General features: G+C 70.4%; 101 protein-coding genes (1 of these 101 running past the window's edge). 63 read left to right on the top strand and 38 right to left on the bottom strand.

The features are described 5' to 3' along the window. Positions 1-1299 carry the 5' portion of an ABC-F family ATP-binding cassette domain-containing protein gene (locus D457_RS0108550; RefSeq protein ID WP_017580237.1) on the bottom strand. It extends 372 nt beyond the left edge of the window, so the window shows 1299 of its 1671 coding nt (coding positions 1-1299); its start codon is at positions 1297-1299; its stop codon lies beyond the left edge, outside the window. Between the two features lie 315 nt (positions 1300-1614). Beyond that, the gene (locus D457_RS36395; RefSeq protein ID WP_017580236.1) at positions 1615-1863 is read right to left on the bottom strand and encodes an SHOCT domain-containing protein; all 249 of its coding nucleotides are present in this window, start codon (positions 1861-1863) and stop codon (positions 1615-1617) included. A 173-nt stretch (positions 1864-2036) separates the two neighbouring features. Between D457_RS36395 and pabB the strand changes: the two genes are divergently transcribed. From pabB to D457_RS0108530, 3 genes are all read left to right on the top strand, one after another. After that, the gene (gene pabB, locus D457_RS0108540; RefSeq protein WP_017580235.1) at positions 2037-4073 is read left to right on the top strand and encodes an aminodeoxychorismate synthase component I; all 2037 of its coding nucleotides are present in this window, start codon (positions 2037-2039) and stop codon (positions 4071-4073) included. A 67-nt stretch (positions 4074-4140) separates the two neighbouring features. After that, entirely contained in the window at positions 4141-4446 is a 306-nt protein-coding gene (locus tag D457_RS0108535; RefSeq protein WP_017580234.1) for a hypothetical protein, read from the top strand. 80 nt (positions 4447-4526) lie between these two features. Next, positions 4527-6026, top strand: coding sequence for an amidase (locus tag D457_RS0108530; RefSeq protein ID WP_017580233.1), 1500 nt, complete (start codon positions 4527-4529; stop codon positions 6024-6026). A 9-nt stretch (positions 6027-6035) separates the two neighbouring features. Here the strand turns inward: D457_RS0108530 and D457_RS0108525 are convergent, their stop codons facing one another. Beyond that, positions 6036-7238, bottom strand: coding sequence for an erythromycin esterase family protein (locus D457_RS0108525; protein WP_017580232.1), 1203 nt, complete (start codon positions 7236-7238; stop codon positions 6036-6038). Positions 7239-7296: 58 nt separating this feature from the next. On the opposite strand from D457_RS0108525, the gene D457_RS0108520 reads away from it, so the two are divergent. Then, positions 7297-8022, top strand: coding sequence for a TioE family transcriptional regulator (locus tag D457_RS0108520; protein WP_017580231.1), 726 nt, complete (start codon positions 7297-7299; stop codon positions 8020-8022). Positions 8023-8029: 7 nt separating this feature from the next. Here D457_RS0108520 and D457_RS0108515 read toward each other — a convergent pair whose 3' ends face one another. After that, positions 8030-8383, bottom strand: a complete 354-nt coding sequence (locus D457_RS0108515) for a hypothetical protein (RefSeq protein ID WP_017580230.1) — start codon at positions 8381-8383, stop codon at positions 8030-8032. 198 nt (positions 8384-8581) lie between these two features. Then, the gene (locus D457_RS0108510; protein ID WP_204367446.1) at positions 8582-9547 is read right to left on the bottom strand and encodes an NADP-dependent oxidoreductase; all 966 of its coding nucleotides are present in this window, start codon (positions 9545-9547) and stop codon (positions 8582-8584) included. A gap of 69 nt (positions 9548-9616) precedes the next feature. Here D457_RS0108510 and D457_RS0108505 point away from each other — a divergent pair, with 69 nt between their 5' ends. The 3 genes from D457_RS0108505 to D457_RS0108495 all read left to right on the top strand — a co-directional run bounded on the left by D457_RS0108505 (position 9617) and on the right by D457_RS0108495 (position 12168). Next, on the top strand, positions 9617-10576 hold the full coding sequence (locus tag D457_RS0108505; protein ID WP_017580228.1) for a GlxA family transcriptional regulator: 960 nt from the start codon (positions 9617-9619) through the stop codon (positions 10574-10576). Positions 10577-10787: 211 nt separating this feature from the next. Further along, positions 10788-11483, top strand: a complete 696-nt coding sequence (locus D457_RS0108500) for a type 1 glutamine amidotransferase domain-containing protein (RefSeq protein ID WP_017580227.1) — start codon at positions 10788-10790, stop codon at positions 11481-11483. A 94-nt stretch (positions 11484-11577) separates the two neighbouring features. Next, positions 11578-12168, top strand: a complete 591-nt coding sequence (locus D457_RS0108495; RefSeq protein ID WP_017580226.1) for a DUF4291 domain-containing protein — start codon at positions 11578-11580, stop codon at positions 12166-12168. A gap of 96 nt (positions 12169-12264) precedes the next feature. Here D457_RS0108495 and D457_RS0108490 read toward each other — a convergent pair whose 3' ends face one another. Both D457_RS0108490 and D457_RS0108485 read right to left on the bottom strand, forming a co-directional pair. Next, positions 12265-13227, bottom strand: coding sequence for a bacteriocin fulvocin C-related protein (locus D457_RS0108490; RefSeq protein ID WP_026116464.1), 963 nt, complete (start codon positions 13225-13227; stop codon positions 12265-12267). Positions 13228-13458: 231 nt separating this feature from the next. Further along, complete coding sequence (locus D457_RS0108485; protein ID WP_017580224.1) at positions 13459-13806, bottom strand: hypothetical protein; 348 nt, start codon at positions 13804-13806, stop codon at positions 13459-13461. A 22-nt stretch (positions 13807-13828) separates the two neighbouring features. Here D457_RS0108485 and D457_RS32125 point away from each other — a divergent pair, with 22 nt between their 5' ends. The 3 genes from D457_RS32125 to D457_RS0108470 all read left to right on the top strand — a co-directional run bounded on the left by D457_RS32125 (position 13829) and on the right by D457_RS0108470 (position 15543). Next, positions 13829-14104: a DUF4440 domain-containing protein gene (locus D457_RS32125; protein ID WP_152514180.1), complete on the top strand. Its 276-nt coding sequence runs from the start codon at positions 13829-13831 to the stop codon at positions 14102-14104. 437 nt (positions 14105-14541) lie between these two features. Further along, positions 14542-14748 carry a hypothetical protein gene (locus D457_RS0108475; protein WP_017580222.1) on the top strand — a complete coding sequence of 69 codons (207 nt, stop codon included), beginning with the start codon at positions 14542-14544 and terminating at the stop codon, positions 14746-14748. 99 nt (positions 14749-14847) lie between these two features. Continuing rightward, the gene (locus D457_RS0108470) at positions 14848-15543 is read left to right on the top strand and encodes a metal-dependent transcriptional regulator (protein WP_026116463.1); all 696 of its coding nucleotides are present in this window, start codon (positions 14848-14850) and stop codon (positions 15541-15543) included. An 82-nt stretch (positions 15544-15625) separates the two neighbouring features. On the opposite strand, the gene D457_RS0108465 is transcribed toward D457_RS0108470, so the two are convergent. After that, positions 15626-17236 carry an alkaline phosphatase D family protein gene (locus D457_RS0108465; RefSeq protein ID WP_026116462.1) on the bottom strand — a complete coding sequence of 537 codons (1611 nt, stop codon included), beginning with the start codon at positions 17234-17236 and terminating at the stop codon, positions 15626-15628. A 471-nt stretch (positions 17237-17707) separates the two neighbouring features. On the opposite strand from D457_RS0108465, the gene D457_RS0108455 reads away from it, so the two are divergent. Next, positions 17708-18952: an MFS transporter gene (locus D457_RS0108455; protein ID WP_017580218.1), complete on the top strand. Its 1245-nt coding sequence runs from the start codon at positions 17708-17710 to the stop codon at positions 18950-18952. A gap of 293 nt (positions 18953-19245) precedes the next feature. Continuing rightward, positions 19246-20094: an alpha/beta fold hydrolase gene (locus D457_RS0108450; protein ID WP_026116461.1), complete on the top strand. Its 849-nt coding sequence runs from the start codon at positions 19246-19248 to the stop codon at positions 20092-20094. A gap of 68 nt (positions 20095-20162) precedes the next feature. Here D457_RS0108450 and D457_RS0108445 read toward each other — a convergent pair whose 3' ends face one another. Further along, positions 20163-21038: an AraC family transcriptional regulator gene (locus D457_RS0108445; protein ID WP_017580216.1), complete on the bottom strand. Its 876-nt coding sequence runs from the start codon at positions 21036-21038 to the stop codon at positions 20163-20165. A gap of 186 nt (positions 21039-21224) precedes the next feature. Here D457_RS0108445 and D457_RS0108440 point away from each other — a divergent pair, with 186 nt between their 5' ends. After that, positions 21225-22592, top strand: a complete 1368-nt coding sequence (locus D457_RS0108440) for an MFS transporter (RefSeq protein ID WP_017580215.1) — start codon at positions 21225-21227, stop codon at positions 22590-22592. A 177-nt stretch (positions 22593-22769) separates the two neighbouring features. Further along, positions 22770-23924, top strand: a complete 1155-nt coding sequence (locus D457_RS0108435; RefSeq protein WP_026116460.1) for a baeRF2 domain-containing protein — start codon at positions 22770-22772, stop codon at positions 23922-23924. A 106-nt stretch (positions 23925-24030) separates the two neighbouring features. On the opposite strand, the gene D457_RS0108430 is transcribed toward D457_RS0108435, so the two are convergent. After that, positions 24031-24399, bottom strand: a complete 369-nt coding sequence (locus D457_RS0108430) for a VOC family protein (protein ID WP_017580213.1) — start codon at positions 24397-24399, stop codon at positions 24031-24033. 302 nt (positions 24400-24701) lie between these two features. On the opposite strand from D457_RS0108430, the gene D457_RS37695 reads away from it, so the two are divergent. Further along, on the top strand, positions 24702-25163 hold the full coding sequence (locus tag D457_RS37695) for a sensor histidine kinase (protein ID WP_338043022.1): 462 nt from the start codon (positions 24702-24704) through the stop codon (positions 25161-25163). Positions 25164-25220: 57 nt separating this feature from the next. Then, entirely contained in the window at positions 25221-25865 is a 645-nt protein-coding gene (locus D457_RS0108420; RefSeq protein WP_017580211.1) for a response regulator transcription factor, read from the top strand. Between the two features lie 14 nt (positions 25866-25879). Here D457_RS0108420 and D457_RS0108415 read toward each other — a convergent pair whose 3' ends face one another. Next, complete coding sequence (locus D457_RS0108415; protein ID WP_017580210.1) at positions 25880-26671, bottom strand: IclR family transcriptional regulator; 792 nt, start codon at positions 26669-26671, stop codon at positions 25880-25882. Between the two features lie 163 nt (positions 26672-26834). On the opposite strand from D457_RS0108415, the gene D457_RS0108410 reads away from it, so the two are divergent. Both D457_RS0108410 and D457_RS0108405 read left to right on the top strand, forming a co-directional pair. Further along, on the top strand, positions 26835-27797 hold the full coding sequence (locus D457_RS0108410) for a 5-dehydro-4-deoxyglucarate dehydratase (protein WP_017580209.1): 963 nt from the start codon (positions 26835-26837) through the stop codon (positions 27795-27797). 82 nt (positions 27798-27879) lie between these two features. Beyond that, positions 27880-29385: an aldehyde dehydrogenase (NADP(+)) gene (locus tag D457_RS0108405; protein WP_017580208.1), complete on the top strand. Its 1506-nt coding sequence runs from the start codon at positions 27880-27882 to the stop codon at positions 29383-29385. Positions 29386-29481: 96 nt separating this feature from the next. On the opposite strand, the gene D457_RS0108400 is transcribed toward D457_RS0108405, so the two are convergent. The 5 genes from D457_RS0108400 to D457_RS0108380 all read right to left on the bottom strand — a co-directional run bounded on the left by D457_RS0108400 (position 29482) and on the right by D457_RS0108380 (position 35643). After that, positions 29482-30762 carry an aminotransferase class I/II-fold pyridoxal phosphate-dependent enzyme gene (locus tag D457_RS0108400; RefSeq protein ID WP_017580207.1) on the bottom strand — a complete coding sequence of 427 codons (1281 nt, stop codon included), beginning with the start codon at positions 30760-30762 and terminating at the stop codon, positions 29482-29484. A 256-nt stretch (positions 30763-31018) separates the two neighbouring features. After that, on the bottom strand, positions 31019-32341 hold the full coding sequence (locus tag D457_RS0108395; protein WP_017580206.1) for an ABC transporter substrate-binding protein: 1323 nt from the start codon (positions 32339-32341) through the stop codon (positions 31019-31021). A gap of 112 nt (positions 32342-32453) precedes the next feature. Further along, positions 32454-33776 (bottom strand): ABC transporter substrate-binding protein, encoded by a 1323-nt coding sequence (locus tag D457_RS0108390; protein ID WP_017580205.1) that lies wholly within the window; start codon positions 33774-33776, stop codon positions 32454-32456. Between the two features lie 18 nt (positions 33777-33794). Beyond that, positions 33795-34670, bottom strand: coding sequence for a carbohydrate ABC transporter permease (locus D457_RS0108385; RefSeq protein WP_017580204.1), 876 nt, complete (start codon positions 34668-34670; stop codon positions 33795-33797). Beyond that, on the bottom strand, positions 34660-35643 hold the full coding sequence (locus tag D457_RS0108380; RefSeq protein ID WP_017580203.1) for a carbohydrate ABC transporter permease: 984 nt from the start codon (positions 35641-35643) through the stop codon (positions 34660-34662). The genes D457_RS0108385 and D457_RS0108380 overlap by 11 nt, the downstream gene beginning before the upstream one ends. Before the next feature lie 420 nt (positions 35644-36063). Here D457_RS0108380 and D457_RS0108375 point away from each other — a divergent pair, with 420 nt between their 5' ends. The 5 genes from D457_RS0108375 (at position 36064) to D457_RS0108355 (ending at position 41530) form a co-directional block, all read left to right on the top strand. After that, positions 36064-37374 carry a Gfo/Idh/MocA family protein gene (locus tag D457_RS0108375; protein WP_017580202.1) on the top strand — a complete coding sequence of 437 codons (1311 nt, stop codon included), beginning with the start codon at positions 36064-36066 and terminating at the stop codon, positions 37372-37374. Then, positions 37374-38600 carry a Gfo/Idh/MocA family protein gene (locus tag D457_RS0108370; RefSeq protein ID WP_017580201.1) on the top strand — a complete coding sequence of 409 codons (1227 nt, stop codon included), beginning with the start codon at positions 37374-37376 and terminating at the stop codon, positions 38598-38600. Before D457_RS0108375 ends, D457_RS0108370 begins: the two co-directional genes overlap by 1 nt. After that, the gene (locus D457_RS0108365) at positions 38597-39436 is read left to right on the top strand and encodes a DUF6807 domain-containing protein (RefSeq protein WP_017580200.1); all 840 of its coding nucleotides are present in this window, start codon (positions 38597-38599) and stop codon (positions 39434-39436) included. The genes D457_RS0108370 and D457_RS0108365 overlap by 4 nt, the downstream gene beginning before the upstream one ends. A gap of 54 nt (positions 39437-39490) precedes the next feature. Further along, positions 39491-40420, top strand: coding sequence for an NAD-dependent epimerase/dehydratase family protein (locus D457_RS0108360; RefSeq protein WP_017580199.1), 930 nt, complete (start codon positions 39491-39493; stop codon positions 40418-40420). 78 nt (positions 40421-40498) lie between these two features. Next, positions 40499-41530 carry a LacI family DNA-binding transcriptional regulator gene (locus tag D457_RS0108355; protein WP_017580198.1) on the top strand — a complete coding sequence of 344 codons (1032 nt, stop codon included), beginning with the start codon at positions 40499-40501 and terminating at the stop codon, positions 41528-41530. A 95-nt stretch (positions 41531-41625) separates the two neighbouring features. Here the strand turns inward: D457_RS0108355 and D457_RS0108350 are convergent, their stop codons facing one another. The 5 genes from D457_RS0108350 to D457_RS0108330 form a co-directional block, all read right to left on the bottom strand. Further along, on the bottom strand, positions 41626-42702 hold the full coding sequence (locus tag D457_RS0108350) for a mandelate racemase/muconate lactonizing enzyme family protein (protein WP_017580197.1): 1077 nt from the start codon (positions 42700-42702) through the stop codon (positions 41626-41628). After that, positions 42699-43619 (bottom strand): sugar phosphate isomerase/epimerase family protein, encoded by a 921-nt coding sequence (locus D457_RS0108345; protein ID WP_017580196.1) that lies wholly within the window; start codon positions 43617-43619, stop codon positions 42699-42701. Before D457_RS0108345 ends, D457_RS0108350 begins: the two co-directional genes overlap by 4 nt. Continuing rightward, positions 43616-44776, bottom strand: a complete 1161-nt coding sequence (locus D457_RS0108340; protein WP_017580195.1) for a dihydrodipicolinate synthase family protein — start codon at positions 44774-44776, stop codon at positions 43616-43618. Before D457_RS0108340 ends, D457_RS0108345 begins: the two co-directional genes overlap by 4 nt. Beyond that, complete coding sequence (locus D457_RS0108335) at positions 44773-45927, bottom strand: Gfo/Idh/MocA family protein (RefSeq protein ID WP_017580194.1); 1155 nt, start codon at positions 45925-45927, stop codon at positions 44773-44775. Before D457_RS0108335 ends, D457_RS0108340 begins: the two co-directional genes overlap by 4 nt. A gap of 112 nt (positions 45928-46039) precedes the next feature. Then, positions 46040-46960, bottom strand: a complete 921-nt coding sequence (locus D457_RS0108330) for a saccharopine dehydrogenase family protein (RefSeq protein WP_017580193.1) — start codon at positions 46958-46960, stop codon at positions 46040-46042. Between the two features lie 77 nt (positions 46961-47037). On the opposite strand from D457_RS0108330, the gene D457_RS0108325 reads away from it, so the two are divergent. After that, a complete protein-coding gene (locus D457_RS0108325; RefSeq protein ID WP_017580192.1) occupies positions 47038-47667 on the top strand; it encodes a TetR/AcrR family transcriptional regulator in 630 nt (209 codons plus the stop codon). 15 nt (positions 47668-47682) lie between these two features. On the opposite strand, the gene D457_RS0108320 is transcribed toward D457_RS0108325, so the two are convergent. The 4 genes from D457_RS0108320 to D457_RS37440 form a co-directional block, all read right to left on the bottom strand. Then, positions 47683-48648, bottom strand: coding sequence for an exonuclease domain-containing protein (locus D457_RS0108320; protein ID WP_017580191.1), 966 nt, complete (start codon positions 48646-48648; stop codon positions 47683-47685). A 66-nt stretch (positions 48649-48714) separates the two neighbouring features. Beyond that, the gene (locus D457_RS0108315) at positions 48715-50382 is read right to left on the bottom strand and encodes a serine/threonine-protein kinase (protein ID WP_017580190.1); all 1668 of its coding nucleotides are present in this window, start codon (positions 50380-50382) and stop codon (positions 48715-48717) included. A gap of 152 nt (positions 50383-50534) precedes the next feature. Then, positions 50535-52334 (bottom strand): serine/threonine-protein kinase, encoded by a 1800-nt coding sequence (locus D457_RS0108310; protein ID WP_017580189.1) that lies wholly within the window; start codon positions 52332-52334, stop codon positions 50535-50537. 262 nt (positions 52335-52596) lie between these two features. Beyond that, complete coding sequence (locus D457_RS37440) at positions 52597-52719, bottom strand: hypothetical protein (protein ID WP_017580188.1); 123 nt, start codon at positions 52717-52719, stop codon at positions 52597-52599. A gap of 53 nt (positions 52720-52772) precedes the next feature. On the opposite strand from D457_RS37440, the gene D457_RS0108300 reads away from it, so the two are divergent. The 7 genes from D457_RS0108300 (at position 52773) to D457_RS32120 (ending at position 60908) form a co-directional block, all read left to right on the top strand. Continuing rightward, positions 52773-53723, top strand: coding sequence for a metal ABC transporter substrate-binding protein (locus tag D457_RS0108300; protein WP_039831094.1), 951 nt, complete (start codon positions 52773-52775; stop codon positions 53721-53723). Between the two features lie 60 nt (positions 53724-53783). Further along, positions 53784-54530 carry a metal ABC transporter ATP-binding protein gene (locus D457_RS0108295; protein ID WP_017580186.1) on the top strand — a complete coding sequence of 249 codons (747 nt, stop codon included), beginning with the start codon at positions 53784-53786 and terminating at the stop codon, positions 54528-54530. Further along, a complete protein-coding gene (locus D457_RS0108290; RefSeq protein ID WP_017580185.1) occupies positions 54518-55417 on the top strand; it encodes a metal ABC transporter permease in 900 nt (299 codons plus the stop codon). Before D457_RS0108295 ends, D457_RS0108290 begins: the two co-directional genes overlap by 13 nt. Before the next feature lie 104 nt (positions 55418-55521). Beyond that, positions 55522-55947, top strand: coding sequence for a hypothetical protein (locus D457_RS0108285; protein WP_017580184.1), 426 nt, complete (start codon positions 55522-55524; stop codon positions 55945-55947). A 337-nt stretch (positions 55948-56284) separates the two neighbouring features. Continuing rightward, positions 56285-56764 (top strand): hypothetical protein, encoded by a 480-nt coding sequence (locus D457_RS0108275; RefSeq protein WP_017580182.1) that lies wholly within the window; start codon positions 56285-56287, stop codon positions 56762-56764. Positions 56765-57145: 381 nt separating this feature from the next. Then, positions 57146-59110 carry a S9 family peptidase gene (locus D457_RS0108270; RefSeq protein WP_017580181.1) on the top strand — a complete coding sequence of 655 codons (1965 nt, stop codon included), beginning with the start codon at positions 57146-57148 and terminating at the stop codon, positions 59108-59110. Between the two features lie 247 nt (positions 59111-59357). Continuing rightward, on the top strand, positions 59358-60908 hold the full coding sequence (locus D457_RS32120; RefSeq protein ID WP_239646043.1) for a hypothetical protein: 1551 nt from the start codon (positions 59358-59360) through the stop codon (positions 60906-60908). A 108-nt stretch (positions 60909-61016) separates the two neighbouring features. Here D457_RS32120 and D457_RS0108260 read toward each other — a convergent pair whose 3' ends face one another. Continuing rightward, the gene (locus tag D457_RS0108260) at positions 61017-61826 is read right to left on the bottom strand and encodes a thioesterase family protein (protein ID WP_017580179.1); all 810 of its coding nucleotides are present in this window, start codon (positions 61824-61826) and stop codon (positions 61017-61019) included. Positions 61827-62117: 291 nt separating this feature from the next. Here D457_RS0108260 and D457_RS0108255 point away from each other — a divergent pair, with 291 nt between their 5' ends. The 3 genes from D457_RS0108255 to D457_RS0108245 all read left to right on the top strand — a co-directional run bounded on the left by D457_RS0108255 (position 62118) and on the right by D457_RS0108245 (position 65713). Next, positions 62118-62879, top strand: coding sequence for a MerR family transcriptional regulator (locus D457_RS0108255; protein WP_017580178.1), 762 nt, complete (start codon positions 62118-62120; stop codon positions 62877-62879). 777 nt (positions 62880-63656) lie between these two features. Continuing rightward, entirely contained in the window at positions 63657-64976 is a 1320-nt protein-coding gene (locus tag D457_RS0108250; protein ID WP_051072898.1) for a DUF2716 domain-containing protein, read from the top strand. Between the two features lie 44 nt (positions 64977-65020). Further along, the gene (locus D457_RS0108245; RefSeq protein WP_017580176.1) at positions 65021-65713 is read left to right on the top strand and encodes a GNAT family N-acetyltransferase; all 693 of its coding nucleotides are present in this window, start codon (positions 65021-65023) and stop codon (positions 65711-65713) included. 36 nt (positions 65714-65749) lie between these two features. Here D457_RS0108245 and D457_RS0108240 read toward each other — a convergent pair whose 3' ends face one another. After that, positions 65750-66232 (bottom strand): hypothetical protein, encoded by a 483-nt coding sequence (locus D457_RS0108240; protein WP_152514178.1) that lies wholly within the window; start codon positions 66230-66232, stop codon positions 65750-65752. 333 nt (positions 66233-66565) lie between these two features. On the opposite strand from D457_RS0108240, the gene D457_RS0108235 reads away from it, so the two are divergent. Then, positions 66566-67087, top strand: coding sequence for a GNAT family N-acetyltransferase (locus tag D457_RS0108235; RefSeq protein ID WP_017580174.1), 522 nt, complete (start codon positions 66566-66568; stop codon positions 67085-67087). A gap of 93 nt (positions 67088-67180) precedes the next feature. On the opposite strand, the gene D457_RS0108230 is transcribed toward D457_RS0108235, so the two are convergent. Beyond that, complete coding sequence (locus D457_RS0108230) at positions 67181-67591, bottom strand: DUF2000 domain-containing protein (protein ID WP_017580173.1); 411 nt, start codon at positions 67589-67591, stop codon at positions 67181-67183. 261 nt (positions 67592-67852) lie between these two features. Between D457_RS0108230 and D457_RS36390 the strand changes: the two genes are divergently transcribed. Beyond that, positions 67853-68011 (top strand): hypothetical protein, encoded by a 159-nt coding sequence (locus D457_RS36390; RefSeq protein WP_017580172.1) that lies wholly within the window; start codon positions 67853-67855, stop codon positions 68009-68011. Positions 68012-68040: 29 nt separating this feature from the next. Here D457_RS36390 and D457_RS0108220 read toward each other — a convergent pair whose 3' ends face one another. Further along, positions 68041-69030 (bottom strand): GNAT family N-acetyltransferase, encoded by a 990-nt coding sequence (locus tag D457_RS0108220; RefSeq protein ID WP_017580171.1) that lies wholly within the window; start codon positions 69028-69030, stop codon positions 68041-68043. A gap of 477 nt (positions 69031-69507) precedes the next feature. On the opposite strand from D457_RS0108220, the gene D457_RS32115 reads away from it, so the two are divergent. The 3 genes from D457_RS32115 (at position 69508) to D457_RS0108205 (ending at position 74613) form a co-directional block, all read left to right on the top strand. Continuing rightward, a complete protein-coding gene (locus D457_RS32115) occupies positions 69508-70920 on the top strand; it encodes an MFS transporter (RefSeq protein WP_051072890.1) in 1413 nt (470 codons plus the stop codon). Further along, positions 70917-73049 (top strand): molybdopterin oxidoreductase family protein, encoded by a 2133-nt coding sequence (locus tag D457_RS0108210; protein ID WP_017580169.1) that lies wholly within the window; start codon positions 70917-70919, stop codon positions 73047-73049. The genes D457_RS32115 and D457_RS0108210 overlap by 4 nt, the downstream gene beginning before the upstream one ends. Before the next feature lie 82 nt (positions 73050-73131). Continuing rightward, the gene (locus D457_RS0108205) at positions 73132-74613 is read left to right on the top strand and encodes an FAD-dependent oxidoreductase (RefSeq protein WP_017580168.1); all 1482 of its coding nucleotides are present in this window, start codon (positions 73132-73134) and stop codon (positions 74611-74613) included. Positions 74614-76231: 1618 nt separating this feature from the next. Here the strand turns inward: D457_RS0108205 and D457_RS0108200 are convergent. Further along, the gene (locus tag D457_RS0108200; protein ID WP_017580167.1) at positions 76232-76720 is read right to left on the bottom strand and encodes an anthrone oxygenase family protein; all 489 of its coding nucleotides are present in this window, start codon (positions 76718-76720) and stop codon (positions 76232-76234) included. Between the two features lie 231 nt (positions 76721-76951). Here D457_RS0108200 and D457_RS0108195 point away from each other — a divergent pair, with 231 nt between their 5' ends. The 3 genes from D457_RS0108195 (at position 76952) to D457_RS0108185 (ending at position 83690) form a co-directional block, all read left to right on the top strand. After that, a complete protein-coding gene (locus tag D457_RS0108195; protein ID WP_017580166.1) occupies positions 76952-79909 on the top strand; it encodes a helix-turn-helix transcriptional regulator in 2958 nt (985 codons plus the stop codon). A gap of 211 nt (positions 79910-80120) precedes the next feature. Continuing rightward, on the top strand, positions 80121-81884 hold the full coding sequence (locus D457_RS0108190; protein ID WP_017580165.1) for a S8 family serine peptidase: 1764 nt from the start codon (positions 80121-80123) through the stop codon (positions 81882-81884). Positions 81885-82073: 189 nt separating this feature from the next. Continuing rightward, complete coding sequence (locus tag D457_RS0108185) at positions 82074-83690, top strand: OmpA family protein (RefSeq protein ID WP_026116456.1); 1617 nt, start codon at positions 82074-82076, stop codon at positions 83688-83690. Positions 83691-83807: 117 nt separating this feature from the next. Here D457_RS0108185 and D457_RS32110 read toward each other — a convergent pair whose 3' ends face one another. Both D457_RS32110 and D457_RS0108175 read right to left on the bottom strand, forming a co-directional pair. Then, a complete protein-coding gene (locus D457_RS32110) occupies positions 83808-85031 on the bottom strand; it encodes a hypothetical protein (RefSeq protein ID WP_239646042.1) in 1224 nt (407 codons plus the stop codon). 232 nt (positions 85032-85263) lie between these two features. Further along, on the bottom strand, positions 85264-85902 hold the full coding sequence (locus D457_RS0108175) for a DsbA family oxidoreductase (RefSeq protein WP_017580163.1): 639 nt from the start codon (positions 85900-85902) through the stop codon (positions 85264-85266). A gap of 273 nt (positions 85903-86175) precedes the next feature. Between D457_RS0108175 and D457_RS0108170 the strand changes: the two genes are divergently transcribed. Continuing rightward, positions 86176-86574 (top strand): winged helix-turn-helix transcriptional regulator, encoded by a 399-nt coding sequence (locus D457_RS0108170; RefSeq protein ID WP_017580162.1) that lies wholly within the window; start codon positions 86176-86178, stop codon positions 86572-86574. 114 nt (positions 86575-86688) lie between these two features. Here the strand turns inward: D457_RS0108170 and D457_RS0108165 are convergent, their stop codons facing one another. Continuing rightward, positions 86689-87168 (bottom strand): DUF6194 family protein, encoded by a 480-nt coding sequence (locus D457_RS0108165; RefSeq protein WP_017580161.1) that lies wholly within the window; start codon positions 87166-87168, stop codon positions 86689-86691. 336 nt (positions 87169-87504) lie between these two features. On the opposite strand from D457_RS0108165, the gene D457_RS36635 reads away from it, so the two are divergent. Beyond that, positions 87505-88305: a hypothetical protein gene (locus D457_RS36635; protein ID WP_193374464.1), complete on the top strand. Its 801-nt coding sequence runs from the start codon at positions 87505-87507 to the stop codon at positions 88303-88305. Between the two features lie 62 nt (positions 88306-88367). Here D457_RS36635 and D457_RS0108155 read toward each other — a convergent pair whose 3' ends face one another. Next, complete coding sequence (locus D457_RS0108155; RefSeq protein ID WP_017580159.1) at positions 88368-89270, bottom strand: ADP-ribosylglycohydrolase family protein; 903 nt, start codon at positions 89268-89270, stop codon at positions 88368-88370. Between the two features lie 282 nt (positions 89271-89552). Here D457_RS0108155 and nirB point away from each other — a divergent pair, with 282 nt between their 5' ends. Genes nirB through D457_RS0108135 form a run of 4 tightly spaced genes read left to right on the top strand, consistent with a single transcriptional unit; the run spans position 89553 to position 94331 of the window. Continuing rightward, positions 89553-92060, top strand: coding sequence for a nitrite reductase large subunit NirB (gene nirB, locus D457_RS0108150; protein WP_017580158.1), 2508 nt, complete (start codon positions 89553-89555; stop codon positions 92058-92060). Beyond that, the gene (gene nirD, locus D457_RS0108145; RefSeq protein WP_017580157.1) at positions 92057-92497 is read left to right on the top strand and encodes a nitrite reductase small subunit NirD; all 441 of its coding nucleotides are present in this window, start codon (positions 92057-92059) and stop codon (positions 92495-92497) included. The genes nirB and nirD overlap by 4 nt, the downstream gene beginning before the upstream one ends. After that, a complete protein-coding gene (locus tag D457_RS0108140; RefSeq protein WP_017580156.1) occupies positions 92494-93642 on the top strand; it encodes a uroporphyrinogen-III synthase in 1149 nt (382 codons plus the stop codon). The genes nirD and D457_RS0108140 overlap by 4 nt, the downstream gene beginning before the upstream one ends. Beyond that, positions 93636-94331, top strand: coding sequence for a sirohydrochlorin chelatase (locus D457_RS0108135; RefSeq protein WP_017580155.1), 696 nt, complete (start codon positions 93636-93638; stop codon positions 94329-94331). Before D457_RS0108140 ends, D457_RS0108135 begins: the two co-directional genes overlap by 7 nt. Before the next feature lie 333 nt (positions 94332-94664). Here the strand turns inward: D457_RS0108135 and D457_RS0108130 are convergent, their stop codons facing one another. Continuing rightward, entirely contained in the window at positions 94665-94877 is a 213-nt protein-coding gene (locus D457_RS0108130; protein WP_152514177.1) for a hypothetical protein, read from the bottom strand. Between the two features lie 34 nt (positions 94878-94911). Next, on the bottom strand, positions 94912-95193 hold the full coding sequence (locus tag D457_RS35670) for a hypothetical protein (protein WP_152514176.1): 282 nt from the start codon (positions 95191-95193) through the stop codon (positions 94912-94914). Positions 95194-95338: 145 nt separating this feature from the next. Here D457_RS35670 and D457_RS0108120 point away from each other — a divergent pair, with 145 nt between their 5' ends. The 11 genes from D457_RS0108120 (at position 95339) to D457_RS36920 (ending at position 109376) form a co-directional block, all read left to right on the top strand. Next, the gene (locus D457_RS0108120; RefSeq protein ID WP_017580152.1) at positions 95339-96157 is read left to right on the top strand and encodes a helix-turn-helix domain-containing protein; all 819 of its coding nucleotides are present in this window, start codon (positions 95339-95341) and stop codon (positions 96155-96157) included. Beyond that, on the top strand, positions 96150-96332 hold the full coding sequence (locus tag D457_RS34560; RefSeq protein ID WP_083926696.1) for a DUF397 domain-containing protein: 183 nt from the start codon (positions 96150-96152) through the stop codon (positions 96330-96332). The genes D457_RS0108120 and D457_RS34560 overlap by 8 nt, the downstream gene beginning before the upstream one ends. A gap of 306 nt (positions 96333-96638) precedes the next feature. Continuing rightward, complete coding sequence (locus D457_RS0108115) at positions 96639-98099, top strand: hypothetical protein (RefSeq protein WP_017580151.1); 1461 nt, start codon at positions 96639-96641, stop codon at positions 98097-98099. Positions 98100-98216: 117 nt separating this feature from the next. Continuing rightward, a complete protein-coding gene (locus tag D457_RS32105) occupies positions 98217-98447 on the top strand; it encodes an N-acetyltransferase (RefSeq protein WP_017580150.1) in 231 nt (76 codons plus the stop codon). A gap of 271 nt (positions 98448-98718) precedes the next feature. After that, positions 98719-99960 (top strand): protein-tyrosine phosphatase family protein, encoded by a 1242-nt coding sequence (locus D457_RS0108105; protein ID WP_017580149.1) that lies wholly within the window; start codon positions 98719-98721, stop codon positions 99958-99960. Positions 99961-100176: 216 nt separating this feature from the next. Further along, on the top strand, positions 100177-100959 hold the full coding sequence (locus D457_RS0108100; protein WP_017580148.1) for a septal ring lytic transglycosylase RlpA family protein: 783 nt from the start codon (positions 100177-100179) through the stop codon (positions 100957-100959). Positions 100960-101363: 404 nt separating this feature from the next. Continuing rightward, a complete protein-coding gene (locus tag D457_RS0108095) occupies positions 101364-104933 on the top strand; it encodes a TM0106 family RecB-like putative nuclease (RefSeq protein ID WP_017580147.1) in 3570 nt (1189 codons plus the stop codon). A 219-nt stretch (positions 104934-105152) separates the two neighbouring features. Beyond that, positions 105153-105476, top strand: coding sequence for a hypothetical protein (locus D457_RS0108090; RefSeq protein WP_017580146.1), 324 nt, complete (start codon positions 105153-105155; stop codon positions 105474-105476). A 10-nt stretch (positions 105477-105486) separates the two neighbouring features. Continuing rightward, on the top strand, positions 105487-106065 hold the full coding sequence (locus D457_RS0108085; RefSeq protein ID WP_026116453.1) for a hypothetical protein: 579 nt from the start codon (positions 105487-105489) through the stop codon (positions 106063-106065). Positions 106066-106240: 175 nt separating this feature from the next. Then, positions 106241-107488 (top strand): site-specific integrase, encoded by a 1248-nt coding sequence (locus D457_RS0108080; protein ID WP_017580144.1) that lies wholly within the window; start codon positions 106241-106243, stop codon positions 107486-107488. A 154-nt stretch (positions 107489-107642) separates the two neighbouring features. Then, positions 107643-109376, top strand: coding sequence for a hypothetical protein (locus tag D457_RS36920; protein ID WP_017580143.1), 1734 nt, complete (start codon positions 107643-107645; stop codon positions 109374-109376). 84 nt (positions 109377-109460) lie between these two features. Here the strand turns inward: D457_RS36920 and D457_RS0108070 are convergent, their stop codons facing one another. Beyond that, on the bottom strand, positions 109461-110003 hold the full coding sequence (locus D457_RS0108070; protein ID WP_017580142.1) for a hypothetical protein: 543 nt from the start codon (positions 110001-110003) through the stop codon (positions 109461-109463). A gap of 68 nt (positions 110004-110071) precedes the next feature. Here D457_RS0108070 and D457_RS32100 point away from each other — a divergent pair, with 68 nt between their 5' ends. Continuing rightward, complete coding sequence (locus D457_RS32100; RefSeq protein WP_017580141.1) at positions 110072-110593, top strand: ankyrin repeat domain-containing protein; 522 nt, start codon at positions 110072-110074, stop codon at positions 110591-110593. Positions 110594-110750: 157 nt separating this feature from the next. Here the strand turns inward: D457_RS32100 and D457_RS0108060 are convergent, their stop codons facing one another. Beyond that, positions 110751-112223 carry an amino acid permease gene (locus D457_RS0108060; protein WP_017580140.1) on the bottom strand — a complete coding sequence of 491 codons (1473 nt, stop codon included), beginning with the start codon at positions 112221-112223 and terminating at the stop codon, positions 110751-110753. Positions 112224-112564: 341 nt separating this feature from the next. On the opposite strand from D457_RS0108060, the gene D457_RS0108055 reads away from it, so the two are divergent. The 3 genes from D457_RS0108055 to D457_RS0108045 all read left to right on the top strand — a co-directional run. Next, the gene (locus D457_RS0108055) at positions 112565-113845 is read left to right on the top strand and encodes a sensor histidine kinase (RefSeq protein WP_017580139.1); all 1281 of its coding nucleotides are present in this window, start codon (positions 112565-112567) and stop codon (positions 113843-113845) included. Further along, complete coding sequence (locus D457_RS0108050) at positions 113842-114504, top strand: response regulator (RefSeq protein WP_017580138.1); 663 nt, start codon at positions 113842-113844, stop codon at positions 114502-114504. Before D457_RS0108055 ends, D457_RS0108050 begins: the two co-directional genes overlap by 4 nt. A 100-nt stretch (positions 114505-114604) precedes the next feature. Then, the coding region (locus D457_RS0108045; RefSeq protein ID WP_017580137.1) for a class I SAM-dependent methyltransferase at positions 114605-115343 on the top strand (739 nt) is incomplete at its 3' end.

The following is a 115343-nucleotide window of genomic DNA, read 5'->3' as shown; positions in this document are numbered from 1 at the left end:
CGCGGCGTTGCCGACGTTCTCGGCGACGCTCAGCCCCTCGTCCAGCACGTCCAACCGCTGCGGCAGGAACCGCGTCGGCACGGACACCTCCACCTGACCCTCCAGCGGGGGCTCCAGTCCGGCGATGGCGCGCAGCAGCGTGGTCTTGCCCGCGCCGTTGCGGCCCACCAGGGCGATCCGCTCAGGACCGCTGACCAGGAGATCGCCGCAACGCAGCCGGCCGAACCGGGTGCGCACCCCGCTCAGGCTCAGCACGGACCGGCCGTTGGGCACCTCGGTGTGCGGCAGGTCTACCCGGATCTCGGCGTCGTCGCGGACCGCTTCGGCCGCCTCCTCGCGGCGTTCGCGTGCTTCGTCGAGCTTGTCCTCGTGGGTGCCTCTGAGTTTGCCCGCGGACTCCTGGGCTGCCCGCTTCAGCGCGCCCTGGACGATCTTCGGGATACCCCCGTCGATGGCGGCCTTCTTGGCGGTGCGCTGGCGGCGGGCCAGTTTGATCTGGGTCTCCTCCAGTTCGCGCTTCTGGCGGCGCACGTCGGACTCGGCCGCGCGCAGGGTGCGTTCGGCCGCTTCCTGCTGGACGGCCAGGGCTTCCTGGTAGTCGGTCCAGCCGCCCCCGTAGATGGCCACCGAGCCGGTGCGCAGTTCGGCGATGCGGTCCACCCGCTCCAGGAGTTCGAGGTCGTGGCTGACCACGACCAGCGAGCCGGAGCGCCAGGTCTCCACGGTGTCGTAGAGCCTGCGGCGAGCGAAGAGGTCGAGGTTGTTGGTGGGCTCGTCGAGCAGAAGGACGTCGGGGCGCGCGAGGAGGACCGTGGCCAGGCGCAGCAGGACGGTCTCACCGCCGGAGAGCTGGCCCACGTTGCGGTCCAGTTCGACCCCGTCCAGGCCGAGCGAGCCCAGAGTGGCCAGGGTGCGTTCCTCGATGTCCCAGTCGTCACCGACCGTCTCGAAGTGCTGTTCGGAGGCGTCTCCTGCCTCGATGGCGTGCAGGGCGGCGCGTTTCTCGGCGATGCCCATCGCCTGGTCGACCCGCACACCGGTGTCGAGGGTGACGTTCTGCGGCAGGTAGGCCAGGCTGCCGCCGATGGTCACCGACCCCCGGGACGGGTGCAGCTGCCCGGCCAGCAGCCGGAGCAGGGTGGACTTGCCAGCGCCGTTGGTGCCGACCAGACCGGTGCGGCCCCTGCCCAGGGTGAGGGACAGACCGTCGAAGACGACGCTGCCGTCCTTCCACTGGAAGGACAGGTCGGAGCAGGCGACAGCGGCCGCGGCACTCGTGGTGGTGCTGGTTTTTGGCATGGGTGTTCTCGCAGACGGAAGCGGTGTGGAAAGGGCTTCGTATGCGAGCACCACGCGGCGGCCAGCCGAGAGGACCGTAGGGAAAAGAGAAGCGAGAGAGTCCTGGACGAGACAGGGACGGCTCATGCACCAAGGTTCCGTACACGCGACGGACAGACCGGTTACCGGCTCCGTACCGCGTGATGATCGCGAACCTAGATGCGCAACGTCCACCTCAATCGTCGACAACAGGACGAGGAGTACTGTACCCACTCGGTTCCAGGTGTCAACCGCTTTTCGCGTGTGGAATGTGGAGTGGGTCTGGAGGGGGCGGCGTCAGTACTCTTCCAGGTCGATCTTGCGCTGGAGGTACTCCTCGCGGCTGATCTCGCCCCGCGCGTAGCGCATGCGCAGCTCCTGGGCGGCGGCGTCCAGCGGCGGGGGAGCGGGCTGGGGGTCCGGGGCGACCGGGGGTTTGGTGTAGCGCTGCTTGACGGCCTGGCCGACCTCGGTGACGGTGAGCACGAAGAAGAAGGCCAAACCCAGCACGACCACGATCGAGATCGCGGCGACGAAGACGTTCACGGCTCAACTCCTTCGGCAGTACGGGGCCTGACCAGACCCACCTCCCTCCTGTTTACTCCTCGACGGATCCCGCCGCCAGGGCCGGAGGCCTCCGATACCACCCCAAACGCCGTAACCTGGGATATCGCGATCCGTAGGCCGTTCCAGAAACAGGCCGTTCCAGAAAGGGCGGGATGCGCGTTCTCCTCGTGGACAACCACGACTCCTACACGTACAACCTGTTCCAGCTCCTGGCCGGTGTGCTCGGCGAGGAGCCCCGGGTGCTGACCAACGACGACCCGGGCTGGGCTGACTTCGATCCCGCTTCGGTGGACGCTGTCGTGGTCTCCCCGGGGCCGGGGCGCCCGCAGACCGCCCGTGACCTGGGACGGGTCCCCCACCTGCTGGAACAGACGCGGATCCCGGTACTGGGGGTGTGCCTGGGCCACCAGGCGATCGCGCACCTGGCCGGGGGTGAGGTGGCGTCGGCGCCCGAACCTCGCCACGGGCATCTGACCCGGGTCCGGCACGACGGAACAGGGATTTTCGCGGGGGTACCGCAGGACTTCACCGCCGTGCGCTACCACTCGCTGGCCGTGCCCGAGCCCCTGCCCGAGAGCCTGGTGGCCACCGCTTGGGCGGAGGACGGCGTGATCATGGGGCTGCGCCACCGCGACCTGCCGCGCTGGGGGGTGCAGTTCCACCCCGAATCCATCGCCAGCGAGTACGGGGCCGAGCTGATCGCCAACTTCCTGGAACTGGCCCGGAAGCACCGCGGCCCGACCGAAACCGGAACCGGGAATCCGGTGGACGCGGCAGGAAGCGCCCCCGCACCCGCCCACCCTGCCACTGACCTGCGGTTCACCGTGCTGCCCTACGCCGTGGACACCGAGCGCGCCTTCGCCCACCTGTACGCCGACTCCGAGAACTCCTTCTGGCTGGACAGCTCCCGCCCCGAGGGGCCCGCCCGATTCTCCTTCCTGGGGGACGCCTCCGGCCCCACGGCCGAGGTCCTCACCTACGACGTCGGCGACCAGGGCGTTCGCGTGCGCACCGCCGACGGAACGCGGACCGAGCCCGGGAGCGTGTTCGAGGCGCTCGAACGCCGCACGGGACGCCCCGCTGCCGCGACCGGCCTGCCCTTCGGCTTCACCGGCGGGTACGTGGGCTACCTGGGCTACGAGCTCAAAGCCGACTGCGGGGCCGCCCGCGCCCACACGGCCGCCACCCCGGACGCGGTGTGGATGCGCTTTGACCGTTTCCTGGCCGTCGACCACCACGAGGACCGCACCTACGTGGTCTGCGCCGACGGCGCCCCGGACGCTCAGAAATGGGTCGAGACCACCCGTGCCCTCCTGGAGGGGCTGCCTCCCCTGCCCGCACCCCTTCCCTCCGCTCCCACCCTCGACCTCTCCGCGCTCCTGGAGCAGTCGCGCGAGGGGTACGTGGACGACGTCAAGGCGTGCCTGGGCCACCTCACCGACGGCGAGAGCTACGAGATCTGCCTGACCAACCGGGTCCGCCTGCCCGACCTCGGCGAGGGCGGTGACCTGGACTTCTACCGCCGCCTGCGCGCCGCGAGCCCCGCGCCCTACGCCGCCCTGCTGAGGTTGGAGGAGGTGACCGTGCTGAGCGCCTCCCCGGAGCGCTTCCTGCGAGTGGACGCCGCGAGAGTGGCCGAGAGCCGCCCCATCAAGGGCACCGCCCCCCGCCACCCGGATCCGGCCACCGACGCACAGATCGCCGCCGACCTGCGAACCGGCGCCAAGACCCGCGCCGAGAACCTGATGATCGTGGACCTGCTCCGCAACGACCTCGGCCGGGTGTGCGAGGTCGGGAGCGTGGAGGTGCCCGCCTTCATGTACACCGAGTCCTACGCCACCGTGCACCAGCTGGTCTCCACCGTCCGGGGACGGTTGCGTCCCGGGGTGTCCACCCTGGAGGCCATCCGCGCCTGCTTCCCGGGCGGATCGATGACCGGGGCCCCCAAGCTGCGCACCATGGAACTCATCGACCGGCTGGAAGGTTCGGCACGAGGCGTGTACTCGGGTGCGCTCGGCTACGTGTCGCACAGCGGAGAATCGGATCTGAGTATCGTCATCCGCACCGCCGTCCTCGTCGGGGGAGAGGCCACCGTGGGCGCCGGAGGAGCGATCGTACTGGACTCCGATCCGCAGGAGGAGTACGAGGAGATGCTCCTCAAGGCCAGGGTCCCCGCGAAGGGCCGCTGAGCCAGCCGTCCGGTTCCGGGGCAGCGCGGCCCGTGTGTGTGCCCGCGAGGCGGGGAAGGCCCCGGACATGACGGACCCCGAACGTACAGCTGACGGCCACCACGTCGTGATCCGCGGACGGCGCTGGCGTGCCAGCGACCCAGAACTACCCGGTGGGATCCGCGAGCGCTTGGTCGCCCATCTGATGTCGGCTCGCCGGGACGTCGGCTCCGCGCTGCGCGCCGAGGCCCCTGACGCCGAACAACTCGCCAGGGGCCGGGTGCAGCTGGCCAAGGAAGGGCTGGGGGAGAGGGGTACCCCCTGGTGGGAGATGCGTCTCCACGAGCGCCGCCACCGCTGGGAGGAGTCGCTGCGGGCTCTGGACGCCGGTTGACGTCAACCGGGAGTTCGCCGTCGGCAGCACCATGCCCCAGATAACGAGAACAGGTTTCAGTTCGGTGTTAGATTCCGGTCATGCGAGTTGACGAATACCTGCGACACGACGCTGTCGGGCTGGCCGAGCTGGTACGGAACAAGGAGGTCACCTCCGCCGAACTCCTGGAGAGCGCGATCGAGCGGGCCGCTCAGGTGAATCCCGAGCTCAACGCGATCATCCTGCCGATGTACGAGGAGGGGCGCCGGGTGGCCGCGTCCTCTCCTGAGGGACCGCTGGGCGGGGTTCCCTTTCTGCTCAAGGACCTCTTCCAGGACTACGCCGGGTTCCCTACATCGGCGGGAAACCGGGCGCTGCGGCATGTTCCGGTGCGGCGTAACGCCGAGGTGGTGAACCGGTGGCTTGCGGCGGGGCTGGTGCCCTTCGGGAAGACCAACACCCCCGAGTTCGGGGCCAAGGCGGTCACCGAGTCCGACGCGTTCGGGCCCGCTCGTAACCCCTGGAACCCGGGGCACACGCCCGGGGGCTCCTCGGGTGGCTCAGCTGCCGCTGTGGCCGCGGGAATCGTTCCGGCGGCGGGGGCCAACGACGGTGGCGGTTCGATTCGGATTCCCGCGGCTTGTTGCGGGCTGTTCGGACTCAAGCCCGGACGCGGACGGGTTCCGTTCGGGCCCAACTGTGGCGAGCCCATGCACGGTGCCTCGGTGAACGGGGTCATCACACGCACGGTGCGTGACAGCGCGGCTTTGTTGGAGGCGATGGCGGGGTCGGAGCCGACGTCGCCGTATCCGATCGCACCGCCGGAGCGCCCCTACACCGAGGAGGTCGGTCGGGATCCGGGGCGGTTGCGGATCGGATTCACCGAGCACTCCCCGCTGGGCACGCGAGTGCACCCCGAAGCGGTTCGGGCGGTGCGTGAGGCCGCGGCTCTGCTGGAAGGGCTGGGGCACGAGGTGGTGGAGGCCGAGCCGGCCATCGACGGCCGAGCGCTCACCGAGGACTTCCTGACCCTCTGGTACGGGTCGATGGCCGCACTGGTGGACGGGATCAAGGCCGACACCGGCTGCTCGGACGCCGACTTCGAGCCCGACACCCTGATGCTGGCCGCCATGGGCCGGAGCCGTACGGCCGCCGACTACGTGCGGGGCAACGACCGGTGGAACGACCACGTTCTGGCGTTGGCCGAGTTCCACGCTCAGTACGACCTGCTGCTCACCCCGACCATCGCGGGCCCGCCGGTGACCATCGGCCGACTGGACCCGCCGCCGTGGCTGCGCAAGGCCGAGCGCCTGCTGGTGCGCACCGGAACCGAGCGGGTGGTCACCGCGACCAATCTGGTTACCACGGAGGTCATGAACAACCTCACCGCGACCCCGTTCACGCTGATGGCCAACCTCACCGGCACCCCCGCGATGTCGGTTCCGCTGCACTGGACGGAGTCCGGGCTGCCGCTGGGCGTGCAGTTCATCGCGGCCTCGGCAGGAGAGGGCTTGCTGTTGCGTCTGGCCGCCCAGTTGGAGGAGGCCAGCCCCTGGTCGGAGCGCCGTCCGGCGGGCTTTTCCTTCCCCGCGCACGTTTGACCTGCGGGGTCAGCTCTCGGCTGTGTCCTTGACGAACACGATGCCGTCGCTGTCGGCCAGGTGGGCCGGGTCGAAGGAGGAGTAGCCGAACCACGGGGACACGCGGGGCTCGGGACGTGTGTCCCCGAGGGCGGCGGCCAGACGTCGGGCGTCGACGACGCACCGGCCCTCGGGGAGCGCGTACAGGAGACCTTCGAGGCTGTTCGGCGGCGGAGCGTCCACCCCTCGGTGCCGGATGGTGCCCAGGGCCGTCGCAATGAAGGCGTACTCCTCGTCGAGGCGGGTGCTGACCAGCGCACCGGCGCTCCACCACTCCACCGTCCCCTGCCACATCCGCATGGAGCTCTTCTCCCGCTGGAAGTGGGCGTTGTGGGCGTGGGCCAGCACCGGCCCGCGTTCGGCGAGGGCGAGAAGGTTCTCGGACATCATCCGGTCCCGCACGCTCAGCAGCCGGTTCATCCGGGCGGGCGAGGTGTCGGCCAGCCAGTAGTGGTAGCGGAGCAGGTCGACGGCGGTTCGTCCGTACAGGCGAGCTCGGTCGAGGTCCTCCCTCGAGGTCGCCGCGAGCAGGAGCGGGGTCTGTTCCTCGAGCAGCGCCGCCAGGTCGTCGGCGATCAGCCGTAGCTGGGCGGCCTCGGCGGACTGCCCCACGGACCGGGACGGATCCGTCATCGCGTCGGGGTGGGTCCAGAGCTGGTCCGCCCCGAGCAGGTCGTCGAGTTTCTGCGCGGTGCAGGGGATCAGGTCCGCGTTCACGTGGGCCGCGAGGTGGTCGTGGACCGCGCTGAGCGCCTGTCGGGGGCTGGCGGGGCCGGTGATCTCCAGTGGTCCGTCGAAACCGGCGAAGCGGACCTGTTCGGACGCCGGACGGTTCTCGTTGTAGGAGCGCATCCAGCGCACGAGGTCGCGGTTGGCGCTGGAGGCACCGAACCCGTGACTGAACCCGCGCTCCATGACCTCGTCGAGAGTGCCCGTGCCGGAGGTGACGTACTCGTCCACGACCAGACTCATCAGGCAGTCGCTTTCGATCGCGATCGTGCGGTAGCCCTCCTGTTCGACGAGCTGCTGGAAGAGCTCGTTGCGGACCTGGCGCAGGGTGTCCTCGCCGTGGGTGGGCTCGCCCAGGGCGAGGATCCGGGGCCGGTTCGTGAGGAGCCCCAGGACGGAGGCGGATGCGAAGGCATGGGTGCTGTCCGTGATGTCAGTATCCATACCTTCGACGGTATCGCTGAACCCTCGGTTGAAACTTGTGAGCGATAGTGTCCTGCCCATGGCGAAAAAGCTTCAAAGCGGGATACACCTGCGCCCGATCGATCTGGCGCGCGGGCACGGTCTGTCCACCCAGGCGGTCCGCAACTACGAGGAGGACGGAATCCTCCCGGAGGCAGAGCGCACCCCGCACGGCTACCGCGTCTACACCCCGCTGCACGCGGCGGCCCTGGGTGCCTTCCTCGCCCTGCTTCCGGGCCACGGCCACGCGACAGCGGCCTCGATCCTGCGTTCGGTGAACCGGGGTGCGGTCGACGCGGCGTTCCGGCTCATCGACGAGAGCCACGCCCAGCTCCTTGAGGACCGGCGCACCCTCCAGTCGGTGGAGAGCGCCCTGCGCGACCTGGATCCCGACGCGACACCTGAGCCCGGTGAGGGTTCGGGGCACATCTTCATCGGGCCGCTGGCCCATCAGCTCGGGATCCGGCCCGCCACCCTGCGCAAGTGGGAGCGGGCCGGTCTGGTCGCACCGCGCCGCGATCCGCAGACGGGGTACCGCGTCTACGACGAGGCCGACGTGCGGGACGCCCGCCTGGCCCACCAGCTCCGACGCGGAGGCTACCTGCTGGAGCAGATCGCCCCGCTGATCACCCAGGTCCGGAGCGCGGGCGGCCTGGAACCGCTGGAGGCCGCCCTGGCCGACTGGCACGGCCGCCTGTCCGCCCGCAGCCGGGCGATGCTCGCCGGAGCCGCGGAGCTGGACGCGTACCTGCGCCAGCGCGGGTGAGCCCTGCTTAGCTCGGCTGCGGCCAGGGCCAGTCCTCTTCGAAGGTCGGAGGCACGGCGACGCACTGAACGGCGTCCTCGTAGGTGATCCGCCCCGGTGAGGCGGTCCGCAGCTCCACCCAGCCGACGCCGTAGCGATCGAGCAGGTCCAGATAGGCCCTGGTCATGTCCAGGAGCTCCACCGAGGAGGCCCGGAACCAGGCCCGGGCGCCAGGGTGCAGGACGGGGTCGTAGCAGTCGGGGTCGACCGTCGTCGGATCGGTGTGCATCGCGTTCCCGCGGTCGTTGGCCGAGCGGTGCCAGGCGGTGTCCTGCGAGTTCAGAAGACCTGTTCGGGCCAGCCCGTTCGCGAGGGCGAACACCCCCGGATGCCGGCCACAGCCACAGCGGTTGGGCACCACTCTGGAAGCGCACATATTCGGTCACCGGCCGCATGTTAGCGCCCCCGCCGTGATGGCGGCGATGGCCGAGGGCGACCATCGGAGTTAGCCGCCCTTGCCCACCCCAGACGGTTCGGGGCGGGCAAGGAACGGTTGCTGATTGGCGTTGATGACCGAAAGCTACTGCTCGGGGCCCGCCATCGTCAGGACGATCTTGCCGGTGGTGCGGTTGGTCTCGCCCAAAGCATGGGCCTCGGCGCCCTCGGCCAGCGGGTACGTCGCCTCCACATGGGCCCTGAGAGCCCCCTTCTCGACCAGCTCGGCGATCGCGTTCATCCCGGCGTGGTCGGCCTCGACCAGCACCGGCGTGGCTCGGATCCCGCGCTGTGCGGCGCGTTCGAGCACCTCACCGCTCAGGGGCAGCAGGGAGACCAGGGTCCCGCCCGGGCGCAGCACCTCCAGGGAGCGGGCCGCGACCTCACCTACCAGCGGATCCAGGACCACGTCGATGTCCCCGGTGGCTTCGGTGAAGTCCACCTCGCGGTAGTCGATCACCTCATCCGCGCCCAGTTCCCGCAGGAATTCGTGCTTGGGCGTGCTCGCGGTGCCGATGACGTGTGCTCCGTGGGCCTTGGCGATCTGGACCGCCAGATGACCGACCCCGCCGGCGGCCGCGTGCACCAGGACCCGCTGATCGGCGCGGATTTCGGCGGTGTCCACGAGAGCCTGGTAGGCGGTCAGAGCGGCCAGCGGCAGTGCTCCGGCCTGGACGTGGTCGATTCCGGCGGGCTTGCGGGCGAAGGCCCGTGTCGGGCCGACCACGTACTCGGCGTGCGAGCCCACCCCGTGCGGGTAGGGCAGCATTCCGAACACCTCGTCGCCGGGCTGGAAGAGGGTCACGCCGAAGCCGACGGCCACCACCACCCCGGAGACGTCCCATCCGAGGACGAGGGGGAGGCGGTTCAGGAAGAGACCGGCCGAGCGGTGTTTCCAGTCGGTCGGGTTGATCCCGGCGGCGCGGACCGCGACCAGGATCTCGCTGGGCCCGGGCGCGGGCCTGGGGACGCGGGTCTCCTGGAGGACCTCGGGTCCGCCGTGGGTGTTCTGGCTGAGGGCGCGCATGGTGGCGCCGGTGTCGTCGCTCATGGGTTCAGCCTGGCCGATGGGGCCCCGGCACACCATGGCATGATTGTCATCTTTAGATAGGATCGTGCCATGAGTGTTTCGCACCGCGTGGTCGTCATGGCGCTGCCCGGCGTCTATCCCTTCGAATTGGGCATCCCCAACCGGGTGCTGGGCGCGGCCGATGGCCGCTACGAGTTAGTGACCTGCGGGGTCGGCGGTACCTCGGTACCCACCAACACGGACTTCGGTATCACGGTGGAGCACGGCCCCGAGGTCCTGGCCGGTGCCGACACCGTGGTGATCCCGCCTTTCGACACTGACCGGCTCAGCCGCGATCTGAGCCCTGCGATGTCCGCCGCCCTGGACACGATCCGTCCCGGCACGCGTGTGGTGTCCATCTGCACGGGTGCGTTCGTCCTGGCCGCCGCGGGGTGGCTCGACGGGCGCCCGGCCACCACCCACTGGTCGCTCACCGAGGTCTTCCGCTCCTGGTTCCCGAAGGTGGACCTGGACCCCGACGTGCTGTTCGTGGACGACGGTGACCTGCTGACCTCGGCGGGCGCGGCCTCGGGGGTGGACGTGTGCCTGCACCTGGTCCGCTCCGACCACGGCAGCGAGCTCGCCAACCGGGTGGCGCGGATCTGCGTGGTACCGCCCTGGCGCGACGGCGGTCAGGCCCAGTACATCGAGCAGCCCGTGCCGCAGGAGGGGCGCGAGGGCACCGCAGCGGCCCGGGCCTGGGCGATGGAGCACCTGGGTGAGCCGATCACCCTCAACGATCTGGCCGAACACGCGCACATGAGCCTGCGCACCTTCATTCGCAGGTTCAACGACGAGGTGGGAGTGAGCCCGGGGCGGTGGCTGATCCAGCAGCGCGTCCTGCGGGCCCGGCACCTGTTGGAATCCACCGATCTGCCGGTGGACGAGATCGCCGGTCAGGTCGGGTTCGCCACCGGGACGTCGCTGCGGCAACATCTGCGGGCCGTGATCGGCGTGTCCCCGATCACGTACCGGCGCACCTTCCGAGGGGCGACGTCCGGCGTTTCCTGAGGTCAGGGCGCTTTTCACCCGAGTCATCAATATTTTGATGACGGACATAGGAAATGACATTGGAAAGTTATTGCACAAGCAACTAGCTTCGGATCATCACCGCTCTGACGCTGTGGGCCACGGTGTGAACCTGGTGGAAACAGCCCGTCAGAACCGGTGGGAAACACCATCATCCGGGCACAGCGCCCGTACGACCTCGGAGCGACACGGCATGTCCAAGATCCTTTTCGTGATGACCGGCGCCGACTTCTGGACCCTGGCCGACGGCACCCAGCACCCCACCGGGTTCTGGGCCGAGGAGGCCGTCGCACCCTACGAGGCCTTCAAGGCAGCGGGACACGAGATCGTCGTCGCCACCCCCGGCGGGGTCGTTCCCCCCGTCGACCAGGGCAGTCTGGCCGCGGCAGCCAACGGCGGCCAGGAGAACGCCGACCGCATCGCCGCCGGGTTGGACTCCTTCACCGAACTCCGCTCACCCATCAAGCTGGAGGACGTCGACCTCGACGACTACGCCGCCGTCTTCTACCCGGGCGGTCACGGCCCCATGGAGGACCTGGCCGTGAACACCGTCTCCGGCGACCTGCTCACCGCCACCCTGGACTCGGGCAAGCCGCTCGGCGTGGTCTGCCACGCCCCGGCCGCGCTCCTGGCCGCCGAGCGCTCCGACGGCACCAACGCGTTCGCTGGCTACCGGGTCTCGGCCTTCACTAACGACGAGGAGACCCAGGCCGGGCTGGCCGACAAGGCCGAGTGGCTGCTCCAGGACCGCCTGGTCGAGGCCGGGGTGGACTTCCAGGAGGGCGAGCCCTGGGCGCCCAAGGTCGAGGTGGACCGCAACCTGGTCACCGGCCAGAACCCGGCCTCCTCCGCCCCGCTGGCCCAGGAACTGCTCAAGCACCTGAGCTGACCCAGATGCACCGGTACTGACCACTGTCTGGTCTGGCGTTGGCCAGCGGAAAACCGGTTGCCCCGGCCGCTGGCCAACGGCACCCTGGTGCCCTATGAGCATTCCCCCGTTCCAGATCCGGGCCCGGTACACCGAAACCACGGTGACCGTCTACCAGGCCTACGCCCCCGCCATCGGGGTGCCCGCCGCACGCCAGGGCCGCTTCCCGGCCTCCTGGAAGCGCGAGCGCATGACCTGGATCAAGCCGTCATTCCTGTGGATGATGTACCGGTGCGGCTGGGGACTGAAGGAGAACCAGGAGACCGTCCTGGCGGTGGAGATCACCCGCGAGGGATTCGAGTGGGCGCTGCGCAACTCGGCGCTCTCGCACTACAGACGGGACGTGCACGCCGACCGCGACACCTGGAAGCGTGAGCTGCGCGCAGCCCCGGCCAGGGTGCAGTGGGACCCCGAGCGCGACCTGCGCCTGAACCCTCTGGAGCGCCGCTCGCTCCAGCTGGGCCTGTCCGGGGAGGCCTCACGCCGCTACGCCGACGAGTGGACGGTGTCGATCACCGACGTCACACCGCTGGCCCACCGGGTGCACGAGCTGGTGCGCCAGGGCGACCTGGAGACAGCGGCCGCACTGCTGCCCGAGGAACCCCCGTACCCGATCGCAGACGAGGCCCTCGCCCACCTGCGCTGATCCCACCCCGCCGCGATCGCACCGGGGCGGGCCAGTCGGACCGCCCCAGCTCCTCTCGTTAGTCAGGGTGGATTCAGCCGCGATCCGGTCCCGGGTTCAGGCCCGGGGCTCCGCACGGGCCCGGATGCCGTCCCGGGTGTACATCCACGCGGTGCCGCAGGTGAAGGGGACCTCCGTACAGCCCTTGGACAGGCACGGCTCCCAGGCGCCGCAGCCCTTCTTCCTCGCCAGGGCGCTGCCGTGCGGGTCGGGCTCGTCGGGCCCCAGGGTGGCCAGCAGCGCATGGGCCTCCTCCGTGCCGAAGGCCGACACGGCCAAGCCGCGCAGCTCGCGTTCGCGGACCGGGTCCAGGCCGTCCCGGAACACCAGGATGTCGGACAGGGTCCGGCGGGCCAGGTCCACCACCTCCCGCTGGGCCGCGCTGAGACGGGGGTGAGCCCGCTCATAGCGGCGCAGGTGTTCCAGCCACAGGTCACGGCGGGCCCGGGGAGGGAGTTCGGCGAAGATGAGACGGCGGCGGGCCAGGGGATGGGCCGCGAACACGTCGTAGTCCCTTGGCAGGCGATCCCGGTGGGCCTCCACCCACTCACGGGCCAGGGCGTGGTCAGAGCGGGCCAGCTCGGGGGTGCGCCCAGCCAGGGCCAGGGTTATCACCGCGGCTCCGCCCTCCCGCAACCGTTGCAGACACGGTTTCCCCAGCCGGTTGGATGTGGTGACCCGTGCCCGCTCCCAGGGGGCGCGGCGGCGCTGGCGGCTCAGTTCACCCAGGGCTTCCACCACCCGCAGGGTCGCCTGGGCGCCCAGCCCCCGCACGAGCGGGCGGACCATGGACACCCCGCGCCAGCAACGGACCTCGGTGCCTCGGTGACGGACCAGGGTCGGCACCCAGGGGGCGTTGGGCCCCCACTGTCGGACTCGCCACTCCTGCACCTGTGGATGGGTGAGCGGAAGTGTTTCCAGCCTGCCCCCCGACACCGCCTCCACCGCGTTGGAGATGTCCGCGCACCTGTCGCACGAGGAGTCGAACGCCAACACGTACCGAGCCCGAATGTGCCCCATGATCTCCCTTCCCGCACCGCCGTCTCCCAGTGTTGGCGTGCGGGATCCGCTATGGGGCGGGTTCTCGGAACTTGGTGCTCCCAATCAACGGTCCTGGACCCGGAAAACGGCGCGAACACGGATGAACCCGCGATCACGCCGTTCGTTACCACGCGTTTTGGTGGTCACCTGGACTGGTTATCGGCCTGGCCGAGCTCCGTGGCGGGCCCCTGGAGGAAGGGCTTGGCCCGGTCAGCTCCGGACCGGCTCCACCGCCGCGGGCCCAAGGACGACCTCGTGGACCGTCCAGCAGTCCGAACTCTCGGTGCCGACCTCCGCACCACAAGCGGCGCAGAGCAGGTTGGGACCGTCGATCCCGGAGGGGCCGCAGCAACCGCTCATCCTCGTCCGGTTGTCGGTGTACCTGGTACCGGTCACGTCAGCGAGAGCGAGAACGAACCCGCCGATCTGCGTCTCCGCGGGCTCGGCCACCGCGAAGGTGCCGGGGGCCATTAGCGGCGGGCACTCGGGCATCTCCGCGTCGTCCTCGGCGGCGAGCTGGAAAGGGGCAACAGCGTCATCGATGTCAGGCAGGGGCACCTAGCGCGAGCTCGCCGGGGCGCTGTTGGACCCGGAGTTCGTGGAGGTCGGCAAGTCGGGTCGGCGCTGGGACCGGGAGGCCATGCTCGCCGAGCTGCCTTCGATGACCTCCGACGGGCCGGATACGGAGATCGATGTGCGGGACATGCGCGGTGTCCTGCTGTCTCCTGGCCTGGTCCACCTGACCTACGCCACCGAGGTCAACGGGCAGCGGGCAACGCGCAGCGCCCTGTGGCGGCGTGACGGTCAAGGCCGGTGGCGGACGTTCTACCACCAGGGGACCCCAGCCGCTGGTTGAGCCCGGTGGACCCTGGTCGCCTTGGTGAGTCCGAGATCACCCGAAAAAAGCAGGTCAAGGTAGGTTTCAGAACCGATTTTCCCTACCTGGAGGACCTCCCGCGGGTAGTCTGTGCCCGGAGCTACGATCCGGTCGGTTCGGCCCCCGGCCCGCGCATTCGGAACTTCGCCCGCACTCCTTTGGGCCCGGATCGCGTCGGTGTGCTCCCGCAGACTTCGCACAGCGGCACCAGCCGCGCACCACGCCCTCGGCGTCCGCGGTTTCATGTCCGGTTTCCCCGGCGAACCGACGGACCAGGATCACCCCCGGGAGCGCGGTCGGCGAAGACCCACCCTGTAGGCGATTCTTCACGGCGCAATCCAGAAACCGACCCAGGCTGTCAAGGCTTGGAGCGTGATGCTGGATCGGAGAAGACGACAGCGAACAAGAGGTACCCGATGACCAGTGTCTGCCCGCACTGCGGATGGCCCGACGCCCAGCCCTTCGCGGTGCTCTCCCAACACCGCACCGGTGCGGGCCTGACCGTGTGGTCACGCTGTGCCTGCGGTTCGACGCAGATCCGTGAGATCGGTGTCGCTGGTACCCGGATCGTCTCGCGCGGCCGCCCGACCCAGGCGCCGCAGAACCCGCCCTGCGCGGCCTGAGGACAGCCCGAACCCGCCGCCCCGGTCGATCGGGGCGGTTATCCACAGGAACGGTGCGGAAATCGTGGCCCCGGAGCCGTCCGCGATACGGTTACGGGCATGGGGAACACACCGGCACGGCCGTCCACTTCGGCCGAGGACTACGTGAAGGTCATCTACGACCTCCAGGAACGCGGCACGGGGCCGGTGACGATCTCCGGCATGGCCGAGCGGCTGTCGGTGTCCAACTCCTCGGTTTCGGGGATGCTCCGCAAACTCAACGAACTCGGTTTCGTCGAGCACCAGCGCTACGGCAACGTCAGCCTCACCGAGACCGGCACCAAAGCCGCCCTGGCGGTGCTGCGTCGCCACCGGCTGCTGGAGACCTACCTGGTGGCCGAGCTGGGCTACTCCTGGGACGAGGTGCACGACGAGGCCGAAATCCTCGAGCACGTGGTTTCGGACAAGTTCGTCGATCGCATCGCCGCCCACCTGGGTGACCCGGTCGTGGATCCGCACGGCGACCCGATCCCCACTCGTGAGGGCAGCATCGTCGAACGCGAGTCCGTGCTGCTTTCGGAGGCCGAGGCCGGAACCTCGGGGGTGGTCGTCCGGGTCAACGACACCGACCCCGAACTCCTGCGCTACCTCGCTGACATCGACATCGGCATCGGCATGCGCGTGGAGGTCGTGGAACGGCTGCCCTTCGCCGGTTCCCTCCAGCTCTCGGTCCACCCGGAGAAGGGCGGCCAGACCCGCGACCAGGTCCTGGGCTTGGTCGCCGCCGAGGCCCTCTGGCTCAGCCCCGAGGAGTGACCGGACGTGTCGTTCCCTTCGCTCGGCTGGGACCGGCTACCCGTGCCCGGGGGCGAAGGGAGACGACGGCCGTCTCTGCGCATCAGGCCTGTGGGCGCGCGCCCGGTTGGCCGGAGCCGATGACGAAGCGGGCGCGATCGCGGATGGGGGCGCCCGGCTCGCTCACGTAGTCGACCACCCGGTAGTCGGCGGTCCACTCCGTAGGGGTCACCGTGTTACGCACGTAGCCCCGGTTGCGGTTGATGAATTTGATGTGTGGGTTCTCGGCGAGCTGGACCGCGTCGCCCGGGTTCTGCTCCACCCCGTCGCGGCCGCTGGTGAAGGACGTGCCCACCAGCTCGGTGGCCACGGTCTCCGAGTACGCGTCGTCGAAGTCGGCCTTGACGTCCACCACGTAGTTGGCGTGCACGTCGCCGGTGATCACGACAGGGTTGGACACCCCGGCGATCTCGTCACGGACGCTGTCGCGCTCCACCTTGTAGTTGTCCCAGGCGTCGTCGCTGAAGTTGGTGGCATCGCCCTCGGCGAAGTCGCGCTGGGAGAAGAACACCTGCTGGGCCAGGACGTTCCAGGTGGCGTTGGAGTCCGCCAAGCTCTGGGACAGCCACCTGCGCTGGTCGGCGCCGAGCAGGGTGCGCTCGGGGTCGTCACGTTTGGAATCCTCCACCTGCACGTCCCGGTACTGGCGGGTATCCAGCAGGTGCATGTCGACCAGGTTGCCGAAGGTCAGCCTGCGGTACAGGTGCAGGTCGGGACCGGCCGGGCGCTGGGCGGCGCGCAGCGGCATGTGCTCGTAGTAGGCCTTGAGCGCGTGTTCGCGGCGCAGCAGGAACTCCTCCGGCGGGACGTCCTCCTCGTAGGAGGTGTCGTCGGCCCAGTTGTTCTCCAGTTCGTGGTCGTCGAAGACCACCGCCCACGGGAAGGCCGCGTGCGCTGCCTGGAGGTCGTGGTCGGTCTTGTACTGTGCGTGCCGGAGCCGGTACTCGGTCAGGGAACGGACCTCCACCGCGGGGAAGTGGCCGCGACCGATGCTGCCCTGGTCGGCGGTCTCGTAGATGTAATCGCCGAGGAAGGCCACCAGGTCCAGGTCCTCCTCGGCGAGGTGGGCCTGGGCGGTGTAGTGGCCCTGGGTGTATCTCTGGCAGCTGGCGAACGCGAAGGCGAACCGGTCCAGGCGGGTTCCCGGCACCGGGGCGGTCCTGGTGCGGCCGACCGGGCTGATCTCGTTGCCGACCCGGAAGCGGTAGAAGTAGTCGGCTCGCGGGCGTAGCTGCTCCAGCTCAACGTGCACCGAATGCGCCTGGTCGGGTCCGGTCTCGGTGGTTCCGGAGGCGGCGAGGGTGGCGAAGTCCTCACGGTGGGAGACCTGCCACTCGACCTCAACCGTGCGGTCGGGCATCCCGCCGAGGCCGTCCTCGGCGAGCGGGTCGGGGGCCAGCCGGGTCCAGAGCACGACGCCGTCGTGGCGGGGGTCTCCGGAGGCGACGCCCAGGGTGAAGGGTTCGGAGATCACGGGGCCTCGAGGGGCCGGGGTGGCCGCGAGCGCGGAGGGGGCGCCCAGAGTGGTACCCAGTGCGGCGGTACCCAAAGTGACGGCCCCGCCCACCAGCGCCTGTCGGCGGGTGGTGCCGGGCCCGGAGGCGAACGAAGCGGACGGTCCCGAAGCTGCGGGGGATGCGGGTGTACCCGGCATGCACGGTCTCCTGGGTTCGTGTGGAGGACCGCCCCGGACTACCCGGAGCGGGAGGAACCGTGCTCCATCCCGTCATGGAAACAGGTACGCGCCAACCACTACGTGGTGAACATTACCCCCGTTTCAGTGACGAGTAGGTGACTCAGGGTTGCGAGCTGGGAGTTTCTTTCGGGCTCGAATATGAGGATCATCCCCGTTTCTCTCCTCAAAGGCCGAAAAGGCCGCCATGGGCCACGCCCTCGAAACCCTCATCACCGACTCCGCGCTCCGGCGCCCGCCACCGCCGACGAGGACCCGCCCGGACTTGTCCACAACCCTCTCGCGCCAGCCCGCCCCATCACCTAGCCTGGACTCATGAACCAGCGACATTAAGTCACAGGCCGCGGCCGAGGCCGGTCCGAGGCGAACGCCCGCGCACCACCGGGTGGCCACCACCCCAGGTGCCCGTGTTCGTCCGACCGAAAGTCCTCCATGACCACCCAGTCCACGCGTGAGCCACACACGCGTCTGTCCAGGCTGACCTGGCCGCTCTACACCTACGCCCTCTTCGAGGAGTTCATCCTCCTCTACCCCCTGTACGCTCTGTTCTTCACCGAGCACGGGCTGTCCGTGGCCCAGATCAGCTCGCTCTTCGTCCTTTGGTCCCTGACCAGTGTTCTGTTGGCGATCCCCGCAGGCGCCTGGGCCGACATCGTGCCCCGGCACTACCTGCTGGCCGCCGCTCCGCTGCTGTCCGGAACCGGGTTCGCGCTCTGGCTGCTCTTCCCGTCGTACTGGGTGTTCGCCCTGGGCTTCGTGTTGTGGGGGACGGCCGGGGCCCTGGTCTCCGGTGCCTTCGAAGCGCTCGTCTACACCGAGCTCTCCCGCCGCGGCGCCGCTCAGCAGTACGCGCGCGTCATGGGGGTGACCCGAGCTCTCGGAGTGGCCGCCGTGGGCGTGGCGACCCTGCTGGCCGTTCCGGTGATGGCTCACGCCGGTTACACGGCGATCGGCCTGGCCAGCGTTGCCGCGTGCCTGCTGTGCGCGCTGGCCGGTCTGGCCCTGCCCGAGCACCGGGCCCGACGATCCGATGCCGCTGACCGCGGCAGCGACCCGGAGGAGGGGGGCGGACCCGATCTCGGCTACCTCCAGACCATGCGGCTCGGCCTGGCCGAGGCCCGCGGCAGCCGCGCCGTGCGCAACGCACTCATTCTGCTCGTGGTCATCACCGCGTTCTGGGGGATGCTGGAGGAGTACGTGCCCTTGCTGGCCGCCTCCGCCGGAGTCACCACCGAGGACATCCCCCTGGTCGTGCTCACCGTGTGGGTCTGCGTGACCCTGGGCGGTCTGCTTGCCGGGCCGGCCGCCCGGCTCTCACCACGGACCCTCGGGGCCCTTCTGGCCCTGGCCGCCGCGGCCATCGCCGTCGGGGCCCTGCTGGGCAACCCGTTGGGCTGGGTGCTGCTCGGCTGCGGCTTCGGTGTGTGCCAGATGATGAACGTGGTCGCCGACGCCCGGCTGCAGGACAGCATCACCGGTTCCAGCCGGGCCACCGTCACCTCGCTGGCCGAGGTGGGCGCGGAGTCGGTGGGCGTGGTGTCCTTCCCGCTGTACGCGGGGGTGTTTCTGGTGCTCGGGCACGGGATGGCTTTCGTGCTGTTCGCCGCCCCGTACTTGCTGGCCGCCGTCCTGATGGCGCGGACCAGGCGCACCCGACCCGTGCCCACCGCTGACTGAAGCGGGTTCGACAACACCGTGTACGGTCACCCTCCGGAACCTCTCTGGAGAATTTTCCGCGTTCCTTAACCGATCCGGCCGAACCCGGTCGTCTCGGCACGCATCTCCCCTTGTGCCGGAGTCTCCACGCTCCGACATGGGCGCGGCAGACCCCGGTCCGCCGCGTGGCACCGTGCCCGAGGACGGCGGGTCACGGCGCACGGGCCGTAGGTGACGAGGGACCACCTACGGCCCGACCGGTTTTTCGGTGCCCCCTATTGATCCCCTTGCGTCCTTGAATAGCATCGTTTGTTGTGACACCTCAGACGACGAACACCGCGAACAGTGACGACCCAGGTCTCGCATCCGTACGCGGGATCAGCGTCAGTTACACCGACCGCGGAGCAGGGTGCCCCGTCCTGTTCATCCACGGCCACCCCTTCGACAGAACCATGTGGGAACCTCAGGTCAGAGCATTGGCCGGGCGCGGCTACCGGACGATCGTGCCGGACCTGCGCGGGTACGGGCGCAGCACCGTCGTGCCCGGAGTGACCTCCATGGACGCCCTCGCCCGCGACCTCGCCGCCTTCCTGGACCACCTGCAGCTGGACGTGGTCAACGTGGTGGGCCTGTCCATGGGCGGTCAGGTCGCGCTGGAGCTGTACCGGCTCTTCCCCGACCGGGTGGACTCGCTGACCCTGGCGGCGACCAACCCGATGCCCGAGACCGAGCAGGGCAGGCTCTCCCGCAAACGCATGGCCGCCCGTCTGCGCGAGGAGGGCATGCGCGGCTACGCCGACGAGATGCTGGTCGGCATGATGACCGCCGAGAACGTGCGAGAACTGCCCGCCGTCGCCGACCACGTGCGCGCCATGATGTACGCGGCCCCGCCCGAGGGCGCGGCCGCCGCCCAGCTGGGCCGTGCCGAACGCCCCGACCACACCCTGCTGCTCAAGCGCATCTCGGCCCCCACCCTGCTGGTGGTGGGTCAGCACGACGGGTTCACCCCACCCGAGGGAGCCGAGCTGATGCACGTCCAGGTCCCTGACTCGGTCGTGGAGATCATCGAGGGTGCGGGCCACCTGCCCAATCTGGAGCGCCCCGACCGGTTCAACGAGGTCCTGCGCCGCTTCCTGGAACAGGCCCGAAAACGCGCCCGCTGAGCCCCCGCGGCCCGCGGCAGGAGCCACAGGGCCAGCGGGGCAGGGGCGGGACAGTCGGCCGGAGAAGGCTAGACGGTCTTCTCCACCGGCAGCCACAGCTCACCCGAGGCGAGGTTCTCGTCCTGCTCGTCGTACTCCACGCTCAGCAGTTCGGGACCGTGCTTGTGCTGGTAGGCGGGGTGGGACGGGAACCACTCGGAACCGGCGTAGAGCCAGATCTGCTGGATGGCCTCGGGGAAGGCGTATTTCTCGAAGGGGAAGACGGCCCACGTGCCCGCGGGCACCTCCAGGGCTTCCATCCCCTCGGGGGCCTCGGTCGCGGAGGTCGCGACCGCCACGTAGTAGTCGACGTCGCTGCCCTCGCGGCGGTCGGGGTCGTGGGTGACGGTGACCGACATGCCGCCGTGCGGCTCCTGGTCGGACAGCTCCTCGATCCGCTCGTAGGCGGAGTTCGGGATTCCCTTGACGAACTCGACCATGGGTTCGTTGACCCCCTCATGGACGAGCGGGACCAGGGCCTTGGGGCCGATGAGGCGGAACGCGTCCTTCTCGACGATCCGGTAGCGCATGGTGGTGTTCCCTTCGATGGTGAGGTGGAAGGTCAGCCGTGACTGGGAGTTGAGCGCGGCACCCGATCTGCGGGCCTCGCCCGGGCTGATCCCGTGCATGGCGCGAAAGGCCCGACCGAAGGCCTCTGCGGACCCGTAGCCGTAGCGGACCGCGATGTCGAGCAGGGTGTCCCTGCCCTCGATCACCTCGGCCCCGGCCAGGGTGAGGCGGCGCCGACGCACGTACTCCGAGATCGACATCCCGGACAGCACCGAGAACATCCGTCGGAAGTGGTACTCGGAGGTGAGCGTGGTCCGCGCTATCGCGGCCACGTCCACCGGTGCGTCCAGGTCCCTCTCGACCTGTTCGAGCGCCTCGTTCAACCGGTCCAGCATGTGTTCCTCCCTTGTTCACCCCCCAAATTAGGGATGGGGCCCCGCCCCGACCCGATAGTTGACGTGCGTCTTCGGTCAGGTCGGCGGCCCCGCGCGGAACGTGTTTCTGCCTGGGGAATAACCGTCTGTCACTGCCTCGTACTAGCGTGCCAGCCTGAGGTCACCACCCCCTGTCTGGAAGGCCCCATGTCGCAGAGCTCAGCACCCCAGGGCACGCCACCATCCGAGCCCGGCGAGACCGGACGCTCCCGCCGCGAACCCCTCGGAGCGCAGTTCCACAGGTTGCTGGGGGCGGTGGGGCTGGGCAATCTGGGCGACGGGATCGCGGTGGTGGCGCTGCCCTGGTACGCCACCACCCTGACCGACGATCCCTTCCTGGTGGCGATGGTCGGCGCGGCCACCCGCCTGCCGTGGCTGTTGTTCGCCCTGCTCGCGGGGGTGGTGGGGGACCGGGTCGACCGGAGGCGTCTGATGGTGGTCGCCGGGGGAGCCAAGGCGCTGCTGCTGGCGGCGCTGACCGTGGTGATCGTCCTGGGCGCAGGGTCGATCCCGTTGCTGATCGCGGTGGCCCTGCTGGTGGGGGCCTGTGAGGTGTTCTTCGACAACACCGCGCAGTCGGTGGTGCCCAGCGTGGTGTCGCGTTCGCAGTTGGAACGGGCCAACGGCCACCTGCAGGCCGTGGAACGGGTGCTCAACAGCTTCCTGGGCGCCCCGCTGGCCGGGGCTCTGCTGGCTGTGTCCACCGCGTGGGCGTTCGGCGCGCAGGCCGCGCTCATCCTGCTGGCGGTGGTCTGCCTGCTCACCATGCGCGGAAACTTCCGCCCGGAGACGGACGGGGAACCACACCCGCCGATCCTGACCATGCTGCGTGAGGGACTGGCGTGGCTGTGGCGGCATCCGGTGATGCGCCCGATGGCGATCGTGTCCGGGCTGTCCAACATGGCCGCGGCGTTCATGGGGGCGGTACTGGTGCTCTTCGCCCAGGACGTACTGGGGGTGGGACCGCAGGGGTACGGGCTGCTGATGACTGTCACCGCGGCGGGCGCGGTCCTGGGAGCACTGGTGGTGCCCTCCTTCTCCGGACGGGTGCACCCCTCCACCGCCATGGGCGTGATCCTGGCGGTGCTGGGCTCGAACGCGCTTGTCGTGGGACTGTTGCACAGCATCCCGGCGTTCGTGGTCTGCTACTTCATCAACGGATTCATCATCACGTGGTGGAACATCACCCTGATCTCACTGTTCCAGCGACTGACCCCCGACCGGCTGCGTTCCCGGGCCTTCAGCGCCCACCGAACGCTGTCTTGGGGGCTGCTGTCCGTGGGTATGGGCCTGGGCGGAGCCCTGGCCGCCGTCCTGGAGGGGCCGCTGGGGCGCGAGTGGGCGCTGGCCTCCCCCTTCATCGCCGCGGGGCTGATCGGCCTGGCCCTGGCCGCAGCCCCCGCCCTGGTACTCACCCCGAGGGTGATCGACCAGGCGCTGGCCGATGCCGAACCCGAGTCCACGCCCGGGCCGGGGGCGGAGAACAGCCAAGGGTCCGCATCCCGGCAAGACTGACCCCGGCCCCGCCCGCGAAAAACGGGTGATCGGGAAAAACCTGGAAATCTTCGGGCAACATCCGTGTCTGGTTCGACGTGGCGCCCTTCCCATGCGCACGATGGCCCCTCAAGATGGCCCGCAGGCCGACCCCGAGAAGGAGGTGGGCGGGGCGGGGGTACACGCGCCCCGCAGACTATGGACCTTGGTTTTCTGCGACCTCTGTACGAAAGTGACGGCCCGGTGGCATCGGTGCACCTGGACACCACCCGCGACACCACGGACGCCGACAAGAAGATCGAACTGCGCTGGCGGCACCTGCGCGAGGAGCTGGCCGCGCTCGGGACCGACGAGGCCACCCTGGACGTCCTGGAGGAGGCCGTGGGCGAGGGCAACTCCCGCGCCTTCGGTCACCACGGCCAGGCTCTCTACGCCTCGGACGGACAGCTCCTCGGAGCACACACCCTGGCTGAGCCGCCCTCGCAGGACCGGGCCTCATTCCTGCCGGTCCCGGACACACTCCCTCTGGCCATCGACCGCGGCCGCCGCCTTCCCTACGTGCTCGTGGCCTTGGACCGAGTCAACGCCAAGGTGTTCGCCTACCCCGGCCACCCCACCCGAAAGCCGGTCCTGGAGAGGGCCAACGAGGGTGAGGACATGCACAACATCGACGGCTTGAGCCGCATCTACCCCGGTCAGCGCGGCGACGCCGGGGGGCGCCGCGCCGACACCGGAATCGCACAGGACATCTGGCGGGAGAACGCGATCCAGGTCGCGGAACTGGTCCGGGAGGCGGTGCGCAAGGTCGACGCCGCAGCGATCATCGTCGGCGGTGACGACGAGGCCATCGCTTACCTACGCGACAACCTCGGCCCGCGCCAGCTCACCATCCCGATCAAGGTGGTCGCGGGCGGTCGCGGCGGACTCGATGCCGAGGAACGCCTGCACGAGAGCGCCGAGGAGTGCCTGCAGGAGATGATCCGGGAGGAGCGCGACCAGGTCTTCTCCGACTACCAGCGCAAACTCGCCCACGACCAGGCGGTGAAGGGCACTACCTCCATCCTGCCGATGCTGTCCGAGGCCCGGGTGGACACGCTCCTGCTGGGCGCCGACCGCGTGAACGAGCCCGAGCTGTGGGGTTCGTACTACTCACCGGTTCTGGTGGACACCTCGCCCAAGGGGTTGGACGACCCGGACGCCGGATTCAAGGCTCCTGCCAGCGCTCTGATGCTGCGGGCCGCCGTGATGTCGGACGCCGGTTTCACGGAGCTGCCCCAGACCGAGCAGAGCGTGGACCCGGACGCCGACAGCAACACCACCGACGCCGGTGCCACGCTGCGCTTTCCCAAGTAGTGGAATCCGGGCGGTAGCGCCCGGGTAGGTGTATGAGCCGGTGCTCCGCTCCCATCCGTGGGGGAGCGGGGCACCTTTGCGTGCACTACCTCTCAGGGCAGTACATCTAGGCGTTGGCGTACACGCCCAGTTCGTTCCCACTAGGGTCGGCGAAGTGGAAGCGCCGCCCGCCGGGGAAGGAGTAGGGGGCCTTCAGGATCCGGCCGCCAGCGCCCGCCACCGCCTCGACCGTGCGGTCCAGGTCCTCAGAGAAGAGCAGGACGAGGGGCCCGCCGCCGCGGACCTCACCGTTCGGGTTGAGTCCGCCCACCTCGGACTCGCCGTCGGGCGAACGGATCCCCGCGTACATGGGCCCGTAGTCGTTGAACCGCCACCCGAAGGCCTCGGTGTAGAACCTCTTGGCCTCCTCCAGGTCGGTGACCGAGAGCTCGACGTAGTCGATGGTGTGGTGTGTGTGCTGCGCTGCATCGCTCATGCCGGGCATTGTCCCCGAGGGGGACGACAGAACGCGGACGACGAGCCGCAGCGGCCCCAGGCTGCCCCTCCAGCCAGCCCTGCTTCGGTGGACCGACCCGTGATGACCGGGCTCCCGGATTCGACGACCGCGCCCTTTCGCACCCGCTGGTTCCGTAGCTGCGCCAGCGCGTGCAGACCGCGGTGAGCCGGGTGAACCAGCTGAGCAGGTGGGCGCCGACAGGGGCGGCGGTCCCTTCCGGTAAGAAGACGGGGGCGCGCATGAGCACCGGGACACCGGAGCGGCAGGCAGGGGAGAGGACCGTGGCCAAAGGAAGCGAGGTACGGCTCCGAGGGAGTCGGACCCTGGCGCACGTGGGGCGGCGCGGCCGTGAGTTTCTCGGCCTGTGGGTGGGGCTGCACGTCAGCGCGCTGACCCTGGTGTGGACGGTGGCCTCGGTCCTGGTCCTGTCGGTCAGGGTCCGCTTCGATCTGCCCGAACCCCTGCCGCAGGAGATGGCCACCGCCGTGTACTTCGTGGCGCGCGAGGCGATGACCAACGCCGCCAAGCACTCCGGGGCCTGCGAGGTGATCGTGGATCTGCGGGTCCAGGACACCCGGGTGTGGCTGACCGTCTCCGACGATGGCCGGGGCGGGGCCGACCTCGGGGGCAGTGGCCTGACCGGGCTGGCCCGGCGGGTCCAGGCGCTGGACGGCACCCTGGAGGTGCACAGCCCGCCCCGGGGACCCACGACCGTGCGCGCCGTGCTCCCGCTTGACCGATAATCGCCCCCCTCTTTCTCGCCTGCCACTCTTCTCGAACTCCACGGATACGGAGCCCGCATGCGCCTGGTGATCGCCGACGACTCGGTCCTGCTCAGGGAGGGCCTAATCCGGCTGTTGGAGGAGGAGGGGCACGAGGTTGTGGCGGCGGCCGGGGACGGCGAGGGCCTGCTGACCGCGGTCGCCGAGCACGAGCCCGACGCGGCGGTGGTGGACGTGCGGATGCCGCCCACCCACACCGACGAGGGCCTGCGCGCGGCGCTGCGCATCCGTGCCGAGCGGCCGGAGGTGGCGGTCCTGGTGCTCTCGCAGTACGTGGAACAGCGGTACGCGGCCGAGCTGCTCACCGGCGTCCCGGAGCAGGTGGGCTACCTGCTCAAGGACCGGGTGGCGCAGGTGGGCGAGTTCCTGGACGCCCTGGACCGGATGGCGGCCGGGGGAGCGGCCTTCGACCCGGAGGTGGTCCGCCAACTGCTCGCCCGGACCACCCGGACCGATCCGCTCGCCCGACTGACCCCGCGTGAGCGCGACGTGCTGGAGAACATGGCGCAGGGGCTGAGTAACACGGCCATCGCCGAGCGGCTCTTCGTGTCCCTGAGCGCGGTCGAGAAGCACATCAACGCCATCTTCGACAAACTGGACCTGGCCCGCACCCCCGAATACAGCCGCCGGGTGCTGGCGGTGCTGCGCTTCCTGGGTTCCTGAGATTCCCGGCCCGGTCAGGTGGCGGCGCGGGTGAAGGCGTCGGTGACCACGTTCTGCTCCAGCAGGCTCCGGGTCTCGCGCAGGGCGGCCAGGGTCTCCTCGGCCAGCGCGTCGCTGTAGCGGGACACGGGGATGGAGCAGCTCAGGGCGTCGGTGGCGGGCCGGTCGTAGCGCAGTGACACGGCCAGGCAGCGCACGCCCTCGACGTTCTCGCCGTCGTCGGTGGCATAACCCCGATCACGGACCGCGGACAGTTCGGCGAGGAGCTCCCCGCGGTCGGTGACGGTGCGGTCGGTCAGGGCCACCAGCTCGGCGGGCAACAGGGCGTCCGCCTGCGCGTCGGTGCGCTCGGCCAGCAGGGCCTTGCCCAGGGCGGTGGCGTGCGCGGGCAGGTGCCTGCCCACCCTGCTGTGCGGGCGCAGGTAGTGCCGGGACTCGCGAGTGGCGAGGTAGACCACGTCGGCGCCGTCCAGGCGGGCGAAGTGCAGGGTCTCCCCGGTGCGTTCGGAGAGTGCGTCCAGGTGGGGGCGCACCTGGGCGGTGCGGGTGTCGGCGTCGATGTAGCCGGTACCGGTCAGCAGTGCGCGGATGCCCAGTGTGTAGAGGGTTCCGGTGGCGTCGGTGCGTACCCAGCCGCGCTGGACCAGGGTCTGGAGCAACGCGTACAGACTGCTGCGCGGCACGCCCATGCGCTCGGACAGGACCCGGAGCGAAGCGGCCTGGCCCATCCCGCTCAGCAGTTCGAGCAGCTCCACGGTGCGGGCGGCCGACTTGACCTCGCGCACCCCCTCCTTCTCGCCGTTCACGCCTGTTCCCACGCTGGTACCCGCGCCTTCCGTCTGTCGCCCCGTCGTGGGCCGGATTCTAGCCGCGTCCACCCGGGTGTTTTCCGTTCGGGTGTTGACGCCCGCCCACCACGATCGTAGCCTCTGTTTGTATATGAGAATCCTGTCTACATAGGGAGACAACATGAGGCCCCCCATCGAACGCCCCGCAGACATCACCGCGACGGTCGACCGCCTGGCCCAGGGCATGGACCGCTCGGTCCTCGCCTTCCCCCTGACCCCCTTCGACCAGGACGGGGCGGTGGACCTGAAGGCCTTCGAGGCCCACCTGGAGCACCAGCTGGCCGCCTCCCCCGGAGCACTCTTCGTCGCCTGCGGCACCGGCGAGTACTTCTCCCTGGACCTGGACGAACTCGAAGCCCTGGTCGCCGTCGCCGTCCGGGTGGCCGACGGCAGGGTCCCGGTCGTGGCCGGTGCGGGCCACGGCACCGCACTCGCCTCGGCCTCCGTCCGTGCGGCCGAACAGGCCGGAGCGGACGCGATCCTGCTGCTGCCCCCGTACCTGGTCAACGGCCCCCAGTCCGGTCTGGTCGAACACACCCGCCGCGTGTGCGCGGCCACCCGACTGCCGGTCATCGCCTACCAGCGATCCCAGGTCTCCTTCACCCCCGAGAGCCTCACCGAACTCTCCGCCATCCCCAACCTGGTCGGCGTCAAGGACGGACACGCCGACCTGGACCAGATGCAGCGCCTGGTCCTGGCCGCCCCCGCCGGGTTCCTCTTCTTCAACGGTGTTCCCACCGCCGAGCTCCAGGCGCGCTCCTACTCCGCGATCGGCGTCGAGGCCTACTCCTCCGCGATCCACGCGGTGGCCCCGGAGATCTCCCACACCTTCCACTCCGCCCTCGGCCGCGGTGACGACACCCTGGTGGACCGCCTGCTCAACGAGTTCTTCGTGCCCTGGGTGCAGCTGCGCGACCGCGGGGTCGGCTACGCGGTCTCCCTAGTCAAGGCCGCCACCCAGGCCCGGGCCGACGAACTCGGCTACGAGGTGGGCCCGGTGCGCCCGCCCTTGGCCCAGCCCGCCCCCGAGCACCTGACCGAGGCCAACGAACTCATCGCCAAGGGGCTCGACCTGGTGCGCTGAACCGACCCACCCTGCTCTGACCTGGCCCGCCCCATACGGCCACACAGCACAGCACCCCCAACCGCTCAGGAGACACACCGCCATGACCGACGTCGTCAGTACCGACCCGCGCACCGGGGCCGCCGTGGCCACGGTCGCCACCGAGACCGGGCCGGAGGGGGTCGATGCCGCGTGCACCGCCGCCGCCGAGGCCGCCCGCCCCCTCGCCGACCTGGACCGGCTCGCCCGCGCCAACCTCCTCCGTGCTCTGGGACGTGCCTTGGAGGAGGACCGCGCGGAGCTGGTCGCCCTGGCCGACCGGGAGAGCGCCCTGGGCACCGCACGCCTGAACAACGAGCTCAACCGCACCGTCCACCAGTTCAACCTGTTCGCGGACGCGGTCCAGGAGGGCGGCTACCTGGAGGCCGTGGTGGACCGGCCCGCCGACACCCCGGCCGGTCCCCGACCCGACCTGCGCCGCATGCTGGTCCCGCTGGGCCCGGTGGCGGTGTTCGGCGCCAGCAACTTCCCGCTGGCCTTCTCCGTCCCCGGCGGCGACACCGCCTCCGCTCTCGCCGCGGGCTGCCCGGTGGTGGTCAAGGCCCACCCCGCCCACCCCGCCACCTCGGTGCGGGCCTTCGAGGTGCTCTCCAACGCCGCACGCGCGGCGGGTGCGCCCGAGGGCACGCTCAGCCTGGTGCACGGCGTGGACGCCGGAGCCGCCCTGGTGCGCCACCCCGAGATCCGCGCCGCCGCCTTCACCGGCTCCACCCGGGGCGGGCGCGCGCTGTTCGACCTGGCCAGTAACCGCCCGGACCCGATCCCCTTCTACGGGGAGCTGGGAAGCCTCAACCCGCTGGTGGTCACCCCGGGCGCGGCCCGTAACCGGGGCGCGGAGATCGCGCAGGGGCTCGTGGGCTCCTTCACCCTGGGCGGCGGGCAGTTCTGCACCAAGCCCGGTGTGGTCCTGGTGCCCGGCAATTCCGAAGGCCGCGCGCTCGTGGACGGCATGGCCGAACTGGTCACCGGGGCCGAGGCTCCGGTCCTGCTGACCGAGGGGGTGCGCGACGCCTACGAGCGAGATTCGGGGGAGCGGCGGGAGGAGACCGTGCCCGGCGCCCGCCTGGTGGCGGAGGGGATCGCGGCCAAGGGCGGTTGGGCGGCTCCGGTCCGGCTGCTGTCCGTCGAGGCCGGCGAACTGGGCCCGGCCGCTGTGGAGGAGTGCTTCGGCCCGGTCACCCTGGTGGTGTTCTACGACGGACCCGAGCAGCTGGGGTCGGTGCTGCGGGATCTGCCCCCGTCCCTGGCGGCGTCGGTGTTCGCCGAGCCCGACGAACTGGACCTGCGCGCCGAGCTCCAGAGCGAGCTTGCGCACCGCACCGGGCGGATCGTGCACGACGGCTACCCCACGGGGGTCGCGGTCACCGCCGCGATGCAGCACGGCGGCCCCTGGCCGTCCACCACCAACGCCCTGCACACCTCGGTGGGCACCACCGCGATCCGCCGCTTCCTGCGCCCGATGGCCTGGCAGAACGCGCCCCAGGAGGTCCTGCCCGACGAGTTGCGTGACCAGCCCGTCAACCCGGTCCCCCGCCAGGAGAACACGTAGCCGTCACGGACACCGCATACGCGAGGCGCCCCCGTCCAGCTCGGACGGGGGCGCCTCGCGGTGACGCGGAGAACCAGGGTTTACCGCTTGGCGACCCTAGCCCTGGTCGGCGACGAGCTTCTCGGCGCCGACCAGCCGCACGCACACGGCCAGGCCCTCGATGGCCTCCTCCAGAGCGTCCAGCTCGGGGAAGGAGGGCGCGATGCGGATGGTGCGGTCCTGGGGGTCCTCACCGTAGGGGTGGGTGGCACCGGCGGGGGTGAGCGCGATCCCGGCCTCGGCCGCCCGGCGCACCACCTCACGGGCGCAGCCGTCCAGGACGTCCAGGCGCACGAAGTAGCCGCCCTTGGGGGTGGACCAGGTCGCCAGGCCCGTGCCCGCCAGCTGCTTGCCGAGGATGCGCTCCACCGCCTCGAACTTGGGCTGGAGCAGCTCGCGGTGGCCGCGCATGTGAGCGCGCACGCCCTCGGCGTCCTTGAGGAAGAGCGCGTGGCGCAGCTGGTTGATCTTGTCCGGGCCGATGGAGCGGGCCCCGGCGCGCTCCAGGTACCAGCGCACGTTGGCGGGAGAGGAGCCCAGGAAGGCCACGCCCGCACCGGCGAAGGTCACCTTGGAGGTCGAACCGAAGACGAAGGCGCGGTCGGTGTTGCCGCTCTCGGCGCAGGCCGCCAGGAGGTCGGCGATCTCCACCTCCTCGTCGGTCAGGTGGTGCACCGCGTAGGCGTTGTCCCAGAAGATCCGGAAGTCCGGGGCTGCGGTCTCCATGGCGGCCAGGCGCTGGACGGTCTCGTCGGAGTAGCTGACGCCGTCGGGGTTGCTGTACTTGGGCACGCACCAGATGCCCTTGATGCCCGCGTCGGAGCCCACCAGGCGCTCGACCACGTCCATGTCGGGGCCCTGGTCGGTCATCGGCACGGGGATCATCTCGATGCCGAAGCGCTCGCACAGCGTGAAGTGCCGGTCGTAGCCGGGGGCCGGGCACAGGAAGGCCACGCGCTCGGCGTCGACCCAGCGGCCGTCCGACCCGGGCAGGGTGCCCAGGAAGGCGTTGGCCAGGCAGTCGTGCATGAGCTCCAGGCTGGCGTTGCCCGCCGCGATCAGCTGCTCGACCGGGACCTGGAGGAGGTCGGCGAAGATCTCCCGCAGTTCCAGGAGACCCTGGGGCGCGCCCGCGTAGTTGCGGCAGTCCGTGCCGTCGGCCGCGGCGTGGCGGTCACCGGGCAGGCTGAGCAGGTCGGCGGACAGGTCGAGCTGGCGCGCGGAGGGCTTGCCCCGGGTCAGGTTCAGGGAGAGTCCGCGCTCGACCAGGGCGGCGTGGTCGCGTCGCGCCGCCGCCAGGATCTCGGCCGGTGTCTCTGCGTTGCTAGGGGTGGTCACGGGTTCTTCCTTCCGATGGGACGTCCCCGCCGCGCCGCTGGCTGTGGGGCCGGGTACGCGGGGACCTGCGCGCTTTCGCGTTCGGATTGTCCCAGACCGGGAGCCGGAGGCGAGAACGAGGTCGGGGGCCCGCCTCGGCGAGCCCCCGACCCTGATGTGCTTCACTGTGTCCGCTGACCAGTTGGCCGCGGGGTTGTGAGCGTTCTCATCCCCTGGTCAGGGGTCAGGAGCGCTCCCAACCGTCGCACCCCGCGGTTCAGGAACTTCCGGTGGCCTGGCCGACCTCGCTGATGAACTGCGCCGCGGCCTCCTCGGGGGTCAGGTTGCCGAAGCCGAGCTCGTCAGAGGTCCGCTTGGTGATCTCCACGACCTCGCCGGCACCGATCGGCGGCGGCGGGTTGCCGTCGATGATGTCTCCGGTGATCTCCTCCAGGAACGCCGCGCTGCGCTCGTCCGCGGGCGGAAGGTCTCCCAGGATGTGCTCGCGCATGTCCACGTTGGCCGGAAGCCCCAGGTCCGACAGGGTCAGCTCGGCGGCTTCCTCGCTGTTGAGCATGAAGTCCACGAACCTGGCCGCCTCCTGCGGGTGCTCCGAACCGGCGGAGACCGCGTAGAACATCGCGGGCTTGAGGTACATCCCGGTGCGCTCGTGCTCGGTCTCGCCCGGGTAGCGCAGCAGCTCGATGTCACGCCCGGCGGACCCGCTGATCCCGCCCAGCTGGTTGGTCCAGAAGTGTGCCATCGCTCCCTGGTTGGTGGACAGCACCGACTGGTCGGGGCCGCCGGCCTCGATCTCCACGCTCTCCGAGGCGCTGGGTTGTCCGCCCCCGTCCAACAGGTCGCTGGTGATCTGGAACCAGGAGGCCAGGGTCTCCTCGGAGAAGGCCAGGGTGCCGTCCTCGGCGTAGAGGTTCTCCCCGTGCTGACGGGCGAAGATCTGGAAGCCCGACTCGTTGTAGGCCATGCTCTGCACACCGACGATCTCTCCGTCGGTGGCCTGGGAGATCTCGTTCGCGATCTCGACGTAGTCGTCCCAGGTCCAGGTCGTGTCGTCGGGCATCTCCACGCCCGCCTCCTCGAACGCCTGCGGGTCGGCCAGGACCGCGTAGGCGTTCACACCGGTGGGGATACCGAAGGTCTGCCCCTCCAGCTCACCGGTCTCGGCCACCAGGGGGTCGATGGCGGACAGGTCGAGGTGCTCACCGAACTCACTGAGGTCGGCCAGGGCTCCGCGCTGTCCGTACTCGCGCAGGTACCGCTCCTCCTGCATGAGGATGTCCGGGGCGTCGTTGGCGGCGGTGCTGGTGGCCAGCCGGTCCCAGTACGATCCCCAGTCGGTGTAGTCCCCGACGATCCGGATGTCGGGGTTCTGGTCCTCGAAGACGTCGATGGCCTCCTGCATCGTGGCGTGGCGGTCGTCCGCGCCCCACCAGGAGAAACGCAGCTCCATGACACCGTCGTCGGAGTCCGAACTACCGCAGGCGGTGGCGGCCATGACCAGGGCGAAGGCCGCAGCGGTCGTGGTGAGCAGTGGGCGGCGTGGGCGCCGTGCGAGCGCCCTGCCGGAGTGATGGTTCATGGGGGGATGTGCCTCTCTGCTGGGTGATACGGATGAATTCGAGGGCTCTGGCCAGGGCGGGGACGCCGGAGCCCCAAGGTCGTTGTAACGATTCAAAAGGGGGCGCGACGGTTCAGGAGCCGTTACCGATCGCGGCCTCCAGTTCTTCGATGAACTGCTCGGCGGCCTGTTCGGCGGTGAGGTTGCCGAAGGACAGTTCCTGGTAGACGCGCTCGTTGATGGTGACGATCTCGCCCGATCCGATCGGAGGGGGCGGGTTGCCGTCGACGATCTCGTCCTCGACCTCGGCCAGGAAGGCCGCCCCGCGTTCGTCCGCCGGAGGCAGATCGCCGGTGATGGCCTCGCGCACCTCCAGGTTGGCGGGCAACCCCAGGTCGGACAGGACCACCTGAGCCGCCTCCGTGCTGTTGAGCATGAAGTCGACGAAGCGCGCGGCCTCTTCCGGGTGGTCCGACCCCGCGGAGACCGAGTAGTACATCGCGGGCTTGAAGTACATGCCGGGCCGCTGGTGCTCGGTCTCGCCGGGAAAGCGCAGCAGTTCGATGTCGCGGCCGGCGGCCTCGGTGACCGCACCGAGCTGGTTGGTCCAGAAGTACGCCGTGGCACCGGTGTTGGTGGCCAGCACGGATTGATCGGGGCCGCCGGCCGCGATCTCCACACCTTCGGCCGCGCTGGGCTGGCCGCCGTCCTCCAGGAGCCGTTCGGTGATGGCGTACCAGTCGGCCAGGGTCTGGGCGGAGAACGCCAGGTTTCCTTCCTGGTCGTAGAGGTTCTCGCCGTGCTGGCGGGTGAAGACGTGGAAGGCGTTCTCGTTGGTCATGCCCTGGGTTCCGACGATCTCCCCGCCAGTGGCCTCGCTGATCTCCACCGACGTCTCGATGTAGTCGTCCCAGGTCCAGGTCGTGTCGTCGGGCATCTCCACGCCCGCCTCCTCGAACGCCTGGGGGTCGGCCAGGATCGCGGAGACGTTCACGCCGGTGGCGATCCCGAAGGTCTGCCCGTCCAGGTCGCCGTTCTCTGCCACGTTGGGGTCGATTCCGGACAGGTCCAGGACGCCGTTGAACTCGCTGAGGTCGGCCAGGACGCCGCGCTGTCCGTACTCACGCAGGTAGCTCTCGTCCTGCATGATGACGTCCGGGGCGTCGTTGGCGGCGGTGCTGGTGGCCAGCCGGTCCCAGTAGGAGGCCCAGTCGGTGTAGTCCCCGACGATCCGGATGTCGGGGTTCTGGTCCTCGAAGAGGTCGATGGCTTCCTGGAGGGCGGCGTGCCGGGCATCCGATCCCCACCAGGAGAAGCGCAGCTCCACGACACCGTCGTCGGAGTCCGAGCCGCCGCAGGCGGTGGCGGCCATGACCAGGGCGAAGGCCGCGGCGGTCGTGGTGAGCAGTGGGCGGCGTCGGCGCGGGGAGGGAGCGCCGCCGGGCGGGGAGTTCATGGGTGGACTTCCTTTCCTCTACTTGATGCCGGTGGTCGCGATGCCCTTGACCAGGTAGCGCTGACCAGCCAGGAAGAAACCGAACACAGGCCCCAGCGCCACGACGGACATGGCGAAGAGCGGTCCCCATGAGGTTTGAGAGCTGGAGTCGACGAAGGTCCTCAGGGCCACCGGCACCGTGTACATGTCCGGGCTGGTCAGGAAGATCAGCTGGCTGAAGAAGTCGTTCCAGGTCCAGATGAAGGTGAAGATCGCCGTGGTGGCCAGGGCCGGCATGGACAGCGGCAGAATGATCTGGCAGAAGATCCGCACGTGCCCGCACCCGTCGATGCGCGCGGCCTCGTCCAGGTCGCGGGGGAGTCCTCGGATGAACTGCACCATCAGGAAGATGAAGAAGGCGTCCGTGGCTAGGAGCTTGGGCACGATCAACGGGTAGAAGGTGTTGATCCAGTCCAGCTGCGCGAACAGGATGTACTGCGGCACGATCACCACGTGGATGGGCAGCATGATCGTGGCGAGCATGATCGCGAAGAACAGCCGTTTGCCGCGGAACTCCAACCGGGCGAAGGCGTAGGCGGCCATCGAGCACCCGATGAGGTTGCCGACGATGGCCCCGCCGACCACGATCGCCGAGTTCAACAGGTAGCGGTGGAACGGGTACTGCAGCGCGTTCCACCCCTCCGTGTAGTTCTCGGGGGTGAAGCTCCAGGGGATCAGCCCGGGTTCCCGGAAGATCTCGGCCGTGGGCTTGAAGGAGCTGGAGAGCATCCACAGCAGCGGGTAGAGCATGATCAGGCCGAAGCCGATCAACCCCAGGTGGATGAGCAGTCGCCGTGTACGTTCGGCCCTGGTGCGCTGTTGCTTGGGCGCGGGGGCCGCGGTCTTAGTCGCCATAGAAGACCCAGAACTTGGAGGCGAGGAAGTTCACCGCGGTGAACCCCCCGATGATCATCAGGAGCAGCCAGGCCATCGCGGAGGCGTAGCCCATGTCGAAGGCACCGAAACCGCGTTGGTACAGGTAGAGGGTGTAGAAGAGGGTGGAGTCCGAGGGGCCTCCGGTGCCGCCGCTGACGATGAACGCCTGGGTGAAGGTCTGGAAGGCGTTGATGATCTGCAGCACGAGGTTGAAGAAGATGATCGGCGTCAGCATGGGGATCGTGATGTGCCAGAAGCGCCGCAGGGGGCTGGCCCCGTCGACGGCCGCCGCCTCGTAGTACATGGCCGGGATCTGCCGAAGCCCGGCCAGGAAGATGACCATCGGCGCACCGAAGGTCCACACGTTGAGGATCACCAGGGTGCCCAGCGCGTAGTCGGGGTGGGACACCCACCCCTCGCCCTGGATACCGAAGAAGGCCAGGACCTGGTTGATCAGGCCGTTGGCGCCGAAGACCTGGCGCCACAGGATGGCCACCGCGACGCTGCCGCCCAGCAGCGAGGGCAGGTAGTAGACCGAGCGGTACAGAGCCAGTCCCCGCAGGCCCCGGTCCAGGACCATCGCCAGGGCCAGCGCCATGGCGAGCTGGAGGGGCACGGAGACGAACACGTACACGAAGGTGACCTTCAGGGCGCTATGCAGGCGCGTGTCGGTCACCATCCGCTCGTAGTTCTCCAGGCCCACCCACTGGTGGTCACCGATGAGGTTGTAGTCGGTGAAGGAGAAGTAGAGGGAGGCCATGAGGGGGCCCGCGGTAATGAGGGCGAGGCCCAGGAACCACGGGCCGAGGAACCCCAGCGCGGCGAGGTTCTCGTACCTGCGGTTCCCCCCTCGGGAGGCCGCGGCCTTGCGGCGGGTTCGCGGCGGCTTGGCGCCGGTGCCGGAATCGTCGGCCGTTCCGGCCTCGGTCTTGCCGTGGAGCAGAGCGGTCAAGGCGACCCACCTCCCTTCCGCACCGGGGTCTCGCGCGCACATCGCACGCTGGGGCCGGGGTTCATGTGGTGACCGCCAATCTGGTCGGAAAACGCGCTGTGGGGACCCACGCCGTGCACCTGTGGCTGAGAACACGGTCAGATTTCGCAGGCTGAGGCTTGGTAAGCGCTATCCAGATACTAGGATGTTCAGTTTCTAGCACCGGGTTACGGGGCTGTCAACGCCCTGTTTCCTCCCGAGCTCCGAGCGTGCCCCAGATCGTTACCTTCCGTTCGGATCGCGGGATGCCAGAAAAAGTCACTGAAAGTTATACATTGGCGACTTTGGGCACCCAGCCTGCGAGTGACGCAGGGCGTCCTTCATGTTCTCCGAACGAGGAACCCCTTGTCGACCACTCGGGAAAGCGTTTACCATTCCGGTGTGAACGACACCACTCAACGCAGGTACGCGATCGTCGGTACGGGCTCCCGGGCGCGTATGTACACCCGAGCCCTGGTGGACACCCACCGTGACCTGGGGCGGCTGGTCGCCCTGTGCGACACCAACAGCACCCGGATGGCCGTACACAACCGGATCGTCACCGACGCCGGGCAGGAGGCCGTGCCCGCCTACCCGGCCGAGGACTTCACCCGCATGCTCCGCGAACAGGCCGTGGACGAGGTGATCGTGTGCACCGTGGACCACACCCACGCAGACTACGTCGTGGCCGCCCTGGAGGCCGGCGCGGACGCCATCACCGAGAAACCCATGACCGCCGACCTCAAGGGGCTGCGCAGGATCAACGACGCCCAGGCCCGGACCGGGCGCAGGGTGACCGTCGGCTTCAACTACCGCTACAACCCCGTGCACAGCCAGGTACGCGAGCTGATCGCCTCCGGAGCCATCGGCGAAGTGGGGTCCGTGCACTTCGAGTGGCTGCTCGACCTGCGCCACGGCGCCGACTACTTCCGCCGCTGGCACCGGGACAAGGAGAAGTCCGGCGGACTGCTGGTGCACAAGGCCAGTCACCACTTCGACCTCGTCAACTGGTGGGTGGGCGCACGACCGAGCGAGGTCTTCGCCTGGGGCGGACTGTTCTTCTACGGCCAGGACAACGGCCGCCGCCACGGGCTGCTCAACGACTACGAGCGCGGCCACGGAGCGGGGTCCGCCGAGAACGACCCCTTCGCCCTGCACATGAAGGACAGCCCCGACCTCACCGCCCTCTACCTGGACGCCGAACACGAGGACGGCTACCAGCGCGACCTGAACGTCTTCGGCCCGGGCATCACCATCGAGGACGACATGTCCGTCCTGGTCAAGTACGACACCGGGGCCCGCCTGAGCTACCACCTCGTGGCCTACGCCCCCTGGGAGGGCTACCGGATCGCCTTCACCGGAAGCCGCGGTCGGCTCGAACTCGACATGACCGAGTTCGCCAGCACCTCACCGGACCAGGACGAGGCCCACCCCGTGCGCGGCATGCCCGCGCCCAAGGAGAACACCCAAGCCAGACTCCTGCTCCGCCGCCACTGGCAGCCCCCGGAGGAGATCCCCGCCGAGGTCGGCGGTGGTGGCCACGGCGGCGGGGACAACGCCATGCTCACCTCCCTGTTCGGCGGGGCCGACGACGGCATCCGCCCCGACCACGCCGACGGCGGCAACGCCCTGCTCACCGGACTGGCCGCCAACGCCTCCATGGCCTCCGGCTCACCCGTACGCGTGGCCGACCTGCTCTCCGGGAACTCCTGATGGCCCGCCCCCTGACGAACCGCCCCTTGAAGAACCGCACAGACGACACCGCGCCGCTGCCCCTGCTGCTCGTGGGCGTCCACGGGCACGGTCGCTCCCACCTGCGCGCTCTCCTGCCCCTGGCCAAGGCCGGAACCATCCGGCTCGTCGGCGTCTGCGACCGCAGGCCCCCCGCCCCCGACGACGACCTGGAGGGCCACGGGGCCGTCCCCTACTTCGACGACCTGGCGACCGCCCTGAAACGGACCGGGGCCCGCCTGACCGTCCTGGTCACCCCCATCCACACCCACCTGCCCCTGGCCGCCGTGGCCCTGGAGCAAGGCTCCCACCTGCTGCTCGAAAAGCCCACCACCCCCTCCCTGGCCCAGCTCACCCAGCTGGAGGAGGCGGTCAGCGCCTCTGGTCTGGCCTGCCAGATCGGGTTCCAGAGCCTGGGGTCGGAGGCCATCGGCGAGGTCGACCGGCTGGTGCGCGAGGGCGCCCTGGGCGAGCTGCGCGGGATCGGGGCGGCAGGCGCCTGGAAACGCACCTCCGCCTACTACGACCGCGCGCCCTGGGCCGGGCAGCGCAGGATGGACGGGCACGAGGTGGTAGACGGTGCGCTCACCAACCCCTTCGCCCACGCCGTGGCCACCTCCCTGGCCCTGGCCGGGGCCGAGTCGGGCGCACCCCGCTCCCTGGAGCTGGAGATGTACCGCGCCCACCCCATCGAGAGCGACGACACCTCCTCCCTGCGCCTGCGCACCTCCGGCGGCACCACCCTCACCGTCGCCGTCACCCTGTGCGCGCCCGACAGCCAGCCCCCCGCCATCACCCTCCACGGCGACCGGGCCAGCCTGACCCTGGAGTACACCCTGGACCGGATCACCCTGCGCCGGCCGGGACAGGAACCGCGCACCACCACCCACGGGCGCGCCGATCTCATGGAGAACCTGGTCGCGCACGTGCGCGAGGGGGTCCCGCTCCTGGTCCCGCCCGAGCGGACCCGGGGCTTCACCCACGTCCTGGACGCCGTGCGCACCGCACCCGATCCCAGGCCCATCGCCGCCGAACACCAGGAGGTGGAACGGCTGGAGGGGGTCACTCACCGGAGCGTCCCCGGCATCACCTCCCTCGTGCACGAGAGCGCGCGCTCCCTCACGCTGTACTCCGAACTCGGCGCCCCCTGGGCGCGCCCTGCCCGGACCAGCCCTGCCAGCACGACCAACACGGAGGTACACCAGTGAACCTGTCGGTCGGCCGCACCCCCGTGGCCACCCACGACAGCGGAGACCGCGTACCCGCCGAGCTCTCCCCGCGCCCCTACCTGCACCCGGTTCGCACCCTGGCGGGCACCGAGGTCACCGAGACCTTCCCGGACGACCACCGGCACCACCTGGGGGTCAGCGTGACCCTGGCCGACGTCGCCGGGACCAGCTTCTGGGGCGGGCGCACCTTCACGCGCGAGCACGGCTCGGTCATGCTCGACAACCACGGCCGCCAGGAGCACCTGGCCTGGGACGACCGCTCCGCGGGATGGACCACCGAACTGCTCTCCTGGGTCAGCCCCGAAGGCACCGAGCTGCTCCGGGAGGAGCGCACGACCCGGGCCCTGCCGCTGGACTCCACGACCTGGGTCCTGGACCTGCGGTCGTCACTGCGCAACACCTCGGCCCGCGAACTGGGCATCGGCAGCCCCGCCACTAACGGCCGCCCCGGCGCCGGGTACGGCGGGGTGTTCTGGCGGGCGCCGATCGGCGACCAGCCGCCCACGGTCACCGGACCCGACGGGATGTCGGGGGAGGAGGCCCTGCACGGCTCACGGGCCCGGTGGCTCGCGCTGTCCTCGACCACCGCGCGGGGTTCGGTGTGGACACTGCTCTTCCTCCAGCCCGGCCCGCGCACCGACCCCTGGTTCCTCCGGGCGAAGGAGTACCCGGGCCTGTGCCCGGCCCCCGCCTGGGACACCCGACTGGATCTGGCCGCGGGCCAGACCCTGGAACTGGGACTGCGCACCGCCGTCACCGACGGCCCGGTGAGCGACCACGAAGCACTGGCCAAAGCCTGCGCGGCCCTGGTCTGACCGCTCACAACACCACGCACACCCCGCACCGGGGACTGGAAAGGAACCGCACACATGCGCGTGCTCGTCACCGGAGGCTCCGGACGGCTGGGGCGAAGCGTCGTGGCCGTGCTCGCCGCACGCGGACACGACGTGACCTCGGTGGACACCGCCGAACACCCGTGGCCCGAGGGGATCACCCCGGCCGTCTGCGACCTGCTGGACAGCAAGGCCCGAACCGAGCTGTTCGCCCGCACCGCCCCGGAGTCGGTGGTGCACCTGGCCGGGATCGCGGTCCCCTTCGCCCGGCCCGACGCCGAGACCCTGCGGGTCAACACCACCCTGGCCTGGGAGGTGCTGACCGCCGCCGTCCGGGCCGGGGCCCACAGCGCGGTCGCCGCCTCCAGCCCCACCGTCTACGGGTACAACACGCCCTCCTGGAAACCGCGTTACCTGCCCCTGGACGAGGACCACCCGGTCGCTCCCTGGCACGCCTACGGCCTGAGCAAGGCGGTGGTGGAGGAGACCGTCCGGACCCTGGCCCGAACCTCCGAGACCTGTGTGCTGTCCGCGGTGCGCCCGGGCTACGTGGTCTCCCCCGAGGAGTGGCGAGGAGCCACCACCCAGCAGGGCCACACCATCGCCGAGCGCCTGGACGATCCGGCCCTGGCCGCAGGCTCCCTGTTCAACTACGTGGACGCCCACGACGCCGCCGAGCTGTTCGCGCTGATCGTGGAGAACCCCGGGCGCGTCCCCGGCGGCAGTGTCTACAACGCCGTCGCCCCCGATCCCCTCGCCCGCGGGCCGGTCGACGCCGACCTGGCCCGGCTGCACCCCGCCACCGCCGAGCTCGCCCCGGCGCTGGCCGACGGACGGGCGGTGTTCTCCTCGGAAAGAGCCCACCGCGACCTGGGGTGGAAGCCCAAGCGCACCTGGCGCGACCACGTCGACCCCGGTGAACGCCCCGACCACAGCGACCGCGGCGATCACACGGAAAGGATCTAGGTGGGCACGCAGGGAGACCCCCGCTCCTCCGCTACGCTGGGAAAGAGTTTTCCCAGTGGCAGCAGGAGGGGCAGGGGAGTGGATCCCGGTTACGTGACTCTGGAACAGGTCGCCGAGCACGCAGGAGTCTCCCTGGCGACCGCCTCACGCGTGATCAACGGGAGCACACGTCAGGTGAGCCAGCGGCTCCGGGAGAAGGTCGAGGCCAGCGCCCAGGAACTGGGCTACCTGGCCAACGCCTCGGCCCAGACCCTGGCCCGCAACAGCAGCTCGCTGATGGGGCTGGTCGTGCACGACATCGCCGACCCCTACTTCTCCCAGATCGCCGCCGGGGTCACCCGGTACGCCGAGGAGTTGGGGTTGGTCCTCGTGCTGGGCACCACCAACCGCTCTCCTCAGGCGGAGACCCGCATCCTCTCCGCGCTGCGCTCCCACCGCGCCAAGGCGATCGTGATCGCGGGTTCGCGTACCACCAGCGAGGGGAGCGACTCCCGTCTGGCCAAGGAGATCGAGGCCTTCGGGCGCCAGGGCGGCCGGGTCGCGCTCGTCTCACAGGCCACCCTGCCAGCCGACACCGTCAGCCCGGACAACCACGCCGGGGCCGCGGCCCTGGCACAGCACCTGGTCGCCCAGGGGCACCGGCGCTTCGCGATCCTGGCCGGGCCCCCCAACCTGCGGACCGCGCGCGAACGCCTGGACGGCTTCCACTCCGCGCTCTCGGCCGCCGGTCTCGAACTCGCCCACCACAACGTCGTGCACGGTGACTTCACCCGCGACGGCGGCTACGAGTCCACACAGCGGTTGATGGCCCTGGGCACCGACGCCACCTGCCTCTTCGCGGTCAACGACGTCATGGCCACCGGTGCCATCGCGGCGCTCCGCGACATGGACAAGACCGTCCCGGACGACCTGTCCGTTGCGGGCTTCGACGACATCCCCACGCTGCGCGATCTCACTCCCACCCTGACCACGGTGCGCCTGCCCCTGGAGGAGATGGGCGAGCGCGCCGCCGCGCTCGCCCTGGACACCGAATACCAGGGGGAACCGCGGGTGATCAGCGTCGAGGGCACGGTCATGGCCCGGGAGAGCACCGCCCCACCCAAGAGCTGATCCGATCGGTGGGCCCGGCCCGCCTGCACCGAAGCCGCGGCGGCGGCCCCGCACCGGGGCCGCCGCCGTCTCTCGCCCCACCGGCGAACCCGGTGCTAGGGGAGCGGGGCGAGGTCGTCCGCGAACACCAGACCGTGGCCGGGCCCGGTCTGCGCGGACAGGTGGTCGCCCGCGAACTCCACCCCGCTGGGAGCGGCCAATGCCCCCAGGGCGGCGAAGGAGGCGTGGTCGATGTCCTCGACCATGGCGACCCGAGGCAGGCACAGGGCCAGTTGACCGGACAGCTCCGGCAGCAGGTGGGGCGCGACCGGTACTCCGCGCCGGGCCACGGACTCGGCGATCCGCAGGAACGGGGTGATGCCCCCGACCCGCACCACGTTGGGCTGGGCCACGTCGCACACGCCCTCGTCCACGAACCGCTCGAACTCCGCCACCGAGCGCAGGTTCTCACCCAGCGCGAACGGCAGACCGGTGCGTGCGCGCAGCCGGACATGGGCCCCCAGATCCTGAGCGGGCAGCGGCTCCTCCACGAAGTGCGGGTCGAAGGGCTCCAACCGAGCCAGCGCCCGAGCCGCCTGTGGAACATCCCAGCGCTGGTTGGCGTCGATCATCAGCAGCCGTTCCGGGCCCAGGAGGTCGCGCACCGCGCCCACCCGTTCCACGTCGCGTTCGACCGCGGCCGAACCCACCTTGATCTTCACCGCGCGATGCCCCCGGTCCACCCAGCCCCGGACCTGGTCCAGCAGGTCTGGGAGGTCGTAGTCCAGGTTCACGCCGCTGCCGTAGGAGGCGACCCGTTCCCGGCGCCGCCCGAGCAGATCCACCAGGGGCACGCCCAGGGAGCGGGCGTGCACGTCCCACAGGGCGATGTCGACCCCGGCCAGGGCCATCAGGGTCAGCCCGGTCGTACCGGCCTCGCGCAGGTGCCAGAGCGCCTCGTCCCATAGCGCGGGGTGCGCCGTCCTACCCAGCAGGGCAGGGGCGAGGTCGTCGTTGACCAACGCCGCCACGGCCCGCGCCCCGATCAGCGGGGTCCAGGAGAATCCCGTACCCACCAGGCCCTCGTCGGTGCTGACCCGGACCACGACGACGTCGTTGCGATCGACCCCGCCGTCCCAAGCCCTCCGTAGCGGGAGCCGGTGGGCGCTGGCCGTCACCCCGGTGATCCTCATAGCACACACTCCACGTGGCGGCGGACCATCGTGGCGATGACGTCGTCGCCGTCAGCGGACCACACGTCCTCGTTGAAAACCTCCCACTCCACGTCTCCCTCGTACCCGGCGGCCAGTACGGCCCGGTGCAGCGAGCGCACGTCGATGTGCCCGTCACCGACCATGCCGCGGCCCAACAGGGCGTCCACCGGCAGCGGGGTGATCCAGTCGCAGACCTGGAAGGAGGCGATCCGGCCCGCCGCCCCGGCCCGGACGATCTGCGCGCGCACGTCCGGGTCCCACCACACGTGGTAGGTGTCCACGACCACGCCCACGGCCTCGGGGTCGAAGCGTTCGGCCAGGTCGAGCGCCTGGCCCAGGGTGGACAGCACCGCGCGGTCGGCGCAGAACAGCGGGTGGAGGGGTTCGAGCCCGAGCCGCACGCCGCGCTCGGCGGCGTAGGGGGCCAGGGCCTCGATCCCCGCCGCGAACCGCTCCCGGGCGCCGTCCAGGTCCCGATCGCCCTCGGGCAGCCCGCCCGCGACCATGACCAGGACCGGTGCGCCGAGTTCGGCGGCCTCGTCGAGGGCGCGCCGGTTGTCGTCCAGGGCGTCGGTGCGGGCCGGGTCGGTCAGGAAGCCGCCCCGGCAGTAGGAGGACACCCGGAGCCCGGCCCGGCGGACCAGGCGCGCGGAGTGTTCCAGTCCCATCTCCTGGACGTGTTCGCGCCACAGGCCGATGGCGGGCAGCCCCGCGCGCAGGCAGCCGTCCACCGCCTGGGTGAGGCTCCAGCGTTTGACGGTGGCCTGGTTGAGCGAGAGCCGGGCCAGCCGGGGGTCGCCGGGGGCCGGGGTGTCGATCGGGGCGGGCCGCCCGGAGGGGACGTCCACCGGGGTCGGGGTCACGGCGGCGGGAGGACCGCTGGCGGTGGTGCTCACTGTGCCACCCCCGAGACCTCGAGCAGGGCGCCCATCCGTCGCGCGGCCAGGTCGGGGTCGGACAGGACCCCCGCGGTGTCCGCCAGGCGCAGGGTGTGCGCCAGGTGGGGGAGGTCGCGGGCGCTGTGCAGGCCGCCCACCATGTGGAACCCCTTCTGGTGGCCGTTGAGCCAGGCCAGGAAGGCGATCCCGGTCTTGTAGTAGTAGGTGGGCTCGGAGAACAGATGGCGGGCCAGCGGCACGGTGGGTTCCATGAGCGCCAGGTATTCGTCGGTGTCGCCCCGGTCCAGGGCCGCGAGCGCCCGGGCGGCGGCCGGGGCGATGGCGGCGAAGACCCCGAGGAGGGCGTGGGAGAAGCCCTCCTCGTCTCCGAGTACGAGTTCGGGGTAGTGGAAGTCGTCCCCGGTGTACAGCCGGACGCTGTCCGGGAGCAGGCGCCGCAGGCGTACCTCCAGCGCGGTGTCCAGCAGGGAGACCTTGATCCCCTCGACCCGGTCGGCGTGCTCGGCGATCAGCTCCGCGACCGGTTCGATCGCCTCCGCGGGGGAGTCGTAGCCCCAGTAGCCGGCGAGGGCGGGGTCGAAGGCGGTGCCCAACCAGTGCAGGATGACCGGCCGGTCGGCCCGTTCGAGGACGGCGGAGTAGACGCGGGCGTAGTCCTCGGGCCCGGCGGCCACTGCGGCCAGGGCGCGCGAGGCCATCACGATGGGGGTGGCCCCGGCCTTGCTCACCACTTCCAGCTGTTCGCCGTAGGCGGTGATAGCGCTTTCCAAATCGACACGCGAAGAATCGAGCTGGTCGGTGTTGACCCCGCAGGCCAGAAGGGCGCCGCGGCCGCTGGCTTCGGCGCCGGTACGGCTGATCAGTTCGGCGGTGGCGGCCCAGTCCAGGCCCATGCCCCGCTGGGCGGTGTCCATGGCCTCGGCCACGCCCAGGCCCTGGTCCCACAGGTGGTGGCGGAAGGCCAGGGTGGCCTCCCAGTCCAGGGCTGCCGGGGCGCCCGGAGCGTTGGGGGCCAAGGGGTCGGCGACCACGTGCGCGGCCGCGTAGGCGGTTCGGGTCGTGGCGGGGGGCAGGGGCGCGGCGTCGGCCGCGGCCCCGCTGAGCGTGTAGGGGGCGACGGTGCCGTCACCGGAGGGAAGGTTCAGGGTGTTCACGTGGTCGAGACCTCGCCGAGTTCGACGGTGCGGCCGGTGCGGGAGGAGAGCAGCCCCGCCTCGGCCATCTGGATACCGCGCGCGCCCGAGAGGAGGTCGTGCTGGAAGGGGGTTCCCAGGACCACGTGGCGCAGGTAGTCCTCCCACTGGGCGCGGAAGCCGTTGGTGAACTCCCCGTTGTCGGGGACGTCCGACCAGTCCTCACGGTAGCGGACCGGGTCGACGGCGTCGGGGTCCCAGACGCCCTTGGGGGTGACGCTGCGGTGCTGTGCCCGGCAGGAGCGCAGCCCGGCCACGGCGCTGCCGTGGGTGCCGTCCACCTGGAACTCCACCAGCTCGTCGCGGTCCACGCGCACGCTCCAGGAGGAGTTGATCTGGGCGATGATCCCGTCGCCGACCTCGAAGATGCCGTAGGCGGCGTCGTCGGCGGTGGCCTCGTAGGGCTCACCGTGCTCGTCCCAGCGCCGCGGGATGTGGGTGGCGGTGCGCGCGGTGACCGTGCGCACCGGACCGAAGAGGTGTTCCAGGACGTAGTGCCAGTGGGGGAACATGTCCAGGACGATGCCGCCGCCGTCCTCGGCGCGGTAGTTCCAGCTGGGGCGCTGGGCGGGCTGCCCGTCCCCTTCGAAGACCCAGTAACCGAACTCCCCGCGGATGGAAAGGACTTTTCCGAAGAAGCCGCTGTCCAGGAGCCGGCGGAGTTTGATCAGACCCGGCAGGAAGAGTTTGTCCTGCACCACGCCGTTGCGCACCCCGGCCTGCTCAGCGAGCTTGGCCAGCTCCAGGGCGGCGTCCAGGGTGCTGGCCGTGGGCTTTTCGACGTAGATGTGTCGTCCCGCGGCGATCGCGGAGCGGACCGCGGCCTCCCTGGCGTGCGTGATCTGGGCGTCGAAGTAAACCGGGACGCTGTCGTCGGACAGCACCGAGTCCAGGTCCGTGGTCCAGCGTTCGATGCCGTGCTTTTCGGCGATGTCCCGCAGCTTGCGCTCCGAGCGCCCCACCAGTACCGGTTCAGGTATGACGCGCGAGCCGTCGGGCAGCTCCACGCCTCCGGCGTCCCGGATGGCCAGCACCGATCTGGTCAGATGCTGCCTGTACCCCATGCGTCCGGTGACGCCGTTCATGGCGATGCCCAGTACTCGATCACCCATGGATCGTTACCACCCTTTCTGTGAAAGCGCTTTCCAGACTAGAGCAAAGCTACCCCGCTCCGCCAGAGGCAGTGCGAGGCAGAGTGGCAGAATCCGGCCCTGCCCAGGCAGATCAACCCAGCGTGACCTCCTCCAGCGGCGGTAGATCCGCCAACGCGGCCACCTCGTGCAGATGGTGGACCCCGGCCGGCAGGTCCTCGGTCAACCCGGTGGCCCAGGCGGTCACCACCGCCGTGCCCCGGGACTGGTTGCGCCCGCGCGCCCAGCGCCGCCGCCCGGCCGAGGCCGCGACCAGCACCCACTCCTCGGAGCCGGGCAGGTGCGGTACCCGGCGCACCCCGCGCAGCACCCCGGCTCCGGGCAGGCGGGCGAGCAGGCTCAGGGCTCGGGTCGCCGCAGCCGAGTCCAGCCCGAGGTGCGTGCGCACCGGTCGCCCCAGGTCCCGGGTGAGCGTGTGCTGGTCACTGAAGTCGGCCCGGTACAGGCGCCGCCGTCCGTCGGGCATATCCAGGACGCGCCCCCGGGTGAGGTTGCGGACGGACTCTCCGGTGGCCGGGTCAGCGAAGGAGCGGCCGAGCAGGCCCAGGGACCAGGCGGTGGCCGCCGCCCCGTGTCGCTCCCCGGAGCCCAGGACCACCCCCAGCTCGATCGGCTCCCTCCCGGGCAGGTCGGCGGCGAGCAGGTTGGTCAGCCCGGGGGCCAGGCCGACACTGAGCAGGACCGGGGCGCGCGGCTCCAGCTGTTCGATGCGATTGACGTATCCGGGGGTGGCGGTGGGGTCGACGAAGGCCGCCCCCTGGCCGGTGGCGGCCGTGACCAGATCCGGGTCCTCGGCACCGGAGGCGTTGACCACCGCGTCCACTCCCTTCAGCGCTTCCTGGTAGCCGAGGAGCCCCGGCTCGGCCAGGTCGACCACCCGCTCCGCCCGCCGGGGGTCGCGTCCGGCCACCACACAGCTGTGCCCGGCCGCCCGCAGCGCAGCCACCGCCGGAGCCCCCACGGCTCCGTATCCGCCCAGCACGAGTACCCGCATCCCCGCCCACCTTTCTGTAGTGAAACTCAAATTAGATATGTGTAGTGACACTACAGTCAAGGCGTAGAATCGTGACCATGGACGCACAGCCCGCCGACGGCCGCACCGCCCGCTCCCTGGCCACCCGCGCCCGGATCGCCCGCGCCGCGACCCGCCTGTTCACCACCGACGGCTACACCGCGACCAGCATGACCAGTGTCGCCAAGGAGGCGGGGGTGGCCGCGCAGACCGTCTACAACACCTGCGGCACCAAGGCGGGGGTCCTCAAAGAGGCTTTGGACCAGGCCGTCGCCGGAGACGCCGAACCCGTCGCCACCCTGGACCGCTCCTGGGTCCGCGAGGCCCTGTCCGCCGAGGACCCCCATGAGCTGATCCGGCTCCAGGTGCAGGGCACCGCCCAGGTCATGGTCCGCGTCGCCGCCCTGATCGAGGTTCTGCGCGGCGCGGCCGCCTCCGACCCCGAACTGGCCGCGCTGTGGCGCACCAACACCGACCAGCGCCGCACCGTCCACGCGGTCTTCGCCCAAGCCCTGGCCGACCGCGGGGCCCTGCGTGCGGGCCTGGACCCGCAGGAGGCGGCCGACACCCTGCTCGGCCTGCTCAGCCCCGAGCTGTACACCCTCTACACGGCCCAGCTCGGCTGGAGCGCGCAACGTTGGACGGACTGGGCCGCGGAGGCGGTCACCCGCCAGTTCCTCGAAGGCTGAGGATGAAGGAGCCCGTCAGGCGGAGGCCATGCCCAGGCGGGCCACCAGTTCGGTCTCGGTGATGATGTCGATGCTCTGGCCCTTGGCGATGTAGGTCTCGGCCTGCTTGTGTTTGGAGGTCTTGCCGCCGTGGTCGCTGTCGCCCACGACCAGGACGTCGGTCTTCTTGGTGACGTTCTTGGCGGGCTGTCCGCCGGCCTCGGCGATGCGCTTCCACACCTCGGGCTTGTCCATCGCGCGAAGGTCACCCGAGACGCACACCGTACGGCCGTAGAGCGGACCGGCCGGATCGGCGTCGGGGGAGGGTTCGGGCAGCGGGGACTGAGCGGCGCGCTGCCAGCGCCCGTAGCGGTCCTCCGTGGCGGGGGCCGCCGGAACCACGGGGGCGGCCACCGGGACGGCGACCGGCTGGATCGCCTCCAGGCGGCCCAGGCGCAGGCCCGCGGCGCGGGAGAGCTCCGGCAGTGAGCTGGTGCCGTAGCGGAGCATGGCCGCGATCATGATGTGCGCGGCCGCCTCGGCGTCGGCATCGGCCCGGTGGTGCTGGGTGATCTGGTGGCCCACGTGCGCGCACACCGTGGGCAGGCGGTGGTCGGGCAGCTCCCAGGTGCGGCGGGACAGCGCCAGGGTACAGGCGTAGTCGAAGGCGGGCAGCGCCTGGCCAGTGTGGGCGCAGGCCTGGCGCAGCGCACCCATGTCGAAGGGGGCGTTGTGCGCCACCAGCGCACCGCCTTGGACGAAGTCCACCACCTGCTCGCGCACCTTCTCCCAGGTGGGAGCTTCGGTGACATCGGCGGCGGTGATTCCGTGCACGGCGGTGTTGTGCCGGGAGAAGAAGGACACTGGTTCCGGTGGGCGGATGAGGGTGCTGAAGCGGTCGACCACCTGCCCTTCGCTCACCCGGACCAGACCGACGGCGCACACGCTGCCGCGGTCCTGGTTGGCGGTCTCGAAGTCGATCGCGGTCCAGGTGAGGGACACCCCGGCTACCTCCGTTGTGCTGGTGCGGAACGGGTCGAGCGTACCGGTGCGCTCACACCACCGAGGTCAAAATGGGTCGAAGGAACCGATCGCGTGGTCGCGCCACTGTGTGTCACCGGCCCAGTGCTCCTCGCTGGAACTCCAGGCCAGCGTGTAGTAGTCGCCCGCGGTGACGGCGATGTTGCGCGCCAGCAGGCGCCAGGTGCCCGCGCCCCGGTCCCAGCTGAACTCCCAGTCGGCGGCGGAGGCGAAGGAGGTCTGGTCGGTGACGTCCTCCAGCTGGATCCGCTGGTATCCGGGCAGCCGATTCTCCGCGATGGAGTTGCTCTCCTGCTCCAACACGTGCGCGTACTCGTCGTCGGTGGAGTGCGGGGTGCGGTCGACCTGCAGGTAGGTGTTGCTGCTGGGGGAGTCGTAGTAGACGCTGGCGCCGTCCACGCGGCGGACCCAGCCGTCGGGTATCAGCATCGCGAACCCCTCGGGGTCCTCGGTCCAGGTCATGCCCTCGGCGACGGGTTCCTCGACCGGTTCCTCCTCCGAACCCTGCCCTGTGGCCTCCGATACGGGGGAGTGCTCAGGGGAAGGGGAGGACGAGGTGTCCGCCTGGGTCTGCGGCCCTGCCTGGTCGGTCTCCTCCCCTCCCTCAGCCCAGGGGTTGACGATGACGAGGGTGGCGGCCACCAGCAGGGCGGACAGCCCCAGGGTGAGTACCACGACCGGCCACGACAGGCGTCGGGGACGCCGTGGCTCGGTGTGGACGGCGGTGGCCCCGACGAGGGGGCCGAGGGGCGGTCCGGGGGAGGTCGTCCCCGGAGGGAGCGCTCCTGTCAGAGGGTTCATCCCGTTCTGGAGGAGCGCCCCTGTTGGAGAGGTCGCTCTTGCCGGTGCGGCGAGCGGCAGGTGCGATCCGGTCGTCTGTTCGCCCCGGGCCGCCGCGCCCAGAAGTTCCCGACAGCCTCGGGCGTCCAGGCGCTGGAGCGGGTCCTTCACCAGCATTCCGCTGATCGCCGCTCCCAGCGGCCCGGGCAGGTTCTGGGGCGGGTCGAGGCTGAGTACCGCGTGCAGGGTGGCCGGGACGCCCTCGCGTTGGAACGGGGACACTCCGGTCACCGCGTGGTACAGGGTGGCGCCCAGCGACCACAGGTCGCTGGCGGGGGTGGCCGGCTGGGAAGCGAGCCGTTCGGGGGCCACGTAGGCGGCCGAACCCATGACACCGGCGGTCTGGGTGACCGCGGCGGTGTCGACGATGGTGGCGATACCGAAGTCGGTCAGCACCACCCGCCCCGAACCGGTGACCATGACGTTCTCGGGTTTGACGTCGCGGTGGGTGATGCCCTGCTCGTGCGCGGTGGTGAGCGCGTCAAGTAGGTCCAGCCCCCAGGCCGCGGCCCGCTCGGCCGGGACCGGGCCCCGGTCGCGCATCAACCGGAGCAAGGAGTCCCCGTCGAGGAGTTCCATGACGATCCAGGGGCGGCCGTCGTCCTCGACGATGTCGTGGACCGTGACGATGTTGGGGTGCTGGCCCATCGCGGTGGCCTGTGCCTCGCGGCGGGCGCGGGCGGCCACCCGGGCACGTTCCTCCTCGTCCATGCCCGGTCCCAGGAGGATCTCCTTGACCGCCACCGTGCGGTTGAGTTGGGCGTCGTGCGCCCGCCAGACCCGGCCCATTCCTCCCCGTCCGACCTCGGAGACGAGTTCGTAGCGCTCACGCAGCGTGCGGTGGGGAAGGGCCACCTGGGGGCTCCTGAAGGGGTGGGGGCGGATGAGGGGGCAGCACGTCAACCGCGAGGGGCGGGAGATCGCGCGTCAGGGCGCCCATTCTAGGAAGGTTCGGCCATGCTGGGCACATCGGGCGGGGAGGGCGCTTCGCGGGTCCTGGGCCGGGATCAGGGTGGGTCGAAGGAGTCCAGGGCCGCCGAGCGCCAGGTGTCGTAATCGCCCCACAGGTCGGCTTCGCTGGCCCACAGCACCGTGTAGTGCTCTCCGGGGGCGACAGTGATGTTGCGACCCAGCACGTGCCGGTCGGTGCCTTCCTTGACCCAGTTGAACTCCCGGTCGGCCGCTGAGCGGAAGTCGGTATCGCCGGTGACGTCCTCCAGCTGCACGAGCTGGTAACCGGCCAGGCGGTCAGTGGTGGTGTCCGTGTGGTCCTGTTCCAGGACGTGCTGGTACTGGTCGTCGGTGGGGTGCGGGGTGGTGTCGATCTGCAGGTAGACCTTCTCCTCGTCCGCGTCGGGGAGGTTGTAGTAGATGCTGTTGTTCTCGGTGCGTCGCGACCAGCCGTTAGGCACCAGGATGGAGAAGCCCGACGGGTCCTCGGTCCAGGTCATGCCGTCCTGGGCGGGAACCTCATCCTCTTCGGCCTCCTCCGGCTCCTCCTCTTCCTGGGGTTCTTCGGCTGGCGCGGGGGCGTCCGGTTCCTCCTGCGCCGCATCCCCGCCGTCCTCGCTCCCCCCGCCTTGGACCCCGTCGCCCTCCTCCTGCGTGCCCAGGGTCACGGGGGCCCGCATGTTCCAGGGGTCGATCACCACCACCCCGGCGGTCACCAGCAGAGCGGCCAGACCCAAGGTGAGCGCGACCAACGGCCAGGACACGCCCTGGCGAGCGGGCGGCGTGCCGTACCCGGCAGGCGTCCCGCCTGCCGGTGTGCCCGGCGGGGGAACGTAGGCCCCCGGAGCCCCGGCCTGGAAGGCGGGTTGAGGGGTGGGCTGAGGTGCGGATCGGGGAGAGGGATAGGGGGTGGTCGAGGCCACGGGGGTGAGGTGTTCGGTGGGCGGCACCGGGGACTGCGCGGGCACCGCGCCGCTCATACGTGCGGTGGGCACGACGGGTACGGACCCGTCCGGGTGGACGGTGGTGGTGTCGGGGTCCTGGGTGGCCGACCGGAGCAACCAGCGGCATCCCGGCGCATCCAGACGGTGTTGCGGGTCCTTGGTCAGCAGCCCGCGCGCGGCATCGGCCAGTGACCCGGTGCCCATCAAGTCGGGCGGTTCGGCGGTGGTCACGGCGTGCAGGGTGGCCGGGAGACTCGGGCGTTGAAAGGGGGAGACGCCGGTGCGGGCGTGGAAGAGAGTGGCGCCCAGGGCCCACAGGTCGGCGGCGGGCGCGGCCGGGTTCCCGGCGAGGCGTTCGGGAGCCAGATAGGAGGGAGATCCCACCACACCCCCGGTCTGGGTGAGAGTGACGCTGTCGTCGATGGTGGCGATACCGAAGTCAGTGAGCACCACCCGCCCGGAGTCGGTGACCATGACGTTCTCGGGTTTGACGTCGCGGTGGGTGATGCCGTGCGTGTGCGCGGTCTCCAGCGCGTCGAGCAGGTCCAGCCCCCAGGAGGCGACCTCCGGAGCAGGGTGCGGGCCGTCGCGCTGGATGAGCGAGTACAGGGAGCACCCGCTGAGGTACTCCATGACGATCCAGGGGCGGCCGTCGTCCTCGACGATGTCGTGGACCGTGACGATGTTGGGGTGCTGGCCCATCGCGGTGGCCTGCGCCTCGCGGCGGGCGCGGGCGGCCACCCGGGCACGTTCCTCCTCACTCAGGCCGGGGCCCAGGAGGATCTCCTTGACCGCCACCGTGCGGTTGAGTTGGGCGTCGTGCGCCCGCCAGACCCGGCCCATACCGCCGTGGCCCAGCTCGGCGTGGAGTTGGTAGCGCCCGCACAGGGTGCGCAGAGGTTCGACCTCCATGGACGTCCTCCGAGGAGAGGGCCGCGCCGGACCGCGGTACAGCAATGCCGGTCACCGTGCGCGGGAAGCCGTGCACAGGCCGGGCACTCATTCTAGGAAGGGGAAGGTTGGAGCGGACAAAGAACAGGTCAGGAGCCAGATGACCCGGTCTACCGGAGGCGCCGCGACCGAGTCCGGCAGCGATGTCGAGAGCGGCCCCTGGATCGAGCGGAGTCGCAGTTCAGCGCGCGCCCCAGGGGAATCCCTCTGCCGGGCCCGCGCCTCACATCGGGTGCCGGACATCGTGCGAGGACACCGTGACGCCGAAGCACTCCCAGCGGTGGTCGCGTTCACGGGCGTCCTCGGACCGGCCACCGGAGGTGGAAACGCGGGCGCCGACCGGCATCCGTTCAAGTACTCCAATGCGCAGTTTGGCCCTCTTGTGGTAAAAAGTTAGGCGTGCCGAACTTTAGAGATGGGTCCTCTTCAAACACCTGGCCGAAGGTGATCCCGGCCCTCGCCCTCACCCTCGCCCTCAGCGCCTGCTCCACCTCAGCCGGACAGACCCGCGACGACGCCGACCGTGACTCCGACCGCCTCCTCGTCCTGACCACGTTTACCGTCATCGCCGACATGGCCGAGAACGTGGCCGCCGACCGCGTGGACGTCGCCTCCCTCACCAGGCCCGGCGCCGAGATCCACGGCTACGAGCCCACCCCCGACGACCTCGTCCGAGGCCAGGGCGCCGACCTCATCCTGGAGAACGGCCTGGGCCTGGAGGCCTGGTTCCAGCAGTTCACCGACCGTGTGGACGCCCCCACCGCCGTCCTGACCGACGGCATCGACACCATCCCCGTGGCCTCGGGCGGTTACGAGGGCGAACCCAACCCGCACGCCTGGATGTCCCCCGACAACGCCCTGGTCTACGTGGACAACATCCGTGACGCCCTCACCGAACTCGACCCCGAGGGCGAGGCCGAGTTCGCCGAGGCAGCCGAGGCCTACAAGGAGGACATCACCGAGGTCGGCGCCTACCTGGAGGCCGAACTCGCCGAGGTCCCCGAGCCCGCCCGCGCCCTGGTCACCTGTGAGGGCGCCTTCTCCTACCTGGCCCGCGACGCAGGGCTGACCGAGCAGTACCTGTGGCCGGTCAACGCCGAACGTGAGGGCACACCCCAGCAGATCGCCGCGGTCTCCGAGTTCGTCCGCGACAACGACGTGCCCGCCGTGTTCTGTGAGAGCACCGTCAACGACAGCGCCCAGCAGTCGGTAATTCGTGAGACCGGCGCCGCCATGGGCGAGACCCTCTACGTCGACTCCCTCTCTGAACCCGACGGCCCCGTGCCCACCTATCTGGACCTGCTCCGCCACGACGCGGAGGCCATCGTCGCCGGACTGACCGGCGCGTGAGGACCACCGGCATGACACAGGACAGCGTGTGAGGGCGCCCGACAGGAAGGGGGACCTGGCATGACAGCGGCCATCGAGGTCACCGGAGCCACCGTCCGCTACGGCGACGTGCTCGCCCTGGACGATGTCCACCTTTCCCTGGAACCCGGGCGCGTGTGCGGACTGCTCGGCATGAACGGCTCGGGCAAGTCCACCCTGTTCAAGACCGTGCTCGGCCTGGTCCCCGTCGACCACGGCCGGGTCCGGATCCTGGGCATGCCCAACACCGCCGCCCGCCGCAAGGGGCTGGTCGGCTACGTACCCCAGTCCGAACAGGTCGACTGGGCCTTCCCCGTGCGCGTGCGCGACGTGGTCATGATGGGCCGCTACGGGCACATGGGGCGCAGACGCCGCCCCCGCCCCGCCGACCGCGAGGCCGTCGAGCACGCCCTGATGCGCACCGACCTCACTGAACTGGCCGACCGGCAGATCGGCGCACTCTCCGGCGGTCAGCGCAAACGCGCCTTCGTGGCGCGCGCCATCGCCCAGGACGCCGACGTGCTCCTGCTGGACGAGCCCTTCGCGGGCGTGGACAAACGCTCCGAGGCCACCATCACCGATCTGCTCCTGCAACTGCGTCAGGCCGGGCACACCCTGCTCGTGTCCACCCACGACCTGGCCCAGGTGCCCAAGCTGTGCGACGAGGCCGTGCTGCTGCAGCGCCGGGTGATCGCGCAAGGCACACCCGAGGAGGTGCTGGAACCGGACGTGCTCCTGGAGGCGTTCGGTATCCACCCCAGTGAGGAAGGACGCTCGTGGACAGCCTGATCGCGCTCGTCGAGTGGTTCACCGTGCCCATGCAGTTCGAGTTCGTCCAGCGCGCGCTCCTGGTGAGTGTGGTCGCGGGCGTGGTCTGCGCGGTGCTCTCCTGCTGGATGACCCTGGTGGGCTGGTCGCTGATGGGTGACGCGGTCTCGCACGCGGTACTGCCCGGCGTGGTGCTCTCCTACATGTTCGGACTGCCCTTCGCCCTGGGCGCCCTGGTGTTCGGCGCCGGTTCGGTGGCGCTGATCGGGGTGGTCAACCGCACCTCCAGGGTCAAGGAGGATGCGGTGATCGGCGTGGTCTTCACCGCCATGTTCGCCCTGGGCCTGGTGATGGTCTCGCGGGTGCCCAGTCAGACCGACCTCAGCCACATCCTGTTCGGCAACGTTCTGGGGGTCTCCGACTCCGACATCCTCCAGGTGCTGATCCTGGCCGCCGTGGTGCTGGTGGTGGTCTGGTACAAGCACCGCGACCTGACCATGTACGCCTTCGACCCGGTCCACGCCCACGCCATCGGCGTCAACCCGCGCCTGCTGGAGACCCTGCTGCTGGGGCTGCTGTCAGTGACGGTGGTGGTGGCGTTGCAGGCCGTGGGCATCATCCTGGTCGTGGCCATGGTGATCATCCCGGGCGCCACCGCCTACCTGCTCACCGACCGCTTCGAGCGGATGCTGATGATCTCCGCGGCGGTCGCCTTCTTCGCCGCGGTGGCGGGGGTGTTCACCAGTTTCCACCTGAACGTGTCCACCGGTGGCTGCATCGTGCTGGCCCAGGCGTTCGCGTTCACCCTGGCCTACCTGTTCTCGCCCCACCAGGGCGTGCTCTGGAAGGGACGCGCCGCCCGGGCGCTGAGGGCCCGCGGGGGTCGCGGGACCCGCGCCATCGGCTGAGGTTGCGACCCGCGCTTGCCCAGGAAGAGGCACACGCCAGCATTTGAACAAGTTGTTTGCTTTAACTTGTTGACAACGCAGAATTGGGAATGCATTGTGGGGTCATGACGCAGACACACGATCCCTTCACCCAGCCCGACCCCGAGAAAGCCCGGCGCCAGCGCGCTCACGAGGCCCTCTTCCGCATCACCGAACGCCACGCCACCGGCGAGGCCCGCGCCCGATGGACGGAACGGCGCATGCCGATGCCCCCGCACGAGGCGATCGCCCGCGTCTGCGACCTGGCCGCGGGCAGCGCCCTGCCCGACGAGGGGGCGCCCGCCGTCGACCAGGGCGACCTGACCGCAGCGCTGACCCTGGTGCCGTGGGCCCGTGCGGAGTTCGACCAGATGGAGGCGGGCCTGCTCACCATGGCCAAGGGCCGCGGCATGACCTGGCAGGAACTCGCCTTCGGCCTGGGCCTGGGCACCGCCCAGGCCGCCCGTCAGCGCCACGAACGCCTGGTCAAACGCACCGACCACGAAAACTGACCCTGCCCCGAGGCCGGTTGGGGAGAGCAGCGCCCACCGAGGCGGAGCAAGCCAGGCCCGGTGGGCTCAGGGGACTTTGGGAGCCACCCGGCGACCACCACCCCGGCGTCAGGAAGCACACGCAGCCAGGAGCGCTAGGAGATCGACGAGCCGTCGTGCCCGAAACCCGCCACGCCTGCCCAGTCGTGCAGAGCCCAGCCCAGGCCCCACTCCGCGGCGTCCATGTTCCCATGGTCCGCCGCCCTGCCCTGGGGCTCGCGCATCGCGGCGACGGCCCGTGTGACTGCTACCTGGGTCCCGTTCCCCACACCTCAGCACAGGGTGCCAGCATGGCCGGATGGCCGATCTACTCTGGGATGACGTGAAGGACCTGTTCGACCCTCACACGATGGGCTCGTTGCCGGACCTACGGATCCCCGACACCACGGTGAACGACTGGCAGACTCTCCTCCACCTGGTCGTCGAGCGCGGATGGAGGCACCGGTACTCCGAAGGTGATGCCGTGGCGCCCCTGCCACAGGCACAGACCGTGCTGTCCCGCCCTGCTGACGCCGAGTGTCCCCGGTTACGGGTGTGGCCGAGTGACGGGGTGCTCGCGATCTTCTGCTTCTACGCTCCGGACGAAATCGACTTCGATGTGGACCTGCGTGAACTCCAGGGACAGGAGCGACTGGATGTCCTGTGCGGCTTCCTCGCAGAGATTGGGCGACGCCTGGGCAAACCTGTCCTGATGGATCCCGAAGGCGACTACGGTCATCCGGTCCTGGGGTTCGACGTTCGCGCCGACCGCGTCATCCGTCTGGCCGAACCGCAGTGACCAGACCGTCCTGTTGACCTCGCTCCTCGCAAACGAGGAGGATTCCTACCTGAGGTGCCTCCGCACGAGCTCATCCGGCAGCATCCCGCCATCTCCGGTGTGCTGGCCAGGCACGCCCACACCGGAGATGGCCGGCCAGCTCGCCGAACGCCCCGTGATCCTGGCGCCGGAATCACCTCCACGCTGAACACGCCCTGAGAGAGCGCAACCGGCCTCATCCGAACCCAGCCCCCGAGCGTGGCCTTCCACATCCTGGCCGAGGACGCCTCCCCGACCACCCACTTCCGCGCGGTGCCCTGAGCCACGCGTAGTCGCCCCGAGCGTGTCTGTAGGCTGCCCGGCAGCTGGCGCAGGGTGCGTCATCGGATCGAAAGGGACTTCATGAGTGTCGCCCCAGTCCGGATCACGGCCGAAGCAGTGGTCGACGGGGTCGCGCCCCTGGACCCGGTGGTCTCCCCGGACGGGCACTGGGTCGCCTACGCCGTCACCGCGCTGAGCGGTGACGAACCCCGGCCGACCAGCACCCTCTGGGTGGTCCCCGCGGACGGAACCAGCCCGCCGAGACAGCTGACCGACGGAACCTGTCGGGACCACCGGCCGCACTGGGCCCCGGACTCCCGGCAGCTGTACTTCCTCTCCGACCGGGCCGAGGCGGGCGAGTCGGGTGCGGCGGCCGAAGACGGCACACCCCAGCTGCACCGGATCAACGCCGACAGCTCCGGACACCGGGTACTGACCGGTGTCGACGGCGGGGTGGTGGACCACCTGCCGCTGGCCGGTCAGGCTCTGGTGGCGGTGGTGGTCTCCGATCCCGACCACCGGGGCAGCGCTCCGCGGGTGTGGGGAGAGCCCGAACCCCGCGACCGGCTGGCCCTGCTCGACACGGGCACCGCCACCCGGCCCGCCGACCAGCCGATCCCGATCACCGGCCTGGGTGAGCACCACGTCCAGGAGATATCCGCACGCCCCGACGGCCTGACGCTGGCGGTGATCACCCGCCCGAGCCCGCACCTCGACCCGGTCCACCCCCGCTGGGAGCTGCACCTGGTGGACACCGGCACCGGAAAGGTCCAGGACCTGGGAGCGCTCGGCTGGGACGCCCACTCACCCGCCTGGTGGCATGACGACCAGCGCTGGCACCTGTCCTACCTGGCGATGCAACCGGGCCCGGACGGCGGCCAGGCCGTCTTCGACCTGATACCCGACAGCGAGCAGGCGGCCCCCGCCGATCTCACCGAGGGCCTGGACCGCTGTCCCCTCGAACTCGCCCAGGTGGCGCAGGGCCCGCCGCTGGCGCTGTTCGCACACGGGCTCGACACCGAGATCCACCGCCTGGACCCCCGCACCCGAAGCTTCACCCGGCTCGCCACGGTCCCCGGCCTCCTGGAGTCCCTGACCTCGGACCACACCGGAGCCCGCGTCGCGGTTCAGGCCGCCAACGCCACCCACCCCAGGGAGGTGTACTCCGCGGACGCCGGGGACCCCGCCCGCCCTCCCACCCGGCTGACCCGGCTGCGCCCCGAATTCGAACGCTTCGACTGGGGTGCCCAGAAACGCCTGTCCTACCGGGCCCGGGACGGCCTCACCCTCGACGGGCTCCTGGTGACCCCGGTGGGAACGACCCCCGAGGACGGCCCCTTCCCCCTGGTCACCTGGGTGCACGGGGGACCCTACGGCCGTTACATGGACCAGTTCACCCTCGACCCGCACGCACCCGCCCAGTGGCTGGCCCACTTCGGGTACGCGGTGTTCCTGCCTAATCCGCGCGGCGGCGAGGGGCACGGGCAGGCCTTCGCCGAGCAGGTGGTGGGCGCGCTCGGGGCGGGGGAGTGGGACGACATCTCCGACGGCATCGACCTGCTGGTCGAGCGCGGCGTGGCCGACCCCGTCCGGCTCGGGATCGGCGGGTGGAGCCACGGCGGAACCATGGCGGCCTGGGCGGTGGGGCACACCGACCGGTTCCGCGCGGCCGTCGTGGGCGCGGGCGTCACCGACTGGGGCATGTTGGCGGCCACCGGCGAGTACGGCGCCAGCGAGGCGGGGCTCAGCGGGAGCGTCGGCTGGGAGGGCACGGGGCCGCACCCGCACGACGCGGTCAGCCCGATCTCTTTCTCCTCGCGCATGTCCACACCGGTGCTGATCGTGCACGGTGAGGAGGACACCAACGTTCCCCTGAGCCAGGCGGTGTACCTGCACCGGGCGCTGCGCCACTACGGGGTGGAGCAGGAGTTCGTGGTCTACCCGGGCGCCGGGCACGGCTTGGCCCGCCGCGACCACCAGATCGACCTGCTCGAACGCACCCGCGCCTGGTTCGACCGCTGGTTGGGGCGAGCTGACGTCAAGTAGGCCGACCCGGAGTGCATTTCGGGACCAAATGGGCAAGCGCGACTTTTTTGTTCTGTGGGCTGTTTTTCTCGTGTGCGGATTTGAGAGAAAGCCCGGCGAACTCTTGTTCGCATCGCTATTTTGGATCGCGACAAGAAAAAACCCGACCCGGTGTTGACAGCACCTGGTCGGGTTGTGGCCGACGCCTGCACAAACAGGTTTGTCGACTCTGCCACCCCCTGCGCACTCACCAGGAAGGCGACTCGTCATGGAGTCTAACGCCTCGACCCCCTCCAGCACAGCCGAAACCCCGAATCCGGCCGGGTTCTCTGCGCCCCGCAAACGCCCCCAAGGCGCGTTCAAGGGCATCGGGTTCGTTCTGGCCGCCTGGGTCCAGAAGGTTCGCCGCAAAGGTCTGCTGACCAAGTCTCGTGCCGTGGTGGCCCTGATGGCCATCGCCGACGCAGTGGACGCCGACGGGCGCTGGTGCTACTTCCTGCTGGAGAACATGGCCAACAAGCCCAGCTGCACCCTCAGCGTCAGCAGTCTCAAGCGCGCCATCAACGACCTGGTCGAAGCGGGCATCGTGCGCAAGCTCACGCGCTCGGAGACCATCGACTTCTTCGCCGAGGACATCGGGCGCGGCCGCTCCCCCTATCAGCTGCCGTGCGTGCTGGAGCTCCTCGTCCCAGCCAAGGACTACTCCGAGCGGGCGTTGGTCGAGATCAACACCTGCCGCGCCCGATTGGGGGAGGAGCCCCTCACCGCGCACAACCGACCTCCCCTGAAGCGCCGCCCGACCCCAGGTCAGGGTGAGCCCGCCCCCAGCTCAAATCGAGCTACAGACTGTTCCCCTGGGGACGTTTCTCATACTGAGGTGGATAGTTCCGTCCGTGGCACCTCAAGTACAGGAGAGCAAACTCGACAAAAGCCACGGACCGGAATCTTTAGCATCATTGATCGCATACCCAGCTCATTCCTAAGTTCCCCGGAGACAGACCGGAACCTGTTGGCGCGAGCCGTGGAGAAACTCCTACACCAAGGGCTGAGCGAGCCCGACGCGCGGGCCCTGTTCTCGGGGATGGAACGGGTGCGTCGTCCATTCCCGTTGCTGATGCGGCGCCTGTGCAGTTTGAAGAACGCACTCGATTTCCTGAACGGCGATCTGGGACGAGGCGTCCACACATCGCGTCTGAGCCCGCCCTCGGGGTCGGACTCGGACGAGGAGAAGACCTCCACCCGGTGCAAGGGGTTCCGGCTGGACAGTCTCGGGCAGGCCACAGGCACCTGCCCCGAGCACGCGACCACGCGCAACATCCCCGGTGGCCGATGCAAGATCTGCGGTGAGCTGTGCCGCTCGGAGCCCGGCCAGACCATGCCCAAGCCCCAGCAGGGAGCCGACACGCCAGCCCGGGGCGGCCCCGAGAGCGCGCCCGCGCCGGAACCTTCGGGGCCGACTCCGGGCGCGGAGGAAGACCTGGATCCGGAGCTGAAGGCACAGATGCTCGACTCCCTCAACGACGGTGGTGAGCGCGCACCCACCGCTCAGCCGGACTCCAAGAGCACGGTTCGGCCCGCCCGCGCCTCGGGACTGTCACCCAGAACCCGGGCCCTTCTCGACCAGTTGCACGAGAAGTTGACACGCTCCCGGCGGCCCGACGGCACCGACACCCCCGAAGCCGCGCTCGCACAGACCCATGCCGGTCGACCCGCCCCTCAGGCTGGTCCGTTCGCCCGGGTGGAGGCGCCGATCACCGGGAAGATTCCTCTTCCTCGCAGGCCAGAAGCGCTCTCTGCCGCCATGCGAGCCAGCAGTTGATTCCCTGGTCGAGCATCCGGGGCCAAAACGGCAGAACACAACGGGCCGCGACTCGGTTGGGAGCAGCGGCCCGGCGGCCCGGGGAGAGGGTGCGTGGAACAGGACGGGTCAGAGCAGCATGGCCAGCTGGCGGGCCTGGGCGACCAGGGTGCCCTGGCTGTCCCAGATCTCCATGTCCTCCTCGTGGAGGCTGTTGGAGACGTGCTTGGTCCAGACCCGGCAGGCCAGCCAGCCGGGGGCGGGCCTGGCGCGGATGTGGGTGGTCAGCTCCACGGTGATGGTGCTGAATTCACCGATCTCCAGGACCGCGGGGACCGCGAAGTCCACCATGGCGGGCAGGGAGTGCACATCGGCATCGCGGCCGTCGGCGAAGCGCATCCAGAAGTCGGCCTGGGGGCGTCCGTCCTTGTGGCCGTCCAACCAGCCGGGGCGCTGGGGGTAGCGGTACTCGATGCGGTGGGCGATGGTCACGCCCTCCGGCTTTCCGGCGAACTCCGGGGGCACGTGGCAGTCCTCGGGGGAGGGCAGCTCCGGCGGGCCCTCCAGGTGCAGCTCCCGGCCCTGCGTGGTGAGGTCGCCGTAGGTGGCGGTGGCGCGCACGATCTCCTTGCCGCCCTGTTCCAACACGACAGCGCCGGTGGCTGTGCGGCGGCCCTCGCGGATGGTCTCGGTGCGCAGCTGGGCCTGGCCGGGGGCGGCGGGGCGCAAGTAAAAGGCGGAGACCACGAGCGGGTCGGGCTGGGCGAGGGTCTGGCTCAGGGCGTTGAGCGCCGTCCCCAGGACGTAACCGCCATTGGGGTGCGAGGTGAACGTGGTCCAGCCGTCGGTGAGGGTGGCTGTGAACTCGCCGTCGGCTCGCTTCTCGACCCGGGTGTCCTGGTCGAACTCGTAGCCCTCGGCGGGGTGGTCAAGGCTCATGCAGTCATGTTACTGACCAGTAGACACGTCGGCTACCGCAAAACAGAATCTCATTCGGCTTTGTGAGCGCGAACACACACCACCCTGGCCACCGGAACCTCCCGAATCTCCACTTGACCCTGACGCAACGTCAAGGGCTAGCGTCGTCGGCGCAACACCGAAACCGTCCCCCACGACTGGCCCGCAACCCGGCACCAGACCCGTACCCGAATCCACTTCCGCGACCGAACCGCCCGGCAAACGGGCCACCGACAAGAACACAAACCACCTGACAAGAACGAAGGACCAACCGTGGGCCACACCGTCGGCGAGATCGCCCGGCTCACCGGACAGACCGTGCGCACCCTGCACCACTACGACCGCATCGGACTCCTCGTCCCGGCCGAACGCGCACCCACCGGCTACCGCCTGTACTCCCAGGCGGACATGGACCGGCTGCACCAGATCCTCACCTACCGCGAACTGGGCTTTCCCCTGGAACGGATCAGCGAACTCCTCGACGATCCCGACCCGCGGACCCACCTGGCCCGCCAGCACCAGCTGGTCAACGAACGCATCAACCACCTGCGCGAAGTCGCGCGCACCTTACAGAAAATGATGGAGGCGGAACACATGGGCACCAGCCTGACCCCGCAGGAACAGTTCGAGGTCTTCGGCGACTTCGACGTCGACGCACACACTGAGGAGGCCCGCCAGCGCTGGGGCGGCCAGGACGGCGGCGGATTCGCCGAGAGCCAGCGCCGCACCAGCACTTACAGCAAGGAAGACTGGCAGCGGATCAACACCGAGTCCGACGGCATCTACCGCGCCCTGGCCAAGGCCATGAACGAGGGCCTCGCCCCGGACAGCGAAACCGCCACTGACCTTGCCGAACGCCACCGTGCGCACATCAGCCGTCACTACTACGACTGCACCCCGCAGATCCACGCGGGCCTGGGGCAGCTGTACGTGGACGACAAGCGCTTCACCGCCGCCATCGACGCCTACGGCGAAGGGCTGAGCCCGTACCTGCGCGAGGCCTTCGCCGCCAACGCCGCCCGCCGCGAGAGATAAGGACTCCGGGAGCACGCGCAGTTTTCAACGGTGGAAAGGGCGGCAGGGCCAGCCGAGAGTCCGTCACCGCCGCGGCCGGGGCGAGCCCGGGCCACTCCAGACCGTGGGGCGCGGTGACCGCAGCGCGCTGCTCCGGGGTGAGGTCGTCGTCCTCGCCGACCACGGTGTACTCACGCCACCAGTCAGCGAGCAGACCCCCGGGGTCGTGCTCCGCAAAGGTACCCACCCCTTCGAGCATGAGCTCACCCCACTCCCAGGGGCGCGACCCTTCCTCGGGGTGCTCCTCCAGTCCCTCCAACAGCAGCGGCCGCAGCCCGGAGGTGGTGTGTTCGGCCCGCAGCCTCGCCCAGAGCCCTACTGTGGCGGGGCCATCGCTCAACCACAGGGCGGTTGCACCCTCCTCGGAGGTGACCGTCCGCCCGGGCGGAAGTTGCGTGTTGAGTCGTTCCCGGGGGTCCATCGCCGGTACGGACATGGGGTATCTTCGCCGCCGTCGTGCGGCAACCGGGCCGAGGTTACGGACCGTCCCTGACAATCGGACACCGCCGCACCGCCTTCCGGCCCCGATCCATCCCACCGGGGTTACACCCGAGGGGCAACCACCCTGACACAATGAGTCGCCGCCACTCCCTCCCGGCGGCGGCTGTACAACACCCCTTTTTTTCGCCCCTCGGTCCTGCCCCAACAGATCCGAGGTGCCCAGTCGTGCCCTGCCCGCTCCACCCCCTCAGCCCGACCCCGCTACCCGGCCCTCTCGACCCTCTCCTGGCTGCCACCATGCACGTCCTCCGCCATGCCTACGACACCCACCTGCGCGGCCACCTACCGGTCCCGCCCAAGGCCGGAGCGGTTCACCTCCAGGATCCGCACCTGACCGGTGCCCGCCTGGTCCGCTCCCACTTCGGCACCCACGGCAGCGTCGACCACGGCCCCCTGCCCCCGGAAACGGACCTGTCCGCCCTGGTCGCACGCCAACAGGAACGGTTCGAGGCGCACACCGAACCCGCCCGCTGGCCGGTGCACGCCCACGACCCGCCCGCGCTGGCTCCCGCCCTGCACGCGGCCGGGTTCGTCCCCGGACCGGAGCGCTCCGTCCTGGTCGCCGAACTCGCCGACATCCCCTCTGTACACCTCGCCGCCGAAGAGCGGTTTCGGGAGAATGACCGGGTCACCAGCAACGCTGTCCGCCAGCTGGCCGCGGCCTCCGGACCGCACCGGCGCTCTCTGGTCGAGCACGAGTCCGACGGGATCACCTTCGAACACCGCACCCTGGCCCTCGTGCACCAGGCACAGGTGCGCGCGGCCAGCTGGGCCGTCCTGCGGACCGGAACCCCGTTCGTCGTCCTGGAGGGGATGACCGCGCCCCACCCGGAGTTCCTCTGGGAATGGGCCCACCGAGCGGGAACGGTCCGCCCCAAGTCCGGATGGTGGGTGTGGGACCAGGCCCAGGCCCGCCTCATGGCCGCCGAGGTCGACCCCAAAGCCCAGCCCGACCTACACGAGATGCTCCTGAACTCAGGCTTCCACGAGATCACCACCGTGCGCACCCACACCTGGTCCCCAACCGGTGCCCCCGCCACAAGCCGCCCAGTCACCGAACTCCTCGACGACCCCGAGCACGACGACATCTGGGACCGGTTCACGTCGCGCTTCTTCTTCGCCCCCAGCACCACGCTCTTCCCCGGCATCGTCGAACCCGCCGCCTCGGTGACCTGGCCGCTTCACCGCGCCGACGAGGACCCCGAGCACCGGACCGAACTGGACCGGACGGTACGCCAAGGCCTGGCAGCGAGCGTCCCGGCGGGGGAGTCCCTGTACGCGCTGGACTGGCAGCACATCGGTCACCGCTACGACCCGCGCCGTGTCGGTGGCCCCGAGCAACCGCGCAACCCGGCGTTCGCCTTCCCCAACGGCGACTACTACATCAATCTCACCAAGGACCTGCGCCTGGGCACCTTCGGCCACCCTTGGGAGGAGGGGCCGCACGGTCAGGGAACCCTGTGCGTGTTCGGCACAGAGCTCCTGGCCCGAGTCGAGGACCACCTCACCCGGCTGCTGGGCGCTCCGATACGCAGATCCGGCCGTCCGGTGGGCTGACAAAAGCGGTCGCCCAGCCCCTGGGCGACTGGGATGGTCGGCCCATGCCCGATACCCGCGCCCTGGCCCTGTGGGAACACGTCGCCACCACCCGCGCCGAGGGGGCGCTGACCGTGGCGGCCGCCCCGGATTCCCGCCTGTGCCCGCCGGGCTGGTGCGGCATCGTCCGCCTGGACAGCACCACCCTGGCCACGGCGCCCACCGCCGAACAGGCGAACCTCTTACGCGCCGCACTGACCGGTGTCGAGGCGGCCGAACACACCAGTCCCGGGGCGCTGAAGGCAGCGCTCCCGATCACCGGCGCCCTGGGCCCGGCGACACTGGCCTACCTGACCGAAACCGACTTCCGCCCCGTGCCCGCATCGGACGCGACCCGCTTACCCGCTGAGAGCGACGCCCTCGAGGCGCTTTTGCAGAAGGTAGGCCCGGAAGAAGCCGGAGAGAGCGGCCTGACCGGGCTGAACATCCCCTTGTTCACACTCACCGAGGGCAGCGAGGTCATCGCTGCCGCCGGCTACAAGGTCCTACCTGGGAACGTCGCCCACCTGAGCGTGCTCACCGCTCCCACCCACCGGGGCCGGGGCCTGGCGAAAAAGGTCTCCTCCGCCGCCGTGAGCGACGCTCTCGCCCAGAACCTCCTACCCCAGTGGCGCGCCCGCCCAAAGGAATCCCGCGGGGTCGCGCTCACCCTGGGTTTCAGGGAACTGGGCTCTCAGCTGAGTCTCCACCTGGGTTGAGCGACTCCCGCACCGAGGCCAGAGCCTCACCTCCGCTTAGCCCCTGCGGCCGTCGCCGTAGTTGTGCTGGGTCCCGATCACGTCGCCCTTGGCCTTGATGTCGCGCATGTCGATGTGGTCGCCCTCGTACTTGGTCTCGTGCTGGTGCACCCCGCCGTGGATGTTGCCTCCTTGGATCAGGATTCCGTGCACGTCACGGGCGATGTTCGTGACGTTCTGGGCCCCGCGCTCCGGGGCCACCTCGTCGAGGATCGCGCGCAGTTCGGCGGCGGCCCCGGGGTCCTCGCGCAACAGGCGGCGCAGCTGGGTCTTCCAGTTCCGCTCGACCTCTTCGGCTGACAGAGCGTCTCCGCCGTCCGCGGTCAGCTCCCGGCGGGACTCCTCCAGTTCCTCCAGAGCCTTCTGCTTCTTGACCTCGTTGCCCTGGAAGACCTGGGTGATCCACCCCCGGACCACCGTCCAGCTTCCCTTGGCCATCTCCTGGGTCAGGGTTTTGGCAGCTTCCTCGACCAGATCCACCGAACCGTCCTCCACGCCGTCGCACCGCCTTGTCCGCAGGGCTTCCCGGGCTTCGGAAAGCCCGTGGATGAGACATCCTAGCCAGCGGAATGGTTCCGCACAGGAGGTCCCGGCACCACCGATCCGGCGTGAACGCTCTCACCACGGGGAACACCCCGAACCCTGTGAGCGTTGGGCCTCGCGGAGCCGGGAGTCGGCTGCGCGGATCCATTCGGGGTGAGTTGATGACTGTCAATACCAGCGCCGCCGTGAGCAGCGCCCTCCGCCTTTCCCGCCTTCGGGTCCCGGCCCAGAACACTCAACGGGACCCCTGAGATCCAAAGGTCCTTGACGTTGTCCACTTCCGCTCACGCCTGGTCCACCCGACCCGAGACCAGCGCTGACACCGCCACCATCCACGCCGTCAACAGCGCCGCCTTCGAGACCCCGGCCGAAGCCGACCTGGTCGACGCCCTGCGTGCCGACACCGGAGCGTGGATCGAGGGTCTGTCCGTCGTCACCGAGTCCGTTGACGGCGCCCTCGTCGGGCACGCGCTGTTCACCCGTTGCCACGTCGACGGCCACCCGGCCCTGGCGTTGGCTCCGTGCGCGGTGCTGCCCGAATACCAGGGCGCCGGCGCCGGTTCGGCCGCCATCCGCGCCGGGTTGGAGTCCGCCCGCGCCATGGGTGAGAACCTCGTCCTGGTGCTGGGGCACGCCGACTACTACCCGAGGTTCGGGTTCACCCCGGCCTCCGGGTTCGGGGTGCGCGCCCCGTTCGAGGTTCCGGACGAGGCCATGATGGCTCTTTCCCTGGACCCCTCGCGCGAGAGCCCGCGCGGCACCATCCAGTACCCGGCCGCCTTCGGTATCTGAACACGCTGATCCGCTCTTCCGGGTGGAACGGTGCCCCCGCCACGCGAGCCCGTGGCGGGGGCGCTTCGTCGTACCGGCCCGTGCCGGGCCCGCTCAGCCGGCCAGGGACAGCCTCCCGGTCAGCTTGTTGACGTCCTTCTTCGGGCCGAACACCGCCAGACCCACGTACTCCAGCTGTGCCGGTTCGGTCTGCGCGAGCCGGTCCAGGTAGTCCACGTAGGTGCGTGAGCCGCGAGCCACCTCGTTGAAGCCCACCACCGTCAGGTCGCGCTCATCAGCCAGGGCCTTGATCCGGCGCAGCTGCTCTCCTGTGGCGGCCAGGGTCGGCACCGGGTGCGGATTGATCCCGGCATGCAGGTGTCCCTGCGCATCTTTACCGTCGGCCCCCAGCGAGTTCTCCAGCCGCGCTCCCAAGGCGAGTCCGAGCACCGCACTGGCGTTGGCGGCCACCGCGAGCTCCAGGTCCGAGCGCAGGACGACGACCAGCTTGGTGGACATGCTCATGAATTTCTCCCCGCTCATATGTCGTGCGATCCACGAAGAAAGTAGCTGGAGAAACAGCTTCATGGGTGGCTTGCCGAACACTATTCGGCCATGACTCCGAACTGCCCGCCATGGGTGAACGTGGTTCGGTGATCGTGTGGGAACGCCGGCAGGGTGCGCGGCGGAAGGAAGCCTCTGCGCTCAGGGAACCCGAGAAACGTTCGGCACGTCCGATGACGGACGGCAGGCACAAGGCGCCGAGGAACACAGGGGAGAAGGCGGATGGGCAAGAAGCCAAGCCAGAGCACGGGGCTCGCGCTCGGGTTGGTCTTCGGTGTCGTTTTCGGGGTGGCCTTCGACAACCTGGCCCTGGGCAGCGCGCTCGGGCTGGTCTTCGGCCTGGCTTTCGGCGCCCAGCAGCCACGCAAGGGCGAGGAGTAGCCCCACCCCGAGCTTGGGCCTCGGGCGCCTCAACGCCCGGTCAGGTCCTCCTCGACCAGGTAGCGCCCGCCCGCCAGCTCGTAACGCAGGGCCCGGTTGAGCTCCAGCATCGCCGTGTTCCCCTCGTCCACGGCCACCGCCACCCTCCTGACGTGCGGGAACAGGTCGTGTACCCGCAGCGTCTGATTGGCCTTGACCCGGGTGGCCAGTCCCCGGCGCCGGTGGGCCGGCGACACCGCGGTCACGTACTGCCTGGCGACCAGCGCCTGACCCACCGTGGTGGCCGTGGCCGCGACCACCTGGTCCGAGGTGCGGTCCAGGGCAGCACACACCACCAGCCGGGACCCGTCCTGGACGACCTCGCGTTCCCATTCGCGTACCTTCTGCGGGGCCCATGCCCGCTCAACCAGGGGTCGTGCACCCTCGATCGCATCGATCGAGTGCATGGCCACCTGCCCGAAGGAGGCCACCAGGTTCTCGGGGGCGGTGCCCTCCCAGTAGGTGACGAGGTAGCCGCGTGCGGGGCGTGCCGCCACGTGCCAGCAGTGTTCCAGAGTCTCCTCGTCCAGCTGCTGTTCCTGCACCTTGAACGGGATCAGGGTGCGCGGGTGCCCGTCGGAGCGGGCGAAGGCCTCCATCTCCGGTCCGGTCAGGGTGTGGCTGCGCAGACGCTCCATTCCCAGTGCGCGGGCCCGCTCCACCGCGGCCTCGCGCAATCGGGTCCCCATGCCTCGTCGGCGGGCCGGTTCGGCAACGTACAGGCGCAGCAGCCCGACCTGCGGGTTGTAGGGCTGCCTGCGCAGCTCGGCCACACCCTGGATGGGCTCGCCCGGCGCGGTCCGGGCCGACCAACACCAGTTCTGGCCCGCGCGTTTGGTACGCAGCTGGTCGGCCAGGTCCTGGGGACGGGGTGCGCTGCCCATCAATTCGTTCATACCGTGGCTGTGCAGCGCGGTCCAGGCGGCCAGCTCCTCGGCCGGGGCTGTGCTGGGATCGAGAACTTCCACCACTGAGCTCACGACACCACGTTGCCACACCCGGGCCCCGGCTGTCTCCCACCACACAGTCCAAATCCACACCAGCTCTCACCAGCGGAGACGGCTCATGAGCCAGCTCCTCCTCCGCGAGCACGGGTACGAGCCGCCCTCGCTGATCAGGGTCCCCCACCGAAGCGTTCGGGCTGACCGGTGGCATACGCCACAATCCGGGCCGCCAGGTCGGGGATCGCGGTCGTGACACGATCAAAGGTCTCGAAGGTGAGGGCTCACCCCGCAACCGTGCCGCACCAGGGCGTTCCCGTCCCGGAACCGTGACGCCTCAGGGCATCCCGTCCCCCCACACGGGCGCGCCCGCACCGGCACCGGAGCTCATCTCACCGCGCCCGCACCCGCCGGGTGAGCCAGGTGTTTCCCGTGTGTTACGGCCCGACATATCCAGGCAACGACCCCTGCCTACCTTCGGTTATGTCAGCACCCATCGAGCAGGAAGGCCTGGTCGTGACCTCCGAGACCGGAACACGCGCGCCACGCACCGGACCGAGCTGGATCTCCCACTGGGACCCCGAAGACCGGAAGTTCTGGGAGAGCACCGGACGCCCGGTGGCCCGCCGCAACCTGTGGGCCTCCATCGCCTCCGAGCACATCGGTTTCTCGGTGTGGTCGATCTGGTCCGTACTGGTGCTCTTTATGATCCCTGAGCACGGTTTCTCCACCACCCCCGAGCAGAAGTTCCTGCTGTTGTCGGTGGTCACCCTGGTCGGGGCCGTGCTGCGGGTGCCCTACACCCTGGCGGTACCGATCTTCGGTGGCCGCAACTGGACGATCATCTCCACTTTCCTGTTGCTGGTACCCACCGCGGCCGCGTTCTTCCTGGTGCAAAACCCCGACACCCCGTTCTGGCTGATGATGGTGCTGGCCGCCAGCGCCGGTCTGGGCGGCGGCAATTTCTCCTCCTCGATGGCCAACATCAACTCCTACTTCCCCGAACGGGAGAAGGGGTGGGCGCTGGGGCTCAACGCGGGCGGCGGCAACATCGGCGTGGCCACCGTCCAGCTGGTGGGCCTGGCCGTGATCGCCCTGTTCACCGCCTCGACCGGGTACCTGGTCCCGCTGTTCTACGCCCCGCTGATCCTGCTCGCCGCCTGGTGGGCGATGCGTTCGATGAACAACCTGGTCAACGTGCGCAGCGACATCCCCGCGCAGCTCTCGGCCACCAAGGACCGCCACTTCTGGATCATGTCGGTGCTCTACATCGGTACCTTCGGGTCCTTCATCGGCACCGGCTTCGCCTTCGGCCTCCTGCTGCAGGCCCAGTTCGGGCTGGTGCCCATCCAGGCGGCCGCCATCGCCGTCCTCGGCCCGGTGATCGGCTCCCTGATCCGCCCGGTCGGCGGCCGGATGGCCGACGCCCTGGGCGGTGCCCGCGTGACCCTTTGGGTGTTCCTGGCGATGGCCGTGTGCGCCACGGTGCTGGTGCTGGCGGTCCAGGCCGCCCAGCTGGTGCTGTTCGTGGGCGCGTTCGCGGTGATGTTCACGCTCACCGGGCTGGGCAACGGCTCCACCTACAAGATGATCCCCTCCATCTACGCGGCCAAGGCCGAGGACGCGATCGCCGCTGGTGAGCCCCGTGAGCAGGCGCTGGCCCGTACCAAGCGCACCGCCTCCTCCATGCTCGGGCTGATCGGCGCGGTCGGCGCGCTGGGCGGGGTGGGCATCAACGTCACCTTCCGTGAGGCCTTCGCCGCCACCGGCTCCACGGCGCCCGCCTTCGCCGCCTTCGGGGTCTTCTACCTGGTTTGTGCGGCCATTACCTACCTGGTGTACCTTCGTCGCCCGGCCACCGCCGCACCCTCCACCGCCACCGGCGCCGGGACCGCCCCGGGCGCCGCCCAGGAAACGGCCACCCGATGAACCCGCACCCGCCCGGCGCCTCGACCCGCACCCACTGCCCCTACTGCGCCCTGCAGTGCGCCATGCACCTGGACACCGGGGCCGACGGACGCCTGTCCGCCCGCCCCGCCGACTTCCCCACCAACCGGGGCGGGCTGTGCCGCAAGGGCTGGACCTCCGCTGACGTCCTCACCGTCCCCGACCGCCTCACCCGCCCCCTGCTCCGCAAGGACCGCGACTCCGACCTGGTCGAGGTCGACTGGGACACCGCCCTGGACCACATCGCCGAACGGCTGCTGGCCCTGCGCGCCGAGTCCGGCCCCGACACCGTCTCGGTCTTCGGCAGCGGCGGGCTCACCAACGAGAAGTCCTACGCCCTGGGCAAGTTCGCCCGCCTGGCCCTGGGCACCTCCCAGATCGACTACAACGGCCGCTTCTGTATGTCCTCCGCGGCGGCCGCAGGCATGCGCGCCTTCGGACTGGACCGGGGCATGCCCTTCCCGCTCACCGACGTCGGATCAGCCGAAGTGGTCCTGCTGGCCGGGGCCAACCCCGCCGAGACCATGCCGCCGATGATGGGCCACCTGTCCGCGCCCGCACTCATCGTCATCGACCCCCGCCGCACCGCCACCGCCCGGGTCGCACTCGACAACGGCGGCCTGCACCTGGCCCCGCGCCCGGGCACCGATCTGGCCCTGGCCCTGAGCCTGCTGCACGCCGTCCGCGTCCAGGGCTGGGTAGACACCGACTACGTCGCCGCACGCACCAGCGGGTTCGAACAGGCATGGGAACACGCCGCGGCCTGGTGGCCCGAGCAGACCGAACTCCTCACCGGGGTGCCCGCCGAGCAGATCCGCGCCGCCGCCGACCTGCTCGGAAAAGCCGCCCGCAACCACTCGGCCTACATCCTGACCGGGCGCGGCACCGAACAGCACGCCAAGGGCACCGACACCGTCTCAGCATGGATCAACCTGGCCCTGGCCCTGGGCCTGCCCGGCCGCGCGGGTTCGGGCTACGGGTGCATCACCGGGCAGGGCAACGGCCAGGGCGGGCGCGAACACGGCCAAAAGGCCGACCAGCTGCCCGGGTACCGCAAGATCGACGACCCCGCCGCCCGCGACCACGTAGCCCGGGTGTGGGGCGTGGACCCCGACTCCCTGCCCGGGCCCGGCCGCAGCGCCTTCGAGCTCCTGGACGCCCTGGGAACCCCCGGCGGTCCGCGCGCCATGCTGCTGTTTGGCTCCAACCCGGTGGTCTCGGCCCCCGACGCCGGGCGAGTGCGTGAGCGCCTGGCCGGTCTGGACCTGCTGGTGGCCGCCGACTTCGTGCTTTCGGAGACTGCCGCCCTGGCCGACGTGGTCCTGCCGGTGGCTCAGTGGGCCGAGGAGTCGGGCACCATGACCAACCTGGAAGGGCGGGTGCTGCGCCGCCACCGCGCGATCCCGCCACCCGAAGGCGTACGCACCGACCTGGAGGTGCTCTCGGCCCTGGCGGTGCGCCTGGGCCAGCCCGCCGAGCGCTTTCCCACCGAACCCGACACCGTGCTGGCCGAACTGGGCGCGGCCTCGGCCGGGGGAGCCGCCGACTACTCCGGCATCACCCCCGAACGCCTGGCGGCGGGGGAGGCCCTGCACTGGCCGGTACGCGCGGGCCAAGAGCCCACGCCCCGCCTGTTCCTAGACTCCTTCGCCCACCCCGACGGCCGCGCCCGGTTCACGGCCGTGGCCCACCGCCCCGCCGCCGAGGAACCCGACGCCGAGTTCCCGCTGATCGCCACCACCGGGCGGCTCATGGGCCACTACCAGTCCGGGGCCCAGACCCGCCGGGTCCCCGAACTCAACAGCGCCGAACCCGAGGTGTACGTGGAGGTGCACCCCGACACCGCCGCCCGCGCGGGGCTGGCCGCCGGTGACTTGGCCCGGCTCACCTCCCGCCGGGGCCACACCAGCGCCCGGGTGCGCCTGGAGCCCACCGCCCGCCTGGACACGGTGTTCATGCCCTTCCACTACGCGGGGTCCCAGGCCGCCAACAACCTCACCAACCCGGCCCTGGACCCCACCAGCCGCATGCCGGAGTTCAAGGTCAGCGCCGTGCGGATGGAGCCCGCACCCGAACCCGATCACGGCCCCGCCACCGCACCGGGCCGCTAGGGCGGCACAGCCAACACCCCACGACAGCTTCACCCGGCCGACGCCGCCCGGGCAGGTACCACCCCACAGCAGGAGGCAGTAGTTGAGCACCGATCAGCGTGTGAGCGAGCAGAGCGTGTCAGCGCGTCGGATCGTGGTCGTGGGTAACGGCATGGTCGGGGCCCGCTTCGCCGAGGAGGTCGCCCGACTGGACCCCGAGGGTAAACGCGTCCACGTCACCGTGGTGGGCACCGAACACCACCCGGCCTACAACCGCGTCCTGCTCTCGGGGGTGGTCGCGGGCGACTACACACCCGACCAGATCAACCTTCCGGTACCACAGACCCCCGGGGTGAGCGTGCGCACGGGGGTGAGCGCCACCGCCCTGGACACGGTCGAACGCCGGGTGGACCTGGACGACGGCACCCATCTGCCCTACGACGAACTGGTCCTGGCCACCGGCGCCCGAGCCGCCTTCCCGCCCATCCCCGGGGTCAGCGCCTCCGACGGCGTACCGGGGGAAGGGGTGAGCGCGCTGCGCGACCTCGCCGACTGTGAGCGCCTGCTCTCCCTGGTCCGTCCCGGCGCCCCCGTGGTGGTCCTGGGCGGCGGGGTGCTGGGTTTGGAGGCCGCCCGCGGGCTGGTCGGGCGCGGGGCCCGGGTGTGCGTGGTGGAGTCCTCGCCCTGGATCATGCGCCGGCAGATCGACCAGAGCGCGGCCAAGGTCCTGGCCAGCTGCTACGAGGACCTGGGGGTGAGCGTCCACTCCTGGCGGGTGGCCTCGCGGTGGATCCCGGGTACCGGTCTGGAGCTGGATGACGGCCGGGTCCTGCCCGGTGACGCCCTGGTGGTCACCGCTGGTGTGCGCGCCAACATCGAGCTGGCCAAAGCGGCTGGGATCGAGGCTGAGCACGGGGTGCTCGTGGACGACACCCTGGCCACCTCCGACGCCCGCGTGCACGCCATCGGTGACTGCGCCCAGCACCCCGGGGGCGGTGCCGGGCTGGTCCAGCCCGGGTGGGAACAGGCCTCGGTTCTGGCCCGGCGGCTCACCGGGGCCGCGCCCCAGGCCCGTTACTCGGGGGCGCGTCCGCTCACCCGGCTCAAGGCCCAGGGCATCGAACTCACCGCGTTCGGTCTGGTGCAGGAGGACGACCTGGGGCCCGAGGTGGAGACGGTGACGGTCAGCGACCCCTACGGGCGCCGCTACGCCAAGCTTACGGTGAGCGAGGAACGGGTGGTGGGCGCGGTCCTGCTCGGGTTCGCGCAGGCAGCGGCCACCCTGTCCCAGCTCTACGACACCGGCGCCCCGGTGCCCGCCGACCGGTTGGCCCTGCTGCAGGGACTGCCCACTGCCGCACCGGGGGAGCAGGCAGGGCAGGGCGCGGCCGCCCCGGCCCTGGTGTGCCGGTGCAACGCGGTCAGCCGCGAGGACATCGAGCAGGCCTGGCTGGACGGTGCGCGCACACGTGAGGGTATCGCCGAGCGCACCCGCGCCACCACCGGCTGCGGGGGTTGCGTGCGCGATGTGAACGCTTTGCTGTCGGGGATGGGGAGCGGCCGCAGCGCCGAACCGGTGGGCTGACCACCCCGGTGCGGGCCGGGACCGCACCGGTCCTGGCCCGGGCGCACACCGACACGAGCCGAGCGCGAAGCCTGCCGGTGGGGATACCGCAGAGGAGCTGACGGAACCTTCCTGGTCTGCCTTCCCCCGGCTGCTGCCGTTGCTGTACGGGGGTGGTGCCAGTGTGGTGCGGGTGCCCCAAACCCCCGCTTGGACCTGTCCGCTGCTTCCAAAACCCTCTGATCCCCGGTGATCTTGCTACCAGGAGCAAGTTCGGCGCCGAACTTGCTCCTGGTAGCAAGATCATCTTCAAACAGAGGACCGAAACAGGCACCCTGCCCCAGACACCACCACTGACCTCGCCACCGCTGTTTCGTTGCCGGGAATGACCGGCCGCGACACGGCCAGGCGTTGGGCGCAGGGCTGGGGCGCTCCCTCCTTCGCCGCCGCTTTTCCCTCCGGGCGCGTGACCGGCCGCGACACGGCCAGGCGTTGGGCGCAGGGCTGGGGCGCTCCCTCCTTCGCCGCCGCTTTTCCCTCCGGGCGCGTGACCGGCCGCGACACGGCCAGGCGTTGGGCGCAGGGCTGGGGCGCTCCCTCCTTCGCCGCCGCTTTTCCCTCCGGGCGCGTGACCGGCCGCGACACGGCCAGGCGTTGGGCGCAGGGCTGGGGCGCTCCCTCCTTCGCCGCCGCTTTTCCCTCCGGGCGCGTGACCGGCCGCGACACGGCCAGGCGTTGGGCGCAGGGCTGGGGCGCTCCCTCCTTCGCCGCCGCTTTTCCCTCCGGGCGCGTGACCGGCCGCGACACGGCCAGGCGTTGGGCGCAGGGCTGGGGCGCTCCCTCCTTCGCCGCCGCTTTTCCCTCCGGGCGCGTGACCGGCCGCGACACGGCCAGGCGTTGGGCGCAGGGCTGGGGCGCTCCCTCCTTCGCCGCCGCTTTTCCCTCCGGGCGCGTGACCGGCCGCGACACGGCCAGGCGTTGGGCGCAGGGCTGGGGCGCTCCCTCCTTCGCCGCCGCTTTTCCCTCCGGGCGCGTGACCGGCCGCGACACGGCCAGGCGTTGGGCGCAGGGCTGGGGCGCTCCCTCCTTCGCCGCCGCTTTTCCCTCCGGGCGCGTGACCGGCCGCGACACGGCCAGGCGTTGGGCGCAGGGCTGGGGAAGGCACCGGCCGGAGGCCGAGGGGTTGGTAGTTGGCCCCTTTCGGGCCCCTTCGGGGCCCGTCCACCACCCCGGACCACTCCTCCCCCGTTTCCCGACAGCCGCCCACCGCCGTCGCAGCGAAGCGGGTCAAGGTGGAAGCGCCCGCAGCGAAGCGAGGACGTACGACCTTGGCGCGCGCAGCGAAGACGGCCACACTTACGCGGCGGGAAACGGGGGAACCCCGCACCCGAACAGAAACCAGAACCGCACACAGCGCAGGAGCTCTGGAGGGGAAGCAGGGGAAGCCGGAAAACTCCTCCCAACGATGCAGGACGGAGCGGAGCCGGTCGGCTCTGGTCGGGGCACCTATCACCCACCAGCTGTCACCTGCTCACCTGTCTTCGGCTGGAACGGGGCGACGTACTCACTCATGCACGTTCGTGTGCGCTCATGTCACCGCGTCCGCGAACAGACAGGGCCCCTTTGTGCGCCTCCGGGGTCAGCCGGTGACCAGGGCCACCACCGCGCAGACCAGAGCCGCCACCGAGGCCAGCGAACGCAGGTGGTTCCACCGCACCCACACCGGCTCGAAGGCGGCGCGCACCGCCGCCGGATCCTGGATCCGTGCCGGAGCGCCAGCCCGCTCCAAGGCGTTGTTGCGGGGCACGTTCACCGCGAAGGTGACCACCACCGTGGCCACCATCAGTACCAGCGCCGCCCCCGACCACACCGTAGAGGCGGACGCTCCGGCCGCGAAGAACAGTGCTGTCGAACCCAGCGCCGCCACCGGAGCACCCACGAACACCAGGGCGAACAAGGGGTTGAGGATGGCGGTGTTCATCCCCCGCATGGCCTCGACCATCGTCCGGTCACCGGCGCGTGCCAGCCCGGGCATCACCGCCATCGAAAAGGCCAGGAACAGCCCCGCGAACAGTCCGGCCAGCACGGCGGCCAACACCGGTACGACCCCGAACACCACCTCCGTCATCGGAACGTGCCCGCCCTTCCTCGGCCGTGCCACCCACGTGGCACCTCATGCATCCCATCGAAGCACCACCGGGGCGCGGGCGCCATGCGCCGAAGTCCGCCGCGCATACGACACCGTCGACGCCCGACCGACGACCCGTTGAACGGCCCGTCCGAAACCGGCCACCAACGAAGCCGATACATAACTCCTCTCCCTCTACCGCGAAGCCCACCGTGCCTATACCGTGACTGCGTGTGCTTCCCCCCACTCGTCGGGCGTGACACGGAACGACGGCAGCTGCACGCGGCAGCGGTTCCAGGCACCATCGTCCTGTTGTCAGGGACGGCCGGAACAGGCAAGACCCGCCTGGTCCAGGAACTGCACGAGGCCACCGACAGCACCGTACTGACCGGACACTGCCCGCCCCGCACCGATCCCTTCCCCTACGCACCCCTCATCGAGGCCCTGCGCCACACCCGGCTCCCGGCCGGGCTCAGCCCGCTGTGCGGCACCCTGGCCCTGCTGATGCCCGAGCACGGCGACCTGCTGCCCCCACCTCCGCCCCCGGGGGACCCGGCCGCCGAACACCACCGCACCTACCGCGCCCTGACCGAGCTCCTGAGCGCCCTGGGACCCACCACCCTGGTCCTGGAGGACGTGCAGTGGATCGACCCGGCCACCCGTGACCTGCTCACCTACCTGACGCCCCGGCTACCCGCCAACCTCACCCTGGTCCTGACCTACCGCGCAGAGGAACTCCCGCGCGCCTTCCCCGTGGCCGCACTGGCCGCCCGCACCCCGCCCGGCACCGAGCACCACGAACTCACCCTGGGCCCCCTGCCACCCGAACACGTCCACTCCCTGGCCCAACGCCTGCTCACCACCGAGGTCTCCCGTGAGGACGCCGAGCACCTGCACGCCTGGACCGGCGGCCTTCCCCTGGCCGTGGTGGAAACCCTGCACCACCTGGCCCAGCTCCCCGACACCCCGGGCAAGCCGGCTGTGCCCGCCACCCCGCCGATCTCCGCACCCCTGCGCGACTGGTTCCTGGACCGCCTGCGCTCGGTGGACCGCAGCACCCGCCGCCTGGTCCGCGCCGCCTGCGTCCTGGACCAGCCCGCCACCGACACCCAGCTGGCCCGCGTGGCCGCCCTGCCCACCGCCCGCGCCGAAAAGGCCCTGGCCCGAGCCCACCGACGCGGCCTGCTGCGCTCCCTGGGCCCGGCCACCCTGGAACCCCACACCCCGCTGCTGCGCCAGATCTGCTACACCTCCCTGCCCCGCGACAAACGCCGCCGGCTGCACCGTGCCGCCCTCCAGGTCCTGGGCGAACAGACCCAACCGCCGCACGCCCGCATGGCCCACCACGCCCGCGAGGCCGGACTGTTGGACGCCTGGACCAACCACGCCGAACTCGCCGCGGACCAGGCCCTGGCCCGCGGCGAGGACACCACCGCCGTCGCCCTGCTGCGCGACGCCCTCACCCGCCGCTCCCTACCCCCGCGCCGCCGCTGCGACCTGGCACTCAAACTCGGCCGGGCCGCCCTGACCGGCATCTCCGCCGAACACACCATCGCCCTGCTGCGCGACGTCCTGGACACCCCCGGCCTGTGCTCGGCCGAACGCGGCGAACTACGCATGGAACTGGGCCTGCTCCTGCTCAACCAGGCCTCCCGCAACCGCTCCGCCCGCGGCGAGCTCGTCCGCGCCGCCGCCGAACTCTCCTCCCGACCCGCCCTGGCCGCCCGCGTCATGTGCGCCCTGGCCGTGCCCCGCTCCACCCCCGACTCAGTGGCCACCCACCGACGCTGGATGGAACAGGCAGTCCAGGCCGCCCAGCGCAGCCAGGACCCCGCGGTGGACCAGACCGTGCGCGTCAACCAGGCCACCCTGCTCGCCCAGATCGGCGACCCCGCCGCCTGGGACGTGGCCCTGCCCCGCCCCGACCACACCCCGCCCCACAGCAACCCCCAGGCCCTGGCCCGGCGCCGCGAGTTCTCCCGCGCCTCACTGAACCTGGCCGACGCCGCCGTCATCCTGGGCCACTACGACCGGGCCGACCGCCACCTGGCCGATGTCACCGGCGCCTGCGACCCCTACATCCGCGAGAGCGCGCGGGTGCTGTACCTGATCCTGGACTGGAACCGCGGCCACTGGTCCGACCTGGCCGAACGCACCGAACACGACCTGCGCTCGGGGCGACTGGCCCACCTGCACTCGGTCACCGCCGAACTCGCCGTGGTGCGCGCCGCCCTGGCCCTGGCCCACGGCGACCCGGCCACCACACGCACCCACCTGGACCGGATCCTGCCCGGCCCCGCCAACCCCGGGCACACCACCACCCACCACAGCCCCACCGACCGTGCCGGACACATCAACCACACCGGCCCTACCGGCACCGCGACCAACCGCATACCCCCCGACCACACGCCTGCCGACCACGCGACCCCTGACTACACCGTGCCCGTGCGCGCCTTCGCCGCCGGACTACTGGCCCGCATGGCCCTGGCCCAAGGCGACGCCAACGCCGCCTGGCAGCGGGTGGAAGGCCTGGTCTCCCTTGTGGCCAGCAAGGGCATCTGGGTCTGGGCCGCCGACCTGGTACCGGGCATCGAGGCCCTCCTGCTGTGCCGAAGACGCGCCGTGGCCCAAGACCTGAGCACCCGCTTCCGCGCCGGACTGCGAGGCACCAGCGCACCGGCCGCCCAGGCCGCCCTCATCCGCCTCGAAGCCGCCCTGGCCCACCACAACGGCCAACACGACCGCGCCCTGCACCTGTACACCGAGGCCGAAGCCGCCTACCGGGACATGCCCCGCCCCTACGACGCCGCCCAGGCCCGCGAGGCCTCCGCCCACACCCACCTGGCCGCCGCCAACGGCCAGGGCCCCGGGCTGGGGGTGACCGCACTCCAGGCCGCCCTGGAGCAGTACACCGAACTCGGCGCGACCTGGGACGCCGCCCGCGTGCGCCGCCTGCTGCGCGAGCACGGCGTCAACCCGCCCCCGGCCAGAACCGGGGGTTCGGGCAACGAGCGCCTCTCACCCCGCGAGAACGAGATCACCGCCCTGGCCGGGCGCGGACACACCAACCGCGAGATCGCCGCACTCCTGCACCTGTCCCCGCGCACCGTGGAGACCCACGTGGCCAACGCCCTGGCCAAACTCGGCCTGCGCTCACGCCGCGACCTGACCCCGCCCACCGAGCGCTGAAAACGGCCCAGAACCCGCACGCACCCTTGAGCCCCAGCGCACCCTCGGCCCCTGGACCACCCTCTGCGGCACTACGTAGTCGCCACCCGCGGGCCGAACTACGTAGTGACTACGTATTGCCTGGCTCCACCGAGCGACACATCATGACTCTCGGGTGGCCACCCTTCCACAATCCCCCGTAGTCCCCCGCTACAGAAGGGTCCCCGCACACATGCGCAAGTTCGGTGCAGTGATCGCCGCCGCGGCCTTACTGCCGATCCTGGCCGTAAGCCCCGCCGCAGCCGACCCCGACCTCCCCTCCTTCCTCAACACCGCCGACCCCGCCGAGCGCACCTACATCGTCGTCCTGGACGAGAGCGCCGACCCCGAAACCGTCGCCGAACGCCACGGAGACGACCCCCTGGGCGTGTACGAGCACGCCCTGACCGGCTACGCCGCGGACATGACCGCCGCTGACGCCGCCGAACTGCTCCAAGACAGCGACGTGGCCTACGTCCAGGAGGACCAGGTCGTCGAAGCCTTCGACCAGGACATCCCCAACGGCATCGCCCGGGTCTTCGCCCCCGACAACCCCAACCTCCAGATCGACGGCCAAGAGAACTACGTCCCCGACGTGGCCATCGCCGTCCTAGACACCGGGGTCGACGGCAACCACCCCGACCTGAACGTAGTGGACTCGGTCAACTGCACCAGCGGCACCTGTGTGCCCAACAGCGCCACCGACGGCAACGGCCACGGCACGCACGTCGCCGGCAGCGCCGCCGCCATCGACAACGACCTGGGCGTGGTGGGTGTGGCCCCCGGCGCCGACGTGTGGAACGTGCAGGTCCTGACCGCAGGAGGCAGCGGCACCCTCGCCGGAATCGCCGCGGGCGTGGACTACGTCACCGCCAACGCCGGCCAGATCGGCGTGGCCAACATGAGCCTGGGCTGCCAGGGCTGCACCGACCAGGCCCTGACCCAGGCCATCACCAACTCCGTCGCCGAGGGCGTCGCCTACGCCGTGGCCGCGGGCAACAGCGCACGCGACGCGGCCAACTTCTTCCCGGCCAACCACCCCGACGTGCTCACCGTCTCCTCCATGGCCGACTCCGACGGCGCCCCCGGCGGTATCGGCGGCCCGCTCACCTGCCGCGCCGACCAGGACGACACCCTGTCCACGTTCTCCAACTTCGGCGCCACCATCGACATCGCCGCCCCCGGCTCCTGCATCACCTCCACCATGCCCGGCGGCGGGTACGGCACCATGAGCGGCACGTCCATGGCCGCCCCGCACGCGGCCGGCGGCCTGGCCCTGCTCGCGGTCGGCGACGCCAAGCCCACCGACCGCGCCGGTGTCCTGGCCATCTACGACACCCTGACCAGCGCAGGCAACTACGACTGGAACGACACCTCCGGCGACGGCATCCACGAGCCCCTGCTCGACGTGGGCGACCCCGACGTCTTCCCCGCCGACGGTGAGACCACCCCGCCCCAGGGCCCGGTCGCCTCACTCGCCCACTCCTGCGACGACACCACCCTGACCTGCTCCTTCGACGGCTCCGGCAGCGCCGGTGAGGTCACCGACTGGGCCTGGGAGTTCGGCGACGGCAACGGTGACACCGGCACCACCACCGAGCACACCTACGCCACCGAAGGCGACTACACCGTCACCCTGACCGTCACCGACGACGAGGGCCGCACCGACTCCGCCCAGGCCGAGATCTCCGTGGGCGCCCCCGACCACGTCGCGCCCACCGCCGACTTCAGCGGCTACTGCTACTCGTTCTTCTACTTCTGCGAGGTGGACGCCTCCGGCTCCAGCGCCGGGGACGCCCCCATCACCTCCTACCGGTGGGACTTCGGTGACGGCGGTACCGCCAGCGGCTCCAGTGCCTGGCACTTCTACTCCGGACCGGGCACCTACACCATCACCCTGACCGTCACCGACGAGACCGGCGCGACCGGCTCGCTCAGCAAGACCGTCAGGCTGTAGCACCACCCGCAGATAGCCACCACCACACATCCCCAGCGGCCCCCGCCCGACCCCCTCGGCGCGGGGGCCGCACCCCTGCCACCGGTAAACTCCCCGAACCAGCCGGCCACGCCAGGCGTCTGAGCCGCTGACGAACCATCCCGGCACCCCAGCCGGAGCACGGCACCACCACGAGGGAGTCCCCCGACCATGTCCCAACGAGCCCTTGGCGTGACCAGCGCGGTCCTCGCGCTGAGCATGGCCCTCAGCTCCTGCGGCCTCATCCGCGACCTGACCTCCGCAGAGGGCGAGGAGGAGAGCCCCACGGGAGAGAACGTGGAGGAGGTCTCCGCCGAGGACATCGAACTCCCCTTCGTACGCACGGGCCGCATGTTCGTCGAGGGCGGCAACGACGTCGCCGTCGAGATGACCATCGACACCCTCGAGCACAACGGCGAATACCTGATGCTCGACCTCAGCCTCAACATCCTGGAGTTCATCACCGGCGAGGAACTCAAGTTCGCCAGCGCGCCCCTGCGCCTGGTCGACCCCGTCTCCGGCGAGGTACTGGAACCCATCACCAGCGAAGAGCACGGCGAGCCCTACGGCACCTACTTCATCGAGGGCAGCGACCTGGGCCCCATCCACGAGACCCTGCCCCAGCCCATCCGCCGGTACTTCCCCGCCCCCAGCGAGGACGTGGAGTTCCTGACCCTGACCGGCGCCACCGCGGGCCACGTGCCCGGCATCCCGGTCAGCTACGTCGACGAGTTCACCCCGTTGCCCGAACCCGACATCCACGACTACATCGACCCCGAAACCTGGGTGATCATCCGGGACCTGCCCGAGGACGAGATCGTCTACCCCGAGACCCCGCCGGAGCCGGGCTTGGAGACCGACGGGTTCGTCATGTCCATGGAGAGCTTCGTGGACAGCCCCACCGCCTCCACCACCCGCGCGGGCGACGAGGAGATCATCGCCCTGCACGCGGACAACATGTTCGAGTTCGACGAGTCCGACCCCACCGACGAAGCCGTGGACACCATCCAGGAGGCGGCCCAGTCCATGCGGGAGAACCTCGGCGAGGGCACCGAGATCACCATCATCGGCCACACCGACGGCAAGGGCGCGGACGACTACAACCAGGACCTGTCCCAAGAGCGCGCCGAGGCCGTACGCGATCTGCTGGAGGAGGAGCTGGGCGCGGACTTCACCCTGACCACCGAGGGCCGGGGCAGCGACGAACCGGTCGCCGAGGAGGGCAGGAACGACGACGAGGAGGCCCGCGCCCGCAACCGCCGCGTGGAGTTCCAGTACGAGGTCCCCATGGCCGACACCGACTCCGAGGAGGGCGACTCGGGCCTGGACGCGGCCAAGCGCCACGTGGGGCCGCCCGCGCCCTACTTCGAGGAACTGGACCCGTTCACCACGGTCACCCATGAGGACCTGGACCTGAACGTCTACCCGATGGTGCGCGACGGCGCCTACCTGTTCCAGATGGTGGGCTTCCAGAACTCCACCCTGTCCGACCTCGAAGCCGACCTGGAGGGCGACGAGGCCTCCCTGCCCGGCAGCCCCCAGCAGTACACCGAGGGCACCATGGGCGGTTTCCGCCTGGAGGAGCCGGGCAACGGCCTGATCCGCTACGTGATCCGCATCCGCGACGGCGAAGGCGAGTACGAGGACTTCGCCGACGAGATCTTCACCCTCTCCCCGGGCGAGGAGTACCTGGCGCTGTCGGTCTTCCCCGCCCCCGGCCCGGAGGTTGAGGAGATGACCCTGTACGCGGGTGCCTTCGGCGAGATCCCCGGGGTCCCCGTCCAGTAGCTCCCACAGCTCCCGTCCGGTAGAGCCAACACGCGGCAGAACAAGGGCGGCGCCCCTTCCCCTGCGGGGGAGCGGGCGCCGCCTTCGTCTCGCGCCGGAGCGGTGTCGGGCAGCAGGTCAGCGCCTCGGGGGCAGGAGGGGAGGCGCCGCCACCGGCCAGGCCTCGGGCAGGCCCCGCTCACACACTGCGCACTCGGCGCGGCGGCGCACCGCGTAGGCCGCGGTCGCCACCGCCAGGGCCGCACCCCACAGCGGCATCGCGCCGAAGGCCACCGCGTGCGAACCCATTCCGGGTTCGACCCCGCCCAGCTGCCAGAACTGCACCAGAACGCTGCGCCCCATCCCCACCAGGGCCATCGCCACCAGCGTCGCGGGCAGCACGGCCAAGGTCACCGGCACCCGGCGACCGGACAGCCCCACCATCCACCGGGGAAAGCGCACACCCCACCCCTGGACCAGACCCAGCATGAGCACGGCGCCCAGCACACCGGCCGCCCCCAGTCCCAGCCCGATCATCATCGCGGTCGGGTCCGAGGAGACCGCGGCGAAAGCCTCCTCCGCCATCCCCATGGAGTATCCGAACAGCCACGGCAACCGCAGTGCCGGGTAGAACAGGGCCAGGGCGAAGGCACCGCCCACCGCGATCCTGCCCGTGCGCAGCGCCCGCCCCCGCAGCGCGCGTTCGGTGTCGGGGGTCCAGGCTGTGGTGCGTCCGCACCGTGCGCATCCGTCGAGTCGCCGCCTGCGGTGGGTCAGCGACGCCCACGCCCAGATCCCCGCTCCCGCGGTGAAGTACAGCGTCTGGAGCAGGGGCGCGGACAGGGTCAGGGCGACGTAGTCCACCCCCAGGGCCGGTTCGACCCACACCAGCACCGGCATGGCCAGGCCGTAACCCAACCACACCAGCAGGGTGGAATCGATATAGGCCAGCAGCAGTACGGCGAACACGGTCCAGGCCGACACCTCCAGCAGGCGCGGCGCGCGAGAGCGCGGCAGGAGCAGGGCGATCACCACTCCCAGGGCGCCCACCAGGAAGGTGGCTGAGGCAGCCACCCCCAGGTGGTCAGTGGTGAGCAGGGCCCCGAAGGCGCTGGCCTCGGACAGCCCCGGGGGTACCACCCCGGTCAGCCAGCCCAACGCCATGCCCAGGGCCGCGGCCGACCAGGCCAGCGCGGCCCCGTAGGGCAGGGACGAGGCGGGCGGGTGACGGGTACCGGGGGAGTGGTCGCGGGGAGCGGGACGCGGGTCGGAACCCGCCGCTCCAGTACCAGCAGCGGCGGTAGCGGACTGTCCAGCAGCTGGAGTGGAACCGGTCGGGTCGGTACTGCGCGGGGCGGACATGAGTGGCTCCTTCACGGGTGGGCGAACCTTCACCTCCACCCTGGTTCCGGAGACCGCCGGGTACCTCCCCAACAGGGGTGGTTCGGCCCCCTCGGCCTCCCCCGCAAGGGGGAACCGGGCCCGCCCCGAGTCCTCCGGGCACACGAAAGGGACCGGCGCCCGCACACGGTGCAAGGCCGGTCCCTGAGTCGGTTCCCGGGTCTGCCAGACTCGCTGGTCATCCCCTGGGCGGTCAGGCCTTCTGGGCGTAGGCCTTCTCCAGGGCCGCGGTGAAGACCTCGAGCGGTTGGGCCCCCGAGACACCGAAGGCCCGGTCCATCACGAAGAACGGCACCCCGGTGGCGCCCAGCTGCTGGGCGGTGCGGATGTCGCTTTGGACCTCGGCGGTGTAGGCGTCACCGGTCAGGACGGTGCGGGCCTCCTCGGTGTCCAGGCCGATCTCCTCGGCCAGCTCCACCAGGGTGTCCACGTCGTCCAGGACGCGGGCCTGCACCAGCTGGGCGCGCATCAGGCGCTCATGGGCCTGGTCGCCCAGCCCCTTTTCCTTGGCCAGGTGGGTGAGCCGGTGGGCGTCGAAGGTGTTGACCATGACGGCGTTCTCGAACTCGTAGTGCAGCCCCTCCTGCGCCGCCACCTGCTTGACCTGGTCGGTCATCTGCCTGACCTGGTCGGGGGTGGCGTTCATCTTCTTGGCCAGGGAGTCATAAACCGGCTCGCGAACCCCCCGGGGGAAGGTGGGGTCGAGCTGGAAGCTGCGCCAGACGAGTTCAACCTCGTCGGCGTGCTCGAAGCTCGCCAGGGCCTTCTCCAGACGCCGCTTGCCGATGTAGCACCACGGGCACACGATGTCGGACCACACTTCGATCTGCACTGCCGTTCCCCTCACAAGCAGATTCCGTCCGAGCACGCGGGTGCGCCCTCGGATCCCAACGCCACCAGGCCCCTGACCGCGGGCAGGGACTCCTGGCCCCCGCTCGCCTCAGGACCGCCCTCAGGTGCGGGCACCGTCCGCGGTTCCGCATCCCGCGCTCTGTCCGGCTCCGAGCCGCTCACGCTCACCACCGACCCTTACATACATATTGTGCGTAACCCTATTATCAGTGAGTATGTAGGTAGGAAAGGCCCGCCACAAGGAGGAACTTTCATGTCCGCAACGAACACCCATGTTCCCCTGACCGAACGCAAGCTCACCGAGAACCCCCAGGACTGCCCGGTCCGCGAGGTCCTGGACCGGGTCGGGGACAAGTGGAGCGTGCTCATCATCGTCATGCTCGGCCAGCGCACCCACCGCTACAGCGAGCTGGACCGCGCCATCGACGGCATCAGCCAGCGCATGCTCACCCTGACCCTGCGCGCCCTGGTCCGGGACGGCCTGGTCGAGCGCACCGTGCACGCCAGCGTCCCGCCGCGAGTGGACTACACGCTGACCGGACTCGGGCACACCCTGCTGGAGCCGCTCACCGCCCTGGACCGCTGGGCCAACGACCACCGCGACGACATCCGCGCCGCCCGGGAACGCCACGACCGCCCCGAACAGGGCTGAGCCCGCCCCGGACACACAGCGCGCCCACGGCGACCACGGCACGACCCCCGGTGCAACACCGGAGGCCGTGTTCCTACTCCCGCCCACCACTGAGCCCGAATCCGGGTGAGGGCTTTACTGCTCCTGGGGGCGGTGGCGGGCGGCGGCACGCTCCTTGGCCAGGCACAGCAGCTCACGTACACGCCCCGAGGTCCGCGGGCCCGGGTTGAGCACCGCCAGCCACCCTTGAGCGGCGTAGGCCGGGTGCGGCAGGAGACGGTCCGGCTCGGTGAAGTCGAAGCCCTCACGGTGCTCGGCGTGCGCCGCCGGAGTGTGGCCCACCACCTCCTCGAACAGGGCGCGGCCCACCGCGATGTTGACCCGGAACACCCCGGGCCGATCAAGGTCGGAGTCGCTGTCGAAATCCGGGTAGTCCTTGGTCACCAGGGTCGCGAACGGGGTGAAGCCACCGCGCTCACGCGCCCGCCCGTCAGGGTCGTACAGGAAGAAGGAGTCGCCCCAGGCGATCTCGGGCGCCCCGCTCTCCCGGCTCGCGGTCATCACGTCCACCTGGCCCAGCCCGGCCACGAAGTGGATGATCTCGTCCTCGGTCATCACGCCCCCTCGAAGCATTCGGGTGTCCGTCCCGCTCACCCCTGCTTCAAGTGTGTCATTGAACTGCTTTGTGAGACTTCATCCGAGAAGATCCCCGTGGGTGCGCTTTCTCGAACAGCAACCCTCAAATCCCACCCGAGCACTCAACCAACGACCCCAGGAACACCAGGGCCACCACCGCGACCCGTTCCACACCCGGGGCCAGGCCCCGGCCCTGCCGAACACCCCACCCGGGCCGCCGAACCCACCGCCTGAGGGCACAAGGTTGGACAACACACATCCAAACCTGCGCCAAGGATGCGTGTCCTGGTCATCGGGCCGTGCGACACTCACCGCATGGCCGCACCATACCCAGGCCCCTACGGGCCACCACCCCAAGTAGACCCTCGTGAACTGCGCCCCTCCCGTGTCTGGTTCTGGGTGGGCGGCGCACTCATCCCGCTCTCGATCATCCTGGGCATCGTGCTGTTCGTGGTGCTACTGCTGCGGGGCCTGGCCCTGCCCGAGTTCGACGCACGCACCCAGGGCACCCAAAGCACGACCTTCACGGTCAACGCCCAGGAACACCCCGAGTCGGGGTGGCTGCTGTACAGCTCACCCCCGAACGTGGACCACACCGCGTGCGCTCTGACCGGCCCCGACGACCAGACCCTGACCTTCGCCTACCCCACCTTCAACCACGAGACGGAAGGACAGGACGGTGCCTGGGCGATGGTCGGTATGGCCGACCTGACCGAACCGGGCGAGTACACCCTGACCTGTCAGGCCCCCGACAGCGTCCGCTTCGGAATCGCCTACGCGGGCGACACCACCGGCAACATCGCCACCGGTGTGCTCGGAGCTCTGGGCTCCCTGCTGTTCATCCCGTTCCTGGGTGTGGTGAGCGGCATCATCCTGATCATCGTCACGGCGGTACGCCGGAGCCGTCACCGCCAACAGCTCACCAACGAACGCACCACCCAGGGCCCGCCGCCCGGTCAGTACCCCGGCCCCTACCCCGGCCCGTACCCGGGCCAACAGCAGCCACCCCCGCCGGGCGGCTACCCGGGCCAACCGCCCCACCCACCGCAGGACGGCCCGCCCTCGGGCCCGCAGGGCCCGGCATCACCACCGAGGCCCGGCCCTCAGCACACCTGACCGGCACGAGCACCTGACCCTCGGCGCCCGCACGCACCAGGCGCGGGCGCCGAGGCACATCATCAGGGGGCGGCGGCCAGCGCCCAGCCGGGCAGTGCCTCGGTGCGCCCGGACCACTCCCGGGGGATCGCCCCCTCGGGCAGGCCCGCCCCCAGGATGCCCGCCACGATCGCGCAGGTGGTGTCCATGTCCCCGCCCGGGGCCACCGTGGCCCACAACGCCGCGGCCAGCCCCGACCGGTACCGGGCCGCCGCCCACAACGCGAAGGGCACCGTGTCCAGGGCGCTGACCCCAGACCCGTTGCCCAGCTCCGCGGCCACCCCCAGCGGGTTGGAAGTGATCAGCAAAGCCCGGGCATCACGCACCGCCTCACGCACCCGCCCCTGGGGCAGGTACTCCACCACCCGGTCCAGGAACGATCCGGCGCCCATCGTCTCCCGCCGCGCCACCAAGGCCGCGGCCACCGCCACCGCGACGGCGCCGTCCACCGCCTCAGGATGGGTGTGAGTGACGCGCGCGCTCACAGCGGCCTGCTCCACCACCTCGTCCAGGTCCTCGGCGTACCAGGCACCCAACGGAGCCACCCGCATCGCCGCCCCGTTACCGAAGGAGCCCGACCCCTCGAACAGCTCCGAGGCCAACGACCGCCAGTCACCACCCCCACGCACCAGCCGCAGCATCCGACCGGTCGCGGGTCCGTACCCGCGGTCGAAGTCGTGGTGGCGGGCGAAGGAGGCCGCCAGGCGATCGGGGTCCACGGCCCCGCCGCGCACGACCTCGGCATAGACCGACGCCGCCATCTCGGTGTCCTCGGTCCACTGCCACGGGCCGGGCGGCAGCTCCCGCCCGGTCAGGAAAGGGCGGTTGTCAGGGACGAAGAACTGGGAGCCGAAGGCATCACCCACGGCCAGAGCGGACAGGGAGGCAAGAGCGCGCACCGGGCGCGCGATGTCGATGGTGTGCATATCGCCTCCCATCCTGGACAACCCGACCCCGACTGTCCATGCCCCCAGGCCCCGCCTGCGAGCACCCTCCCAGCCCTCCACCCACCCTCACCACCACCCTCTTGGCCCCTCGACACCACAGACCGGGCACCCACTCCACGCCATCCCCCACCGATCACGCGTTTTTCACCTGCGGTGACAGCACAACGAAACATCCCCGACACCTACCCCCAACTCACGGGTAACACCCTGCCGGTTACCTGAAAAGCGTCCGACCCCGCAGCCCGCAGGAGGAGCCGCCCCATGGAAGAACTCGTCGTCATCGGCAACGGCATGGTCGGCCACCGGCTCGTCGAGGCCCTCCGCGACCGCGACACCGCCCACCACTGGCACATCACCGTGGTGGGCGAGGAACCCCGCACCGCCTACGACCGCGTCGCCCTGTCCACCTACCTCGACGGCGCCAGCGCCCAGGACCTGTCCCTGGGCGACCTACGCGGCCCCGGCGTGGACGTGCACGTGTCCGAACAGGCCACCGCCATCGACCGCGCCGCGCGCACCGTCACCACCGCCTCCGGCCGCGTCCTGCCCTACGACCGCCTGGTCCTGGCCACCGGATCCACCCCCTTCGTGCCCCCCATCCCCGGCCACGACCTGCCCGGCTGCCACGTCTACCGCACCATCGAGGACCTGGACGACCTGACCGCCGACGCCGAGAACGCCAAAACCGGCGTGGTCATCGGCGGCGGCCTCCTCGGCCTCGAAGCGGCCAACGCCCTGCGCCTGCTGGGTGTGAGCGCACACGTCGTCGAACTCGCACCCCACCTGATGCCCGCCCAGATCGACCAGGGCGCCGGAGCCCTACTCCAGAACCTGGTCACCGACCTGGGCGTGAGCGTGCACACCGGCACCGCCTCCACCGCCGTCCAAGCAGGCCCCGACGGACGCGCCGCCCGCCTGGCCCTGGCCGACGGCAACCACCTGGACGCCGACATGGTCGTCTTCTCCGTGGGCATCCGCCCCCGCGACAACCTGGCCCGCGACGCCGGACTCACCGTGGGCGAACGCGGCGGCATCGTCATCGACGACACCTGCACCACCAACGACACCCACATCCACGCCATCGGCGAAGCCGCCCACCACCGCGGCACCGTCTACGGACTCATCGCCCCCGGCAACGCCATGGCCGAAGTCCTAGCCGACCGCCTGGTCGGCGGAGCCGCCACCTTCACCGGCGCCGACACCTCCACCAAACTCAAACTCCTGGGCGTGGACGTGGCCAGCTTCGGCGACGCCCACGGCAACACCCCCGGCGCCCTGGACGTGGTCGTCAACGACGCCGCCAGCGGCCGCTACGCCAAACTCGTACTCTCCGACGACGCCACCACCCTGCTCGGCGGCATCCTGGTCGGCGACGCCTCCGCCTACGCCACCCTGCGCCCCCTGGTCGGCTCACCCCTGCCCGGCGACCCCCTGGCCCTGATCACCCCCGACGGCGAAGGGCTCAGCGCCGACGCCCTGCCCGACTCCGCGCAGATCTGCTCGTGCAACGCCGTCACCAAGGGCGAAGTCAGCGAGGCCATCGCCTGCGGCGCCCACGACGTGGCCGAACTCAAGTCCTGCACCCGGGCCGGCACCAGCTGCGGCTCGTGCGTGCCCATGCTCAAGCAGATCCTCACCCAGGCCGGCATCACCCAGTCCAAGGCCCTGTGCGAACACTTCACCCAGTCGCGCACCGAACTGCTGGAGATCATCCGCGCCACCGGCACCACGACCTTCTCCGCACTCATCGACGCACACGGCACCGGGCACGGCTGCGACATCTGCAAGCCCGCAGTCGCCTCAATCCTGGCCTCCCTGGGCGGCGGCCACATCCTGGACGGCGAAACCGCCACCCTGCAGGACACCAACGACCGCTACCTCGCCAACCTGCAGCGCAACGGCACCTACTCGGTGGTGCCGCGCATCCCCGGCGGCGAGATCACCCCCGACAAACTCATCGTGATCGGCGAGGTCGCCCGCGACTTCGACCTCTACACCAAGATCACCGGCGGCCAGCGCATCGACCTGTTCGGCGCCCGCCTGGAACAACTGCCCGCCATCTGGACCCGCCTGGTCGAGGCCGGGTTCGAATCCGGCCACGCCTACGGAAAGTCCCTGCGCACCGTGAAGTCGTGCGTGGGCACCACCTGGTGCCGCTACGGCGTCCAGGACTCCGTCGGACTGGCCATCCGCCTGGAGGAGCGCTACCGGGGCCTGCGCTCACCCCACAAACTCAAGTCCGCCGTCTCCGGGTGCGCCCGCGAATGCGCCGAGGCCCGCGGCAAGGACTTCGGCATCATCGCCACCGAGACCGGCTGGAACCTCTACGTGGGCGGCAACGGCGGCTTCACCCCCCGCCACGCCCAGCTGCTCGCCGGCGACCTGGACGAGGACACCCTCATCCGCTACATCGACCGCTTCCTCATGTTCTACATCCGCACCGCCGACCGCCTCCAGCGCACCGCCCCCTGGATCGAGGCCATGGAGGGCGGCCTGGACCACCTGCGCGAGGTCGTGGTCAACGACAGCCTGGGCATCGCCCAGGAGCTGGAGGAGGCCATGGCCCAGCACGTGGACTCCTACACCGACGAATGGGCGGCCGTGCTGAACGACCCCGACAAGCTCGCCCGCTTCGAGTCCTTCACCAACGCCCCCACCACCCCCGACCCCACCATCAGCTTCACCACCACCCGCGACCAGCCCGTGCCCGGCGCACCCACCCCACTGGGCATGCCCACCCCCCGCACCAGCAAGGAGAGCACCCGATGAGCGTCCTCACCCACACCACCACCCAGGAGCCGAGCGAAACCACCACCGGCTGGGTCCACGCCTGCCCCAAGCACCGCCTCGAACCCGGCATCGGCCTGGCCGTCCTACTACCCGACGGCCACCAGGTCGCCCTCTTCACCACCCGCGACCACCACCTGTACGCCGTGGACAACCTCGACCCGCACACCGGCGCCACCGTCATCTCCCGCGGCATCGTCGGCGACCGCGCCGGAGAACCCACCGTGGCCTCACCCATGCTCAAGCACGTGTTCTCCCTGACCACCGGCCAGAGCCTGGACACCCCCGACGTGCGCCTGAACACCTGGCCGGTACGCGTGGACGGCGAGAACGTACAGATCGCCACCACCCCGCACCCCACCCAGAACGCCTCCGACCCCGCCCAGAGCACCACACGCGCCGAACAGGGGACCCCATGACCACTGCCGTGCCCGCCTCACCGCCCACCGGCGAGGCCACCACCGCACCCCTGGCCGGGTTCACCGTCGCCGTCACCGCCGCCCGCCGCGCCGAGGAACTCACCGCCCTGCTCCACCGCAAGGGCGCCCAGGTCATCGCCGCACCCGCCCTGCGCATCGTCCCCTTGAGCGACGACCAACGCCTGGCCTCGGTCTCCGAACAACTCACCCGCACCCCCGCCGACGTCGTCGTGGCCACCACCGGCATCGGCTTCCGCGGCTGGGTCGAGGCCTGCGAAACCTGGGGCATGGCCGAACCCCTCCTGACCAGCATGAAATCCTCACGCCTGCTCGCCCGCGGCCCCAAAGCCAAAGGCGCCATCCGCGCCGCCGGACTCACCGAGGAATGGTCCCCGCCCTCCGAATCCTCCGCTGAAGTCCTGGACTACCTCCTCGAACGCGGCGTCCAAGGCCTGCGCGTGGCCATCCAACTCCACGGCGAACCCCTGCCCGACTTCACCGCCGCCCTACGCCTGGCCGGAGCCGAAGTCATCGAGGTCCCCGTCTACCGCTGGACCCAACCCGAACAAACCGCACCCCTGGACCGCCTCATCGAGGCCGTCACCACCGGAGCAGTGGACGCCGTCACCTTCACCAGCGCCCCAGCCGCCGCCGGACTCCTCGCCCGCGCCCACACCACCGGCCAACAACACGCCCTCATCGGCGCCCTGCGCGGCCACGTCCTCTGCCTGTGCGTGGGACCGGTCACCGCACGACCCCTCATGGCCCACGACATCCCCACCGTGTGGCCCGAACGCGCCCGCATCGGCGCCCAGGTCCGCAAACTCACCGAAGAACTCCCCGCACGCTTCCCCACCCTCAACGTCGCCGGACACCGCCTACGCCTGCGCGGCCACGCCGTCCTGGTCGACGGCACCGTCCACACCCTCTCGCCCACCCTGATGCGCCTGATCCGCGCCCTGGCCCACCGCCCCGGCCAGGTCCGCGACCGCGCCCACCTGCTCACCTGCCTGGGCGAGGACGCCGACGCCCACGCCGTCGAAACGGCCGTGGCCCGCCTGCGCACCGCCCTGGGCGACCCCAAGATCATCCAAACGGTCGTCAAACGCGGCTACCGCCTGGCCCTGGACACCCACCCATGCTGAACCCCACCCTGCTGCTGGTCCTGCACGGCACCCGCTCACCCCGCGGCACCGCCATCGCCCACTCCCTGGCCCTGCGCGTGGCCGAGGTGACCCACCGCCCCACCCGCCTGGCCTTCGCCGACGTCACCCACCCCAACGTCACCGAGGTCGCCGCCCAAACCCCGGGCCCCTTGGTCGTGGTGCCCGCCTTCCTGGCCTCGGGCTACCACGTGCGCACCGACATCCCCGACCAACTCCTCCAGGCGGGCCGCACCGACGCCGTCATCACCCCGGCCCTGGGCGACCACCCCGCCCTGCCGGCCACCGCCCTACGCCGCCTCACCCAGGCCGGGTACCAGCGTGGCGACGCCCTGATCCTGGCGTGCGCGGGCACCTCCGACCCCCACGCCCAGGCCGAACTCGACCAGGCCGCCCAGCGCCTGTCCCAACGCACGGGCGGGCCCGTCCACCTGGCCTACGCAGCCACCAGCACCCCCACCGTGGCCGACAGGGTCGCCGAACTGCGCGCGGCGGGCCACCGGCGGGTGAGCGTGGCCACCTGGCTGCTGGCCCCGGGCCTGTTCCACGACCGACTCAAGGAATCGGGCGCCGATGTGGTCGCCGCGCCCCTGTGCCCGGACCGGGCCGTGGCCCACGCGGTGGCCGACCGCTACCTGCGCGCCGCTGTTCCCCAGCCCGCCCACCCCTGAGCGCGGCCTCACCGGGTGCGTGTATCCGCTGCGGGTCACCACCCCCGAAGGGGAAAGGGTTGCGCAGGCCCATCAAGCCCGTAGGGCGTCAGAGCGGACCTACCTTCGGCTGAGCGAGCTATCGGCCAGTCAGGATTTCCGGGATCCCGAGATCCCGACAAAGCCAGATGTGCGTGAGTCTGCACGGGCAGGACTCGTCGCAAAGCCTTCGGGGTAGGGCGCTGTCTGCTTCAGCGCCAAGGCGTGGGGCTTGGCCCAGGGCACTCCCATGCCGGAAGCCCGCGGCGGGGGAGCAGCGGGCTTCGGTGGGTCCGGCTGGGCGAGTGGTGCCTGTCATGAACCGCGGGTCCAGGGCTGGGGGAGCGGGTTGCCCGCGCGCATCCAGGTGTGGAGGGCCTCGAAGGCGTGGTCGGCGGCGCGCAGGGCCTGGGCGACCTGGTCGGGGTCCTCCGGTCGGTGGCGCAGCACGGAGGAGAGTTCGTCGAAGAGCAGGTCGGCCTGCTCCTGGCAGGTGGGTGCCTGGGCGGCGTGGTCGTGGGTGTTCACCAATGGTCTCCTTCGGGTGGAAGCGGTGTGTGGGCTAGGGGAGCCGGTCCAGGAGCTCACGGGCGAGCTGTCGGGCCAGGCCTTCCTCGTGGCCTCGGCGCGCGACGATCGCGGAGGATTCGGGTTGGCCGCAGACAGCTCGCGTCCAGCCGTCGTCCGTCAGGCGCACACTGACCGCCCGATAGCCGAACTCCACCGTCACCGAACCGGGAGTGCTGCCCTCTCGTGGGGCCAGCCCTCGCCGTCGCAGTGCGGAGAGCAACGCACAGAGTTCGATTTCGGAGGTGTCGGTCCCGGGTTGTATGGGCGATGGCATAACTACTCCAGACTGGCCGTGTGCTGGAACTCCAGTGTCATGTTCCGGAAGTCGCAGGTGAAGTGCTGCGTACATGTACCGTCACGCAATGCACAGGACTGGAATCTGTTGGAATCCCTGCGCCTGTCCAGTCAGGTGTGCTGTCATGACTGTCATGCCCCTCGAAAAGGAGATCGCTGTCCGCTACGGCGGTGAGCTGCGCGGCCTTCGGGAAGCCGCAGGACTCACCCAGACCGCACTCGCCCACGCTGCGAATACGAGTAAAAGCACCATTTCAGCAGTTGAGCGGGGTATCACCGTTCCCACCCCAGTGCTCCGAGAGGCCTTCGACCGAGAGTTGGGCAAGGGGCATCTGGCCCGGATCTGGGAAGAGCTGACCGGCGATGGCCGTGAGGCATGGAAGCGGGAAGTCGCCGAGCTGATTGATGCGGCCAGTGCCGTCTACGAGTACCTGGTGCTCGTGTGGCCAGCCCATCTCCAGACGGAGGCGTACGCACACGCCCTCATCAGATATGGCGCCCAGTGGCTATCGGCAGATGAGGTCGGTTCTCGAGCTCGGGACAGAGCGATGCGCGCGCAGCGGCTCACGGATACAGAGCACCCGCGGCTGTGGTTGGTCGCTGACGAAGCACTTCTGTACCGGCGCTACGGCGGGTCGGAAACCACGCGCGAACAGCTGTCGCTTGTCACTGGGTTGGTGGAGAGTGGCAGGGTCACCTTGCAACTGATCCCCATGGACACACCCCCACACCCCGGGACCTCTGGTCCCTTTAAGCTGATCACCACGAAGTCTCTCCCGGATGTCATGTTTGCCGAAAGCGCTCGTGAGGGCCAGCTCGTCACCAACACCACGGAGACAGCGAACTGGCGGATGCAGTTCGCCGCCCTGCAGAGCGCGGCGATGGGGCCTGAAGCCACCTTGACGAGGCTGAAGGCGGAGCTTAGGAAGTTGGACGATGAGTAAATCCACCTGGCACAAGAGCACCTACTCCGACGGTGGGGCCAACTGTGTGGAGGCTCGGCAGGGCGCTGCTGGTGCGGATGTCCGGGACACCCAGAACCGTGATGCCGGGCATCTGAGCTTCGCTTCGCAGGAGTGGGCGGCTCTGCTCGGCGGGGTGCGTTCCCAAGCCCGTTGACCTCAGATCCCCCGGCGGCCCTTCGTTTTGACGGAGGGCCTTTTTGTGAGAAAAGGAAGCTTTCGCAAAACGGGCCAAGTGGGGCGAGTTTCGCGTTTTGGGTTTGCGGGTTGTTCTTCGGATCTCTCGCGTGTGCGGATTTGAGAGAAAACCCTGCGAACTCTTGTTCGCCTCGCTAGGTTGGACCACAACAAGAAAAAACCCGACCCGGTGCTGACAACACCTGGTCGGGTTGTGGCCGACGCCTGCACAAACAGGTTTGTCGACTCTGCCACCTCCCTGAACCAACCAGGAAGGCGACTCGTCATGGAGTCTAACGCCTCGGCCCTCTCCAGCGCAGCCCAAACCCCGAATCCGATCGGGTTTTCTCCGGCCCGCAAGCGTCCCCAGGGTGCGTTCAAGGGGATCGGGTTCATCCTGGCGATCTGGGTCCAGGAGATCTTCATCCAGGGCCTGGTTCCCTCGCTGCGCTCGCTGGCGGCGCTGATGGCCATCGCCAAGGCGGTCGACGCCGATGGCCGGTGGTGCTTCTTCTTGCTGGAGAACCTGGCTCAACGCTGCGGCAAGCTGAGCGTCAGCAGTCTCAAGCGCGGCATCGATGATTTGGTCGAGGCGGGTATCGTTCGCAAGCTCACGCGCTCGGAGACCATCGATTTCTTCGCCGAGGACATCAAGCGCGGCCGCTCTGTCTATCAGCTGCCGTGTGTGCTGGAGCTTCTCGTCCCGGCCGAGGACTACCCCGAGTTGGTGCTCGAAGACATCAACGCCTGCCGCACCAAGCTGGGGGAGGAGCCTCTCAATGCGCACAATAGGCCCTCGTTGAAGCGCACCAGCACCCCAGCTCATATTGGTCGGGCCCCCAGTTCAGATTGGTCTACAGACTCTTTCCCTGGGGACTTTTCTCATACCGAGGTGGATAATTCCGTCCGTGGCACCTCAAGCACAGGAGAGCAAAACCGACAAAAGCCCAGGGGTGGCCTCTTCGGGATTATTGATCGAATCCCCAACATATTTCTGGCCAACCCGGTGGCGGACCGGGAGCAGTTGGCGCTGGCGGTGGAGAAACTCCTGCGCCAGGGGCTGGGCGAAGCCGAGGTGCGGTCACTGCTGTGGGGGAGGGAGCGGTTGCGGCGTCCCTTCCCGGCGCTGATGCGGCGGCTGTGCGACATGAGCGCCGCGCATCGCTACCTCAACGGCACTCTGGGCCGAGGCATCCACGGATCAAGCCTGCCCACCCCGTCATGGCCGGTGCCGGGTGAGGACTCTCCAGATACCCAGCCCAAGCAGTTCCCGGTGGACGACCAGGGCAAGGCCACCGGCACCTGCCCCGAGCACAAGAACACGCGCAACGTCCCGGGTGGCACCTGCTCGATCTGCGGTCGACGCTGCCGTTCGGAGCCCGGCCAGCTCCTGCCCGAACCCGTAGCGGAACTCAACGCCCCACCCCAGGACGCGTTGCTGCCACAGCCCCCGCAAGTCGCTCTGCCCGAGGATCCCTCTTTGGACCCGCAGACGTTGGTGCAGATGGCTGCCTCCCTGAACGGCACGGGGCGCACCCCTGCCGAGGAGCCGGTCCTCAAGGGCGGCCTGTGGCTTCCCGCCGGCTCGAAGCCGGCACCCAACGCCCGACCCCTGGCTGCCTGGGCCCGGGAGCGGATCAAGCAGGCCCCCAAGCCCACCACCCCCGACGCCCCCTCAGGAGAGCCAGTTATCCACAGCCCTGCCCGCCCACCGTGGCGGCACGGGCGAGTTTTGGTGTCTTCTTGATATCGGGGGAAGCTCCGTTTGCGCCCACCTCAGCATGCCTCCAAGCGCCCCCGCCAGCCCGGTGGCCGGGTGGAAATCAGGTGTACACACCCGTTTGAGGGCAACGGACACAGGAACATGGTCGACAGATCCGCCTTCGGCCGGGGCCTGGGCGCTCACCTGCTGGCCTGGGTCGAGAGCAAGGCCAGCGCCCACCACCACACCTCGGTGCGCCTGGACTGCGTGTCCACCAACCACCGCCTGCGCGCCTACGACGAACAACGCCGCTACCACCCGCGCGGGCAGGTCACTTTCGGCCCGGATTCCACCTGGCACCCGGTCACCCGATACGAGAAACCCTTGCCGTAGGGGACCCAGCGGGCCGGTGGACACTGCCCGTACCCCAGCACGTGGGGTTCCTGTCCTGCCCAGAGTGCCAGAGCGCTTGACCGAAGGGGCGTGACGGGCGAGCGGTGCCCGCTGAGACCGCCGAGTGCACATGTATGGCCACAATCGGCAACAATCAGCCATCAGCGGGCAAAATCCACCTCTGTTGGGAAGACCACCGGTGGGCCCGGCCCGGCCCCGCTCCGGTCGGCCCCGTCCCCACCCGGTCTCACCCCCTTCATAGAGGACAGCCGTGCTCTCAGCACCCACCCCCTCGCGCCCTGTCGAAGAGCCCACCCACGACCGCGCCGTCGGCGCCCTGCTGGGTGTGGTGGCCGCCGCCGCCCTGGTCGGCGCCCCCACCGCTCTGGCCCGCCGCTTCACCGCCGCCGCCCTCGCACCGGCCGCCCCCAGTCGGCACGCTCGGGGCGAAGCCGCACTGCTGGCCGCCCTGACCCACACCGCTCTCACCACCACCCCTGCCAGCGCCCCGACGACCAACGCGGCCGCCACCGCGCCCCCTACCCCGGCCCACGATCCCGCTGCCGGTGTGAGCGATCCGGTGCACCGTGCCTGGGTGCGGGTGCTGGGCTCGCTGGTGGCGACCGGGGCTGCGCCCACCACCGAACCCGAGCTGGAGCACACCACCAACGACGACCCCCTGGGCGCCTCCTGGCAGGCCCTGACCCGCACCCCCGAACCCGCGCACGATCCCGCCCAGAGCTCTTTCGCCTGCGCGCACCTGGTGGAGGCCGTCTGGTCGGGCTACCACGCCTGCGGTGACCTGGCCGCGATGTACACCGGAGCCCTGGCCGGGGCACGGTGGGGGTACTCGGCCCTGCCCCTGCAGGCCCTGCGCAGGCTCAGCGAACACACCGACCCCCACGCGCTGACCAGCACCGCCCTGGTCGCGTTGCAGGGCCCCCATCCCGACCGGTGGCCCCAGCGACCCATCCGGGAGCGGCCCGAGCAGCGACTGCCGCCCTTCGCCGTACCCCACCCGTTGGACCCCCAGGTGCTGCTCGGAAACCTGGACTACCTGCGCACCCACCCGGCCAGTGTGGACGCGGCCGTCTCGCTGTGCCGTACCCACCCCAGCGACGCACCCCACCTGGCCGGACCGGACTGGGTTCGGGTGTGGCTGCACGACACCCCCGGCAAGAACTCCAACCTGCACTTCACCCTGGACGAGGCCGCCGCGGCGGTGGCGGGTCTGCGTGCGGAGGGCAAGCGGGTGCTGCTGCACTGCTGGGCGGGCGCCTCGCGCACCCCGGCCGTGGCCGCCCGCTATGCCAGCGCCGCCCTGGGAGCGCCGCCCCTGGCCAGCATGAGCACGCTCATCCACGCCATGGGCGGGCATCTGGACAACCCCACCCTGTCCAGGGCGGTGGCCGAGCTCAGCGGTCTGGAACTCCCCGATCCGCAGGCGGCCCTGTTCCCCCAAGGGCTTCCCCCGCGCCGCCCTGAGCTGCGCAAAGTCAAGGTCAGCGGGTGACAAGTTACACAAAGCGGCACTTTCCGGTACCGTTACTGTCGCGTTACCCCTAGGCTCTGCGCTCAGACCCCGTGCGATGCCATCGGCGGTCCCATCTCCGGCGCGCCCGGCCCCACCCTTCTCACGGGGCCCGCACCACCTGGCGCACCACGCCCTGCCCGGCACAACACCGGGAGGCCACCGCCACGCCCCTGTTCCCGTTCAAAGGACTGTGCTGTGGGCAAACACGAGCCCCAGATCCCACCCGCTGACGGCCCCCAGGCCCAGTACGAAGGCGACCACGAGGCCCAGTACGCAGCCGAGTACGAAGCGGCCACCGAGGCCGCTCACGCCGTGGGCCCGCGCCAGGCCGCGGCGCGCTCACGCTCGCGCAAAAAGCGCGCCCTGGTCGTGGCCTCGGCCGCCACTTTGACCCTGGTCGTGGGCGGCACCGCGGCAGCGGCCGTCATCGTCTCGGGCGGCGACCCGCACAGCGCCACCAGCGCCGCCGGGATCCCGCAGGCCCAGACCCAGACCCTGAGCGTGGAGGACATCGAGGAGGCCCCCGAGCCGACCGAGGACGCCGAGGAGCGTTCCCAGGCCGCGGCTCCCCAGGCGCTGACCGCCTCGGGCTCGGGCATCCGCGAGGAACCCGAAGAACCCGAGGAAGAGGAAGAGCCCGAATCCGAGGCCCCCTCCAGCGGCTCGGCCGCCTCCGAGGGCACCGGCCAGGGCGGCACCTGTGAGGCCTCCTTCTACGGCGACGGCTTCCACGGCGCCACCACCGCCAACGGCGAAACCTTCGACACTTACGGCATGACGGCCGCGCACAAAACGCTGCCTTTCAACACCATGGTCAAGGTGACCAACCCCAACAACGGCAAGTCGGTGACGGTACGCATCAACGACCGCGGCCCCTTCATCGCCGGTCGTTGCCTGGACCTGTCCACCGCTGCCTTCGACGAGATCATCGGCACCGGCGCCGGTGTGGGCACCGTCGCCTGGGAGGTCGTGGGCTAGCCACCCGCACACGACGTACCCGCACGCGCCCCAGGCCACCCGGCCCGGGGCGCGTCGTCGTCTCCTCCACATGTCACCACCACCCTGTCCACGGACGGCACACCGCCGGGTGTCCCACCCGCTGTTCCACGAGGCACCGCCAACCCCCTCCGCGGGCATGCCCACCCACACACACCCCGCCTGGCGCCTGCACCCCGGCCCCACCTGCACCGACCGGCCACCTTCGCCCGCACGGCCCGCGTAGAATCCACCCCCAAGGCCACACCCGCACCCCACACCGCCCCTACCCACCCGCGTGTGTGAGCCCCCGCACGTCACCCAGGCGTGGCACAATCCCCACCCATCACCACCGCCACAGGCCAAGCAGCCTCTGCGGCCACCACAACACCAAGGGGAGTCGGGCGTTGTTCCGCACCACCACCGGCTGGGTCGTCTCGCCCACCGACCTCGTCGACACACTGGAGTGCGACCACCGCAGCGCCCTCAAGAGCGCCCTGGCCGCGAACCTGACCGGAGCACCCCGCCCCGAGAAGGTCGACGAACTGGTCGCCCACCACGGCGACCTGCACGAAAAGGCCGAACTCCAACGCCTCACCGCCCTGTTCGGTGACGACCTGATCCGCGTCGAGGAACCCCGACCCGACGACCACTCCCTGGCCCGCGCCGCACACGAGACCGCCCAGGCCATGAACGCCGGCGCCCCCGTCATCTACCAGGCCTCCTTCCACCACCCCCTCACCGACGGTGTGGCCTTCCACGGGCGCGCCGACTTCCTCATCCGCTCCGATGTGGACCCCGCCACCGGTACCCCCCGCCCCCCAGCCCCCACCCCCTTCACCTACGAACCCTGGGACACCAAACTCGCCCGCCGCCCCGGCCCCTCCGCGGTGGTTCAGCTGGCCGCCTACGCCCAGGCCGTGGCCGTCCTGCACGGGCGCACCCCCGAGCACATGCACCTGCTCACCGGCGACCAACACACCCACACCCTGCCCACCGCCGAGTTCACCCCCATCCTGACCACCATCACCGACCGCCTGCTGGCCCACCTGGCGACCGAACCAGCACTGCCCACCCCCACCTGGGGCCAACCCCGCCCCGCCTGCGAGGGCTGCGGCTACAACACCTGGTGCTCCCAGGGACGCACCGCCGCCCGCCACCTGTCCCTGGTCGCAGGGCTGCGCACCGACCAGGCCGCCAAACTCACCGACGCCGGCCTGACCACCATCGACGCCCTGGCCTGCGCCCCCGACCAGGCCCGCCCCGCCACCCTGCCGCGCCGCTCCTTCGACCAGCTACGCGCCCAGGCCGCCCTGCAGGTACGCCAGGACACCACCCGCACCCCCGCCAACCCCCAGGGCACCGTCACCGCCGAGGTGTTCGCCCCCGACGGGCTGGCCACCCTGCCCACCCCCAGCCCGGGCGATGTCTTCTTCGACATGGAGGGCTACCCCTACCACTCCCGCCAGGGCGAGCGCGGCCTGGAGTACTTGTTCGGCGCCACCACCGAGGACGAGAGCGGCCGCGAAACCTTCCACGCCTTCTGGGCCCACGACCGCGCCCAGGAGAAAAAGGCCCTGGAGGACTTCGTCGACTTCGCCACCGCACGCATCGACGCCGACGAGAACGCGCACATCTACCACTACGCCTCCTACGAGGTGGACCGGCTCAAGCACCTGAGCTCGGAGTTCAACACCCGAGAGGAACAGGTCGACCGGCTGCTGCGGGAGAACCGCCTCATCGACCTGTTCACCGTGGTCAAGAAGAGCCTGCGCGTGTCCCAGCGCTCCTACTCCATCAAGTACCTGGAGCCGCTCTACCTGGACACCTCACGCCAGGGCGGGGTGACCACCGCCGCCTCCAGCATCGACGCCTACGCCGCCTACCTGGCCGCCCGCGAGGCCGACGACATCCGGGCCGCCGCCCAGGTGCTGGCCGACATCGCCGACTACAACCGCGACGACTGCCACTCCACCGCACGCCTGCGCGACTGGTTGGAGGACAGGCGCACCGAGCAGGGCATCACCGACCGGCCCCTGATCCAGTTCGAACTCTCCGAGGAGGAGGCCGAGCGGGCCCAAAGGCGCGCGGAGAAGGCCGCCCGCCACGCCGCCCTGACCCAGCCCCTGCTGGACCAGGTCCCCCAAGACCCGGCCCAGCGCGCCCCCCAGGACCACCCCCGGGCCGCGCTGGCCGCCCTGGTCGGCTACTACCAGCGCGAGAACACCCCGCCCTGGCGCGAACACTTCCAACGCCAGAGCGCACCCCTGACCGACCTGGAGACCGACAGCAACTGCGCGGTGCCCTGGCAGGTCCACGTGGGCGAGTGGGAAGAGCCCACCGGCCGACGCAAAAACGCCCGCCGCGAGGTGGCCATGCGCCTGGACCGCGCCCACCCCAACCCCTTCACCCTGGGCGAGAGCGTGCACCTGCTCCACCCCGGAGCGCCGGGGCAGGGGGCCACCACCCGCCCCGCCAAGGTCACCAAGGCCGAACCCGACTCCCTGACCCTGCTGGAGACCGCCGCCCCCGAGGACGTCTCCTCCCGCGCCCCCGTCGCGGTGCTGCCCGGCTCACCGGTGGACCCCAAACCCAAGGACGGCGCCCTGGAAACGGTCGCCCACACCGCCGTGGCCGAGCTGCCCACCTGGCCCCACCATCCGGGCCTTGACGCCCTACGCCGCATCCCGCCCCGCCTGAACCCGCCCGGCCCGCTCCCCGAAGCCGTCGAAGGCGACCTGATCAGCGCCGCCATCAGCGCCGTGGACCGCCTGGACCACTCCTACCTGGCCGTCCAAGGCCCACCCGGAGCCGGGAAAACCTACCTGGCCGCCCAGCTCATCACCCACCTGATCAAGGAAGGACGCAGCGTGGGCGTGTGCTCCACCGGCCACAAGGCCGTGGAGAACGTCATGGCCGCCGCCCTGCGCGCCGCCCAGGAGCAGGGCCTGAACGTGGCCGCCGCCAAACGCCCCCGCGGAGGCAAGAAGGACCCCGACGCCCCCTGGTACCAGCCCTCCAGCCAACAGGTCCTGGCCAACTGGCGCACCAAGAACGCCGCCCAGGGACAGCCCGTACTGATCGGCGGCACCGCCTGGGGCATGTCCGGCGCCGACACCATCGCCGACCCCCTGGACGTGATGATCATCGACGAGGCCGGACAGTTCGCCCTGGCCGACACCCTGGCCGTGTCCGCCTCAGCCCACAACCTCGTCCTGCTCGGCGACCCCCAACAACTACCCCAGGTCGTCCAGGGCGTGCACTCCGAGGGCGCCGACGCCTCGGCCCTGCAACACCTGATGGGCGAAGCAGCCATCATCGACCCCGCCCTGGGCTACTTCCTGGACCAGACCCGGCGCATGCACCCTGCAGTGTGCGCCCCGGTCTCGGCCCTGTCCTACCAGGGACGCCTCCAAGCCCACCCCTGCACCGCCCACCGCACGCTCTCCACCCTGTCCCCGGGCGTGTACACCAGCCCCGTCCACCACAGCGGCCGCACCACCCACAGCCCCGAAGAGGTCGAGCAGGTGGTGGCCGCCGCCCGCCGCCTGGTCACCGAACACCTCACCACCGACCCCGAACAGGGCCCGCGCCCGCTGACCGGCCAAGACATCTTGGTGGTGGCCCCCTACAACCTGCAGGTGCGCACCCTGCGCCAGGCCCTGGCCCACGCCCAGCAGGACACTCCCGCCCTGGAGGGGGTGCGGGTGGGCACCGTGGACAAATTCCAGGGCCAGGAAGCCGCCGCCGTCATCTGCTCCATGACCACCTCCAACGCCGCCGAGACCAGCCGCGGCCCCTCCTTCGTCCTGGACCGCAACCGCCTCAACGTCGCCCTCTCCCGCGCCCAACTCCTGGCCCTGGTGGTGCACTCACCCGACCTGCTCACCACCGCCCCGCGCACCATCGACGAACTCCGCCTGCTGGCCTCCTTCACCGGGCTGGTCAGCTCCGCCCGGCCCTGGCCCGACCACTGACCCGACCACGAGGAACCACGCCTGGCCCACCCCCTCCCAGGGTTTCGGACACCTTCCAGGTGGAGTACGTTTTAGGGAGCACCAAACGCCCGACCGCGAGCGCCCAGGCGCCTTTCGCGAGCGGGCTGTGCCCTGCCCCGCAAGGCCCGCCCCGCACCCGATGAGCGGGGCCCGGCCGCCCTGGCCCGCCACCCGTTCTCGAAAGGCACCACGGCCCCCGTGTCTGAACGTCCCTCCCCGCCCGGCGGTGGCCGCAACACCCGCCACCCCACCGGTATCCGTGTCGTCGTCGCCATCCTGGCCCTGTTCGCCCTGGTCCTGGGCCCCCTCGGTTACCTGATGGGGATCGATGCCGACTCCCATGCCGGCTCGGCCGCTGAATGGTTCACCCTGGCCTTCGGCGCTGCCGTGGGCATCCCCTTCCTGGCCGCGGCCGTGGCCACCGTGGCGGGCGACCGCAAGGCCGCCCTGTGGGCGTTGGCCCTGCTGATCTGGCCCGTGGTGTTCGTGGTGGTCATCCACCTGTCCGGGCTGGCCGGGTAGGCTCCCGGGCGTGTCACCCAAGAAACGCAACCGCCGCAAACCCCAGCAGGGGACCCCAAAGCCCGCTCCGGGCGCCGAGCACCAGAGCGGCCCCCCGGACACGGGCCGCCTCGAACCCGGGCAGACACCGAAGAAACGGCCGGTGAGCCGCACCCCCATCGCCCTCACCGAACCGGCCGACCGGCGCCTCACCGCGCTGTGGGTGATCCTGTGGGTGCTGTGGGCCCTGGGGAGCCCGCTGGCACTGGCCGCCCTGCTCTTCACCGCGCTCAACGCCTTCGAGATGGTCGCCGACCCGGCCATCATGGAGCCGGGCGCGATGATCGACCCGGCCCTGCTCGCCGAACAGCAGGCCGAGGCCGTGCGCGCCATCGGCACCGCCCTGGTCTGGTTCCTGATCATGGCCTGGCTCGTCCCGGCCGTGGGCGCCGTCACCGCCGCCGTGCTGCGCCGCAAGATGGCCGCGATCGCCTTCACCGTGGCCCTGGCCCTGTCGGTGGGGCTGCTGCTCCTGGTGGTCCCACCCGTGGAACTGTGGGAAGCGCTCAGCGCCCACCTGTTCGGTACCGTCGCACCCGCCCCAGGCTGATCCGGCCGCTCCGACCGCAGCCGCGGCACGGAACCAACACCGCACCAGCCCCACACCGAATACCGGCACAGAGCCGCACCCGCACAGCACCTGGCCCCTTGAGGCCGCACCAGAGCCCACCCGAGTACGCCCCGCCCGCCCCGCCTGCCACTCGCGGGCGCGGGCACCGGTCACAATGGAACCCGTGGACACCACCGACCCCGCCGACCCCGCCGCGCCCCGGGCCCAGCTCGCCCTGCCCGCACCCGTACGCGCCCGCCTGGAGCACCTGGATCACAGCGTGCTCGTCGATACCCGCGCCCTGGCCAGGGTCCGCGAACGCTTCGACACCGAACAGGCCCAGACCCTGGGCCGCTTCCTGACCAACGCCCAGTCACCGGCGACCCTGCGCGCCTACCGCGCCGACTGGACCTCCTTCAGCGCCTGGTGCCTGAGCGAGGAACGCACCTCCCTTCCAGCCGATGCGGTGGACGTGGCCGTCTACCTGGCTGCCTGCGCCGAACAGCGCACCGAGGACGGCGCCCGCTGGGCCCTGTCCCCGGCCACCCTCAAACGCCGGGCGGCGGCGATCGCCGCGGTCCACGGCGCCCACGGCCTGGACTCGCCCACCCGCGCCGAGGTGGTGCGCATGACCCTGCGCGGCATCGCGCGCACCCGCAAGGCACGCCCGCACCGCAAGGCCCCTGTGGTGCTCAGCACACTGGAGAGGCTGCTGGCGGTGCGCCCGGCCGAGGGGCATCCCGGGGGAGTGGCCCGCAGACGCGACGCCCTGCTGCTGCTGACCGGGTTCGCCGGGGCGCTGCGCCGCTCGGAACTGGCGGGGCTGAGCTTCGACGACCTGGAGCTGCGGATCGACCCTGACTCCGGAGCACCTACCCTGGTGGTCTCACTGTGGGCCACCAAGACCGACCAGGAGGGGCGGGCCAACCACAGGGTGGCCCTGCCACGCGGCCGCCACCGCGCCACCTGCCCGGTGTGCGCCCTGGCCGACTGGTCACAGCTGGTGGTGGTGCACCGCGACGGGGGAGCGGGAGCGGTGCGCGAGTGGTTGCAGAACCTGCCCGCACCCGAGGCTGCACCCGCGCACTCCTGCCAAAGCCTGGGGCGCCTGGAACTGTCCGATGGAACCGAACGCCCCCTGCTACCGGGGGTGGACCGGCACGGACGCCTGGCCGAGCGCCCCATGTCCGCCAAGGCCGTGGGGGACCTGGTCAAACGCTACGCACAGCGGGCCGGGCTGGACCCCAAGGACTTCGGCGGGCACTCGCTGCGCGCCGGTTTCGCCACCCAGGCCGCCCTGGGCGGGGCCACCGACCGCGAGATCATGCGCCAGGGCAGATGGACCAACGCCCAAACCGTCCACGACTACATCCGCACCGCCAACCCCCTGGAGGACAACGCGGTCACCCGACTGGGGCTGTGAGACCCCGCCAGGGGAGGTGATCCGGCAACTCACCGGCAACCACCCCATCTCGAATCACCAACAAACACACCAGTAACACCCGATATAGCCAGTTAAAGTGCGATCCTTCCCTGATGAGACATTAGGTTGGTTGCGTGAGAAAGGGGACGGACCCATGGTCGACGAGTTTCGCGCGGCTTTCCAAGAACTGATCGACGCCTCCGTCGCCACGGACCCCCAACAGTTCCCACCAGCCGTCCACAAGGTCTACCTCCTGGCCTCCCAGATCCCCGCCTCCGAACGGGAACTGGCCCTGGAAGCCCTCACCCCCCTGCTCTCCGGAGACCACGCCGCCCCCGGCATCATCGCCGACTTGTCCGTGGTCGCCGGCGCCCTGGTCGAAATGGGCACCGACCCCGGCCCCGCCGGCGTCGAAATCCTGCACCGCCTACGCACCATGGGCAAGGGCGCCATCGTCTTCGTCCGCGCCTGGGAGCGCACCGGCGGCGGCACCCCACCCGACCCCGACGCCGTCACCGCCGACGCCGAAGCGCGCGTGGCCGCCGACCTGGGCCCCGACGCCCCAGCCGCCACCATGTGCTGGTGGACCATCCGCCGCCACGGCCTGGCCGCCCGCACCATGCTCAGCGAATCCAGCGTGCGCGCCCACATCCGCCGCGACCCCTCCCTGCACGCCGAACTCGTGGCCATCGCCAACCAGCTCAGCGACCTGCTCACCGAGTTCGACGAGGTCCGCGCCCTGCTACGCATGGCCGAGGCCACCTCGGCCCTGGTCATGGACCGCGCCTCCACCCGCGCCTTCCGGGTGCTCTTCGACGGCATCGGCGACAACTTCCAGCTGCACACCCTGCTGGCCGACGCCCTCATCGGCCCCGGCGGCCAGGGACTGAGCGGCGAGGCACCCGACCCGCGCTGGACCGCCTCCTTCCGCGACGGCCCCGTGGACCCCACCGCCCAAACCGTGTGGGGCTGGTGGAACATGGTCGCCCACGACGGCTCCTGGGTGTGGAACGAGGGTGTGCCCGCCGAGATCCCCACCGTCGACGGCGAACACGTCCTGGTCCTGGACGAACAGCCCTACCCCCGCTCCTGGAACGCCGGCCGGCGCCACATGCACGTGCGCGGCTGGCTGGAAGTGGAATCCGAACTCAGTCGCGAGGAAGCCGAGCTGTGGTGGAAGCGGGTGGCCCCGGCCGAGCCCGCCATCCCCGACCCCGAGGACCACACGCCCCTGCCCGAACCGGTGGTGCTCCAGACCCCCGGACCGGCCCCCGACGCCCAGCGCGTGCGCGGCTTCGTACCCGAGGCCAAGGCCCAGGCCGCACAGGACCCGCAGAGCGAGAGCGAGGCGACCGGCCCGGCACCGGCAGCCGCACCCAACCCCTTCAGCCCTGATGCGGTCAGCTCCGCTACGGCCGGTTCCGTCCAGGCCAGCGCTGAGGACCAGGCGCCGCTCCAGACTCCACAACCCCCGCTCGAGCCGCCTGCGGCCGAGCAGACCCCCGAGCCCGAAAGGGCCGAGGACGCCCAACTCCAGCCCGAGCCCGACATCGCGGTGCCTGCCCCGGTTACCACCGGCCCCGAGTTCACCTTCGAGGACCGCGCCCGACCCCAGAACCCCTTCGAAGCCGCTGACGACACCGGTGGACAGCCAGTCGACGGACTGACCGCCCAGATCCCCGTGGTGGCCGATACCGAACCGGACCCTGACACCGAAGAGGCCGAGGAGCCCGAAGGGCCCAAGGGTCCCGCCCTCGAGGGCCCCGGCGCCCACGAGGCAGCCCCCCAGGCCACACCCGCCACCAACCCGAACACGACCTCCACCGGGCTGCCGCGGATGCCGCGCGGGGTCTCCCAAAGCTCGGCCTGGGGCCCCACCTGGCGCTGAGCCCAACACCACGGGCACCCGCACCTCACACGCAAGGGGCCCGGGAGCGAACGCGCTCCCGGGCCCCTTGCCCGTGGGGCAAGATCAGTGATCATCCTCCAGCCGGTGACGCGGCTCGTGGTGGGCCGGAACCGGCTCAGCCCGGGTGGAGCTGCGGGGACGAGCCCCACCCTCATCGTCCTCGTCGTAGAGGCCGTCGAAGTAGTCCTCCTCCGTGAGCCCCTCCTCCTCGCGAACCCAACGGGTGCCCACGAACAAGGGGGCCAACAGCACCAGCGTCAGGGGCACGAACACACCCAGGGGCAACAGCGTCAGGGCGCCCTCCGTCCCAGGCAGGACCGGCAACCGCTCCAACAGGTGCATGCGCACCAGAGCAGTCGCACTCGCCCCGCCCAGAACCAGCGCGGCGGAAAAGGGCAGCATCGGGGTCATCCGCGGCGGAACCGCGACCAGGGCCACCAGCAGGCCCACGCCCACCAGGCCAGCCAGCGCCACCGGGCCGCTGCCCTGCAGGACACTCATACCAGCCGCGTGCAGGCCCCGCAGGTGAGCGAACGCCCAGCCGGTCACCAGTAGCAGCATCGGACCCAGGATCAGGCCCGACAGGAAGCCGACAACATGTCGCACGGGGGTGCTCCTCTCAGGGGTTGCGCAGAACCATAGCGACAAAAACCAAGATCAGCACCATAAGCCCCATGTCAGCCATCCCGGACACCAGTGCGCGGCACGCCCGCACCGCCCACCACACAAGCCCCCTGACCCGCACTAGGCTGCCCAACGTGAGCCAACCAGAACACGACCCCGAGATCATCGAACTCGCCACCCGCCTGTTCGGCCACGCCCGCGCCGGCCACGCCCTGGAACTGGCCCCCTACCTCCAGGCAGGACTGCCCGCCAACCTGACCAACGACCACGGCGACACCCTGCTGATGCTGGCCTCCTACCACGGCCACCTGCCCGTGGTGGAACTGTTGCTGGAGCACGGCGCCGACCCCGACCAGCTCAACGACCGCGGCCAGTCACCCCTGGCCGGGGCGGTCTTCAAGGGCGAGGACGAGATCGTCCGGGCCCTGGTGCGAGCAGGCGCCAACCCCGACACAGGCACCCCCTCGGCGCGCGCGAGCGCCCGAATGTTCGACCAGCAAGGGCTGTTGGAGCTGTTCGACAACGGCGTGCCCGCCGCGCGTGCGCGCCGCGACCCTGAACCGGGCTCCTGAAAAGTCACCGGACTCGCGTTGAACGCACCGTGGCGCCGCCCCCGGGTGGGGGACGGCGCCACGGGTGTCCGTCAGGGCTCTGGGAGGTGTTTCCTCACCTGGCTGTGGGAGCCCCTGGAGGGGGACCGGCCCCGCTGGGTGGGGCCGGGGTGTTGCTCTAGCGGTCGGGGGAGTGCCCGGCCCCCTCGCCCTCCGAACCGCTGCTGTGGCCACCGCCGGCGGCCGGGGCAGCCACGGCTGCCGCCTTGGCACCAGTTCCGGCGATGCGGTCCAGTTCCTCAGGGGTGGCCCGACCCTCCACACCCAGCACATGGCGGCTGGGCTTGGTGGGTCCGAACAGGCGGCGTGCCTCGTAGGCCAGCACCGCGATCACGATGGAGGCGATGGTCGCCCACAGGGCCTGGCGGTGTTCGGGCAGGGTGGCCATGGCCAGGAAGATCGCCGCCAGCCCCAGCAGAGTGGCCCAGGTCAAGTAGGGGAAGCCCCACATACGCAGGGTGATCCGCTCGGGGGCGTTGCGGCGCACCCGAGCGCCCACCACCAGCTGCGAGGCGCAGATGGTCAAGAACAGCACCAGCAGGATCGCGCCGATGGAGGCGACCAGGAACGGGAAGACCTGGCCAGGGAAGAGGTAGTCGGCGACCACCGCGGCATAGCCGACCACGGTGCCCAGCAAGATGGCGCGCACCGGCACCCCACGCCGGTTGGTGCCCTTGAGCACGCGGGGGGCGTCGCCCTGACGGGTGAGCATGAACAGCATCCGCGAGGAGGTGTACATGGCGGCGTTGAGCACGCTCAGCACCGCGATCAGGACCACGATCTCCATGATCAGTGCGGCGCCGGGAATACCCACGGTCTCCATGACCACCACGAAGGGGCTGCGGTTGAGCTCGGTGGAGTTCCACGGCACGACCATGACCACGACCAGGATGGAGGCGACGTAGAACAGGCCGATGCGCCACAGGACGTTGGTGATGGCCGAGGCCACCCCGCGCTCGGGTTCGGCGCTCTCACCGGCGGCGATGGTGATGATCTCCACGCCACCGAAGGCGAACAGGACCACCACGGTGGCGCCCAGGACCGCGACCCAGCCGTTGGGGGCGAACCCGCCCAGCTCCCACAGGTTGGTGACCGTGGAGCCATCGGAACCGGTCCACAGGCCGAAGGCGTACAGGCCGCCCACCAGGAGGAAGGCCACGATGGTGGCGACCTTGATCAGGGAGAACAGGGATTCGGTTTCAGCGAAGACCTTGACCGAGATCAGGTTGGCCACGGTCATGGTCAGGAGCACGATCAATGCCAGGGCCCAGCCGGGCACGTCCACCCACTGGCTCAGGATGGCGGCTCCAGCCACCGACTCCGCGGCCACCAGGACCGCGTACATCCACCAGTAGACCCAGCCGATGGTGAACCCGGCCCGGGGCCCGAACGCCAGGCGGGCGTAGTCGGAGAAGGAACCTCCGGCCGGAACCGACACGACCATCTCGCCCAGAGCCCGCAGGGTCAAGAAGACCAGGGCTCCGGCCAACGCGTAGGACAGAACCGCCGCGGGTCCCGCGGTCTGGATCACCGCGCCTGAGCCGATGAACAGCCCGGCGCCCACCGATCCGCCGATCGCGATCAGTGCCATGTGTCGGCGGCGTAGCGAGTGTGCCAGCCCCGACCCGTTGTCTGTTGGGGTCGTCTCTTCGGACGACGTTTCACTGCGTGTCACGGGCCCCACCATAGGACGAAAGGTTCATCACATTTTTCACTAGCCCCAGAAAAAAGCCCATGAACCTACGAATGCGAGCTAGGTCATCTTCTTCACCCAGGGGTCAAAACCACCATCGCAACCCCAAGTGTGTGTCGCGCCTGATGCAACACCACACCACCCCCACCCCATCCCCAAGGTGACCAAACCCATCCCACGCCACGCCCTCCCACCCCAGAGGGAGGCGCACACCCACCCGCCCGTGCCACGATCCACCCATGCGCCACCTCACCACCCCCCTGACCAGAACACTCCACCCCCTGGTCAGCGCCCACACCTACCAACGCTGGGCCTACCTGATCATCGGCGGCGCACTCCTGATGCCCTACCTCATGGCCGCCCTGGTCCTGAGCACCCTGCTCACCAGCCCCAACCCCACCGCAGCCCAAGCCACCACCGACCCCAACCCCACCCTCTGGGCCCTGACCCTGCTCATCGGCACCACCCTGCTCACCGCCACCGCCCTGCTCACCGCCACCCGCACCGGCCAACTCCACCTAGCCCGCGCCCTCCTCACCCCCCTGGACCCCACCCCCACCACCAGCCGATGGCGCACCACCGCCTGGCTCCACCTCCACCTGACCCTGGGCATGGCCACCTGCCTGGCCACCATGGTCGCCCTCACCGAAGCCGCCCTGTTAGCCATCGCACCCCTGACCCCCCAACCCCACCCCATCGCCCAGGGCCCCTTCACCCTCTTCGGCTACGGCCACCTCACACACCCCCTGTGGGGCCCACCCCTAGCCCTGACCTGGGTCCTAGCCCTGATCTACACCATCGCCCTCACCGGCCACCTGCTCGCCAAAGCAGCACCCCACCTACTCGGACCCACCCCCACCGACCGCCTGACCGCCGCCCACACCCACGCCCACCGCCTGGCCGAACGCAACCGCCTGGCCCGCGAACTCCACGACTCCCTGGGCCACGCCCTGTCCGTGGTCACCCTCCAAGCCGCCACCGCCGCCCGCCTGATCGACACCAACCCCGACTTCGCCCGCCAGGCCCTGACCCACATCGCCGACACCGCACGCACCGCCACCGCCGACCTCGACCACGCCCTGGGACTCCTACGCCAGGACACCCCCACCCCCACCGCACCCCCACCCGACCTGGGCGCCCTCCCCCACCTGACCCAGCCCACCCAACACACCGGCACCGACCTGACCTGCCACATCCACGGCCAAGTCACCCAAGTACCCGCCCTGCTCTCACGCGAGACCTACCGCATCGCCCAAGAAGCCCTCACCAACGCCCTACGCCACGCACCCCACCAACCCCTCACCCTCACCCTGCACACCACCCCCGGCCAACTCACCCTCACCATCACCAACCCCCTCCCACCCCACACCACCAAAACCCACCGGCGCCACCGCACCGGCGGCCGCGGCATCCAGGGCATGCAAGAGCGCGCCCACCTGATCGGCGGCACCCTCACCACCCGCCCCACCACCACCCACTTCCACACCACACTCCACCTGACCTGGAAAGAGAACCCGTGATCAGGATCAACCTCGTCGACGACGAAGCCCTCATCCGCGCCGGCCTAGCCGCCCTCATCAACGCCGAAGACGACATGGAAGTCACCGGACAAGCCGCAGACGGCGCCGACGTCCCCGACCTGGTCCGTCGCACCCGCCCCCACCTGATCCTGATGGACGTGCGCATGCCCGGCCTGGACGGCATCCAAGCCACCCACACCCTCCAACGCTCACCCCACCCACCCCGCGTCATCGTCGTCACCACCTTCGACAACGACGACTACGTCTGGGGCGCCCTGCGCGCCGGAGCCCACGGCTTCCTCCTCAAACGCACCCCACCCGAAAACATCCTGGCCGCCATCCGCCTGGTCCACCGCGGCGACACCCTGCTCTTCCCCACCGCCCTACGCACCATGGCCGCCACCCAACCCACCAGGCCCACCCCCGCCGCCCAAGCCGTGGCCACCCTCACCGAACGCGAAGCCCAAACCCTCACCCTCATCGCCCAAGGCCTGACCAACGCCGAAATCGCCACCCACCTGCACCTGGGCCTCCAAACCGTCAAAACCCACGTGTCCAACACCCTCACCAAACTCGGTGTCCGCGACCGCACCCAAGCCGTCATCGCCGCCTACGACTCCGGCCTCATCCACCCCGGTAACCCCCCACGGCCCTCCTGAAAACCACGACACACCCACCAAAGCGCCAACACACAGCAACCACACTGTTACGTTCAGCACTCAAAGGCGGCCCAGACCAGCACATCCGGGGGAGAACACCATGCCCACCGCACCCACAACCATCGACCTCGACCTCATCCGCACCCTCTACCGCACCCACCGAGACGACCTGGCCACAGTGCGCGACCAACAACGCAGGCTCCACGCCGACGCCGACCCCGCCATGACCCCCCAACTCGACGACCTCGAAGCCGAAATCACCTACCTACTCCTACGCCACCACCAACCCGCCAACGTCGTCGAAATCGGCACCTACTACGGCTGGTCCACCTCCTGGATCCTCTCCGCCCTCCGCGACAACGGCACCGGCCACCTCCACTCCTTCGACATCGTCGACCACGCCACCACCCACGTCCCCGAACACCTGTCCGCCGACCGCTGGACCTTCACCAAAGGCGACGTCCGCGCCAAGATCACCCACATCCCCACCGACACCGACTACCTGTTTATCGACGCCGCCCACAACGGCTGGTTCGCCCGCTGGTACATCCACCACTTGCTGCCCACCCTGCCCGCCCACATCCCCGTCAGCGTCCACGACGTCTTCCACCAGCGCTACGCCCTGCCCTTCACCGAAGGAGCCGTGGTCCTCAAATGGCTGACCAACAACACCACCGACTACTTCACCGCCTCAGCCGCCCGCGCACCCCACCACCACCAAGCCCTCAACGACCTCAAAACCGAACTCGGCCTGGACACCCCCGTACGCACCTCCCCCCACAACCCCATGATCTTCTTCCGCCTTCCCGAACGCCCCCCCCCCCGGCAAACCATCCCTG

The sequence above is a fragment of the Nocardiopsis valliformis DSM 45023 genome (genome assembly GCF_000340985.1).
In the GTDB taxonomy this organism is placed as follows: domain Bacteria; phylum Actinomycetota; class Actinomycetes; order Streptosporangiales; family Streptosporangiaceae; genus Nocardiopsis; species Nocardiopsis exhalans.
This window is presented reverse-complemented; position numbering and strand designations above follow the sequence as displayed.

Coding starts and splice junctions, on each gene's coding strand:
- pabB (WP_017580235.1), top strand. CDS start 2,037: ATGCGCGTTCTCCTCGTGGACAACCACGACTCCTACACGTACAACCTG.
- D457_RS0108535 (WP_017580234.1), top strand. CDS start 4,141: ATGACGGACCCCGAACGTACAGCTGACGGCCACCACGTCGTGATCCGC.
- D457_RS0108530 (WP_017580233.1), top strand. CDS start 4,527: ATGCGAGTTGACGAATACCTGCGACACGACGCTGTCGGGCTGGCCGAG.
- D457_RS0108525 (WP_017580232.1), bottom strand. CDS start 7,238: ATGGATACTGACATCACGGACAGCACCCATGCCTTCGCATCCGCCTCC.
- D457_RS0108520 (WP_017580231.1), top strand. CDS start 7,297: ATGGCGAAAAAGCTTCAAAGCGGGATACACCTGCGCCCGATCGATCTG.
- D457_RS0108510 (WP_204367446.1), bottom strand. CDS start 9,547: ATGAGCGACGACACCGGCGCCACCATGCGCGCCCTCAGCCAGAACACC.
- D457_RS0108505 (WP_017580228.1), top strand. CDS start 9,617: ATGAGTGTTTCGCACCGCGTGGTCGTCATGGCGCTGCCCGGCGTCTAT.
- D457_RS0108500 (WP_017580227.1), top strand. CDS start 10,788: ATGTCCAAGATCCTTTTCGTGATGACCGGCGCCGACTTCTGGACCCTG.
- D457_RS0108495 (WP_017580226.1), top strand. CDS start 11,578: ATGAGCATTCCCCCGTTCCAGATCCGGGCCCGGTACACCGAAACCACG.
- D457_RS0108490 (WP_026116464.1), bottom strand. CDS start 13,227: ATGGGGCACATTCGGGCTCGGTACGTGTTGGCGTTCGACTCCTCGTGC.
- D457_RS0108475 (WP_017580222.1), top strand. CDS start 14,542: ATGACCAGTGTCTGCCCGCACTGCGGATGGCCCGACGCCCAGCCCTTC.
- D457_RS0108470 (WP_026116463.1), top strand. CDS start 14,848: ATGGGGAACACACCGGCACGGCCGTCCACTTCGGCCGAGGACTACGTG.
- D457_RS0108465 (WP_026116462.1), bottom strand. CDS start 17,236: ATGCCGGGTACACCCGCATCCCCCGCAGCTTCGGGACCGTCCGCTTCG.
- D457_RS0108455 (WP_017580218.1), top strand. CDS start 17,708: ATGACCACCCAGTCCACGCGTGAGCCACACACGCGTCTGTCCAGGCTG.
- D457_RS0108445 (WP_017580216.1), bottom strand. CDS start 21,038: ATGCTGGACCGGTTGAACGAGGCGCTCGAACAGGTCGAGAGGGACCTG.
- D457_RS0108440 (WP_017580215.1), top strand. CDS start 21,225: ATGTCGCAGAGCTCAGCACCCCAGGGCACGCCACCATCCGAGCCCGGC.
- D457_RS0108435 (WP_026116460.1), top strand. CDS start 22,770: ATGGACCTTGGTTTTCTGCGACCTCTGTACGAAAGTGACGGCCCGGTG.
- D457_RS0108430 (WP_017580213.1), bottom strand. CDS start 24,399: ATGAGCGATGCAGCGCAGCACACACACCACACCATCGACTACGTCGAG.
- D457_RS0108420 (WP_017580211.1), top strand. CDS start 25,221: ATGCGCCTGGTGATCGCCGACGACTCGGTCCTGCTCAGGGAGGGCCTA.
- D457_RS0108410 (WP_017580209.1), top strand. CDS start 26,835: ATGAGGCCCCCCATCGAACGCCCCGCAGACATCACCGCGACGGTCGAC.
- D457_RS0108405 (WP_017580208.1), top strand. CDS start 27,880: ATGACCGACGTCGTCAGTACCGACCCGCGCACCGGGGCCGCCGTGGCC.
- D457_RS0108395 (WP_017580206.1), bottom strand. CDS start 32,341: ATGAACCATCACTCCGGCAGGGCGCTCGCACGGCGCCCACGCCGCCCA.
- D457_RS0108390 (WP_017580205.1), bottom strand. CDS start 33,776: ATGAACTCCCCGCCCGGCGGCGCTCCCTCCCCGCGCCGACGCCGCCCA.
- D457_RS0108385 (WP_017580204.1), bottom strand. CDS start 34,670: ATGGCGACTAAGACCGCGGCCCCCGCGCCCAAGCAACAGCGCACCAGG.
- D457_RS0108370 (WP_017580201.1), top strand. CDS start 37,374: ATGGCCCGCCCCCTGACGAACCGCCCCTTGAAGAACCGCACAGACGAC.
- D457_RS0108360 (WP_017580199.1), top strand. CDS start 39,491: ATGCGCGTGCTCGTCACCGGAGGCTCCGGACGGCTGGGGCGAAGCGTC.
- D457_RS0108350 (WP_017580197.1), bottom strand. CDS start 42,702: ATGAGGATCACCGGGGTGACGGCCAGCGCCCACCGGCTCCCGCTACGG.
- D457_RS0108335 (WP_017580194.1), bottom strand. CDS start 45,927: ATGGGTGATCGAGTACTGGGCATCGCCATGAACGGCGTCACCGGACGC.
- D457_RS0108330 (WP_017580193.1), bottom strand. CDS start 46,960: ATGCGGGTACTCGTGCTGGGCGGATACGGAGCCGTGGGGGCTCCGGCG.
- D457_RS0108325 (WP_017580192.1), top strand. CDS start 47,038: ATGGACGCACAGCCCGCCGACGGCCGCACCGCCCGCTCCCTGGCCACC.
- D457_RS0108310 (WP_017580189.1), bottom strand. CDS start 52,334: ATGGAGGTCGAACCTCTGCGCACCCTGTGCGGGCGCTACCAACTCCAC.
- D457_RS37440 (WP_017580188.1), bottom strand. CDS start 52,719: ATGCCGGTCGGCGCCCGCGTTTCCACCTCCGGTGGCCGGTCCGAGGAC.
- D457_RS0108295 (WP_017580186.1), top strand. CDS start 53,784: ATGACAGCGGCCATCGAGGTCACCGGAGCCACCGTCCGCTACGGCGAC.
- D457_RS0108285 (WP_017580184.1), top strand. CDS start 55,522: ATGACGCAGACACACGATCCCTTCACCCAGCCCGACCCCGAGAAAGCC.
- D457_RS0108275 (WP_017580182.1), top strand. CDS start 56,285: ATGGCCGATCTACTCTGGGATGACGTGAAGGACCTGTTCGACCCTCAC.
- D457_RS0108270 (WP_017580181.1), top strand. CDS start 57,146: ATGAGTGTCGCCCCAGTCCGGATCACGGCCGAAGCAGTGGTCGACGGG.
- D457_RS32120 (WP_239646043.1), top strand. CDS start 59,358: ATGGAGTCTAACGCCTCGACCCCCTCCAGCACAGCCGAAACCCCGAAT.
- D457_RS0108260 (WP_017580179.1), bottom strand. CDS start 61,826: ATGAGCCTTGACCACCCCGCCGAGGGCTACGAGTTCGACCAGGACACC.
- D457_RS0108250 (WP_051072898.1), top strand. CDS start 63,657: ATGCACGTCCTCCGCCATGCCTACGACACCCACCTGCGCGGCCACCTA.
- D457_RS0108245 (WP_017580176.1), top strand. CDS start 65,021: ATGCCCGATACCCGCGCCCTGGCCCTGTGGGAACACGTCGCCACCACC.
- D457_RS0108230 (WP_017580173.1), bottom strand. CDS start 67,591: ATGAGCATGTCCACCAAGCTGGTCGTCGTCCTGCGCTCGGACCTGGAG.
- D457_RS36390 (WP_017580172.1), top strand. CDS start 67,853: ATGGGCAAGAAGCCAAGCCAGAGCACGGGGCTCGCGCTCGGGTTGGTC.
- D457_RS0108210 (WP_017580169.1), top strand. CDS start 70,917: ATGAACCCGCACCCGCCCGGCGCCTCGACCCGCACCCACTGCCCCTAC.
- D457_RS0108200 (WP_017580167.1), bottom strand. CDS start 76,720: ATGACGGAGGTGGTGTTCGGGGTCGTACCGGTGTTGGCCGCCGTGCTG.
- D457_RS0108190 (WP_017580165.1), top strand. CDS start 80,121: ATGCGCAAGTTCGGTGCAGTGATCGCCGCCGCGGCCTTACTGCCGATC.
- D457_RS0108185 (WP_026116456.1), top strand. CDS start 82,074: ATGTCCCAACGAGCCCTTGGCGTGACCAGCGCGGTCCTCGCGCTGAGC.
- D457_RS32110 (WP_239646042.1), bottom strand. CDS start 85,031: ATGTCCGCCCCGCGCAGTACCGACCCGACCGGTTCCACTCCAGCTGCT.
- D457_RS0108170 (WP_017580162.1), top strand. CDS start 86,176: ATGTCCGCAACGAACACCCATGTTCCCCTGACCGAACGCAAGCTCACC.
- D457_RS0108165 (WP_017580161.1), bottom strand. CDS start 87,168: ATGACCGAGGACGAGATCATCCACTTCGTGGCCGGGCTGGGCCAGGTG.
- D457_RS36635 (WP_193374464.1), top strand. CDS start 87,505: ATGGCCGCACCATACCCAGGCCCCTACGGGCCACCACCCCAAGTAGAC.
- D457_RS0108155 (WP_017580159.1), bottom strand. CDS start 89,270: ATGCACACCATCGACATCGCGCGCCCGGTGCGCGCTCTTGCCTCCCTG.
- nirB (WP_017580158.1), top strand. CDS start 89,553: ATGGAAGAACTCGTCGTCATCGGCAACGGCATGGTCGGCCACCGGCTC.
- nirD (WP_017580157.1), top strand. CDS start 92,057: ATGAGCGTCCTCACCCACACCACCACCCAGGAGCCGAGCGAAACCACC.
- D457_RS0108140 (WP_017580156.1), top strand. CDS start 92,494: ATGACCACTGCCGTGCCCGCCTCACCGCCCACCGGCGAGGCCACCACC.
- D457_RS0108135 (WP_017580155.1), top strand. CDS start 93,636: ATGCTGAACCCCACCCTGCTGCTGGTCCTGCACGGCACCCGCTCACCC.
- D457_RS35670 (WP_152514176.1), bottom strand. CDS start 95,193: ATGCCATCGCCCATACAACCCGGGACCGACACCTCCGAAATCGAACTC.
- D457_RS0108120 (WP_017580152.1), top strand. CDS start 95,339: ATGACTGTCATGCCCCTCGAAAAGGAGATCGCTGTCCGCTACGGCGGT.
- D457_RS34560 (WP_083926696.1), top strand. CDS start 96,150: ATGAGTAAATCCACCTGGCACAAGAGCACCTACTCCGACGGTGGGGCC.
- D457_RS0108115 (WP_017580151.1), top strand. CDS start 96,639: ATGGAGTCTAACGCCTCGGCCCTCTCCAGCGCAGCCCAAACCCCGAAT.
- D457_RS32105 (WP_017580150.1), top strand. CDS start 98,217: ATGGTCGACAGATCCGCCTTCGGCCGGGGCCTGGGCGCTCACCTGCTG.
- D457_RS0108080 (WP_017580144.1), top strand. CDS start 106,241: ATGGAACCCGTGGACACCACCGACCCCGCCGACCCCGCCGCGCCCCGG.
- D457_RS36920 (WP_017580143.1), top strand. CDS start 107,643: ATGGTCGACGAGTTTCGCGCGGCTTTCCAAGAACTGATCGACGCCTCC.
- D457_RS32100 (WP_017580141.1), top strand. CDS start 110,072: ATGTCAGCCATCCCGGACACCAGTGCGCGGCACGCCCGCACCGCCCAC.
- D457_RS0108060 (WP_017580140.1), bottom strand. CDS start 112,223: ATGGCACTGATCGCGATCGGCGGATCGGTGGGCGCCGGGCTGTTCATC.
- D457_RS0108055 (WP_017580139.1), top strand. CDS start 112,565: ATGCGCCACCTCACCACCCCCCTGACCAGAACACTCCACCCCCTGGTC.